General features: G+C 68.0%; 88 protein-coding genes (1 of these 88 only partly in view). 51 read left to right on the top strand and 37 right to left on the bottom strand.

The window, feature by feature from the left end:
- Nucleotides 1-1,090 carry the beginning of a Fe/S-dependent 2-methylisocitrate dehydratase AcnD gene (gene acnD / locus IHE47_RS07060; RefSeq protein ID WP_192105171.1) on the bottom strand. The gene continues 1,505 nt to the left of window position 1, outside the view, so only the first 1,090 of its 2,595 coding nucleotides appear in the window; it begins with the start codon at nucleotides 1,088-1,090; the stop codon falls past the left edge of the window.
- 307 nt (nucleotides 1,091-1,397) lie between these two features.
- On the opposite strand from acnD, the gene IHE47_RS07055 reads away from it, so the two are divergent.
- Nucleotides 1,398-2,066, top strand: a complete 669-nt coding sequence (locus IHE47_RS07055; RefSeq protein ID WP_192105170.1) for a TerC family protein — start codon at nucleotides 1,398-1,400, stop codon at nucleotides 2,064-2,066.
- A 61-nt stretch (nucleotides 2,067-2,127) separates the two neighbouring features.
- On the opposite strand, the gene prpC is transcribed toward IHE47_RS07055, so the two are convergent.
- Together prpC and prpB are read right to left on the bottom strand one after the other, a co-directional pair.
- Nucleotides 2,128-3,273: a 2-methylcitrate synthase gene (gene prpC / locus IHE47_RS07050; RefSeq protein WP_192105169.1), complete on the bottom strand. Its 1,146-nt coding sequence runs from the start codon at nucleotides 3,271-3,273 to the stop codon at nucleotides 2,128-2,130.
- 143 nt (nucleotides 3,274-3,416) lie between these two features.
- Nucleotides 3,417-4,301, bottom strand: a complete 885-nt coding sequence (gene prpB, locus IHE47_RS07045; protein ID WP_192105168.1) for a methylisocitrate lyase — start codon at nucleotides 4,299-4,301, stop codon at nucleotides 3,417-3,419.
- Between the two features lie 189 nt (nucleotides 4,302-4,490).
- Between prpB and ahpC the strand changes: the two genes are divergently transcribed.
- Both ahpC and ahpF read left to right on the top strand, forming a co-directional pair.
- Nucleotides 4,491-5,054, top strand: coding sequence for an alkyl hydroperoxide reductase subunit C (ahpC, locus tag IHE47_RS07040; protein WP_192105167.1), 564 nt, complete (start codon nucleotides 4,491-4,493; stop codon nucleotides 5,052-5,054).
- 191 nt (nucleotides 5,055-5,245) lie between these two features.
- Nucleotides 5,246-6,832 (top strand): alkyl hydroperoxide reductase subunit F, encoded by a 1,587-nt coding sequence (ahpF, locus tag IHE47_RS07035; RefSeq protein ID WP_192105166.1) that lies wholly within the window; start codon nucleotides 5,246-5,248, stop codon nucleotides 6,830-6,832.
- Nucleotides 6,833-7,157: 325 nt separating this feature from the next.
- Here ahpF and prpE read toward each other — a convergent pair whose 3' ends face one another.
- The 3 genes from prpE to IHE47_RS07020 all read right to left on the bottom strand — a co-directional run bounded on the left by prpE (nucleotide 7,158) and on the right by IHE47_RS07020 (nucleotide 11,503).
- Nucleotides 7,158-9,047 carry a propionate--CoA ligase gene (prpE, locus tag IHE47_RS07030; protein ID WP_192105165.1) on the bottom strand — a complete coding sequence of 630 codons (1,890 nt, stop codon included), beginning with the start codon at nucleotides 9,045-9,047 and terminating at the stop codon, nucleotides 7,158-7,160.
- A gap of 154 nt (nucleotides 9,048-9,201) precedes the next feature.
- Entirely contained in the window at nucleotides 9,202-10,185 is a 984-nt protein-coding gene (locus IHE47_RS07025) for a malate dehydrogenase (RefSeq protein ID WP_225561681.1), read from the bottom strand.
- Between the two features lie 118 nt (nucleotides 10,186-10,303).
- Nucleotides 10,304-11,503, bottom strand: coding sequence for a pyridoxal phosphate-dependent aminotransferase (locus IHE47_RS07020; RefSeq protein ID WP_192105164.1), 1,200 nt, complete (start codon nucleotides 11,501-11,503; stop codon nucleotides 10,304-10,306).
- A gap of 219 nt (nucleotides 11,504-11,722) precedes the next feature.
- On the opposite strand from IHE47_RS07020, the gene IHE47_RS07015 reads away from it, so the two are divergent.
- The gene (locus tag IHE47_RS07015) at nucleotides 11,723-11,977 is read left to right on the top strand and encodes a GlsB/YeaQ/YmgE family stress response membrane protein (protein ID WP_192105163.1); all 255 of its coding nucleotides are present in this window, start codon (nucleotides 11,723-11,725) and stop codon (nucleotides 11,975-11,977) included.
- Nucleotides 11,978-12,061: 84 nt separating this feature from the next.
- Here the strand turns inward: IHE47_RS07015 and IHE47_RS07010 are convergent, their stop codons facing one another.
- The 3 genes from IHE47_RS07010 to IHE47_RS07000 all read right to left on the bottom strand — a co-directional run bounded on the left by IHE47_RS07010 (nucleotide 12,062) and on the right by IHE47_RS07000 (nucleotide 15,007).
- Complete coding sequence (locus tag IHE47_RS07010) at nucleotides 12,062-12,496, bottom strand: YidB family protein (RefSeq protein WP_225561680.1); 435 nt, start codon at nucleotides 12,494-12,496, stop codon at nucleotides 12,062-12,064.
- A 104-nt stretch (nucleotides 12,497-12,600) separates the two neighbouring features.
- Entirely contained in the window at nucleotides 12,601-13,110 is a 510-nt protein-coding gene (locus IHE47_RS07005) for a peptidylprolyl isomerase (RefSeq protein WP_192105161.1), read from the bottom strand.
- 73 nt (nucleotides 13,111-13,183) lie between these two features.
- On the bottom strand, nucleotides 13,184-15,007 hold the full coding sequence (locus tag IHE47_RS07000) for a 3-hydroxybutyrate oligomer hydrolase family protein (RefSeq protein WP_192105160.1): 1,824 nt from the start codon (nucleotides 15,005-15,007) through the stop codon (nucleotides 13,184-13,186).
- An 85-nt stretch (nucleotides 15,008-15,092) separates the two neighbouring features.
- On the opposite strand from IHE47_RS07000, the gene IHE47_RS06995 reads away from it, so the two are divergent.
- On the top strand, nucleotides 15,093-15,752 hold the full coding sequence (locus IHE47_RS06995) for a response regulator transcription factor (RefSeq protein WP_192105212.1): 660 nt from the start codon (nucleotides 15,093-15,095) through the stop codon (nucleotides 15,750-15,752).
- Between the two features lie 105 nt (nucleotides 15,753-15,857).
- On the opposite strand, the gene IHE47_RS06990 is transcribed toward IHE47_RS06995, so the two are convergent.
- From IHE47_RS06990 to IHE47_RS06980, 3 genes are all read right to left on the bottom strand, one after another.
- On the bottom strand, nucleotides 15,858-19,181 hold the full coding sequence (locus IHE47_RS06990) for a PAS-domain containing protein (protein WP_192105159.1): 3,324 nt from the start codon (nucleotides 19,179-19,181) through the stop codon (nucleotides 15,858-15,860).
- A gap of 955 nt (nucleotides 19,182-20,136) precedes the next feature.
- Nucleotides 20,137-21,129, bottom strand: a complete 993-nt coding sequence (locus tag IHE47_RS06985; RefSeq protein WP_225561679.1) for a PHB depolymerase family esterase — start codon at nucleotides 21,127-21,129, stop codon at nucleotides 20,137-20,139.
- A gap of 58 nt (nucleotides 21,130-21,187) precedes the next feature.
- Nucleotides 21,188-23,413 carry a TonB-dependent receptor gene (locus tag IHE47_RS06980; RefSeq protein WP_192105157.1) on the bottom strand — a complete coding sequence of 742 codons (2,226 nt, stop codon included), beginning with the start codon at nucleotides 23,411-23,413 and terminating at the stop codon, nucleotides 21,188-21,190.
- Nucleotides 23,414-23,582: 169 nt separating this feature from the next.
- On the opposite strand from IHE47_RS06980, the gene IHE47_RS06975 reads away from it, so the two are divergent.
- From IHE47_RS06975 to IHE47_RS06930, 10 genes are all read left to right on the top strand, one after another.
- Nucleotides 23,583-24,980, top strand: a complete 1,398-nt coding sequence (locus tag IHE47_RS06975) for a GntP family permease (protein WP_192105156.1) — start codon at nucleotides 23,583-23,585, stop codon at nucleotides 24,978-24,980.
- Nucleotides 24,981-25,083: 103 nt separating this feature from the next.
- Entirely contained in the window at nucleotides 25,084-26,928 is a 1,845-nt protein-coding gene (typA, locus tag IHE47_RS06970) for a translational GTPase TypA (RefSeq protein ID WP_192105155.1), read from the top strand.
- Nucleotides 26,929-27,031: 103 nt separating this feature from the next.
- The gene (locus IHE47_RS06965) at nucleotides 27,032-27,307 is read left to right on the top strand and encodes a BrnT family toxin (protein WP_192105154.1); all 276 of its coding nucleotides are present in this window, start codon (nucleotides 27,032-27,034) and stop codon (nucleotides 27,305-27,307) included.
- Nucleotides 27,285-27,554: a BrnA antitoxin family protein gene (locus IHE47_RS06960; protein WP_192105153.1), complete on the top strand. Its 270-nt coding sequence runs from the start codon at nucleotides 27,285-27,287 to the stop codon at nucleotides 27,552-27,554. The genes IHE47_RS06965 and IHE47_RS06960 overlap by 23 nt, the downstream gene beginning before the upstream one ends.
- A gap of 108 nt (nucleotides 27,555-27,662) precedes the next feature.
- The gene (locus IHE47_RS06955) at nucleotides 27,663-28,430 is read left to right on the top strand and encodes a TIGR00266 family protein (protein WP_192105152.1); all 768 of its coding nucleotides are present in this window, start codon (nucleotides 27,663-27,665) and stop codon (nucleotides 28,428-28,430) included.
- A gap of 247 nt (nucleotides 28,431-28,677) precedes the next feature.
- Complete coding sequence (locus IHE47_RS06950) at nucleotides 28,678-28,863, top strand: hypothetical protein (protein ID WP_192105151.1); 186 nt, start codon at nucleotides 28,678-28,680, stop codon at nucleotides 28,861-28,863.
- A gap of 458 nt (nucleotides 28,864-29,321) precedes the next feature.
- A complete protein-coding gene (locus IHE47_RS06945) occupies nucleotides 29,322-30,446 on the top strand; it encodes an efflux RND transporter periplasmic adaptor subunit (protein ID WP_192105150.1) in 1,125 nt (374 codons plus the stop codon).
- Nucleotides 30,439-33,552, top strand: a complete 3,114-nt coding sequence (locus tag IHE47_RS06940) for a CusA/CzcA family heavy metal efflux RND transporter (RefSeq protein WP_192105149.1) — start codon at nucleotides 30,439-30,441, stop codon at nucleotides 33,550-33,552. Before IHE47_RS06945 ends, IHE47_RS06940 begins: the two co-directional genes overlap by 8 nt.
- A 127-nt stretch (nucleotides 33,553-33,679) precedes the next feature.
- Nucleotides 33,680-35,161 (top strand): efflux transporter outer membrane subunit, encoded by a 1,482-nt coding sequence (locus IHE47_RS06935; RefSeq protein WP_192105148.1) that lies wholly within the window; start codon nucleotides 33,680-33,682, stop codon nucleotides 35,159-35,161.
- Nucleotides 35,158-36,504, top strand: coding sequence for a carbohydrate porin (locus tag IHE47_RS06930; RefSeq protein WP_343227451.1), 1,347 nt, complete (start codon nucleotides 35,158-35,160; stop codon nucleotides 36,502-36,504). Before IHE47_RS06935 ends, IHE47_RS06930 begins: the two co-directional genes overlap by 4 nt.
- 59 nt (nucleotides 36,505-36,563) lie before the next feature.
- On the opposite strand, the gene IHE47_RS06925 is transcribed toward IHE47_RS06930, so the two are convergent.
- A complete protein-coding gene (locus tag IHE47_RS06925; protein ID WP_225561678.1) occupies nucleotides 36,564-38,318 on the bottom strand; it encodes a retropepsin-like aspartic protease in 1,755 nt (584 codons plus the stop codon).
- 50 nt (nucleotides 38,319-38,368) lie between these two features.
- Nucleotides 38,369-38,977 carry a class I SAM-dependent methyltransferase gene (locus IHE47_RS06920; protein ID WP_192105147.1) on the bottom strand — a complete coding sequence of 203 codons (609 nt, stop codon included), beginning with the start codon at nucleotides 38,975-38,977 and terminating at the stop codon, nucleotides 38,369-38,371.
- Nucleotides 38,978-39,144: 167 nt separating this feature from the next.
- On the opposite strand from IHE47_RS06920, the gene IHE47_RS06915 reads away from it, so the two are divergent.
- The 3 genes from IHE47_RS06915 to IHE47_RS06905 all read left to right on the top strand — a co-directional run bounded on the left by IHE47_RS06915 (nucleotide 39,145) and on the right by IHE47_RS06905 (nucleotide 43,687).
- Nucleotides 39,145-40,725, top strand: a complete 1,581-nt coding sequence (locus IHE47_RS06915) for a DUF1800 domain-containing protein (RefSeq protein WP_225561677.1) — start codon at nucleotides 39,145-39,147, stop codon at nucleotides 40,723-40,725.
- Between the two features lie 122 nt (nucleotides 40,726-40,847).
- Nucleotides 40,848-42,050 (top strand): DUF1501 domain-containing protein, encoded by a 1,203-nt coding sequence (locus IHE47_RS06910; RefSeq protein ID WP_192105146.1) that lies wholly within the window; start codon nucleotides 40,848-40,850, stop codon nucleotides 42,048-42,050.
- A 92-nt stretch (nucleotides 42,051-42,142) separates the two neighbouring features.
- The gene (locus IHE47_RS06905; protein ID WP_192105145.1) at nucleotides 42,143-43,687 is read left to right on the top strand and encodes a DUF1800 domain-containing protein; all 1,545 of its coding nucleotides are present in this window, start codon (nucleotides 42,143-42,145) and stop codon (nucleotides 43,685-43,687) included.
- Nucleotides 43,688-44,283: 596 nt separating this feature from the next.
- Here IHE47_RS06905 and IHE47_RS06900 read toward each other — a convergent pair.
- The 3 genes from IHE47_RS06900 to IHE47_RS06890 all read right to left on the bottom strand — a co-directional run bounded on the left by IHE47_RS06900 (nucleotide 44,284) and on the right by IHE47_RS06890 (nucleotide 47,441).
- Nucleotides 44,284-46,053: an amidohydrolase gene (locus IHE47_RS06900; protein ID WP_225561676.1), complete on the bottom strand. Its 1,770-nt coding sequence runs from the start codon at nucleotides 46,051-46,053 to the stop codon at nucleotides 44,284-44,286.
- 96 nt (nucleotides 46,054-46,149) lie between these two features.
- Nucleotides 46,150-47,079 carry a sensor domain-containing protein gene (locus tag IHE47_RS06895; protein WP_192105143.1) on the bottom strand — a complete coding sequence of 310 codons (930 nt, stop codon included), beginning with the start codon at nucleotides 47,077-47,079 and terminating at the stop codon, nucleotides 46,150-46,152.
- Nucleotides 47,079-47,441: a PadR family transcriptional regulator gene (locus tag IHE47_RS06890; RefSeq protein ID WP_192105208.1), complete on the bottom strand. Its 363-nt coding sequence runs from the start codon at nucleotides 47,439-47,441 to the stop codon at nucleotides 47,079-47,081. Before IHE47_RS06890 ends, IHE47_RS06895 begins: the two co-directional genes overlap by 1 nt.
- A 319-nt stretch (nucleotides 47,442-47,760) precedes the next feature.
- Between IHE47_RS06890 and IHE47_RS06885 the strand changes: the two genes are divergently transcribed.
- From IHE47_RS06885 to IHE47_RS06840, 10 genes are all read left to right on the top strand, one after another.
- Nucleotides 47,761-57,825 carry a YDG domain-containing protein gene (locus IHE47_RS06885; protein WP_192105142.1) on the top strand — a complete coding sequence of 3,355 codons (10,065 nt, stop codon included), beginning with the start codon at nucleotides 47,761-47,763 and terminating at the stop codon, nucleotides 57,823-57,825.
- A gap of 42 nt (nucleotides 57,826-57,867) precedes the next feature.
- Nucleotides 57,868-59,544 carry a ShlB/FhaC/HecB family hemolysin secretion/activation protein gene (locus IHE47_RS06880; protein WP_192105141.1) on the top strand — a complete coding sequence of 559 codons (1,677 nt, stop codon included), beginning with the start codon at nucleotides 57,868-57,870 and terminating at the stop codon, nucleotides 59,542-59,544.
- A gap of 1 nt (nucleotide 59,545) precedes the next feature.
- A complete protein-coding gene (locus tag IHE47_RS06875) occupies nucleotides 59,546-60,388 on the top strand; it encodes a sulfotransferase (RefSeq protein WP_192105140.1) in 843 nt (280 codons plus the stop codon).
- A gap of 91 nt (nucleotides 60,389-60,479) precedes the next feature.
- The gene (gene cycA / locus IHE47_RS06870) at nucleotides 60,480-61,874 is read left to right on the top strand and encodes a D-serine/D-alanine/glycine transporter (RefSeq protein WP_192105139.1); all 1,395 of its coding nucleotides are present in this window, start codon (nucleotides 60,480-60,482) and stop codon (nucleotides 61,872-61,874) included.
- 4 nt (nucleotides 61,875-61,878) lie between these two features.
- Entirely contained in the window at nucleotides 61,879-62,811 is a 933-nt protein-coding gene (locus tag IHE47_RS06865; protein WP_192105138.1) for a peptidylprolyl isomerase, read from the top strand.
- Between the two features lie 194 nt (nucleotides 62,812-63,005).
- A complete protein-coding gene (locus IHE47_RS06860) occupies nucleotides 63,006-63,581 on the top strand; it encodes an rRNA adenine N-6-methyltransferase family protein (protein WP_192105137.1) in 576 nt (191 codons plus the stop codon).
- A gap of 732 nt (nucleotides 63,582-64,313) precedes the next feature.
- Complete coding sequence (locus IHE47_RS06855; RefSeq protein WP_192105136.1) at nucleotides 64,314-64,964, top strand: PadR family transcriptional regulator; 651 nt, start codon at nucleotides 64,314-64,316, stop codon at nucleotides 64,962-64,964.
- A gap of 14 nt (nucleotides 64,965-64,978) precedes the next feature.
- Nucleotides 64,979-65,761, top strand: coding sequence for a siderophore-interacting protein (locus IHE47_RS06850; protein WP_192105207.1), 783 nt, complete (start codon nucleotides 64,979-64,981; stop codon nucleotides 65,759-65,761).
- A 125-nt stretch (nucleotides 65,762-65,886) separates the two neighbouring features.
- The gene (locus tag IHE47_RS06845) at nucleotides 65,887-68,016 is read left to right on the top strand and encodes an AsmA family protein (protein ID WP_192105135.1); all 2,130 of its coding nucleotides are present in this window, start codon (nucleotides 65,887-65,889) and stop codon (nucleotides 68,014-68,016) included.
- A gap of 292 nt (nucleotides 68,017-68,308) precedes the next feature.
- Complete coding sequence (locus tag IHE47_RS06840) at nucleotides 68,309-69,238, top strand: DMT family transporter (protein WP_192105134.1); 930 nt, start codon at nucleotides 68,309-68,311, stop codon at nucleotides 69,236-69,238.
- Between the two features lie 43 nt (nucleotides 69,239-69,281).
- Here the strand turns inward: IHE47_RS06840 and IHE47_RS06835 are convergent, their stop codons facing one another.
- Complete coding sequence (locus IHE47_RS06835; protein WP_192105133.1) at nucleotides 69,282-70,181, bottom strand: LysR family transcriptional regulator; 900 nt, start codon at nucleotides 70,179-70,181, stop codon at nucleotides 69,282-69,284.
- Between the two features lie 114 nt (nucleotides 70,182-70,295).
- Between IHE47_RS06835 and IHE47_RS06830 the strand changes: the two genes are divergently transcribed.
- Nucleotides 70,296-70,937, top strand: coding sequence for an NAD(P)-dependent oxidoreductase (locus IHE47_RS06830; RefSeq protein WP_192105132.1), 642 nt, complete (start codon nucleotides 70,296-70,298; stop codon nucleotides 70,935-70,937).
- Here the strand turns inward: IHE47_RS06830 and IHE47_RS06825 are convergent.
- The 4 genes from IHE47_RS06825 to IHE47_RS06810 all read right to left on the bottom strand — a co-directional run bounded on the left by IHE47_RS06825 (nucleotide 70,931) and on the right by IHE47_RS06810 (nucleotide 74,948).
- Complete coding sequence (locus IHE47_RS06825) at nucleotides 70,931-71,566, bottom strand: cytochrome c (protein ID WP_192105131.1); 636 nt, start codon at nucleotides 71,564-71,566, stop codon at nucleotides 70,931-70,933. The two genes, IHE47_RS06830 and IHE47_RS06825, sit on opposite strands and share 7 nt — an antisense overlap.
- A gap of 10 nt (nucleotides 71,567-71,576) precedes the next feature.
- Nucleotides 71,577-72,704: a copper resistance protein B gene (locus IHE47_RS06820; RefSeq protein WP_192105130.1), complete on the bottom strand. Its 1,128-nt coding sequence runs from the start codon at nucleotides 72,702-72,704 to the stop codon at nucleotides 71,577-71,579.
- Nucleotides 72,701-74,512, bottom strand: coding sequence for a copper resistance system multicopper oxidase (locus IHE47_RS06815; protein ID WP_192105129.1), 1,812 nt, complete (start codon nucleotides 74,510-74,512; stop codon nucleotides 72,701-72,703). Before IHE47_RS06815 ends, IHE47_RS06820 begins: the two co-directional genes overlap by 4 nt.
- A gap of 88 nt (nucleotides 74,513-74,600) precedes the next feature.
- Nucleotides 74,601-74,948 (bottom strand): hypothetical protein, encoded by a 348-nt coding sequence (locus IHE47_RS06810; RefSeq protein WP_192105128.1) that lies wholly within the window; start codon nucleotides 74,946-74,948, stop codon nucleotides 74,601-74,603.
- Between the two features lie 258 nt (nucleotides 74,949-75,206).
- On the opposite strand from IHE47_RS06810, the gene rlmJ reads away from it, so the two are divergent.
- From rlmJ to IHE47_RS06780, 6 genes are all read left to right on the top strand, one after another.
- Nucleotides 75,207-76,130, top strand: a complete 924-nt coding sequence (rlmJ, locus tag IHE47_RS06805; protein ID WP_192105127.1) for a 23S rRNA (adenine(2030)-N(6))-methyltransferase RlmJ — start codon at nucleotides 75,207-75,209, stop codon at nucleotides 76,128-76,130.
- A 43-nt stretch (nucleotides 76,131-76,173) separates the two neighbouring features.
- Nucleotides 76,174-76,674, top strand: a complete 501-nt coding sequence (locus tag IHE47_RS06800; RefSeq protein ID WP_192105126.1) for a Slp family lipoprotein — start codon at nucleotides 76,174-76,176, stop codon at nucleotides 76,672-76,674.
- Nucleotides 76,675-76,705: 31 nt separating this feature from the next.
- A complete protein-coding gene (tsaA, locus tag IHE47_RS06795; protein ID WP_192105125.1) occupies nucleotides 76,706-77,248 on the top strand; it encodes a tRNA (N6-threonylcarbamoyladenosine(37)-N6)-methyltransferase TrmO in 543 nt (180 codons plus the stop codon).
- A gap of 100 nt (nucleotides 77,249-77,348) precedes the next feature.
- Nucleotides 77,349-77,951, top strand: coding sequence for a GNAT family N-acetyltransferase (locus IHE47_RS06790; RefSeq protein ID WP_192105124.1), 603 nt, complete (start codon nucleotides 77,349-77,351; stop codon nucleotides 77,949-77,951).
- A 120-nt stretch (nucleotides 77,952-78,071) separates the two neighbouring features.
- On the top strand, nucleotides 78,072-81,659 hold the full coding sequence (gene mfd, locus IHE47_RS06785; protein WP_192105206.1) for a transcription-repair coupling factor: 3,588 nt from the start codon (nucleotides 78,072-78,074) through the stop codon (nucleotides 81,657-81,659).
- Nucleotides 81,660-81,753: 94 nt separating this feature from the next.
- The gene (locus tag IHE47_RS06780; protein ID WP_192105123.1) at nucleotides 81,754-82,488 is read left to right on the top strand and encodes a class I SAM-dependent methyltransferase; all 735 of its coding nucleotides are present in this window, start codon (nucleotides 81,754-81,756) and stop codon (nucleotides 82,486-82,488) included.
- 57 nt (nucleotides 82,489-82,545) lie between these two features.
- Here the strand turns inward: IHE47_RS06780 and IHE47_RS06775 are convergent, their stop codons facing one another.
- The 5 genes from IHE47_RS06775 to IHE47_RS06755 form a co-directional block, all read right to left on the bottom strand.
- Nucleotides 82,546-84,105: a YdiU family protein gene (locus tag IHE47_RS06775; protein ID WP_192105122.1), complete on the bottom strand. Its 1,560-nt coding sequence runs from the start codon at nucleotides 84,103-84,105 to the stop codon at nucleotides 82,546-82,548.
- Nucleotides 84,106-84,240: 135 nt separating this feature from the next.
- Entirely contained in the window at nucleotides 84,241-85,014 is a 774-nt protein-coding gene (locus IHE47_RS06770; RefSeq protein WP_192105121.1) for a class I SAM-dependent methyltransferase, read from the bottom strand.
- 560 nt (nucleotides 85,015-85,574) lie between these two features.
- Entirely contained in the window at nucleotides 85,575-86,414 is an 840-nt protein-coding gene (locus tag IHE47_RS06765) for a DUF3014 domain-containing protein (protein ID WP_343227450.1), read from the bottom strand.
- A gap of 78 nt (nucleotides 86,415-86,492) precedes the next feature.
- Nucleotides 86,493-87,254: an ABC transporter permease gene (locus tag IHE47_RS06760; protein WP_192105120.1), complete on the bottom strand. Its 762-nt coding sequence runs from the start codon at nucleotides 87,252-87,254 to the stop codon at nucleotides 86,493-86,495.
- Nucleotides 87,251-88,201 (bottom strand): ABC transporter ATP-binding protein, encoded by a 951-nt coding sequence (locus tag IHE47_RS06755; RefSeq protein ID WP_192105119.1) that lies wholly within the window; start codon nucleotides 88,199-88,201, stop codon nucleotides 87,251-87,253. Before IHE47_RS06755 ends, IHE47_RS06760 begins: the two co-directional genes overlap by 4 nt.
- Nucleotides 88,202-88,381: 180 nt before the next feature.
- Here IHE47_RS06755 and IHE47_RS06750 point away from each other — a divergent pair, with 180 nt between their 5' ends.
- From IHE47_RS06750 to IHE47_RS06725, 6 genes are all read left to right on the top strand, one after another.
- Nucleotides 88,382-88,834, top strand: a complete 453-nt coding sequence (locus IHE47_RS06750; RefSeq protein WP_192105118.1) for a MarR family transcriptional regulator — start codon at nucleotides 88,382-88,384, stop codon at nucleotides 88,832-88,834.
- Between the two features lie 37 nt (nucleotides 88,835-88,871).
- Nucleotides 88,872-89,432, top strand: a complete 561-nt coding sequence (locus IHE47_RS06745; RefSeq protein ID WP_192105117.1) for an isochorismatase family protein — start codon at nucleotides 88,872-88,874, stop codon at nucleotides 89,430-89,432.
- A 14-nt stretch (nucleotides 89,433-89,446) separates the two neighbouring features.
- A complete protein-coding gene (locus IHE47_RS06740) occupies nucleotides 89,447-89,776 on the top strand; it encodes a hypothetical protein (RefSeq protein WP_192105116.1) in 330 nt (109 codons plus the stop codon).
- Complete coding sequence (locus IHE47_RS06735; protein ID WP_343227449.1) at nucleotides 89,773-91,008, top strand: MFS transporter; 1,236 nt, start codon at nucleotides 89,773-89,775, stop codon at nucleotides 91,006-91,008. The genes IHE47_RS06740 and IHE47_RS06735 overlap by 4 nt, the downstream gene beginning before the upstream one ends.
- 101 nt (nucleotides 91,009-91,109) lie before the next feature.
- The gene (locus IHE47_RS06730) at nucleotides 91,110-91,571 is read left to right on the top strand and encodes an SRPBCC family protein (RefSeq protein WP_192105115.1); all 462 of its coding nucleotides are present in this window, start codon (nucleotides 91,110-91,112) and stop codon (nucleotides 91,569-91,571) included.
- Between the two features lie 4 nt (nucleotides 91,572-91,575).
- Entirely contained in the window at nucleotides 91,576-91,905 is a 330-nt protein-coding gene (locus IHE47_RS06725) for a metalloregulator ArsR/SmtB family transcription factor (protein WP_192105114.1), read from the top strand.
- 40 nt (nucleotides 91,906-91,945) lie between these two features.
- On the opposite strand, the gene IHE47_RS06720 is transcribed toward IHE47_RS06725, so the two are convergent.
- Complete coding sequence (locus tag IHE47_RS06720; protein ID WP_192105113.1) at nucleotides 91,946-92,308, bottom strand: YciI family protein; 363 nt, start codon at nucleotides 92,306-92,308, stop codon at nucleotides 91,946-91,948.
- Nucleotides 92,309-92,472: 164 nt separating this feature from the next.
- On the opposite strand from IHE47_RS06720, the gene IHE47_RS06715 reads away from it, so the two are divergent.
- The 3 genes from IHE47_RS06715 to IHE47_RS06705 all read left to right on the top strand — a co-directional run bounded on the left by IHE47_RS06715 (nucleotide 92,473) and on the right by IHE47_RS06705 (nucleotide 93,777).
- Nucleotides 92,473-92,997, top strand: a complete 525-nt coding sequence (locus IHE47_RS06715; RefSeq protein ID WP_192105112.1) for a DUF4405 domain-containing protein — start codon at nucleotides 92,473-92,475, stop codon at nucleotides 92,995-92,997.
- Between the two features lie 119 nt (nucleotides 92,998-93,116).
- The gene (locus IHE47_RS06710; protein WP_192105111.1) at nucleotides 93,117-93,545 is read left to right on the top strand and encodes a hypothetical protein; all 429 of its coding nucleotides are present in this window, start codon (nucleotides 93,117-93,119) and stop codon (nucleotides 93,543-93,545) included.
- Nucleotides 93,535-93,777, top strand: a complete 243-nt coding sequence (locus IHE47_RS06705) for a helix-turn-helix transcriptional regulator (RefSeq protein WP_225561674.1) — start codon at nucleotides 93,535-93,537, stop codon at nucleotides 93,775-93,777. The genes IHE47_RS06710 and IHE47_RS06705 overlap by 11 nt, the downstream gene beginning before the upstream one ends.
- 4 nt (nucleotides 93,778-93,781) lie before the next feature.
- On the opposite strand, the gene IHE47_RS06700 is transcribed toward IHE47_RS06705, so the two are convergent.
- From IHE47_RS06700 to IHE47_RS06690, 3 genes are all read right to left on the bottom strand, one after another.
- Nucleotides 93,782-94,336: a DUF1579 family protein gene (locus IHE47_RS06700; RefSeq protein WP_192105110.1), complete on the bottom strand. Its 555-nt coding sequence runs from the start codon at nucleotides 94,334-94,336 to the stop codon at nucleotides 93,782-93,784.
- 69 nt (nucleotides 94,337-94,405) lie between these two features.
- Nucleotides 94,406-95,230, bottom strand: coding sequence for a helix-turn-helix transcriptional regulator (locus tag IHE47_RS06695; RefSeq protein ID WP_225561673.1), 825 nt, complete (start codon nucleotides 95,228-95,230; stop codon nucleotides 94,406-94,408).
- Between the two features lie 58 nt (nucleotides 95,231-95,288).
- Nucleotides 95,289-97,244: a peptidase M61 gene (locus IHE47_RS06690; protein ID WP_225561672.1), complete on the bottom strand. Its 1,956-nt coding sequence runs from the start codon at nucleotides 97,242-97,244 to the stop codon at nucleotides 95,289-95,291.
- Nucleotides 97,245-97,379: 135 nt separating this feature from the next.
- Here IHE47_RS06690 and IHE47_RS06685 point away from each other — a divergent pair, with 135 nt between their 5' ends.
- Nucleotides 97,380-97,922, top strand: coding sequence for a DUF924 family protein (locus IHE47_RS06685; protein WP_343227448.1), 543 nt, complete (start codon nucleotides 97,380-97,382; stop codon nucleotides 97,920-97,922).
- A gap of 21 nt (nucleotides 97,923-97,943) precedes the next feature.
- Here the strand turns inward: IHE47_RS06685 and IHE47_RS06680 are convergent, their stop codons facing one another.
- From IHE47_RS06680 to IHE47_RS06665, 4 genes are all read right to left on the bottom strand, one after another.
- The gene (locus tag IHE47_RS06680) at nucleotides 97,944-100,211 is read right to left on the bottom strand and encodes a thiamine pyrophosphate-dependent enzyme (protein ID WP_192105107.1); all 2,268 of its coding nucleotides are present in this window, start codon (nucleotides 100,209-100,211) and stop codon (nucleotides 97,944-97,946) included.
- A gap of 10 nt (nucleotides 100,212-100,221) precedes the next feature.
- A complete protein-coding gene (locus tag IHE47_RS06675) occupies nucleotides 100,222-100,725 on the bottom strand; it encodes a hypothetical protein (protein WP_192105106.1) in 504 nt (167 codons plus the stop codon).
- Nucleotides 100,722-101,264: a GNAT family N-acetyltransferase gene (locus tag IHE47_RS06670; protein ID WP_192105105.1), complete on the bottom strand. Its 543-nt coding sequence runs from the start codon at nucleotides 101,262-101,264 to the stop codon at nucleotides 100,722-100,724. Before IHE47_RS06670 ends, IHE47_RS06675 begins: the two co-directional genes overlap by 4 nt.
- 124 nt (nucleotides 101,265-101,388) lie before the next feature.
- Entirely contained in the window at nucleotides 101,389-102,561 is a 1,173-nt protein-coding gene (locus IHE47_RS06665; RefSeq protein ID WP_192105104.1) for an acyl-CoA dehydrogenase family protein, read from the bottom strand.
- Nucleotides 102,562-102,728: 167 nt separating this feature from the next.
- Between IHE47_RS06665 and IHE47_RS06660 the strand changes: the two genes are divergently transcribed.
- The 5 genes from IHE47_RS06660 to IHE47_RS06640 all read left to right on the top strand — a co-directional run bounded on the left by IHE47_RS06660 (nucleotide 102,729) and on the right by IHE47_RS06640 (nucleotide 113,082).
- A complete protein-coding gene (locus IHE47_RS06660) occupies nucleotides 102,729-103,604 on the top strand; it encodes a DMT family transporter (RefSeq protein WP_192105103.1) in 876 nt (291 codons plus the stop codon).
- Nucleotides 103,605-103,815: 211 nt separating this feature from the next.
- Nucleotides 103,816-105,069: an efflux RND transporter periplasmic adaptor subunit gene (locus IHE47_RS06655; RefSeq protein ID WP_192105102.1), complete on the top strand. Its 1,254-nt coding sequence runs from the start codon at nucleotides 103,816-103,818 to the stop codon at nucleotides 105,067-105,069.
- An 18-nt stretch (nucleotides 105,070-105,087) separates the two neighbouring features.
- On the top strand, nucleotides 105,088-108,195 hold the full coding sequence (locus tag IHE47_RS06650; RefSeq protein WP_192105101.1) for an efflux RND transporter permease subunit: 3,108 nt from the start codon (nucleotides 105,088-105,090) through the stop codon (nucleotides 108,193-108,195).
- Nucleotides 108,196-108,349: 154 nt separating this feature from the next.
- A complete protein-coding gene (locus IHE47_RS06645; RefSeq protein ID WP_192105100.1) occupies nucleotides 108,350-111,637 on the top strand; it encodes an efflux RND transporter permease subunit in 3,288 nt (1,095 codons plus the stop codon).
- On the top strand, nucleotides 111,634-113,082 hold the full coding sequence (locus IHE47_RS06640; protein ID WP_192105099.1) for an efflux transporter outer membrane subunit: 1,449 nt from the start codon (nucleotides 111,634-111,636) through the stop codon (nucleotides 113,080-113,082). The genes IHE47_RS06645 and IHE47_RS06640 overlap by 4 nt, the downstream gene beginning before the upstream one ends.
- Here IHE47_RS06640 and IHE47_RS06635 read toward each other — a convergent pair.
- Nucleotides 113,079-113,810, bottom strand: a complete 732-nt coding sequence (locus IHE47_RS06635) for a sulfite exporter TauE/SafE family protein (protein WP_343227447.1) — start codon at nucleotides 113,808-113,810, stop codon at nucleotides 113,079-113,081. The genes IHE47_RS06640 and IHE47_RS06635 overlap by 4 nt on opposite strands.
- A 33-nt stretch (nucleotides 113,811-113,843) precedes the next feature.
- The gene (locus IHE47_RS06630) at nucleotides 113,844-114,242 is read right to left on the bottom strand and encodes a hypothetical protein (protein WP_225561671.1); all 399 of its coding nucleotides are present in this window, start codon (nucleotides 114,240-114,242) and stop codon (nucleotides 113,844-113,846) included.
- Between the two features lie 177 nt (nucleotides 114,243-114,419).
- Here IHE47_RS06630 and IHE47_RS06625 point away from each other — a divergent pair, with 177 nt between their 5' ends.
- A complete protein-coding gene (locus IHE47_RS06625; protein ID WP_192105098.1) occupies nucleotides 114,420-115,310 on the top strand; it encodes an aldo/keto reductase in 891 nt (296 codons plus the stop codon).
- Nucleotides 115,311-115,343 lie beyond the last annotated feature (33 nt).

The following is a 115,343-nucleotide window of genomic DNA, read 5'->3' as shown; positions in this document are numbered from 1 at the left end:
CGGCCATGTTGCGCACGACAGAAGACAGGTCGAACGTCAGCGTGCGCTCGTACCGCGCATCGGCCAGCGTGTCGGCCCACAGGCCGGCGACCCTGGCGTAGGTTTCCACCAGCCTGACCTGCTCGTCGCTGCGGCCGGTGAGGCGCAGGTAGGCTAGGGTCTGGCCGTCGATGAAGAACATCGCGGCGGTGGCGCCGTATTCGGGCGCCATGTTGGAGATGGTGGCGCGATCGCCCAGCGTGAGGCTGGCCGCGCCTTCGCCGCGGAATTCCAGGTACGCGCCAACCACCTTCTCCTTGCGCAGGAACTCGGTGAGCGCCAGCACGATGTCGGTGGCGGTGATGCCGGGCTGGCGCTTGCCGGTGAGCTCGACGCCCACGATGTCCGGCAGGCGCATCCACGAGGCGCGGCCGAGCATCACGTTCTCGGCCTCCAGCCCGCCTACGCCGACCGCGATGACGCCCAGCGCATCCACGTGCGGCGTGTGGCTGTCGGTGCCCACGCAGGTATCCGGATACGCGACGCCGTCCTGTACCTGGATCACCGGCGACATCTTCTCCAGGTTGATCTGGTGCATGATGCCGTTGCCCGGCGGGATCACGTCGACGTTCTCGAACGCCTGCTTGGTCCACTCGATGAAGTGGAAGCGGTCCTCGTTGCGGCGATCCTCGATCGCGCGGTTCTTCGCGAACGCATTCGGGTCGAAACCGCCGCACTCCACCGCCAGCGAGTGGTCGACGATCAGCTGCACCGGCACCACCGGGTTCACCTTGGCCGGATCGCCGCCGCGCTCGGCGATCGCGTCGCGCAGGCCGGCGAGGTCCACCAGCGCCGTCTGGCCGAGGATGTCGTGGCACACCACGCGCGCCGGGAACCACGGGAAATCGCGCTCGCGCTTGCGCTCGATGATCTGCTTGAGCGACTCGGTGAGGATGGTCGGATCGCAACGGCGCACCAGGTTCTCGGCGAGCACGCGCGAGGTATAGGGCAGCGCGTCATAGGCGCCCGGCTGGATCGCCTCCACGGCGGCGCGCGCGTCGAAATAATCCAGCGACGTGCCTGGGAGGGGTTGGCGGTAGACGGTATTCATGGATAAACCCTGGAGGACGGACGCCCGGCTGACGTGTTCATGGCGCATTTTAGCGGGTGAAGGCCTCTTCCTTAAGGACTCCGGTTTGACTGCCTGGCATGACGGCATCGACAATGACCGGGTACTGATCCCAAAAGGGAGTAGTTCCGGACACCGTTCCACCCGGTGTCCTTGCAGTGGTCGTCATCACGGGCGGAGCACCGCCCCGGTCACTGCAGCGGTCCTGCCGCGAACGAGACTTTTGCAGTCATGACGGGCCGCGCGTGTCCGTCGTCACTGCATTCGTCCTACGCGCAGGAACCCACGCATGGCACCCACCGAATTCCTCTCCGGCCTGATGGCCGTCGTCCTGCTCGACCTGGTGCTGGCCGGCGACAACGCCATCGTGATCGCACTGGCCGCGCGCAACCTGCCGGGAACGCTGCAAAGGCGTGCCGTGCTCTGGGGCACGGTCGGTGCCGTGGCGGTGCGCATCGCGCTCAGCGCCGTGGTGATCTGGCTGCTGCGGCTGCCGGGGCTGATGCTGCTCGGCGGCGTGCTGTTGCTGCCCATCGCCTGGAAGCTGCTCAGGCAGGACGATTCACCGCACGAGGTCTCCGCCGCCGCCGGCTTCTGGTCGGCATTGCGCACCATCGTCGTCGCCGACACGTTGATGGGCGTGGACAATGTGCTGGCGATCGCCGGGGCCTCGCACGGCAACCTGCCGCTGCTCGCCTGCGGCCTGCTGATCAGCGTGCCACTGGTGGTGTGGGGTTCGACCCTGATCCTCAAGCTGGTCGGGCGCTTCCCCGCCATCATCTATCTGGGCGCGGCCGCCATCGCGTGGACGGCCGGCCGCATGGTCTCGCACGACCACCTGCTGCACGGCTGGTTCGCCGCGCATCCACGGACAAGCCATCTGCTGGAAATCGCGCTGGCTGCGCTCGTCTGCGGCGGGAGCTGGCTGGCGCGGCGCCGGCAGGCGGCGGACAGCTGATCCACGCGCAACGAAAAGGGAGCCGACCGGCTCCCTTTCCACATTGCCCATGTATTGCGCTTCAGCGCTTGTCGATGGCCACGTAGGCCAGGTCTTCCGGGCCGGTGTAGTTGGCGCTGGGACGGATGATCTTGCCGTCCTCACGCTGCTCGATCACGTGCGCGCTCCAGCCCGAGGTGCGCGCGATCACGAACAGCGGCGTGAACATCGCGGTGGGCACGCCCATCATGTGGTAGGCGCTGGCCGAGTACCAGTCGAGGTTGGGGAACATCTTCTTGATCTCCCACATCACCTTCTCGATGCGCTCGGAGACGTCGAACAGGGTCGGGTTGCCGCCCTCGGCGCAGAGCTTGCGCGAGATCTCCTTGATGATCACGTTGCGCGGGTCGGACACCGTGTACACCGGATGGCCGAAGCCGATCACGATCTCCTTGCGCTCGACGCGGGCGCGGATGTCGGCCTCGGCATCGCCGGCGTTGCGGTAGCGCGCGATGATCTCCATCGCCACCTCGTTCGCGCCGCCGTGCTTGGGGCCGCGCAGCGCGCCGATCGCGCCGGTGATGGCCGAGTACATGTCCGAGCCGGTGCCGGCGATCACGCGAGCGGTGAAAGTGCTCGCGTTGAACTCGTGCTCGGCGTACAGCACCAGCGACTTGTCCAGCGCGTTCGCGTGCAGCTCGCTGGGCGCCTTGCCGTGCAGCACGTGCAGGAAGTGCGCGGCGATGGAGTCGTCGTCCGTCTGCGTCTCGACGCGCTTGCCGTTGTGGCTGAAGTGGTACCAGTACAGCAGCATCGAGCCGAAGCTGGCCATCAGGCGGTCGGCGATGTCGCGCGCGCCGGTGACGTTGTGGTCGTCCTTCTCCGGCAGCACGGTGCCCAGCACCGAGCAGCCGGTGCGCATCACGTCCATCGGGTGGGTGGCGGCGGGCAGCAGTTCCAGCGCGGCCTTCACCGGCGCCGGCAGGCCGCGCAGGCGCTTGAGCTTGGCCTTGTAGTTCTGCAGCTCGGTCCAGTTCGGCAGCACGCCGTAGACCAGCAGGTGCGCCACTTCCTCGAAGCAGCCCTTGGCGGCCAGGTCATGGATGTCGTAGCCGCGGTAATGCAGGTCGTTGCCGCTGCGGCCCACCGTGCACAGCGCGGTATTGCCGGCGGCCACGCCGGACAGCGCCACGGACTTCTTGGCCTTGGGAAGGACTTGCTCGCTCATCGGGTGTCTCCTGTGATGCAGGGATTGCGAAACGGTGGAACGACATGCCTCCGTAGGAGCGCACCCTGTGCGCGATTGCCTGCCGCTTCGATCGGAGCAAAAGGGCATTCGCGCACAGGGTGCGCTCCTACAAGAGACCGGCGTCAGCCTTGCTTGTTGAACAGCGCGTCGAGCTTGTCCTCGTAGGCGTGGTAGCCCAGGAAGTCGTACAGCTCCTCGCGCGTCTGCAGGGTGTCGATGATGTGCTTCTGGGTGCCCTCGCGGCGCACCGTCTCGTAGAAGTTAAGCGCCGCCTTGTTCATGGCGCGGTAGGCGCCGCAGCAGTACAGCGCGATGTCCACGTTGGCGCTCCTGAGCTCCTCGGTGCTGAAGAACGGCGTGGAGCCGAATTCGGTGAGGTTGGCGAGGATCGGCACCTTCACCGCCGCCTTGAACCGGCGGTAGTCGTCCAGCGTCTTCATCGCCTCGGGGAAGATCATGTCGGCGCCGGCCTCGACGTAGGCGCAGGCGCGGTCGATCGCCGCATCGATGCCTTCCACCGCGGCGGCGTCGGTGCGCGCCATCACCACGAAACCCGCGTCGGTCTTCGCATCCACCGCAGCCTTCACGCGATCGACCATCTCCTCCTTCGGCACCACTTCCTTGCCGGGGCGATGGCCGCAGCGCTTCTGGCCGACCTGGTCCTCGATGTGCACCGCGGCCACGCCGATGCGCTCGAAGTTGCGGACGGTGCGCGCGATGTTGAAGGCGCCGCCCCAGCCGGTGTCGATGTCCACCAGCAGCGGCAGGCCGGTGGCGTCCACGATGCGGCGCGCATCGGTGAGCACGTCTTCCATGGTGGAGATGCCGAGGTCGGGCATGCCCAGCGAATTGGCGGCCACGCCGCCGCCGGAGAGATAGAGCGCCTGGTAGCCCACGCGCCTGGCCATCAGGCCGGCATAGGCGGTGATCGCGCCGATCACCTGCAGCGGGGATTCGGCGGCAAGCGCGGCGCGGAAGCGGGCGCCGGCGGTGGCTGATTGAGTCATGTGGCCTCCGTCAAAACGCCTATTTTAGCCCACGCGCCCCATGCGCTCTTGCTGCAGCACAGCGATTCGCGGCGCCAGTGATAGTCACGAACGATGATGTCGATGCCAACAATCAATTGGACGAATCATGCCAGCAGCCTAGAATGGACCCCATCGCCTCACCCAACCACCCGCAACGGAGACCACGAAATGTCTTTGATCAATACCGAAGTGAAGCCGTTCAAGGCGCAGGCGCTCAAGGCCGGCAAGTTCATCGAAGTGACCGAGGCCGACCTCAGGAACAAGTGGTCCGTGGTGTTCTTCTACCCGGCCGACTTCACCTTCGTCTGCCCGACCGAGCTGGAAGACCTCGCCGACAACTACGCCGAGTTCCAGAAGCTGGGCGTGGAGATCTACAGCGTCTCGACCGACACCCACTTCTCGCACAAGGCCTGGCACGACACCTCCGACGCGGTGAAGAAGATCGGCTACACCATGGTGGGCGATCCCACCCACATCATCTCGCGCAACTTCGAGGTGCTGATCGAGGACGCCGGCCTGGCCGACCGCGGCACCTTCGTGATCGACCCGCAGGGCAAGATCCAGATCGTCGAGATCACCGCCGGCGGCATCGGCCGCGACGCCAAGGAGCTGCTGCGCAAGGTGAAGGCCGCGCAGTACGTCGCCAGCCACCCGGGCGAAGTGTGCCCGGCCAAGTGGAAGGAAGGCGAGAAGACCCTGGCCCCCTCGCTGGACCTGGTCGGCAAGATCTGATCGCGACACCGCAACACGCCGTACCGGAACCGGGCGCAGGCCGCCCGGTTCCACCCTCCCCAGGATGCTTGTGCCAGCGGCTTGCGCCCGGCATCGCTCCCCGCCTGCCGTCCCCTCCCCGCTGACGCAGGCCGCTTCCACAAGCGTTCCTTCCCGATTCGATTTCCCGCATCCATGCAGGAGTGTTCGCCATGCTCGACGAAGCCATCAAGGCCCAGCTGAAGGGCTACCTGGAAAGACTCACCCAGCCCATCGAACTGGTCGCCGCGCTGGAAGACGGCGCGAAATCGCGCGAACTGGAAGAGCTGCTGGCCGAGATCGCCGCGATGAGCGACAAGATCTCCCTGCGCCGCGACGACAGCGAGGCGCGCAAGCCCTCGTTTGCGATCAACCGCCTGGGCACCGACATCGGCGTGCGCTTCGCCGGCATCCCGCTGGGCCACGAATTCACTTCGCTGGTGCTGGCGCTGCTGCAGGTGGGCGGCCATCCCTCAAAGGCGGCCGCGGAAACCATCGCGCAGGTGCAGAACCTGGAAGGCGAGTTCCACTTCGAGACCTACTTCTCGCTGTCCTGCCAGAACTGCCCGGACGTGGTGCAGGCGCTCAACCTGATGAGCGTGCTGAACCCCAACATCCACCACGTCGCCATCGACGGCGCGCTGTACCAGGACGAAGTGGAGCGCCGCCAGGTCATGTCGGTGCCCACGGTGTACCTGAACGGCGAAGTCTTCGACCAGGGCCGCATGAGCCTGGAGCAGATCGTGGCCAGGCTCGACACCGGCGCCACCGCGCACGCCGCGGCAGCGATCAAGGCCAAGAAAGCCTTCGACATGCTGATCGTGGGCGGCGGCCCGGCCGGTGCCGCCGCGGCGATCTATGCCGCGCGCAAGGGCATCCGCACCGGTATTGCCGCCGAGCGCTTCGGCGGCCAGGTGCTGGACACCATGGCGATCGAGAACTTCATTTCGGTCGACTACACCGAAGGCCCCAAGCTGGGCGCGGCGCTGGAACAGCACGTGCGCAACTACGACGTGGACATCATGAACCTGCAGCGCGCCACGAAGCTGGTCCCGGCCGATGCATCCGCCAGCGGCCTGGTCGAGATCGAACTCGAAAACGGCGCCAGCCTGAAGGCGAAGTCGGTGGTGCTCTCCACCGGCGCGCGCTGGCGGCAGATGGGCGTGCCCGGCGAGGACGAATACCGCAACAAGGGCGTGGCCTACTGCCCGCACTGTGACGGCCCGCTGTTCAAGGGCAAGCGCGTGGCGGTGATCGGCGGCGGCAACTCCGGCGTGGAGGCGGCGATCGACCTCGCCGGCATCGTCGCCCACGTCACCCTGGTCGAATTCGACGGCAAGCTGCGCGCCGACGAGGTGCTGCAGCGCAAGCTGCGCAGCCTGCCGAACGTGGAAGTGATCGTCAGCGCGCAGAGCACCGAGGTGCTGGGCGACGGCCAGAAGGTCAGCGGCCTGGTCTACAAGGACCGCAACGACGGCAGCATGCACAGCCTCTCGCTGGAAGGCATCTTCGTGCAGATCGGCCTGCTGCCGAACACCGAGTGGCTGAGGGGCACGCTGGAACTCAGCCCGCGCGGCGAGATCGTGATCGACGCCCGCGGCCAGACCTCGCTGCCTGGCGTGTTCGCCGCCGGCGACGCCACCACGGTGCCGTACAAGCAGATCGTGATCGCGATGGGCGCCGGTTCCACGGCTGCGCTGGGCGCGTTCGACCACCTGATCCGCAGCTCGGTGCCGGCTACCGAAACCGCCGCAGCCTGACGCGCTTGATGAAGCCCCTCTCGCTCCGGGAGCGGGGTTGGGGTGATGGTTCGGCCAGGACGAAAGATTGCGCTCCGCCCGGACCCTCACCCCCTGCCCCTCTCCCGGAGGCCTGATCAGCGTCGAGTCTCAGTCGTGCCATGTTCTGTCTCCCTCCCCTGCATGCAGGGGAGGGCTGGGGTGGGGGCAGGCTCATGCGAGGCAAACCATGAGAGTCCTTCGCAAGGTTTCACCCCCTCCCAGCCTCCCCCTGCAAGCAGGGGGAGGAGCAAATCAACTTGCCGCTGAGACTCGACGCTAATCAGGTCCCGGAGGGAGAGGAGCGTCAGGCTTCGGGCCCGCGCTCCAGCGCCTTGCGGATCTCCTCCAGCGCCGCCGGATCGTCCAGCGTGGACAGATCGCCCGGATCGCGTTGCTCGGCCAGCGCCTGCAATGAACGGCGCAGCAACTTGCCCGAGCGCGTCTTGGGCAGCGCATTGACTACGTACACCCGCGCCGGCTTCGCCACGCTGCCGAGCTGGTCCACCACGCACTGCTGCATGCCGCGCGCCACTTCGGCGGCGCCCTCGCCCGCCGCCTGCTTCAACGTGGCGAACACCACCGGCACCTGGCCCTTCAACTCGTCGCGCACGCCGATCACCGCCGCCTCGGCCACCGCCGGATGGCCGGCCACGGACTCCTCGATCTCGCGCGTGCCCAGGCGGTGCCCCGCCACGTTGATCACGTCGTCGGTGCGGCCGAGGATGAAGGTATAGCCGTCGGCATCGCGGATCGCCCAGTCCAGCGAGCTGTAGACCAGCTCGCGGAAATGGCTGAAGTAGCTGTGCACGTAGCGGTCGTCGTCGCGCCAGATAGTGCTGAGGCAACCGGGCGGCAACGGCGGTTCCAGCACCAGCACGCCCTTGGCGCCCGGCGGCACCTCGCGGCCGCTGTTCTCGTCGATCACCTTCATCCGGTAGCCGGGCGCCGGCAGGCCGGGCGAACCGAGCCTGGCGGGTTTCATGTCCAGGCCCGGCATCAGCGTGATCGCGGGCCAGCCGGTTTCGGTCTGCCAGTAGTTGTCGATCACCGGCACGCCCAGTTCCGCGTGGATCCATTGCGCGGTGGGTTCGTCCAGCGGCTCGCCGGCGAGGAACAGCCACTGCAGCTTCGACAGGTCGTGCGAATGCAGCCAGCTCGCGTCCTGCTTCTTCAGCACGCGGATCGCGGTGGGCGAGGAGAACATGCTGCGCACGCCGTACTTTTCGCACAACCCCCACCACACGCCCGGGTCCGGCCGCGTGGGCAGGCCTTCGTAGAGCAGCGAGGTGGCGCCGCCGATCAGCGGACCGTAGACGTTGTAGGAATGCCCCACCGCCCAACCCACGTCGGAAGTGGAGAACATCACCTGCCCCGGCGCGATGTCGAAGATGCAGCGTATCGACATGGCCATCGCCACCGCATAGCCACCGGTGTCGCGCTGCACGCCCTTGGGCTTGCCGGTGGTGCCCGAGGTGTAGAGCAGGTAGCTGGGCTCGTTCGATTCCAGCCAGGCCACCGGCACTTCGGCATTTTCGTGCTTGGCACGCAGTTCGGCGTAATCCACGTCGCGGCCGGGCACACGGTTCATCTGTGGATCCAGCCCCCGATCCACGACGAGCACGTGCGGCGGCGGCGCCGAGGCTTCGTTCAATGCCGCGTCCACCAGCGGCTTGTACGGAATCACCTTGCCCGCGCGCATGCCCGCGTCGGCGCAGACCAGCAACTTCGGTTGCGCGTCGTCGATGCGCAACGCGAGGTTGTGCGCCGCGAAACCGCCGAACACCACCGAGTGGACCGCGCCGATGCGCGTGCAGGCCAGCATCGCGAACACCGCCTCGGCGATGTTCGGCAGGTAGATCACCACGCGGTCGCCGCGTTCCACGTCCAGCGACTGCAGCACCGCGGCGAAGGCGTTCACTTCGCGGTACAGCTCGCGATAGCTGAACTCGCGCGTGATCCCGGTCTCGCTGGATACCGCCACCAGCGCCGGCTGCTCCGCGCGCCCGGCGAGATGGCGATCCACCGCGTTGTAGCAGAGGTTGGTGGTGCCGCCCACGAACCAGCGGCGGAACGGCGGCTTCGACTGGTCGAGGATCTGCCGCGGCGGCGTCTCCCAATGGATGCGCCGCGCCTGCTCGGCCCAGAACAACTCCGGCTGCTCGACCGATTGCCGGTAGAACGACTCGTAATCCATGCCCGCCTCCCGCACCGAACCGGATCAAGCCTAGTCCCGGCGTTGCCGCTACGGCAGCGCGACGTTGGTCGCAGGCGTGCGGGAAATCCTCATGTCCCCGAAACGAGCAAGGGGCAGCCGAAGCCGCCCCTTGCCGTCGCACATGCGTGCCTGCTTACTTGGCGAACAGGTGCTCGACGCCCGCGCGCTCCTCGCGCAGTTCCTTGTTGGTGGCGTCGATGCGCGACTGCGAGAACGCGTTGATCGCCAGGCCCTGCACGATGGCGTACTTGCCGTCCTTCACCGTCACCGGGTAGCCGAAGATCACGCCCGGCGCGATGCCGTAGGAACCGTCGGACGGGATGCCCATCGAGACCCAGTCGCCCTCGGCCGTACCCTGCGCCCAGGTGCGCATGTGGTCGATCGCGGCGGAGGCGGCGGAAGCGGCCGACGAGGCGCCGCGCGCCTTGATGATCGCCGCGCCGCGCTGCTGCACGGTGGGGATGAAGTCGCTCTCGTACCAGGCCTGGTCGACCAGCGACAGCGCCGGCTTGCCGTCCACGGTGGCGTGGTGCAGGTCGGGGTACTGGGTGGAGCTGTGGTTGCCCCAGATGGTGACCTTGCGGATGTCGGTGGTGTGCTTGCCGGTCTTCTCGGCGAGCTGCGACAGCGCGCGGTTGTGGTCCAGGCGGACCATCGCGGTGAAGCACTTCGGATCCAGGCTGGGCGCGTTCTGCTGGGCGATCAGCGCATTGGTGTTGGCCGGGTTGCCGACCACCAGCACCTTCACGTCGCGCTTGGCGTGGTCGTTCAGCGCCTTGCCCTGCGGGCCGAAGATCGCGCCGTTGGCTTCCAGCAGGTCCTTGCGCTCCATGCCCGGGCCGCGCGGACGGGCGCCGACCAGCAACGCGTAGTCCACGTCCTTGAAGGCCACGTTGACGTCGTCGGTGGCGACCACGCCGGCCAGGGTCGGGAACGCGCAGTCGTTGAGTTCCATCACCACGCCCTGCAGCGCGGGCAGCGCCGGGGTGATTTCCAGCAGGTGCAGGATCACTGGCTGGTCGGGGCCGAGCATGTCGCCGGCGGCGATGCGGAACAACAAGGCGTAGCCGATCTGGCCAGCGGCGCCGGTAACGGCAACTCGAACGGGGGCTTTCATGATGGAACTCCTTCGACGGGCAGGATCAGGTAGGAGCCCAGCCTGTGCGCGATGGCTCGAATGCTTGATCAAAGCAAAAGCATTTCGCGCACAGGGTGCGCTCCTACAGGTGTTGGTTTCAGGCGAGTTCGGCAAAGAACTCCTGGATGCGTTGGATGCCGGGCTGCAACTGCTCGAACGGGCACGTGTAGGAAATGCGCATGCCGCGCGGCTCGCCGAACGCCGAGCCGGGCACGCAGGCCACGCCCTTGGCTTCCAGCAGCGCGGCGCAGAACTCCACGTCGTTGGAAATCGCGGTGCCCTTGTGGCTCTTGCCGAACGCGACGGAAATGTCGGGGAACGCGTAGAACGCGCCCTGCGGCCGCGGGCAGCTGACGCCCGGGATCGCGTTGAGCCCGTCCACCACGACGTCGCGGCGCCTGGCGAACTCGGCGCACTTGGCCTGCGGGATGTCCTGCGGGCCGGTGAGCGCCGCCACCGCAGCCGCGGTGATCACTTCCGGCACGCTGGTGATGTGGTTGGAATTGAGCGTGGTCACCGCCTTGGCCACGTTCTCCGGGCCGGCGATGAAACCCACGCGCCAGCCCGGCATGCCATAGGTCTTCGACACCGAGTCGACGAACACCAGGCGGTCCTTCAGTTCCGGCCGGGCGAACACGAAGTTGTGGTAGCCGATGCCGTCGAACACCATCGAGTTGTAGATGTCGTCGGTGATGATCCAGGTATCCGGATGCTTCGCCAGCACCTCGGCCAGCGCGGCGATTTCCTCGCGCGTATAGACCATGCCCGTGGGGTTGGACGGGTTGTTGAACAGGAACACCCTGGGCTTGCGCGCCAGCGCGGCGTCGAGCTGCGCCGGGGTGAGCTTGTAGTTCTGCGCGGGGCCGCAAGGCAGCACGTTGGCCTTCGCGCCCACGATGTCGGCGATGTCGTGGTAGGTGGTCCAGTACGGCGCGGCGAAGGCGATCTCGTCGCCCTCGTCCAGCAAGGCCTCGGCCAGGTTGTACAGCACCTGCTTGGCGCCGATGCCAACCGACAGGTTGGCGTGGCCGTAGCCGCTGAAGCCCAGCGCCTCGATGTGCCTGAGGAAGGCATCCAGCAGCGCGTCCGCACCGCGGTTGCTGCCGTACTGGCCGCTGTCGTGCTTCAGCGCCTCGCGCGCCGCGGCGTACACGTGCTCGCCGGGCAGGAAGTTCGGTACGCCGATGGAGAAGCTGATGATGTCGCGGCCTTCGGCCTTGAGCTGCTTCGCCTTGCTGGCGATGACCATGATCGCGCTGGGTTTGGCGCGGCCGACACGCTGGGCAAGCTGGGGCATGGCTTCCTCTGGATCGTGGGGAGGGGATCGTCGGATTCGAGGCGGCGAACCGGCGGATTTTAGCATGCGGCGGCGCGTCAATCGCTTGCGGCGGGAATTCCTCCTATCGCCCTCTCCCGGCACTGCTGGCATGATGCGGGCACCGCCAGACGAACCGGCGGTGGACAGCATGTTGGTCTTTCCACCCGAAGATTCAGCCAGCCCGAGGGGTAAATGCGCATGTTCCATATCATCTGGTCCATCATCGTCGGCTTCATCGTGGGCGTGATCGCACGCTGGATCGTGCCCGGTGCCGAACACTACGGCTTCATCATGACCACCGTGGTGGGCATCGTGGGGTCGATCATCGGCGGCTTCATCGCCACGCTGTTCAGCAAGCCGGCGCCCGGTTCGAAGTTCCACACCGCCGGCTTCCTGATGTCGATCGTCGGCGCGTGCATCCTGGTCTACCTGCTGCGCTTCGTCAGCGTCTGAGCATCCCGCAAAAGCAAAAAGCGCGGCAGGTTGCCCTGCCGCGCTTTTTTTATCTGGAAAATCCGATCAGGAATGACCCCACCCTCACCCACCGCGTGCCGCGAGCAGCTTCTCGGCCAGGCCGCCCAGCATCGAGAGATCGAAGCCGCCACCGCCGGCCGGCGCCTGGCCGTCGGGCGTGAGGTGATCCACCGCGTGCGGCAACACCTGCGACAACTGGCCGACCAACTGGCCCGGGTCCACGCCCAGCTTGCCCGCCGCCTCCTGCACCACCGAGCCGAGGCCGCCGTTCTGCAGCGCCTGCCCCAGTTGCTCGGACGACACCGCCTGGTTCGCGCCGTTGCCGATCCACGACTGCACCGCGTCGCCGAGGCCATGCTGCTGCAGGGTATTGGCCAGGCCCTGCACGCCGCCGGCCTGCTGGATCAGCTGGCCGGCCACGTTGACCAGCGACGATGCGCCGTCCGCTTCACCCTGGCCACCGCCAAGCAAGCCGCTCAAACTGTCGAGTAGGGACATCGCCGATCTCCTTTCATTGGGGGTTTGACGAAGAGCCGGGGCAAGGCTCCATGTCGCCATGGAGCAGGAACGCGGGCGCCCCGGCAACCGCCCACGCGCAACGGTCAGCCGCGTGCGTCCAGCGTCTCGTTCCATTCCTTCACGCGGTCGCCCTTGGCGACGAGCAGCGCATCCACGTCGCCTTCCAGCGTGACCTTCTCGATGACGTCGTTCTGGCGGATCGCATCGACCACCTGCTGGTCGTTCGCGTCCACCACTTCGCCGAACACGCTGTGCTTGCCGTCCAGCCACGGCGTGGCGCCATGGGTGATGAAGAACTGGCTGCCGTTGGTGCGCGGGCCGGCGTTGGCCATGGAGAGCACGCCCGGCTTGTCGTGGCGCAGCGAGGGATGGAACTCGTCCTCGAACTTGTAGCCAGGGCCGCCGCGGCCGCTGCCTTCCGGGCAACCGCCCTGGATCATGAAGTCGGCGATCACGCGATGGAACGACAGGCCGTCGTAGTAGCCGCGCTTGGCCAGGTTCACGAAGTTCGCCACGGTCAGCGGCGCCCTGTCGTCGTGCAGGTTCAGGCGGATCGGGCCGCGGTTGGTGTGCAGGGTGACTTGGATGGCCATGGGTAATCCTTCGTGTTGGCTGGGCGCGCCTGGTCGAGCGCGCGTGGGCTGCCAAGGATAACGCCTGCCGCCGTTATTGCGGCAGGTCGAGCGCCCCGCGCTTCAGCGCGGCGGCGCCACGCGGGCGCGCGGCCGGCGTCGGCACGGCCGTTGGCCACGGGGTGCCCGCCTGCAGGTGCGCCCAGAGCCGGTCGAGCGCCGCGTAGCCGTAAGGCAGCAGGGGCACGTGGCGGTCGCCGAAGCCGGGCAAGGCGAGGAAGGCGTCGAAATGCTGCGCCGCCGGCACCTTCCAGTACAGCGGATGGCGTCCGGCGGCCCGCAACCATGCCACGTAGGGTTCCGAGGTGAACGCCGTCGGCAGCAACCCGTCGGCGGCGCCATGCACCACCCACACCGGGAGATCATCGCGCGGCAGGCGTGCCGCCAGCGCCGCCACCGCGGCATGCAGCGCGCCGGCATCGGCGCCATCGCCCGTCCACAAGTCGCGCAGGCAGCGCAGGCCCGGCAGCGTGGGATCGGCCGAGCCATCGGTGCCGCCGGCCAGTGCCACGCCATTGCCCGGCGGTATGCCGGAGGCATCCGCCCACCACGACGCACGCGTCGCCGCGCCGGCATCGTCCATCGCCCGATAGCTGTAGCCGCAGGGCATGTGGCCCACGCCGCGGCGCAGGTAGGCCGAGGCGTATCCTGCCGCCACCGCGCGCCATACGTCGAACGCCGTGGTGCTGGCGCCGGTGGCGATGGCCTCGTCGCGCCAGCCGCTGTCGTGCAGTTTCCGCAGGGCCTCGGCCGCCTGGCTGCCAGGCGCGTCCGCCTGCAGCACGCCGGCGGCATGCAGGCTGGCGCAACGCGCGAGGAAGGCCGGCGGCAACGCGCCGCCGGCGCGGGCGAACGGCGCGTCGGCGAAGCGCGCGTCGGCCAGCGCGCACGGCATCAGCAGCGCGGCCTCGGTGACATAGTCGTACAGCGCACGGCCATGGCCAGCCACGTGCACGTTGGGCTCCAGCGCCACCACACCGGCGAGCAGGCCATCGTCGTCCAGTCCCGCCGCCTGCAGCACCGCGCCGCCGCCGTTGGACAGGCCGGTGGCGATGATCCGCGTGTTCCGCGGCGTGAACGGCGCCGCGTCGGGATAGGCGCGATCCAGCATCGCCAGGCCGAAGCGCGCCGCCTGCAACACATCGCGCCCCCAGTCGGCCTCCGGGTTATCGCCCGAATGCGCATGCTTCACCGCGATGCCTGTATCGGCGGTGGCATCGGCGGGCGCGAATTCCAGTTCGGCCTGCCCGGCCTTTGCACGCGTGCCGTCCAGCGCCACGCCGCTGCCGTCGGCGGTATCGAAATAACCCGCGCCGGTGCCCTTGTCGGTGTAGGCCACCGCGCAGCCCTTCGGCAGGCCCCACGCGCCGGCCAGCGCGATGGCGCCGTAGACGCCGCGCGAACCGGACGAGGCCGTGACCACCAGGCAGCGCGCCGCGCGGTCGAAGTGGTCGGGCGCCTGCAGCAGCACGCGGTGCGGCGAGTGCGCACCGGGGATGCGCGCGAACGCCGTGTATTCGCGGCCGGGCACGTCGGGCACCGCGCCGTACACGCTGCCGTAGCCACCCAGCGGACCGAGGTCGGCGATGCCTTTCCAACTGGCCTGGATCGCGCGCCGTCGCAGCTCGGTGGAAGTGGGGTGCAGCGGATCGGCATACGCCGACGGCGTGCCGCGCAGGCCGGCAAGGCCGAGCCCGGCGCTGAGCAGGTCGTCGCCGCCGCGATGCACGGTCGCCTGGATCGGGCTGACCACGAAGGAAGGCGTCATGGCGTTGCTCCTGGGCGCTGGCGCCGCGACGCATGCCGCCAGCGCGAGCGCGGCGACGGCGAGGCAGGACAGGCGGGCGATGGGTGGCATCTCCGCACGATAGCGCGCCGCCGCGCGCCGGCCATGGGACGAAAGTCCGATGCGTCCGCCGCGCCATGCCGCTAACCTCGACGACATGCCACGCCTGCTGATCGCCGACGACCATCCGCTGTTCCGCGCCGCGCTGCACCAGGCCGCGCTGGCCGCGCTGGACGACGGCAGCATCGGCGAGGCATGCGACCTGCCGGGCACGCTCGATGCGCTGGGCGCGGAGCCGGACACCGACCTCGTGCTGCTCGACCTGCACATGCCCGGCAGCCGCGGCCTGTCCGGCCTGGCCACGCTGCGCGGGCAATTCCCCGCGGTGGCGGTGATGGTGGTGTCCGCGCACGACGAACCGCGGGTGGTGCGGCGCGTGCTGGACCACGGCGCCGCCGGCTTCATCTCCAAGAGCGCCAGCCCCGGCGAGATCACCAGCGCGATCCGCACCGTGCTCGACTGCGGCGAATGGGTGCCGCCGCACCTGGGCGAGAGCGTGGCCGCCCTGCCCTCCGACCCGAACGACAGCGACCTCGCCGCGCGCCTGTCGCGGCTCACCGCGCAGCAGTACCGCGTGCTCGGCCTGCTCGCCGAGGGCCTGCTCAACAAGCAGATCGCCGACCGGCTGGCGATCCAGGAGCGCACGGTGAAGGCCCACGTCACCGCGATCTTCGAGAAGCTGGGCGTGCGCAACCGCACCCAGGCCAGCATGCTGCTGCGCACGCTGGACCTGGCCGATCCCGCGCGCGTCGACTGAAGCGCATTTGTGGCGTGTCCGCGTAGGAGCTCACCCTGTGCGCGATGGCCTTTCGCTTCGATCGGAGCATGAGGCAATCGCACGCAGGGTGCACTCCTACGCGCGTCACACCGAAGCCGCCGCACGCGCCGCCATGTGGTGCTGGATCAACTGCCGCAGCGCCAGCGGCTTGAGCGGCTTGTACAGCACGCTGACGCCGGCTTCGAGCAGGCGCTGGCGCAGCGCCGCGTCGCGGTCGGCGGTCAGCACCACCGTAGGCAGCACGCCGAAACGCACGCGCAACCGGGCCAGGGCATCCAGCCCGGTGAGGCCGCCGTCGAGGTGGTAGTCGAGCACCAGCAGGTCCGGCGTCCATGGCGCCTGTTCCGCCTGCGCCGGCGTGCGCGCCTCGTGCACCTGCCATTGCCAGCTCGCCAGCAACACGCCCATCGCCGTCAGGGCTGCCGGTTCGTTGTCCAGCACCAGCGCGCGGCCCTGCGGAAGCTTCCGCGCCGGTGCCGCGGCCGGCGGGCGCACCGTGCGGCCGGTGGCGGCGCTCGGCAATCCCACCGCGAACACGCTGCCCCGGCCCGGCCATGAGCGCAGCGACAGGCGGTGCCCGAGCAGGCCGGCCATGCGCTCGGCGATCGCCAGCCCCAGGCCCAGGCCTTGTCCGCTGGCCGCGCTGCCGCGGCGGAACTGCTCGAAGATCAGGCGCTGCTCGCCTTCGTCTATGCCCGGGCCGCTGTCCCACACCTCGATGCGCCACTGCCCTTCCGCGCGGCGGCAACCCAGCAGCACGCGGCCCTGCTCGGTGTAGCGCAACGCATTGGCGAGGAAGTTCTGCAGCACGCGGCGCAGCAGTTGCGGATCCGAATGCGCCCAGCCGCGGGTGCCCACCACGCGCAGGCGGATGCCGCGCTCCTCGGCCAGCGCGCGGAACTCGGCGGCCAGCGGATCGAGCACCTCGGCCAGCGCGAAGTCGCGCGGGCATACGTTGAAGCGGCCGCCCTCCAGCTTGGCGATGTCGAGCAGGCCGGCGAGCAGGCTTTCGGTGGCGGCCAGCGCACCGTCCAGGTGCCGCGCGGTGGCGGCGGCTTCGTCGCCGGCGAGGCGCACCTGCAGCGCATGCGAGAACAGCTGCGCGGCGTGCAGCGGCTGCAGCAGGTCGTGGCTGACCGCGGCGAGGAAGTGCGTCTTCGCCTCGTTCGCCCGCTGCGCGGCGTCGCTGGCAAGTGCCAGTGCCTGCGTGCGCTCGGCCACGCGCTGCTCCAGCGTCTCGTTGATGCGCTTCAACGCGCGCTCGGCGTTGCGGAACGCGGTGACGTCGGTATAGGTGGCGACGTAGCCGCCGCCGGGCATCGGGCTGCCGCGGATCTCCACCGCCACGCCGTTCGGGAATTGCCGCTCCGAATGGTGCAGCGAACCGGCCTCCATGTGCGCCAGGCGACGGCGCACGTCGGCATCGACCTCGCCGCCGCCGGCCAGGCCGGCGGCGAGGTTGTGGCGCACCAGCTCGGCCACCGGACGCCCCACTTCGAGCAGGCCGGGCGGATAGGCGAACAATTCCTCGTAGGGACGATTCCACGCCACCACGCACAACTGCGCGTCCACCACGCAGATGCCCTGGCTCATGCTGGTCAGGGCCGCGGCCAGCACGCGCTGGTTGAAGCGCAGGTCCTGCGCGGCCTCGCCCACGATGGCGGCCACCGCGTCCAGGTCCTGCGGCCCCTGGTGGCGCATCACGTCCAGCAGCAGGCGCGCGGACGCGGCGCCGATCACCGCGGCCAGCTCATGCTCCACCGCGGCGATGCGCGGGGCATCGGCCAGCACGCGGTCCGGCGCGTCGCGGAACAGCTCGTGCACGCGCAGCGCCGGCAGGAAACGCTGCGCCAGCGCGCGCAGTTCCACCAGCAGCACGCCACCGCCAGGCGCCGGCGCCGCGTGCGCGAAGCGCGAGCGCGCCACCAGCCACATCACCGCCACGTTCGCCGCGAGGCTCAGCGCCACCGCGCGCGCCAGGCGACTCCAGTCGTCCAGTCCGAGCAGGTGGGCGGGCGCCAGCCACGCCACGCCGAACGGGCCAGCCAGCACCCAGGCCGGCTGCGGCGCGAACAACGCCGGCAGCAAGGCATACAGCCATACCAGCGTGCCCACCAGCAGCCCGCCGCCCACCGCGCGCGCGCCGACCTGTGGCCGGTACACCGCCGCCAGCGCGGCCGGCGCCAGCCCCGCCAGCGCCGAGAACGAGATCGCGCCGATGTCGGCCAGCGCGTCGCTGCGCGCCAGCACGCGGCTGTAGCCCCAGGCCAGCAGCACGATGGCGAGGATCGCCAGCCGCCGCTGCATCAGCACCGCGCCGCGCAAATCGCCCTGCCGCCCGCGCCCCCAGCCCGCGCGCACCAGCAGCGGCGCCACGAAATGGTTGCTCACCATCAGGCTAAGGGTGAGCGTGCTCACCACCACCATGCTGGTCGCCGCGCTGAGTCCACCCAGGAACGCCGTGAGCGCCAGGCCGTGCTCGCCCTGCGCCAGCGGCAGCACCAGCACGTAGAGATCCGACGGCACGCCCACCGGACGCAGCCAGCTGTCGCCCAGCCGCGCCAGCGGCAGGATCGGCAACGCGATCAGCAGCAGGTACAGCGGGAACAGCCAGCGCGCGGTGCGCACGTGGCCGCCGTCGCGGCATTCCACCACGCCGGCATGGAACTGGTGCGGCATGGTGAACATCGCCAGCGCGCCGAGCAGGATCAGCGCGGGGAAGCCGTCGCGATCCACCGGCGGCGGCGTGCCGATCGCCGCGGTCGCCGGCACCGCGGTGAACAGCAGCGAGCCCAGCGCCAGCATCGCGCCGAGCTTGAACAGCGATTCGAATGCCACCGCCAGCACCAGCCCGCGGTTGTGTTCGGTGGCCGCGGCGCGGCGCGTGCCGAACAGCATCGTGAACAGGGCCATCGCCAGGCCCACGTAGAGCGCGCTGTCCTGCCAGGCCGGCGTTCCCGCATAGTGCCCGCGACTGAGCACGCCGTAGCTCATCGCCACCGCCTTCAGCTGCAGCGCGATGTACGGGACCATGCCGAGCAGCATCACCGCGGTGACCACGGCCGCCAGTCCGGAGTGTCGCCCCAGCCTTGCGGCGATCAGGTCGGCCAGCGAGCTGGCGTTGCATTCGCGCGCCAGTTGCACCAGGCGCTGCAGCCAGCCTGCCGCGAACAGATAGATGAGGATGGCGCCCACGAAGGTGGGGGGCAGCCACCAGCCCGAGCGGCTGGCCTGCGTGACGGTGCCGTAGAACGTCCACGAGGTGCAGTGGATGGCCAGCGAGAGGCCGTAGACGATGGCCCAGCGCTTGTTGAACGCCTGCGCGTGGCGTTCGCCGTAGAGCGCGACGGCGAACAGCAGGCCCAGCCACAGCAGGGCGGCGGCGGCGATCCAGACGACGCTCAGCATGACGCCCACCTGTTGCTCCCCTCGCCCGCTTGCGGGCACGCGGAGAGGCGCCATGGATGGCGCCGGCTTTGGGGAGCGAGGAGAGGGGTTGGGGGAGAGGGGCTTTTGCTCTTCGGGGTGTCGCAAGTTTCAAAGCGGTTTCGAGCGCCTGTCGGCGCCCGAGTTACTTCTCCTTTGCTTGTCCAAAGGAGAAGTAACCAAGAGGAAACGACACCCCGCGGCGGTGCTTTCCGCCCTTCCATGGGCGGAAAGTCCGTGAGCCGTGGCCGGGCTTTTCGAGCGGGCTCCTGCCCGCGCGAAAAGGCGAGCCCATCCATGGGCTCGCCCGCTGCGCGGCCTCTTCGTCCACGGCTCACCGCCGCCGAGGGGCCCCGGAAAAGCAGGCGCGCATCGTGCGCGCCAGAAGCAACCGCAGAGCGTCGTGCGGGCGCGGCGCTTTGGCTTTGGCTTTGGCTTTGGCTTTGGCTTTGGCTTTGGCTTTGGCTTTGGCTTTGGCTTTGGCTTTGGCTTTGGCTTTGGCTTTGGCTTTGGCTGTTGCTGTTGGAGTTGCTTCTGCGCGCAGGAGCGCGCTGCTCTTCCGGGGCCCCTATGGCGCGGCGGGGGGGCGGAGGAAAGCCCGCAGGGTGGCCGGCAGGGATGCCGGCCAGTTTTTCGCCGGGGCAGGAGCCCCGTCGAAAAACCCCGTAGCCCACCCGCGCACCCGTAGGGCAGGAGGCCCGGAGGGCGCGCCATCGGGGTGCCCTTTCTCTTTGGTTCCTTTCTCTTTGGGCACGCAAAGAGAAAGGAACTCGGCCGCCGACAGGCGGACGAAACCGCTCTGTCGCTTGCGATAACACAGCCAAAGCAAAAGCGCCCTCTCCCCCAACCCCTCTCCTCGCTCCCCAAAGCCGGCGCCATCCATGGCGCCTCTCCGCGTGCCCGCAAGCGGGCGAGGGGAGAACAGTGGCTGCGGCCATCACTTTTCGATGGCGCGCACCGCAGCCATCAGCCAGCGCAATTGCACGCCCTGCCGTGTGTCGTAATTCGTGCCGGAATATCCCCACCAGTCCCAGCATGCCTGCGGATTCAAGGGCGCGAAGCTTGCGCGTGTCTGAGGGTACAGCACGGCCACGTCGTAGGCGTCCGCCCAGCGGTTGAAGCCGGCGTCGCGCACGAAGGCCTCGCCCACCGCCTCGGCGTTCTGCTTGCAGCCGTGCAGGGCCACCAGCAGGCCGCAGGGTTTGCCGGCGAGGCAGTCCGGCGGCAGGTAGACGTAGCCGGTGTCGGCGAGGAAGGCATCGGCGCCACCGGGCCGCAACGCGTCCTGGTCGAACGTGCGCAACTGTCCCTTCGCCGCCGTGGCCGCCCGCGGCGCGGGGCCGTACAGCTGCGCGAAGATCGCGCCCGCCGCGTCGAAGCCGCAGTGGCCCAGATAGGGCGATTCCGATTTGCCGCAATCGTCGCCGCCCGCCGCCACCGGCAGGTTGTGGCCGAAGCCGCGTTGGCCGTCGTCCACCACCTGCATGCCCTTGAGGCCCGGCACGCCATCGCGCAGCTTGCGGTAGAACGCCGCGCCGGCTTCGGCCACCGCGGGAGCGACGACCTTGTCGGCGCGACCATGCAACAGGTACACGTGCGACGACGACAGCGCGTCCAGCGAGCCGAGCTCGCCGGAACTGGCGCGCTGCTCCGTGCGCTTCACCAGCGCATCCACGTCGGGCGGCGGCACGCCCTTCATGCAACTGCCCAGCGCCGCGTTCAACTGGCCGTTCGCGCAGCCGTACGGCCCACCGGCCACCAGCGCGGCGCCGCGGAAGACCTCCGGATAGGCCAGTTGCGCCTGGGTCGCCATGTACGCCCCGGAGGACAGGCCGGCCACTGCCACGCGCACCGCGTCCACCTTCAGCCTGGGCAGCGGCGCGGCCTCGTCGGCCTGCACCGCCGCCGTCAGCAGCACGGCGGCGGTCATGCACCATTTCATCCAACGCATCGCGATTCTCCCGCTCCGTCCACCACGTGCATCATCGTCAGAACTGGTAACGCGCGCTCAGCGTCACCATGCGCGGGTTGCCGTAGTAGCCGGTGACGATGCCCAGCGCGGCGATGTTGTAGCCGGTGGTGCGGTACGCCTTGTTGGCGAGGTTGCTGCCCTGCAGGCTCAGCGACCACGGCTGGTCGATCTGCCAGGTCACGCCGGCATTCCACAACCCGTAGGCGGGCTGCATGATCAGCGGCGACAGCGTGGTCTCGGGATACACCGAGGTCTGGTAGGTGTAGTTGATCCGGCCGCTCAGGGTGCCGCCGTTGTCCAGCGGCACGGTGTGCTCGAGGCTGAGGCTGCCGGAGAACTTCGGCGCATTGGTGAACGTCTGCGTGTCGGCGATGTTGACGCCGCCGCTCATGAACTGCGTGTACTTGGTGTGCATCCACGCGAAGTTTCCGCGCAGCGTCCAGTTGTCCGTGGGCACCCACGCGAACTCCTCCTCCAGGCCGTCGATGTGGCCCTTGCCGGCGTTGGTGAAGTCGCCGAAGAAACCCTGCTGGCCGTTCGGCAGCGTGTACGAGGTGAACACCGACAGCTGGATGTTGGAGTACACGTTGCGGTACAGCGCCGTGTTCATCATCAGGCTGTCGTCGAAGAAGGTCATCTTGCTGCCCAGCTCGAAGGACTTCACCTTTTCGTCCTCGATCGGCCGGCACGAACTGGGGATCGCCGCGCAGTTCGCGCGGATGTTGTAGCCGCCCGAGTGGAAGCCCTCGCCGTAGCTGGCATACAGCTTGATGTTGGGGTCCACGCTCCAGTCCAGCGACACCTTGGGCGACACGTTGTTCGTCCCGTGCGAGCCGCTGAAGTCGGCCAGCGTCGCGATCGGCGTGGCGAAGCTGGCGTCGGCATAGCCGTAGTTCTGGATGACCGCGGTCTTGGTCTCGTGCGTGTAGCGCAGGCCCACGTCCAGGCTCCAGTCGGGGCTGAAGTCCCAGGCGAAGTCGCCGTAGCCGGCGTAGCTCTTGGTGCCCATGCTGCCGCCGGTGCTGCCGTACTGCGAGTAGCCCAGCGTGGAATACGGCGGCGAGCCGAGGAAGATGTTGTGGATCTGGCCGTTCGCGCTGCCGTCGAAGTAGAACAGGCCGAACACGCCGTGCAGGCTGCCGCCGGCGTCGTAGTTCGCCTGGAATTCCTGGCTGAACTGGTGGTCGCTGTACAGCGCGCCGACGTCGGCGACCTGCGCCGGCAGGGTGTCGAAGTCGATGTTGGTGTCGGTGGACGAGCCGCGCACCGCGGTCACCGACTTCAGCGACCATGCCTGGCTGGCGATCCAGTTCATCGTCAGCGCGGTGCCGTAGACCTTGGTGTGGTTGAGCTGCGCCATGCCGCTGCGCGTGTCGTAGTCGCTGGCCAGCGGCTGGTAGTTCGGATAGAACGCGTTCACCTCCAGCATCTTCGCGCCGCGCGGGTTGGAGTTGTCGCGCATGCCGTCGAATTCCAACTGGGCGTTGAAGTCGTTCGACGGGAAGAAGCCCAGGGTGAGCCGCGCCGCGTTGGTGTTCTTGTTGCCGTTGCGGCTGCCGGTGTCGATGTCCTTGCCGAAGCCGTCGTTGTGCAGGCTGGCCACCGCGAGGCGCGCGCGCCACACCTGGTCCGCGCTGGCGGTGCCGAGGTTGGCCTTGACGTCCTTCTCGCCGTGCGTGCCCACGGTGGCCTCGACCGCGCCTTCGGTCTTCACCGGCAACGGCCTGGAGACGTACTTGATCGCGCCGCCGATGGTGTTCTTGCCGTACAGCGTGCCCTGCGGGCCGCGCAGCACCTCGATGCGGTCCACGTCGAACACGTCCAGCATGGCGCCCTGCGGGCGCGCCATGTAGACGTCGTCGATGTAGATGCCCACGCCCGGGTCGAAGCCCCAGGTGGGATCGGCCTGGCCGATGCCGCGGATGTAGGCGGTGAGCGTGGTGTTGGAGCCGCGCGCGGCGTAGACCTGCAGCGAGGGCACCTTGCCCTGCAGGTCGCCGAGGTTCTGCACGTTCTGCGCGCGCAGGTCGTCGCCGGTGAACGCGCTGACCGCGATCGGCACGTCCTGCAGCGTCTCCGCGCGCTTGCGCGCGGTGACCACCACCTGGTCCAGTTGCTTGGCCTTGACCGGCGTGGCGTCCTGCTGGCCGGCGTCGGCGGGCGGCGACTGTGCCCATGCCGGCGCGGCGAACGCCGTGCCCACCGCGAGACCGACCGCCAGACTCAGATGCGTGCGCTTCATGGTTTCCCCTCGTCGTCGTTGGCGCATCCGACAGGCGCGGATGCCGATTGTGCGGCGAGCTTAGGCAGCGCCCGCGCGGGCGGCACTTGTACCTTCGTACAGTGCCGGCGCGGCGCGGCAGTGCCGAATACTGCGGCCATCGCCGATGGCTGCAGGGGATTCGAAGGCAATGGCATTCCTGATCGTGCTCGCCGCGCTGTGCTTCCTGATGCTGGCGGCGTACCGCGGCCACAGCGTGATCCTGTTCGCGCCGCTGGCCGCGCTGGGCGCGGTGCTGCTCACCGATCCCGCGCTGGTGGCGCCGATGTTCACCGGCCTGTTCATGGACAGGATGGTCGGCTTCCTCAAGCTGTATTTCCCGGTGTTCATGCTGGGCGCGCTGTTCGGCAAGCTGATCGAGCTGTCGGGTTTCTCCAAGGCCATCGTGGCGGCCACCATCGGGCTGCTTGGCAAGGGCCGCGCGATCCTCTCCATCGTGCTGGTGTGCGCGCTGCTCACCTACGGCGGCGTGTCGCTGTTCGTGGTGGTGTTCGCGGTGTATCCGTTCGCCGCCGAGTTGTTCCGCGCCAGCGACATCCCTAAGCGGCTGATCCCCGGCACCATCGCGCTGGGCGCATTCACCTTCACCATGGATTCGTTGCCGGGCACGCCGCAGATCCAGAACATCATCCCCACCGCGTTCTTCGGCACCACCGCCTGGGCGGCGCCGTGGCTGGGCACACTGGGCGCGGCGTTCATCCTGGCCACGGGCCTGGCCTACCTGGAATCGCGCCGGTGCAAGGCGGCCCGCGCCGGCGAAGGCTACGGCAGCGAGCTGGCCAACGAGCCCGCGCCGTTCGACGGCGGCAGGCTGGCGCACCCGTTGCTGGCGCTGCTGCCGCTGGTGCTGGTGGGCGTGGCGAACAAGTGGCTCACCGGCCTGATTCCGCGCCTGTACGGCGGCACCGCCACGTTCCAGCCCAGCGTGGTGGGCAGGAGCGCGCCGGTGGTGCAGGAGGTCTCGAAGATCGCCGCGATCTGGGCGGTGGAAGGCGCGCTGCTGCTGGGCATCCTCTGCGTGCTGGCGTTCGCGTGGAAGCCGGTGGCGCGGCGCTTCGCCGAGGGCAGCAAGGCCGCGGTGGGCGGCGCCCTGCTGGCCTCGATGAACACCGCCTCGGAATACGGCTTCGGTGCGGTGATCGCCGCCCTGCCCGGCTTCAGACTGGTGGCCGACGCGCTGCACGCCATCCCGAACCCGCTGGTGAACGAGGCAGTGGCGGTGACCGCGCTGGCCGGCATCACCGGCTCGGCCTCCGGCGGGCTCGGCATCGCGCTGGGCGCGATGGCGGACACCTTCATCGCCAACGCGCATGCCGCCGGGATACCGCTGGAAGTGCTGCACCGCGTGGCGGCGATGGCCTCCGGCGGCATGGACACCCTGCCCCACAACGGCGCCGTGATCACCCTGCTGGCGGTGACCGGCCTCAACCACCGCCAGTCCTACCGCGACATCTTCGCGGTCACCGTGATCAAGACCCTGGCGGTGTTCGTGGTGATCGCCGCCTATGCGCTGACCGGCCTGACCTGAACGCGGCGCCGGGACGCAAGCAGGCGCGCGCGCAAGCGCGTATAATCCGCCGGTTCCCCTATCAGAAACCTGCGTGACGACTCCGCGTCGCCCGAGCCCGCCCATGTCCATCGAAAACCTGCGCAACATCGCCATCGTCGCCCACGTCGACCACGGCAAGACCACCCTCGTCGACCAGCTGCTGAAGCAGTCCGGCACGCTCAACGAGCGCACCGTGCTGGCCGAGCGCGTGATGGACTCGAACGACCAGGAAAAGGAGCGTGGCATCACGATCCTGGCCAAGAACACGGCCATCACCTGGACGGACAAGAAGACCGGCACCAAGAACCGCATCAACATCGTCGACACCCCCGGACACGCCGACTTCGGCGGCGAGGTGGAGCGCGTGCTGTCGATGGTGGACACGGTGCTGATCCTGGTCGACGCGATGGACGGCCCGATGCCGCAGACGCGCTTCGTGACCCAGAAGGCCTTCGCCATGGGCTTCAAGCCCATCGTCGTGGTCAACAAGGTCGACCGCCCGGGCGCCCGCCCGGAGTGGGTGGTCGAGCAGGTGTGGGACCTGTTCGAGAAGCTCGGCGCCACCGACGAGCAGATGGAATTCCCGATCGTCTACGCCTCGGCGCTGAACGGCTACGCCTCGCTGGACGAGAACGCCCGCGAAGGCGACATGACCCCGCTGTACGAAGCGATCATGCAGCACGCGCCGAAGCCGGACGTCGATCCGGAAGGCCCGTTCCAGATGCGCATCAGCCAGCTGGACCACAACAACTTCGTCGGCGTGATCGGCATCGGCCGCATCCAGCGCGGCACCCTGAAGAAGGGCATGCCGGTCGCCGTGATCGATCGCCATGGCAAGAAGCGCCAGGGCAAGATCGGCCAGGTGCTCGGCTTCCTCGGCCTCGAGCGCATCGAGCAGGATTCCGCCGAGGCCGGCGACATCGTCGCCATCTCGGGCATCCCCGAGCTGACCATTTCCGACACCGTCACCTCGCTGGACGTGCCCGAGGCGCTGCCGGCGCTGAGCGTCGACGAGCCGATGATCAGCATGACCTTCCAGGTCAACAACTCGCCGTTCGTCGGCCACAAGGACCTGTCCGGCGGCAAGTTCCTCACCAGCCGCCAGCTGCGCGAGCGCCTGGACCGCGAGAAGGTGCACAACGTGGCGCTGCGCGTGGAAGATGGTTCCGACGCCGACAAGTTCCTGGTCTCGGGCCGTGGCGAACTGCACCTCTCGGTGCTGATCGAGAACATGCGCCGCGAAGGCTACGAGCTGGCCGTGTCGCGTCCGGAAGTGATCATCAAGGAAATCGACGGCCAGAAGATGGAGCCGATCGAGCAGTTGGTGGTCGACATCGAAGAGCAGCACCAGGGCGGCGTGATGGAGCGCCTCGGCATCCGCAAGGGCGAGCTGAAGAACATGGTGTCGGACGGCAAGGGCCGCGTGCGCCTCGAGTACCTGATCCCGGCGCGTGGCCTGATCGGCTTCCAGAACCAGTTCAAGACCCTCACCCAGGGTTCGGGCCTGCTGTTCCACGTGTTCGACCACTACGGTCCGTACACGCCGGTGGCGATCGCCAAGCGCCTCAACGGCGTGATGATCGCCAACGCCGGCGGCACCACGCCCGCTTACTCGCTGGGGCCGCTGCAGGAACGCGGCAAGCTGTTCGCCGCCGAGGGCGACAACGTGTACGAAGGCCAACTGGTCGGCATCCATGCCAAGGACAACGACCTCACCGTCAACGCGATCAAGCCCAAGCCGCTGACCAACATGCGCGCCTCCGGCAAGGACGATGCGATCCAGCTCACCCCGGCGACCAAGTTCTCGCTGGAGCAGGCGCTGGACTTCATCGACGACGACGAACTGGTCGAAGTCACGCCGAAGGAAATCCGCATGCGCAAGAAGCATCTCACCGAGAACGACCGCAAGCGGGCTTCGCGCGGGTAACCCGTGCGGGTCAATACGTTGATGCCAAAGGCCGCCGCGAGGCGGCCTTTGCTTTTTCCCCTCTCACTTGCGCCCCATTTTATTTGTATATACATTAAATCACATGGAAGTCAGTTACGACCCGGTCAAGAACGAACGGAACATCGTCGAGCGCGGCCTGTCGTTCGAGCAGGCAGCTCAGTTCAATTTCGAAACGGCACTGTTCATCGAGGACACGCGCCGGGACTATGGCGAAACGCGCTGGCAGGCCCTGGGCTTTCTCGATGGACGGCTGCACATGCTGGTATTCGCGGAAACCGGCGCCAGTATCCGGGTCATCAGTTTCCGCAAGGCAAACAAGCGCGAGGTAAGACGATATGAACAAGCGACCCGCTCCTGAAATGATCGACAACGAAAGCCCCGAGTGGACGGACGCCGACTTCGCCCGCGCCAAACCCTTCGCCAAACTGCCGGCCACACTGCAAGCCAAGTTGCGCGGCCGCCCCAAGGTCGAGTCTCCGCGCGTTGCGATCAGCCTGCGCTTGCCGCCCGACGTGCTTGAGGCATGGAAGGCGACCGGCGCCGGCTGGCAAACGCGCATGGCCGCCATGCTGTCCAGCCACGCACCGCACGCAAAAGCGCGATAAGGCATCGCCCCGACGGGCTGTCTCCGCGAACAGCTGCGTACGAGCCGCAAATCAGGTATACCCGCAACCGCTTTTCTCCAACCCTCGCCATCACCCGGAGAACCCGCCATGCAGACACACATCCAGGGCACCACCATGCCGGTGCTCGAAGTGCAGCTCGATCCCGGCGAAAGCGTGTTCGCCGAAAGCGGCGAACTGTCGTGGATGAGCGCGTCGATCCAGATGACCACACACACCCAAATGGGCGGCGGCGGCGGCCTGCTCGGCATGTTCAAGCGCGTGGCCGGCGGCGGCAGCTTCTTCATGACGGACTACCGCGCCGTGCAGTCCCCCGGCGTGGTGGCGTTCGCCACCAAGGTGCCCGGCCATATCGTGCCCGTGCCGGTGGCGCCGAACAGCGAATACATGGTGCACCGGCACGGCTTCCTCTGCGCCACGTCGCAGGTCAGCATCGGCGTGGGCTTCCAGCAGTCGCTGGGCGCCGGCATCTTCGGCGGCTCCGGCCTGCTGTTGCAGCGGATCAGCGGCAGCGGCACGGCCTGGCTGGAACTGTCCGGCGAGCTCATCCGGAAGGACCTGGCCCCCGGCGAGACGCTGCGCGTGCATCCCGGACACGTCGGCGCCTTCCAGGCCTCGGTGAATTTCCAGATCACCACCGTGCCCGGCATCCGCAACGCCATCTTCGGCGGCGACGGCATCTTCCTGGCATCGCTGACCGGACCCGGCACGGTGTGGCTGCAGACCCTGCCCATCTCGCGCCTTGCCCACCAGATCGCGGAATACATGCCGGGCGAAGGCAACCGTGCGGCATCGACCGGCATCGGCGCCGGGCTGCTCGGCGGCGTCATCGGCTCGGTGCTCGGCAACAACGACTAGGGTCGTGCCGCTGGCCGGTCGGCTACGCCGCAAGCCATCGCATGAAATAGCGACGCGGCGACCGGACTTCCTGCCCTGCCGGATCGATCGCAAGGCCGCCACACGGCGGCCTTCGCGCTGCGGGACCGCGTCGCGGCTTCATCGTGTCAGCCGCGATTCAGGCGCCGAATCCTGCTGCTACGCAGCATGCGTCGAATGGCGTGGCCGGAGGCCGCGAATCCGGCCGTCCAAACGCGTTGACAGCCCCGTGACCCGCGACTACAGTGCGCGCGCCTTCAGCCCGCCTGACGGCTTCTTTGGCCACTCCCAGCGAGAAATGGACAGTTATCCCAGTCGACGCGCCGGCAACCGCAAGCATTTGCGGATGCTGGCGTTCCACAACCCGATGAGCGTCCGCGACCGCCTGCGGTCGGCTTTCGTCTTACTCGACTGAGGGACGGGCCGCCGTCGTGCGCCGCGTGCGCATGCAGAGGCGAGCCCATGCTCCACCGCTTCACTACAAGGACATTGCACCCGGCGCGCTGGCGGCGGGTGTCCGCGCGTGCCTGTCATCGTTCCGACATGCGCGGGCCGCAGGCTTCGATGGATCACGGAGGCGACCATGCCTGACGACAGTAGACCTCCCTCCGCCGCTCACAAGAACGCGATGTTTTTCTCCTCCCCCTGCATGCAGGGGGAGGCCGGGAGGGGGTGCTTTGGCGTTCTCGTCGATCCAGAGCACCCCACCCCAGCCCTCCCCTGCTTGCAGGGGAGGGGGGATGAAATCCCTCGCGCATCCAACGCGATTCAAAACGATTCCACACCTCACCGGATCGACGCGTCCGGCGCGATGCAGGGCTGATGCCCGCCTGCATCCGCCGTCGCCCGGCCGGGCTGCATCGGATGCCAGTCATGTCCAACACGCTTTCCCGTCCGCGCGTTGCCTTCTGCACGCTCGCTTTCACCCTCGCCTGCCTGCTTGGCGGCTGCTCCCACGATGAATCGGCGCAGGAAGCGGCACCCGCCTTCGTCGTCCACGGCCAGCAAATCGAAGTGCCCGCCAACTCGCCACTGCGCCAGCGCCTGAAGATCGCGCCGGTGGACATGCACCAGGCGCCGCACGAACTCGCCTTCCCCGCCAACGTCGAAGCCGATCCTGCACACACGGCCAACGTGCTGCCCGCGCTCACCGGCCGTGTGGTGTCGTTGAGCGTCAACCTCGGTGACTACGTGCAACGTGGCCAGTTGCTGGCGGTGATCGACTCCGGCGACCTCGCCCAGGCTTATGCCGATGTGGACAAGGCGCACGATGCCTTGAACCTCGCGAAGAAGGCGCTGGACCGCGCGCATGGCGTGCAGCAGGCCGGCGGCGCGGCGGTGAAGGATCTGGAAGCGGCGCAGAGCGGCTACGTGCAGGCCGAGGCGGAATACCGGCGCGCGCAGACGCGGCTCACCGCGCTGGGCGGCAACGCCAGCGGCGGATCGCGCCCGATGCAGGTGCGCGCGCCGATCGACGGTACGGTCACCACGCTGTCCATCGCACCCGGCGCCTTCGTCAACGATCCCACCGCCTCGATGATGACCATCGCCAACATCGACAAGCTGTGGATCACCGCCGAAGTGCCGGAGGATGCGCTGGGCCTGGTGTCGCAAGGCCAGCCCGTCACGGCCAGCGTGCCGGCGTATCCGAGCCGGGTGTTCCAGGGCACCGTCTATTCCGTGGGCGCCGTCCTCGACCCGGCCAGCCGCCGCGACCCGGTGCGCATCGCCATGGCCAACGCCGACCATGCGCTGAAGCCCGGCATGTACGCCACCGCCAGCCTCGCCGCCGCGCAACCGGCGCAGGTGTTCGTGCCGGAGTCCGCGCTGCTGATGAACAACGACAGCACCACCGTGTTCGTGGAAGTCGCACCGTGGACGTTCGAGCGCCGCACGGTGGAGCTGAGCTACGACGAGAACGACGGCGCCCGCGTGCTGAAGGGCCTCAAGGCCGGTGACCGCGTGGTGGTCGCCGGCGGAGTGCTGCTCAATGATTAATCGCATCATCGAGTTCTGCTTCCACAAGCGCCCGCTGTGCTTCGTGGTCGCCATCCTGGTCGCGATCTTCGGCTGGTACTCGTGGACCCAGCTTTCCATCGAGGCCTACCCCGAGCTCAGCGCCGTCACCGCGCAGGTCACCACCCAGGTGCCCGGCCTCGCCGCCGAGGAGATCGAGCAGCAGATCACCACCCCGCTGGAACGCGCGCTGGCCGGCACGCCGGGCCTGGTGCACATGCGCTCCAGCAGCACCTTCGGCCTGTCGCTGATCACGCTGGTGTTCAAGGACGGCAGCGAGGACTACTGGGAGCGCCAGCGCGTGACCGAGCGCATCGGCCAGGCGCAACTGCCGCCCGGCATCACGCCCGGCCTCGATCCCGTCTCCGGACCGGCCGGCGAGATCTACCGCTACACGTTGGAATCGGACACGCAGAACCTGATGCAGCTGTCCGAGCTCAACAACTGGGTGGTGATCCCGGCGCTGGAAGCCGTGCCCGGCGTGGCCAACGTGGACAACTTCGGCGGCTACACCAAGGAGTTCCAGCTGGTGCTCGACCCGGCCAGCCTGCTGCGCTACGGCGTGAGCGTGAACCAGGTGATGCAGGCGATCACCGCCAACACCGCGAATGCCGGCGGCGGCCGCATCACCCGCGGCGAGCAGAGCTACATCGTGCGCGGCATCGGCATGGTGCACTCGCTGAAGGACATGGGCGACATCGTGGTGAGCCAGTCGAACGGCTCGCCGGTGAAGGTGCGCGATCTCGGCCTGCTGCGCTACGGCCACCAGGTGCGCGAAGGCATCCTCGGCAAGGACAACAACCCCGACACCGTCGAAGGCATCGTCGACCTGCTGAAGTACCAGAACCCGTCCGGGGTGCTGGTGGATCTGCACGCCAAGGTCGACGAGCTCAACAAGCAGCTCGCGCTGAAGGGCGTGAAGATCGTGCCCTACCTGGACCGCGATGACCTGGTGCATGCCACCACCGACAAGGTGTTCCACACCGTGATGGAAGGCGTCGGCCTGGTGTGCCTGGTGCTGATCCTGTTCCTCGGCAGCCCGCGCGCGGCGCTGGTGACGGCCACGGTGATCCCGCTGTCGCTGGTGACGGTGTTCATCCTGATGCACCTCACCGGCATGAGCGTGAACCTGTTCTCCATCGGCGCGATCGACTTCGGCGTGATCGTGGACGGCGCCATCGTGGTGACCGAGGCGATCCTGCTGCGCCGCGAGGCCAAGCCGGACGAGGAGCTGGCCAGCGCCGACGTGATGGCCGCCACGGCGCAGGTGGGCAAGCCGATCTTCTTCGCCACGCTGATCATCGTCACCGCCTACCTGCCGCTGTTCGCGTTCGAGCATGCCGAGGGCAAGCTGTTCCGGCCGATGGCGTTCACCGTGGGCTATGCGCTGCTGGCCGCGCTGCTGTGCACGATCACGCTGATCCCTGGCCTGGCCTACCTCGCGCTGCGCAAGCCGCGCAAGCCGTTCCACAACAAGCCGCTGGAGCGGCTGCACGCCGGCTTCAAGTCCAGCCTCGGCCGGCTGCTGCAGCACTTGCGCGTCGCCTACCTCGCCGCGGGCGTGGCGCTGCTGGCGGTGATCGTGCTGGGCGCCACGCTGGGCCGCGCCTTCCTGCCCACGCTGGACGAAGGTTCACTGTGGCTGCAGGTGCAGATGCCCAGCGGCCTGTCGATGGACCAGGCCAGCGCGATGGCCGGCGACCTGCGCCGCGTGGTGCGCGGCTTCCCCGAGGTGTCCTACGTGGTCACGCAGTTGGGCCGCAACGACACCGGCACCGATCCGTGGACGCCCTCCCACGTGGAAGTGGCGGTGGGGCTCAAGCCCTACGACAGCTGGCCCGGCGGCGAGAGCAAGGCCGCCTTCGTGCAGCGCTTCCAGTCGCGGCTGGACCGCGAACTGCCCGGCATGAGCATCGGCATCAGCCAGCCGATCAGCGACGGCGAGGACGACATGGTCAGCGGCGCGCACAGCGCGCTGGTGCTGTACGTCTACGGTGACGACTTCAAGCAGATGCGCCGGCTCGGCGGCCGGATCGTGGACACGCTGAAGACCATCCCCGGCACCGAGGCGGCGATCTTCCAGGACCCGCCGATCCCGCAGCTGGTGATAGCGGCGGACCGCGACGCCGCCGCGCGCTACGGCGTCAACGTGTCCGACATCAGCAACCTGATCCAGACCGCCATCGGCGGCGCGCCAATCACCCAGGTGTACGTGGCCGACCGCATCTACAACGTCACCGCGCGCGTCTCCGACACGGTGGCGAACAGCGCGGAAGCAATCGGCAAGCTGCCGCTCACCACGGCCAGCGGCGGGCAGATCCCGCTGTCGCTGGTGGCGCACATCGCCTACCAGACCGGCGAAGGCACCATCGCCCACGAGGGCGGCAAGCGCGAGCTGTCGATCACCGTGGACAACAGCCGGCTCGCGCTGTCCAAGCTGGTGTCGCAGGCGCAGGCGCTGATCGCGCAGAAGGTGCACTACGACCCACAGGCCTACCGGCTCGAATGGGCCGGCACCTTCCAGGAGGCCGAGCGCGCACAGGCCCGATTGATCGTGGTGCTGGGCATGGTGATGGCGATGATGGCGGTGCTGCTGTTCGGCGAGTTCGGCAAGCTGCGCCAGGCGCTGCTGGTGCTGGGCGTGGTGCCGCTGGCGACGCTGGGCGGCCTGGTCGCACTGCACCTGCGCGGCGAGACCTTGAACATCGCCACAGCGGTGGGCTTCATCGCGCTGTTCGGCGTGGCGGTGCAGAACGGCATCATCATGGTGGCGAACATCAACCGCCTGCGCATGCAGGGCACCGCCCTGGCGCAGGCGGTGGTGGAAGGCGCCTCCGAGCGCTTCCGCCCGGTGCTGATGACCGCCACCGTGGCCACCATGGGCATGCTGCCCGCCGCGCTCGCCACCGGCATCGGTACCGACGTGCAGCGCGGCCTCGCCACCGTGGTGGTGGGCGGCCTCGCCATCGCCACCCTGCTCACCCTGTACCTGCTGCCCGCGCTGTACTACGCGATGGAAAACCGGTTCGAACGCCGGCACCCGCCGCGCACGCCCAGCCCGGTTCCCGCGCAAGGCATCGTCCACTGATCCATGAAGGGCCAGGCCAACCCGCTTTTCAGCGCGTCATCCCGGCCTGCGCCGGGATGACGCGCAAAAACGAAAATCCCGCACATGCGTCGCGCCCCCACAACGGCGCGACGCCACAGGTGTTCGCATGAAGACACACATCACCCGCACATTCCGCGCGCTGCCGCTGCTGGCCAGCGCCGCCTTCCTCGCCGGCTGCATGGTCGGCCCCGACCACCACCGCCCCGACGCGCCGCAGGGCGACCGCTACACCGCGCAGCCGCTTCCCGCTTCCATCGGCCAGGACGGCGACACGCAACACTTCGCCGCCGGCATGGACGTGCCCGCGCAGTGGTGGACGCTGTTCCGGTCGCCGCAACTCGACGCGCTGATCAGGCAATCGCTCAAGGCCAACCCCGGGCTGGCCGCCGCGCAGGCCGCGCTGCGCCAGGCGCAGGAAGCGCAGGCCGCCGGCAAGGGCGCGCTGTTCCCGCAGGTCTCGGCCGACTACAACGTGGAACGCCAGCGCGTGGCCAGTACGCTGGCCAGCCCTGCCGCGTCCAACGCCTACTACTACACGCTGCACACCGCGCAGCTCGAAGTGTCGTGGGCGCCGGACCTGTTCGGCGGCAACCGCCGCCAGTTGGAGGCGTTGCGCGCGCAGACCGACGTGCAGCGCTTCCAGCTGGAAGCCGTGCGGCTCAGCCTGACCTCCAGCGTGGTGGTCGCGGCGATCCAGCAGGCCGGCTTGCGCGCGCAGGTCGAAGCCACGCAGAAGATCATCGCCGCGCAGCAGGAAACACTGGACTCGTTCCAGCGCCAGCTCAAGCTGGGCCAGCTCGCGCCGGCGGACGTGGCCGCGCAGGTCGCCACGCTGGCGCAGGCGCAAGCCACGCTGCCGCCGCTGCAGAAGCAGCTGAACCAGCAGGACGACGCCATCGCGGCCCTGCTTGGTCAATCGCCCGCGGATGCCGCGACAACCGACTTCAACCTCGCCGACCTGCACCTGCCCGGCACATTGCCGCTCAGCCTGCCCGCGCAACTGGTGGCACAACGCCCGGACGTGCGCGCCGCCGAGGCGCAGTTGCACGCGGCCAGTGCGCAGGTGGGCGTGGCCGTGGCCAATCGCCTGCCGAAGTTCACGCTCAGCGCAAACGCCGGCAGCTCGCCGATGAACATCAGTGACTTCTTCAAGGACGGCTCCGCGTTCTGGAACCTCGCCGCCGATGTCAGCGAGCCGGTGTTCGACGCCGGCACGCTCAAGCACCAGCAGCGCGCCGCCGAAGCCGCGCTGGACGAGACGAAGGCGCAATACCGCGGCACGGTGGTCGCCGCCCTGCAGAACGTGGCCGACAAGCTGTACGCGCTGAAGGCCGACGCCGATGCGCTGCAAGCCGCGCAGGTGTCCGAACAGGCCGCCAAACGCAGCCTGGACATCAACCGCCGCCAGTTCGAGCTGGGCGACGTGAACCGCGTCGCCGTGCTGCAGGCCGAGCAGGCCTGGCAGCAGGCCGAAGTCGCGCTGGTGCAGGCACAAGTCGCGCGCTACAGCGATACTGCGGCCTTGTTCCAGGCCTTGGGTGGCGGCTGGTGGCAGGACCAGCACGACGGGGAAACCGGCAGCAAGTGAAGCGACTGCAACGACTGCCAAGCCTGTTGCTCGCCGGTGCCCTCGCACTGGCGGGCAATGCACGCGCCGACGATGCGCCATCCGCCGCACCGCTGTTCGTGCCGCAATGGCTGGGCGCGCAATACACCTTCGTCGACCAGCACCAGGGTCGCGTGCATTCGCCCTACTCCGGCCCGTTGAGCCTACGCCCGCAGGGCGACACCGAACGCTCGGACACCTTCGGCGCGTACTTCGGCGTGGCCCTGCCCTGGCACCTGGCCTTCTATTTCGACGTGGAGATGTTCCGCGGCGCCGGCGTGAGCGGCGCCACGGGACTGGGCGGCCTCACCAACGGCGACGTGATCCGTGCCGGCGTGGCCGGATTGAGCAACCATGCCTATGTGGCGCGCCGCTACCTGCAATGGTCGCTGCCGCTCGGCGGCGCAAGCGAAACCGTGCAGCGCAGCCAGGACCACCTGCCCGGCACGCAAACCACGCGCCGCCTCGTCGCCAAGCTCGGCAAGATGGCGGTGAACGACGACTTCGACACCAACCGCTACGCCAACGGCACGCGCACCCAGTTCATGAACTGGGACCTGTTCAACGCCACGCCCTGGGACTTCGCCGCCGACACCCGTGGCTACACCGAAGGCCTGATGCTGGCCTGGGTCAACCCGGCATGGACGCTGCGCTACGGCGTCTACCGCATGCCGTACAAGGCCAACGGCCCGCTGCTGGAAAGCGACCTGTCGCACGCGCGCGGCGAACAGGTGCAGCTGAGCCTGCATCCGCAGCCCGACGGCTGGGTGCTGCGCCTGCTGGCCTTCCGCAACATCGCGCGCATGGGCAGCTACGGCGAAGCCATCGCGCAGGCACTGGCCACCGGCGAAGTGCCGGACGTGCAGGCCACCGACGCGCCGGGACGCCACAAGTTCGGCTTCGTCATCAACGGCGAACTGCCGCTGGCCGACGGCGGCGACACCGGCCTGTTCATGCGCGCCGGCTGGAACGACGGCCACACCGAATCCTTCGTGTTCACCGAAGTGGACCGCACGCTAGACGGCGGCTTCCAGCTCTCCGGCGTGCACTGGGGCCGCAGCGACGACCACATCGGCATCGGCTTCGCGCTCAACGCGCTGTCGCCGCTGCACCGCGAATACCTCGAAATGGGCGGCGGCGGTTTCGTGCTGGGCGATGGCGCATTGGACTACGCGCACGAGGAAATCACCGAGCTGTACTACAGCTACGCACCATTTCCGCACCTCACGCTCAGCCCGGATTTCCAGTGGATACGCCATCCCGGCTACAACCGGGAACGCGGGCCGGCTGCATTTGCGGGGTTGCGCGCGCACCTGGAGTTTTGAGCGGCGCTGGAGCACTCCCTCCAGTCCGCGGGAGAGCGGACGCCATGGTCCGCTACGCCTCAAAGGCCGTAGTGCTCGAACTGCGCATCGACCTGGGGGTTGATCGCCTTGGCCGCGGCGAGATCGGCATTCCCCGCATCAGCCTGGCCACTGCGGATCCGCGCCAGGCCTAGGCCGTAGCGCGCCCATGCCAGGCGCGGCCGTTGCGCCAGGACCTGCTCGAAGCCCGTGATGGCATCCGCGTAATCCTTCAGCCGCAACTGGACCAGGGCCTCGCTTTCAAGATAAGCCGGGGTGGCGCCATCGAGCTTGATCGCCTTGCGGCAATCATGCAGCGCCTTGTCGGGCATCACGTTGGCAAGGCCGCGCGCCCGGCAGCGGTCGTCGAGCGCGGCACCCAGGCCATGGTCGTTGCCATGCAGGCGGATCCACTCATCGAGCAGGGGCAAGGCCTCGCCGGGCTGGCCGGTCGCGATGTAGAACTGCGCGATGACACGCGACTGCTGCGACCCCGGCGGTGCCAGTTGCCGCGCCGCCGCCATGTCGCTCTCGGCGCCCGCCTTGTCCTTGTGCGCCAGCTTCAACCGCGCGCGCTGCAGCAGGTTCCCGACATCATCGGGGTCGAGCCGGATGGCCTGGTCGAGGTCGGCCATGCCCGTGTCCGGCTGCCCCAGCAGCAGGTGCACGCGCGCCCGCGTGGCATACCAGTCCGGCTTGCCCGGGTCCATCCCGATGGCCTTGTCCAGGTCGGCCAGCGCCGCCGTGGTTTCGCCGCGCGCGAGGTCGGCCTGCCCGCGCAACGCATAATCGTCCGCCGTCCTTGGCGCATCCGCGGCATCGGCCGCCGTGACATCCGGCTTGCTGTCGCCGGGCGCCTGCGCGAGGGAAAACACGCGGCCGCCGTTGTAGGTGAAATAGACCTTGCCCTGGCTGTTCGCGACGTAGATGCGATGCGCCAGGAAGAAATCCACGCCCAGCAGCATGTCGGGCGCGTCCTCGCCCGTGCCGATGCGCCCGTCCATCACCAGCACCTTGCTGTTGCTGATGGTCTCGGTGCCGATCGAATAACTGGGTATGGGCACCAGCCATGTCTGGAAGGACCTGGCACCGGCGCCGGACATGCGCCCGACGGCCTTCACGTCGGCCGCGGACAGGTCGAGGCCCGCCCGTTCCGCCGCGCTGCGCGTCAGCAGGGTCGCCTCGGAACCGCTGTCGAGCATGGCGCGGATCTTCCTGCCGTTGATGACGACGTCGACGAAGCTGCGGCTGTCGTGCGCATTCCGTGAAGAAAGCAGGTCCGCCATCTGGAAATGGCCGTCGGTGACCCAGTAGGCCATCGGCCGATCGCCGCAACTGGATGGCTTCATCAGGTGCAACTTGCCGTGCGCGAGGTCGATGTCGAGGTCGAACACGTCGAGGAAGCTGGCCCCGATGAAGCCCATGCCGCTGTCCGAGCCGCCGACCAGGAACTCGACGTTGTGGAGCGTGGCGCCCAGGATGCCGAAGTCTCTGACACGCGCCAGGCTGACGCCGAAACTGCCGCCGATGCCGGAGCCGCGCAGGTCGAAGGGAAGCATCGATTGCCGCAGCTTCAGGTCGGTGGCGTTGGCCCGCGACATGGTATTGAACATCGCGCCGGTATCGAGGATAAGGCGCGTGTTCTGGCCGTTGATCGCGGCCATGGCGGTGGCCCTGTTTCCTTCCATCTCGACCGGCAGGGCACCGTAGTCGGCCAGATGGCAGGTGCCGGCCATGGCGGTTCCGCCCAGCAGCATGGCGACGCCCAGGAACAGGATCTGCGCTTTCCGAAGCATGTTTCCCCCTTGTGGATTTGCCTGCGCCGCCGCGCCGGATGGTAATGCAGCTATGCCGGCATCTGCGCCCTCTCCAATGCCGCGATGCGCCGCTCCAGCCGCGGCCCCAGGTAGCAGTGCGAGCCACACGGCAACAAGCCGGCCTCGCCGAACTCGCGCAGGTACCAGCCCGGCGCCCGCGACACGAAGCCATGGTGGTCGCCCTCCACATCGTCGCGGCTGGTGAACAGTTCGAGGAAGGCGATGCCTTCCAGCATCTCGACCATGCCGCCGAGGCCGGCGCGGATTTCCGCAGGCTTGAGGTAGTGCAGCACGTCGGTGCACACGATCAGGTCGAAGCGCGTGTCGAAGCGCAGGTGTTCCAGTTGGCCGAAGCGCGCCAGCCCGATGTTGCGGCTGCGCCCGTAGCGCGCCACCACGTACTCGCTGGCGTCCAGCCCGCGGTAGTCGATGCCGGGCCGGAGCGCGCGCAGCGGCGCGCGCCACGTGCCCTCGCCGCAGCCCACGTCCAGCACGTTGCGGATCGGCCGGCCGAGGTAGTACTCCGCCTGCGCCACCGCCATCGCCACCTTGCGCCTGAGTTCGGCGGGCGAGCCCACCGCATGCGCGGGGTCGCGGTACCACTTGTCGAAATAGGCGCGGTCGTAGGTCTTGGGCATCGCGTGGCTCCGGCGGGATGGCGCATGGTAACCGGCGCCGCGCGGGCGCAAGTTGCTGCGAAACATGAATCGTCGGCGAACCCGCGCACCGTATCGGGGCACGAAAGTCATCGGTACCGTTATGCCCGGCGTTGAATCCCCCCGGACCTCCCATCTGGAATGCATGCATGCCCGTCGCATCGACACGTCGACGCACCACCGTGCTTGGCCTGCTGCTGGGCTGCCTGCCCGCCATGGCCTGTGCGGGGCAAGCCGGGCCGCAGGTCATGGCCACTTCCACCGTCGTCGCGAAGGTGGACGGGCTGAGCCTCGCCGACATCGCCTGGCTGCGCCGCGACGGCTTCGGCCTGGACAGCGCCACGCTGGCCAGCTACCGCCAACTCGGCCGCACGCGTTTCCTCGACGGGCAACTGGCCGGCGCCGACGACACGCTGCCGCCGCAGGTCGCCGCGCAGATCAACGCGCTGTCGGTGGTGAACACGCCGCTGTCCGAGCTGTGGGCAGATTTCCGCGATAGCCAGCAGCGCTACAAGGACATGGCCGACGGCCCCGGCAAGGAGGCCGCGAAGAAGGCGCTGCAGCAATACCGCCGCGACCTCGAGCAGCAGGCCGCGCAGGTCGAGCTGCTGCATGCGGTGTACGGCGGCGACCAGCTCAAGGAACAGCTGGTGTGGTTCTGGCTCAACCATTTCAGCGTGTACGCGAACAAGGGCCCGGTGCGCGTGTTCGCGGCAGACTACGAGGAACGGGTGATCCGCCCGCATGCGCTGGGCAAGTTCAGGGACCTGGTGATGGCCACGCTGCAAAGCCCGGCCATGCTGGTGTTCCTCGACAACGCGCAGAATGTCAAGGGCAAGACCAACGAGAACTACGCACGCGAACTGATGGAACTGCACACGCTGGGCGTGGGCGCGGGCTACACCCAGGCCGACGTGCAGCAGCTGATGCGCGTGCTCACCGGCGCCGGCCTCGCGCCGCCGAAACTGGCGCAGCGGATCGGCTATTTCGGGCGCGGCCGGCCCGGCGTCGTGCGCGACGGCCTGTTCGTGTTCAACCCCGCGAAGCACGACGACGGCGACAAGACCTTCCTCGGCCAGACCATCCGCGGCAGCGGTTACGCCGAGATCGCGCAGGCGGTGGATCTCATCACCCGCCAGCCCGCCTGCGCGCAGTTCGTCTCGCGGCAGCTGGCCGAATACTTCATCGCCGACCAGCCCTCGCCCGCCCTGCTGGATGCGATGGCGCAAACGTTCCAGCGCACCGACGGCGACATCGCCGCGGTGGTGCGCACCATGATGCTGTCGAAGGACGCGTCCGCCCTGGGCGGACGCAAGTTCAAGGATCCGATGCGCTTCGTCGTCTCGTCGATGCGCCTGGCCTACGACGGTCAACCCATCCCCAACGCCGCGCCGCTGCAGAACTGGCTGCGGCAGATGGGCGAGCCGCTGTACGGCCGCATCACGCCGGACGGCTGGCCGCTGGATTCGGCGAGCTGGACCGGCTCGGGCCAGCTGAGCAAGCGCTTCGATTTCGCCCGCGTGATCGGCAGCGGCCGCAACCGGCTGTTCGCCGATGGCGACGCCGGGCCCGTGCCGCACGACGTGCCCGACCTGCAAGGTTCCGCACTGTATCGCGACGCCATCGCGCCCACGCTTTCCGACGCCACCCGCGACGCGCTCGCCAAGGCGAAGTCACCGACGGAGTGGAACACCTTCCTGCTGTCCTCGCCCGACTTCAATTACCGCTAGCAGAACTCCCTCCCCTGCTTGCAGGGGAGGGTCGGGGTGGAGTCGCTCTTGCAGCGAAAAGCCCCCCTCTCAACCTCCCCCTGCATGCAGGGGGAGGCGCAAACCACCACCGAGGTATCGCCATGAACCGCCGCGAATTCCTGCTTGTCGCCGCCGGTGCCGCCGCCGCGTCCACGCTGTCGTTCTCCGGCCGGCTGTTCGCGGCCCCGGCCGGCACGCCGCGTTTCCTGCTGGTGTTCCTGCGCGGCGGCTACGACTGCAACAACCTGCTGGTGCCCTGCGGCAGCGACTTTTACTACGAATCGCGCCCCACGCTGGCCATCGCCAAGCCCGACGCGAACAACCCGGACAGCGCGCTGCCGCTGGACGCCAACTGGGCCTTGAGCCCGGTGGTGCGAGACTCGCTCTACCCGCTGTGGCAGAAGAAGCAGCTCGCCTTCATCCCCTTCGCCGGCACCAACGACCTCTCGCGCAGCCACTTCGAGACGCAGGACCACATCGAGCGCGGCGAACCGCTCGGCCCGGTGGCCAACTACCGCTCCGGCTTCCTCGCGCGGCTCTCCGGCGTGCTCAACGGCGACACGCCGGCAATCGCCTTCACCAACAACCTGCCGCTGAGTTTCCAGGGCGCGGGCCGCGACATCCCCAACATCTCGCTGCAGAGCGACCCCAAGGCGCATTTCGACGCGCGGCAGTCGGCCATCCTCGCCGGCATGTACAAGGGCACCTCGCTTGAACAGGCCAGCGCCGACGGCCTCGCCCTGCCCAAGACCGTGTCCGACGACCTGCGCAACGAGATGGTGGCGGCCAGCCGCGGCGCACCCAGCGCGCACAACTTCGCCGCCGAGACGCGGCGCATCGCCACCCTGATGCGCGCCCAATACCGGCTGGGTTTCGTGGACGTGGGTGGCTGGGACACCCACGTCAACCAGGGCAGCACCAAGGGCGGCCTCGCCAACAACCTGAAGAACCTCGGCGAGGGCCTCGCCGCCTACGCCGACGCGATGGGCGACGCCTGGAACGACACCACGGTGGTGGTGCTCTCCGAATTCGGCCGCACCTTCCGCGAAAACGGCGACCACGGCACCGACCACGGCCACGGCACCGTGCACTGGGTGCTGGGCGGCAAGGTGGCCGGCGGCCGCATCGCCGGCGAACAGCTCGCCGTGAACCAGCAGAACCTGCTGCAGAACCGCGACTACCAGGTGCTCAACGACTACCGCGACGTGCTGGGCGGGATGTTCACGCGGCTGTGGGGCCTGAGCGGCAACCAGCTGCAGACGGTGTTCCCGCAAGCCAGGCCGAAGGACCTGCGGCTCGTGTAGGAGCACCCTGTGCGCGATTGCCGTACGCTCCGATCAAGGCAAGAACAATCGCGCACAAGGTGCGCTCCTACGCCACCGCACGGATAGCCGCCATGCATTGCCGCGCACTCGTTCCCCTGCTCACGACCGCGACCCTGCTGCTCGCCGCCTGCGCCAGCCAGCCCACGCAGGCCGGCGCACCGGCAGCGCGCGGCGCGTTCAACGGCAATGACCTCACCTGGCTGCGCCGCGACGGTTTCGGCGTGGACGGCGCGGACGTGGCGCGCTATCGGAAGCTGGGCCGCGAAGGCCTGCTCGATGCGCAGCTGGCCGACCATGTGCCCGGCGCGCTGCCGCCGCCCATCGCGGGGCTAATCCACGGCTTCGAGGCGATCGACACGCCGATGCCGAAGCTGCTGGGCGACCTGTACGACGCGCAGCAACAGATCAAGGCCATGCCTGCCGGGCCGGACAAGGACGCCGCCAACAAGGCATGGCAGCAGCACGGCAACGCGCTGATGCAGCAGGCGCGGCAGGCCGAACTGCTGCAGGCCGCGTACGGGCCCAACCAGCTCAAGGAACAACTGGTGTGGTTCTGGCTCAACCACTTCAGCGTGTATGCGCCCAAGGGCCGCATCCGCTGGGAGCTGGCCGACTACCAGCAGCACGTGATCCGCGCGCACGCGCTGGGCCGGTTCCGGGACCTGGTGATGGCCACACTGGAAAGCCCGGCGATGCTGGAGTACCTAGACAACGCGCAGAACGCCAAGGGCCACGTCAACGAGAACTACGCGCGCGAGCTGATGGAGCTGCACACGCTGGGCGTGGGCTCGGGCTACACCCAGCAGGACGTGCAGCAGCTGGCGCTGATCCTCACCGGCGTCGGCATCGTGCCGGCGGACGGCAAGCCGCAACACTTCAACGCGCAGGCGGCGCCGCTGGTGGTGCAGCACGGCCTGTTCCAGTTCAACCCGTACCGACACGACTTCGGCGACAAGGTATTCCTCGGCCAGCACATCAAGGGGCGCGGCTTCGACGAGGTGAAACAGGCGGTAGACCTCATCGTGCGCCAGCCGGCCTGCGCGCAGTTCGTCTCGCGCCGGCTCGCGCAGTACTTCGTGGCCGACAACCCGCCGCCCGCGCTGGTGGCGCGCATGGCGCAGACCTTCCGCCAGACTGGCGGCGACATCGCCGCGGTGCTGCACACCATGCTCGATTCGCGCGAACTGCTGACCAACGGCAAGCAGTTCATGGACCCCACGCGCTTCGTGGTGTCCTCGGTGCGCCTGGCCTACGACGGCAAGCCCATCGCCAACGCCCTGCCGCTGGTGTACTGGCTGGACCAGCTGGGCGAGCCGCTGTACGGCCGCATCACGCCCGACGGCTGGCCGCTGGACGGCGCCAGTTGGACCGGCTCGGGCCAGCTCTCGACCCGCTTCGACATCGCCGCCGCCATCGGCAACGGCAACACCCAGCTGTTCACGCCGCCCGGCAGCAAGACGCGCGAGGCCGGCTTCCCCATGCTGGCCACGCGGCTGTACTACGACGCCATCGAGCCGCACCTTTCCGTCGTCACGCGCGATGCGCTGGCCAAGGCGAACTCGCAGCAGGAGTGGAACACCTTTCTGCTGGCTTCGCCGGATTTCAATTATCGTTGAGGACAGTCTGCTTGCCGGATGATGGAAGGGGAATAAACCCGACCCCCAGACTTCGAACCTGATCACGCTTGATTGGCGCGAATTACCAGTCAGGCAAAAACTTATAAGCCTGGTTCGCAAGCATGATGACAATCAATAATGAAAGCACTGCCAAGACAATTACGCCACCATATCGGTGGCCGAATGGCACAGGGTGAGTCTTGAATTTTTCCTTGAAGTATTTCTCTACTTCCTGACTCTTCAGCATCACGCCATTGCGACAATTTGAGCAAGCCAACTGGTATCTTATGTCACTTGCAAAATTCATGATGAGATTGAACGTCGTGAGCCTGTATTGAAGCCATATATTGTGATTTTGATTTTGTTTGCAAACCGGACAAAACTTAACCTGCTTCTGGCCGAGATTCCGCAGTTCATTGTGCGATTGCAAAAAGATCACCTGGACTCCCCTCATTCCTGTGAAATTAAATCCGTCATCATCCCGGCTCCAGCCCCTCGACCCTACGTTCAAAGTGGCAGCGTGAGGCAATGGTCACATGATGGCCATATCTGCAGCGCATGAGCTCATTGCAAAACAGGATTAGATAAAATCCTCCTCAATTCACATGGTCAAACTCGGGCATGGCCTCGAACAACTGGCCGCTGCGCCACGCCTCCGCACCCTCCCGCTGGTACACCAGCCTGCCGCCGACGAAGGTGTAGAGCACCCGCGTGCGCAGGATCTGGTCGTCGGGGATGGTCAGCAGGTTGCCCGAGATCACCACCATGTCGGCGAGCTTGCCGGGGCTCAGCGTGCCGAGGCGCTGGTCCTCGAAGTTGGCATAGGCATTGTTGAACGTGTAGGAGCGCAGCGCCTCCAGCCGGGTCTTGGCCTGCGCGGGGAAGAAGCGCTGGCCGCGGCCGTTGTCGCGCGTCACCGCGCAGTAGAAGCCGGCGATGGGATTGGTGTCCTCCACCGGCGTGTCGCTGCCGTCCAGCACCATCGCGCCGCTTTCGATCAGCGAGTGCCACACGTAGGCACCCTCCTTCGCACGTTGCTCGCCCAGGTGCGGCACCACGTAGGGCGCGTCCGAGCAGGCGTGGATGGACTGCATCGAGGCGATCACGCCGAGCTGCGCGAAGCGCGGGATGTCGGAGGGCGCCAGGTGCTGCGCGTGCTCGATGCGCCAGCGCAGCGCGTGCGCTGCCGGATCCTCGGCGAAGATCTTCTGGTACATGTCGAGCAGTTCGCGGTTGGCGCGGTCGCCGATCGCGTGGATCGACACCTGGAAGCCGTCGCGCGCGGCGATGCGCGCGATCTGTTCGAGCGTGGCCATCGGCGTGACGTTCTTGCCGGTGACGCCCGGCGCGTCGTCGTACGGCTTGAGGAACCACGCGCTGTGCGTGCCCAGTGCGCCGTCGGAAACATCCTCGCCCACGCCGCGCACGGTGAAGTGGTCGTCGGCGAAGCCGATCGTGCGGTACCTGGCGAGGTTCCTGTCGAGGCTGGCGACGTCCAGCACGCCGACGTTGACGTACAGGCGCAGCGGGAAGCCCTTGGTGGCCTGCTGCTTGAGCCAATCAATCGTCTGGAAGTCCTCGCCCATGTCCACGAAGCCGGTGATGCCCTTGCTCACCTCGTTCTGCATGGCCAGTTTCAGCGACTGCTCCTTGCGCGCGGCCAGCTCCTGCGGCGGCAGGCCGTCGAGATAACGGTTGTAGGCCGCGTACACCGCGTCGCCCGCGGTGTCGCGCAACGCGCCGATGGCGTTGCCCCGGGCGTCGCGCACGATGCTGCCGCCGACGGGATCGGGCGTGTCGTGGCCGATGCCGGCGAGCTTCAGCGCCATGGCGTTCGCGTAGATCGCGTGACCGCTGGTGTGCGCGAGCAGCACGGGGTTGTCCGGCGACACCGCGTCGAGGCTGGCCGGCAGCGGCAGGCCGTCGATGTTGGGTTGCGGCACCTTGTCCCATTTGCTCTGCTGCCAGCCCTGGCCGACGATCCATTCGCCCGGCTTGGCCTTGGCCACCGCGGCCTTGACCATCGCCACGACGGCATCCCAGTTCGGCGCCGTGCCCGCATTGAGCTGGGTCAGCGAATCGCCAGTGTCCAGCAGGTGGCCATGGCCCTCGATGAAGCCGGGGGCGACGAAGGCGCCGTGCAGGTCCAGCACCCTGGTGTCCGGGCCGACGTAGCGCGCGATGTCGGCGTCGCTGCCCAGCGCGGCGATCTTGCCGTCCTTCACCGCCAGCGCCTGCACGCTCGGCTGCAGCGGATCGAGCGTGGCGATGCTGGCGTCGCGCAGCACCAGGTCGGCGGCGGGCAACGCGGGCGGGAAGCCCTTGACCGGCGCGTCCGCCGCGGCAGCCGCGAGCGAAGCCAGCATGAGGGCCGCAAGCCCGGATCGACGGAAGCGCATGGTTTCTCCCCGGTGGCCGCGCACGGACGCGCCGGCCCAGCGTAGGAATACCGCCGCGCGGGGTCAACCGCGCTCCACGCCCCGCACCAGCAGTCCCTTGGCCAGCGCACCGTGCATGTGGCCGAGCCCGCGCACCACGTGCAGCAGTGTGAAGAACAGCAGCACGCCCAGCACGCACAGCACGCTCGCGCCGCCCCAGCCACTCAGCCATTCGATGCCGCCGCAGGCCCAGTCCGACAGGCCGGTGCAGGTCCCGGTGTCCCAGTGCCCGAGCTCGGCGACCAGCTTCAGGACGGGGGCCGCGGCAAAGCTCAGCGAAACGGCCAGCCACGCCACGATCAGCGTGAAGTAGAAGATGCCCAGCGGCAGCTGCAGCAGTGCGTACAGCATCGAGCTCCAACTGCGCGGGTCGGTGAACATCGCGCCGATGCGCTGGAACAGCGTCATGTCCTTCGGCGGGTACGGCGGCCGGCGCGGCATGCGCACGCCCAGCATGGTTTCCACCAGGCGCCCTTCCAGCAGCGCCAGTCCGCGCACGCTGCCGAAGAACAGCACGATGAACGGCAGGCCGATGATCAACACCGAGAAGCCCGCCGACATCGAGAGGCCGGTAATCACCCAGGTGAAGTACGCGATGCCGGTGACCAGCCCGAACAGCAGGTAGAACAGCGCGCCCCAGGCGCGCGGATCGGCGATCACGCCGAAGAAGCGGCCGGCGGCCGAGCGCCGTTGCGGCGGCGGCGGCGGGCGGATCGCGCGCTGGATCCGGATCTCCTGGTCGCGGTAGATCTCGGCCACTTCATCAGGCGCGCCGTAGCTTTCGACCACGTGCTCGAGCATCGCGGCCTCGTCGCGGCCGGGGCGCTCGTACAGTTCGGCGCGCAGATGTTCCTCGGCGTCGTACAACGCATCCTGGATCAGCGCGGGATCGGCGCCGCGCAGGGCGACGCGCAGTTGTTCAAGGTATTCGTTGATGGTGCGTGGCGTGGTCATCACAGCTCCCCTTGCAGGACCTTGTCTACGGAATCGCGACTGGCGTTCCACGCGGCGATCCATTCGCGCAGCACCTCGCGGCCGACTTTCGTGATGCGGTAATAGCGGCGCGGCGGCCCGCTCACCGAGGGCTCCACCTCGCTGGCCAGCAGGCCCGCGCCTTCGAGGTTGCGCAGCACCGGATACAGCGCGCTCTGCTTGCCCGCCAGCACGCCCTCGCCCGCCTGCTCCAGCCGCTTGGCGATCTGGTAGCCGTACAGCGGCTGGCGCGACTGCCCCAGCACCGCCAGCAGCACCAGCGACACCGTGCCCGCGGACAGCTCCTTCTGGAACTTCTTCAGTTGGCCGTCGATCTCGTCCACCTGCTTGCCCGCCCTGCTGCATAGCTTGGACTGAAGCATAGTGTTGACTTCGCACTAGTACATGCGCCGGAAGTCATGCCGGGGCGCCATTGGCCGGGCAACGATGCCCGTATGTTGCCGGGGAGTTTTTGAGACTAAACTGCCGCCCGACATGGGCATATGGATGGATGCGACAGCAGCCTGAATTCCCGGGGATGTCACCGCCGGCGGGCACGTTGCCCGTGCGAACCGTGCACAACGGTGTCGGCTGCGCTTCCCCGTGCATGTCCAGCCACAAAAAAGCGAGGGGCCGGCCAGGCTCCTCACAGGGGACAATCGAATGAATCGTATCTTTCAGTTGGTCTGGAACCGCGAGCTGTGCGTGCTCCAGGTCGCGTCCGAACTCACCCGCGGCCACCGCAAGGGCGGGCGCAGCGCCGAAGGCGGCACGCGTCGCGCGGCATGGTTGGCAGGCATCCCCCTGAGCCTGCCGCTGGTGGCGCTGGCGGCCATACCCTCCCCCGGCATTCCCGTCACGGGCGCCTCCCCCGCCGTCACCGCCGCCGTGGCGGCAAACGCGCTGCCCACGGGCGGCCAGGTCACCGGCGGCACCGGCCAGCTTGCGCAGCACGGCAATACGCTCACCATCACCCAGCAGAGCCAGAACCTCTCGCTCAACTGGCAGACCTTCGATATCGGCAGCCAGTCCACCGTGGACTTCGTGCAGCCGAATGCCAGCGCCATTGCGGTCAACCGCATCGCCGACACCAACGGCAGCCGGATCTTCGGCCACCTCGACGCCAACGGCCAGGTCTTCCTGATCAATCCCAACGGCATCCTGTTCGGCAAGAGCGCGCAGGTGAACGTGGGAGGCCTCGTCGCCTCGACGCTGGATGTCGACGACAACACCCTGGACACCGGCTCGCTGAGCTTCAGCGGCACCGGCAAGGGCAGCGTGACCAATCTGGGCACGATCAACGTAGCCGGCGGCGGCTACGCGGCCCTGCTCGGCAACCAGGTCGTCAACCAGGGGGCAATTCATGCCCAGCTCGGTGCCGTGGCGCTCGCCGGCGGCAGCGCGGTGACGCTCAGCTTCAGCGGCGACAAGCTGGTGGGCGTGCGCGTGGACCAGGGCGCGCTCGACGCCCTGGCGCAAAACGGCCAGTTGATCGAAGCCGATGGCGGCAACGTATGGATGACCGCCGGCGCACGCGACAGCCTGCTCGCCAGCGCGGTGAACAACACCGGCACCATCGAGGCGCAGACCGTGCAGAACCGGAGCGGCCACATCATGCTGCTGGGCGGCATGGATGCAGGCACGGTCGGCGTGGGCGGCACGCTCGATGCCAGCGCCCCCGATGGCGGGAACGGCGGACAGGTCGAAACGAGCGCCGCGCAGGTCAATGTTGCGGACACCGCGCGGATCACGACCGCCGCCCGCCTGGGCCTGGCCGGAACGTGGCTGATCGACCCGTCCGATTTCACGGTCGCGCCTAGCGGCGGCAACATGACGGGCGCGACGCTGACGAGCGAGCTGGCGGGCGGACCCGTCACCATCCAGTCAAGCGCGGGGACGGCGGGCGGCAGCGGCAACATCAATATCGACGACAACGTAAGCTGGAGCCTGCACACGCTGACGCTGACGGCGGCCAACAACGTCAACGTCAACGCGACGATGACGGCGAGCGGCACGGCAGGCCTTGCGGTCAACACGGCGACGGCCAATGGCGGGGACGCCGCCGTGACCGGCGGCACGCTGAACATGGGGCTGGGCAGCAGCGGGTTCGTTGGGCAGGTGAATTTCACGGGTTCGGGCAACTCGCTGACGATCAACGGGCACAGCTACACGCTGGTCAACAGCGCTTCAACGCTAGGGGGCATGGGGACATCCGGCTTCTATGCGCTTGCGGGCAACCTGACTCTCTCAGGCAACTTCACGCCGATCGGAGACAGCACCACCGCGTTCTCGGGTGTGTTCGATGGACTTGGCCACACCATCAGCGGCCTCAGCATCACGAACTCCACCGCAACCGACGTAGGGTTGTTTGGAGCGTCCTCGGGCACGATCCGCAACGTGGGTTTGTTGAACGAAAGCGTTTCGGGCACAAGCCAGGGGGCTTCCATTGGCGGATTGGTGGGCGATAACTCAGGCACCATCAACAACGTTTTCATGACGGGAACGGTCAGCGGCGCGGGAAACCCAAGCAACGCGAGCGACCAAGGAGGCGGCGAGTGGGTGGGTGGACTGGCCGGCGCCAACGAGTCCGGTGGAACCATCAGTAACGCCTATGCCACGGGAGCGGTTACCGGCTCGTCATATTCCGCCAATCTCGGAGGCCTCGTCGGGACCAATTACGGCACGATTCGCAATGCCTATGCGACTGGGTCGGTGAGTGGTTCCTATAGTGGCACCTTGCCTGAAGCAGACAATATTGGTGGACTCGTCGGTTTTAACCCTGGAACCATCGTGAATGCCTATGCCACAGGCAGCGTGTCCAGCGCCAAGATTACGTACAGCGGGAGTAATTACGGGAACGCCATCGGCGGACTTGTGGGCTACAACTATGGCAACGGCTCGATCACCGACACGTATGCCACGGGAACAGTGTCGAGTCCGAACACGCACGATTATCTGGGTGGTCTGGTTGGCGAGGTCAACATCCCCGCTGGCTACACTGGCAAGGTCACCACCAGCTATTGGGATACCTCGAACAACAGTGCGCTGCCCAGTGGTGTTGGCAATGGCAGCACCAGTGGGGTAGCTGGCTTGACCACGACCCAGATGGAGCAAGCCAGCAATTTTTCAGGCTGGAGCATTGCGACAACCGGCGGCCAGGGCCTGGCCTGGCGTATCTACGCTGGCGACACCACGCCCCTGATCGAAAGCCTGCTGGTTCCGCTGACGATCTCCGCGAGCAATCAAACGGTGACGTACAACGGAACCAATCAGGACACCGCGGTGGTGGGCTATTCGTTGCCATCGCCAAATGTTTCGGCAATCACGCTGGGGTTGACGGCGGCGCAACACGCCGGCTCCCATGCCGAGAACATATCGTCGGCGTATTCGACCACCTACGACCTGAGCATAGGCACGTCAAGCGCGACCCTGACGATCAACCCGGCGACGCTGACGGTATCGCTGACCAATACCGGCGTGACCAAGACCTACGACGGGACAACCAGCGCACCATCCGGCTTTACCCCGACATACCACGTCACCGGCTTTGTCTCCGGCGATACCGCCGCGACCCTGTCCGACACGGGTGCCGCGTACAACAACGCGCACGTGGCCGGCGCCACCGAGCTCACCGTATCGGGGCTTGGCATCACCGGCGTCACCGGCAGCAATGGCTCGCTGGCCGGCGATTACACCCTGGCCTCCACCAGCGCCAACGTGTCGGCGAGCATTACGCCCATCGTGCTGGCGGCCACGGCACCGACCATCGGCGGCATCACGACCAAGGTCTACGACGGCACCACGACGGCAATCGGCGCCACCTTGGTTGGCGGCAGCATCAGTGGCGCGCTCGGCGGCGACAACCTGTCGCTCAACACCAGCGGCATCTCACTGAACTACAACAGCAGCCACGTCGCCACCGCCAGCAGCATCGGCGCCAGCGGCAGCCTTTCGGTGAATATCCTCAGCAGCACGCACGGCAGCCAGAGCACGGACTACAGCGTGGCGATGCCCTCCATCGCCGCAATGGCCGGGACCATCACGCCGGCGACACTGACGGCGACGCTGACCAACAGCGGTGTGACCAAGACCTATGACGGCACGACCAATGCGCCGGCTGGCTTTACACCGACGTACAGCTACAGCGGGCTGGTCTCGGGCGACACCAGCGCCAGCCTGTCCAGCACGGGCATCGCTTACGACAGCGCGCATGTGGCCAGCGCCACCGAGGTCACCGTATCGGGGCTGGGCATCACCAGCGTCACCGGCAGCAACGGTTCGCAGGCCAGCGATTACACGCTGGCATCCGGCAACGCGAGCGTGGCGGCCACGATCACGCCAGCACCGTTGACGGTGTCGCTCTCCAACACCACCAACGTCAGCAAGACCTACGACGGCACCGCGTCCGCACCGTCGGGCTTCACTCCGACCTACAGCATCGCGGGCCTGGTTCCGGGCGACAGCGCCACGGTGAGCAGTTCGGCGACGCCGGTCTTCGATTCCGCACACGTCGCCTCGGCGACGGCGATCACGCAGGGCGGCCTGTCGTTGGCATCGATCACCGGCAACGGCACCGACAATTCCGTGCTCGGCGATTACACCCTGGCGAGCACCACGGCTGCCACCGGCGCTGGCATCGCAAGCATCGTGCCGGCGACGCTGACAGCGACGCTGACCAACAGCGGCGTGACCAAGACCTATGACGGCACGACCAATGCACCGGCTGGCTTTACGCCGACGTACAGCTACAGCGGGCTGGTCTCGGGCGATACCGATGCCAACCTGTCCAGCACGGGCATCGCTTACGACAGCGCGCATGTGGCCAGCGCCACCGAGGTCACCGTATCGGGGCTGGGCATCACCGGCGTCACCGGCAGCAACGGTTCGCAGGCTACCGATTACACGCTGGCATCCGGCAACGCGAGCGTGGCGGCCACGATCACGCCAGCGCCACTGACGTTATCGCTCTCCAACACCACCAACGTCAGCAAGACCTACGACGGCACCACGGCAGCGCCCAGCGGCTTCACCCCGACCTACAGCATCGCGGGCCTGGTGTCGGGTGACAGTGCCACGGTGAGCAGTTCGGCGACGCCGGTCTTCGATTCCGCGCACGTCGCCTCGGCGACGGCGATCACGCAAGGCGGCCTGTCGTTGGGATCGATCACCGGCAACGGCACCGACAATTCCGTGCTCGGCGATTACACCCTGGCGAGCACCACGGCTGCCACCGGCGCTGGCATCGCCAGCATCTCGCCGCTGACGCTGACGGTCTCGGCGCCGACCATCGGCGGCAGCACGACCAAGGTCTACGACGGCAGCACGACAGCATCCGGCGCGATCCTGTCCGGCGGCGGTGTCAGCGGCGCGCTCGTCGGCGACGACCTGTCACTCGACACCAGCGGCATCACGCTGGACTACAACAGCAGCCACGTCGCCACCGCCAGCAGCATCGGCGCCAGCGGCAGCCTCGCGGTGGACATCCTCAGCAGCACGAACGGCAGCCAGAGCACGGACTACAGCGTAACGTTGCCCTCCATCGCCCCGGTGGCCGGAACCATCACGCCGGCGCCACTGACGGCAGCGCTGACCAACACCGGCGTCAGCAAAACCTATGATGGCACCATCGCCGCGCCGGCCGGGTTCACCCCGACGTACGACGTCACCGGATTCGTCTCCGGCGATACCGCCGCGACCTTGACGGACACCGGTGCGGCCTACAACAGCGCGCACGTGGCCACTGCCACCGACGTCACCGTATCCGGGCTGGGCATCACTGGCATTGCCGGCAGCAACGGTTCACTGGCCAGCGATTACGTCCTGGCCTCCACTAGCGCGAATGTCGCGGCGACCATCACGCCTGCCATATTGACGGCGACGCTGACCAACAACGGCGTGACCAAGACCTACGACGGGACGACCAGCGCCCCTGCCGGCTTCACCCCGACGTACAGCATCATCGGATTTGTCTCCGGCGACACCGCCGCCACCCTGTCCAACACGGGCGCCACGTACGATAGCGCGCACGTGGCCACCGCCACCGAGGTCACCGTATCCGGACTGGGCATCACCGGCGTCACCGGCAGCAATGCATCACTGGCCAGCGATTACACCCTGGCCTCCACCAGTGTGTACGTGCCGGCAACGATCACGCCTGCCACATTGACTGCGACCCTGACCAACAGCGGCGTGACCAAGACCTACGACGGGACGACCAACGCACCGACCGGGTTCACTCCGACATACGACATCGCCGGGTTTGTCTCCGGCGATACCGCCGCCACCCTGTCCGACACGGGCACCGCTTACGACAGTGCGCATGTGGTCAGCGCCACCGAAGTCACCGTATCGGGGCTGGGCATCGCCGGCGTCACCGGCAGCAACGGTTCGCAGGCTACCGATTACACGCTGGCATCCGTCAACGCGAGCGTGGCGGCCACGATCACGCCAGCGCCATTGACGGTATCGCTCTCCAACACCACCAACGTCACCAAGACCTACGACGGCACCACGGCAGCGCCCAGCGGCTTCACCCCGACCTACAGCATCGCGGGCCTGGTGTCGGGTGACAGTGCCACGGTGAGCAGTTCGGCGACGCCGGTCTTCGATTCCGCGCATGTCGTCTCGGCGACGATGATCGCGCAAACCGGCCTGTCACTGTCGGCGATCATCGGCAACGGCAGCGACAATTCCGTAATCGGCGATTACACCTTGTCGAGCACCACGGCTTCCACCGGTATTGGCGTCGCCAGCATCTCGCCGCTGACGCTGACAGTCTTGGCACCGACCATCGGCGGCATCACGACCAAGGTCTACGACGGCACCACAACAGCGGCCGGCGCGATCCTGTCCGGCGGCAGTGTCAGCGGCGCGATCGGCGGCGACAGTCTGTCGCTCAATACCAGCGGCATCACGCTGGACTACAACAGCAGCCACGTCGCCACCGCCAGCAGCATCGGCGCCAGCGGCAGCCTTTCGGTGGATATCCTCGGCAGCACGAACGGCAGCCTGAGCACGGACTACAGCGTGGCGCTGCCCGCCATCGCCCCGGTGGCCGGGACCATCACGCCGGCCACATTGACGGCGACGTTGACCAACAGCGGCGTGACCAAGACCTACGACGGCACGACCAGCGCCCCTGCCGGTTTCACCCCGACGTACGACGTCACTGGCTTTGTCTCCGGCGATACCGCCGCGACCCTGTCCAATACCGGCAGCGTTTACGACAGCGCGCATGTAGCCACCGCCACCGAGGTCACCGTATCCGGGCTGGGCATCACCAATGTCATCGGCAGCAACGGCTCACTGGCCAGCGATTACGCCCTGGCATCCACCAGCGCGAATGTCGCGGCGACCATCACGCCGGCCACATTGACGGCGACGTTGACCAACACCGGCGTGACCAAGACCTACGATGGCACGACCAGCGCACCGGCCGGGTTCACCCCGACGTACGACGTCACCGGATTCGTCTCCGGCGATACCGCCGCCACCCTGTCCGACACGGGGGCCGCATACAACAGCGCGCACGTGGCCAGCGCCACCGGCGTCACCGTATCCGGGCTGGGCATCACCGGTATTGCCGGCAGCAACGGTTCACTGGCCAGCGATTACGCCCTGGCCTCCACCAACGCGAATGTCGCGGCGACCATCACGCCTGCAACGCTGACGGCAGCGTTGACCAACAGCGGCGTGACCAAGACCTATGACGGCACGACCAACGCACCGGCCGGCTTCACCCCGACGTACGACATCACTGGATTCGTCTCCGGCGATACCGCCGCCACCCTGTCCGACACGGGGGCCGCATACGACAGCGCGCACGTGGCCACTGCCACCGACGTCACCGTATCCGGGCTGGGCATCACTGGCATTGCCGGCAGCAACGGTTCACTGGCCAGCGATTACGTCCTGGCCTCCACCAGCGCGAATGTCGCGGCGACCATCACGCCGGCAACGCTGACGGCGACGCTGACCAACACCGGCGTGACCAAGACCTACGACGGCACGACCAGTGCGCCGGCCGGCTTCACCCCGACGTACAGCATCACCGGATTCGTGCCCGGCGATACCGCTGCGACCCTGTCCAATGCCGGCAGCGTTTACGACAGCGCGCATGTGGCCACCGCCACCGGCGTCACCGTATCCGGGGTGGGCATCACCAGTGTCACCGGCAGCAATGCTTCGCAGGCCAGCGATTACACCTTGGCCTCCACCAGTGCGAATGTCGCGGCGACCATCACGCCTGCAACGCTGACGGCAACGTTGACCAACAGCGGCGTGACCAAGACCTACGACGGGACGACCAGCGCACCGGTCGGTTTCACCCCGACGTACGACATCACCGGATTCGTCTCCGGCGATACCGCCGCCACCCTGTCCAGCACAGGCACTGCTTACGACAGCGCACATGTGACCACCGCCACCGAGGTCACCGTATCGGGACTGGGCATCACCGGCGTCACTGGCAGCAATGCTTCGCAGGCCAGCGATTACACCCTGGCATCCACCAGTTTGTACGTGCCGGCAACGATCACGCCTGCCACATTGACGGCGACGCTGACCAACACCGGCGTGACCAAGACCTACGATGGGACGACCAACGCACCGGCCGGCTTCACCCCGACGTACGACGTCACCGGATTTGTCTCCGGCGATACCGGCGCCACCCTGTCCGACACGGGGGCCGCATACGACAGCGCGCACGTGGCCAGCGCCAGCGCGGTCACCGTATCGGGGCTGGGCATCGCCGATGTCACCGGCGGCAATGCTTCGCTAGCCAGCGATTACGTCCTGGCCTCCACCAGCGCGAATATCGCGGCGACCATCACGCCGGCAACGCTGACGACGACGCTGACCAACACTGGCGTGATCAAGGCCTACGACGGGACGACCAGTGCGCCGGCCGGCTTCACCCCGACGTACGACGTCACCGGATTCGTCTCCGGCGATACCGCCGCGACCTTGACGGACACCGGTGCGGCCTACAACAGCGCGCACGTGGCCACTGCCACCGACGTCACCGTATCCGGGCTGGGCATCACCGGTATTGCCGGCAGCAACGGTTCACTGGCCAGCGATTACGTCCTGGCCTCCACCAGCGCGAATGTCGCGGCGACCATCACGCCGGCAACGCTGACGGCGACGCTGACCAACAGCGGCGTGACCAAGACCTACGACGGCACGACCAGTGCGCCGGCCGGGTTCACCCCGACATACGACGTCACCGGATTCGTCTCCGGCGATACCGCCGCCACCCTGTCCGACACGGGGGCCGCATACGACAGCGCGCACGTGGCCGCTGCCACCGAGGTCACCGTATCCGGGCTGGGCATCACCGGTATTGCCGGCAGCAACGGTTCACTGGCCAGCGATTACGTCCTGGCCTCCACCAGCACGAATGTGGCGGCGACCATCACGCCGGCAACGCTGACGGCAACGCTGACCAACACCGGCGTGACCAAGACCTACGACGGCACGACCAGCGCACCGGCCGGGTTCACCCCGGCGTACGGTTACAGCGGGCTGGTCTCCGGCGATACCGGCGCAACCTTGACGGACACCGGCGCGGCCTACAACAGCTCGCAGGTATCCAGCGCCACGAATGTAACGGTGACGGGCCTGGGCATCGGCAGCATCACGGGCAGCGTGGGTTCGTTGGCCAGTGACTACGCTTTGGCGGCCAACAGCGCCAGCGTGGCGGCGACGATCACGCCGGCGGTGCTGACCGCCAGCCTTACCGGCCAGATCAGCAAGGTGTATGACGGCACGTCGGCAGCAACGCTTGCGTCCGGCAACTACTTGTTGACCGGCGTGATCGGCGGCGATGCGGTAAGCCTCGACACCCCAAGCTCCGGCACTTATGCCTCGGCGAATGCCGGCAGCGGCATCGATGTGCAGGTGGGCGGGCTGGCCATCAGCGGCAGTGCCGCAGGCAACTATGTCCTTGGCAACGGCACGGCCAGTGCTGCGATCGGAACGATCACCCCTGCCCGCCTCACCGTCACTGCCAACAACGCCAGCGCCATCTACGACGCCCAACCCTACAGCGGCGGCAACGGCGTGACCTACAGCGGCTTCGTCGACGGGCAGACCGCCGCCGTACTGGGTGGCGCACTGGGCTATGGCGGAAATTCCCAGGGCGCCATGAACGTGGGCAACTATGCGATCACGCCCGCCGGCCTGAGCTCGGACAACTACACCATCACCTACGACAGCGGCAGGCTGGCGATAACGCCAGCCACGCTGACCTACGTGGCGACACCGGTGCAGGTGTATGCCGGGCAGGCGATTCCGGCACTGGGCGGCACGGTCACCGGCTTCCAGGGCAGCGACACGCTGGCCGATGCCACGACCGGCACGTTGGGCTTTGCCACCCAGGCCACGGCACAGAGCCCGGCCGGGCAATACGCCATCATCGGCAGCGGGCTTGCCGCCAACGACGGCAACTACACCTTCGTGCAGGCCGCAGGCAATGCGCTCGCCTTCAACGTGGCGCCCGACAGCGCAACCGCACTGCCGGGCGTGGCAACTGCGCAGCAGTTGCTTGGACAGGCCGCACCTGCGGGTATCGCGTCATTGCCAGGCGGGCTGCTGGTATCGGCGGCGGCCTCGCCGGACGAATCGTTGCCGGCAACCATGCCGCCACGCTCCGCCACTGCGCCAGCCGGATCGGACCTCTACGCCCCGGATGTCCGCGTCGTAAGCGGCGGCGTACGCCTGCCCTGACGACTCGCCTCCTTCTCCCTTACGCCTTACGGATACCTGCCTGTGACCCGTTCCATCACGTTGCGCTTGTCGCCACTCGCCATGGCCCTGCTGGCCGCCCCTGCGTTCGCGCAGCAGGTGCCACCCAGCAGCGGTCAACTGCTGCAGCAGGCACAGCCTTCACAGCATCTGCTGCCCCGCAGTGATACGGGTGTGCAGATCCAGAATCCCGGGACCACGCATGCCAGCGACAACACCCCTTTCGAGGTGAGGCGGATCGTTGTCGACGGCAATACGGTATTCGATACCCGGACGCTGCACGCGTTGGTCGCCGATGGCGAAGGCCACACGCAGACGCTCGCCACGCTTGCCGTGCTCGCGCAACGCATCACCGACTACTACCACGCCCATGGCTATCCATTGTCCCGCGCCGTCATACCGGCGCAGGCACTGGATGGAGGCGTGGTGCGCTTCAAGATTGTCGAAGCGCGCTACGACCAGGTGGCGGTGAGCAACCACAGCCGCGCCCGGACGAGCCTGCTTGACGCCACCCTGGCCCCGCTGCAGGCCGGACAGGCGGTGACGCAGGAATCCCTCGATCGCCAGTTGTTGTTGTTGAACGACCTGCCGGGCGTGCAGGGGCATGCCATCCTGAGTCCTGGCAGCGCGCCCGGAACCAGCAACCTCGACGTCGAGGCCCAGCCGTTGCCGCCCGTAACCGGCAATCTCACACTGGACGATGGGGGTGACCGCTATACCGGCCGTCTCCGTCTCGGCGGCAACGTGGCCGTGAACAATCTTGCAGGCCTCGGCGACCAGCTCAGCGCAGGCGCCCTGGTTTCCGACGGGCACATGCATTACGGCCACCTGGCCTACGACCTTGCGCTCAACGGCGCCGGCACCCGGTTCGGACTTGCGTACTCCGCGCTCGCCTACCGGCTGGGCGACAACCTGTCGGACCTGGATGCCCGTGGCCACGCCACCGAAGCCAGTGCGTGGCTGCTCCAGCCTGTCGTGCGCAGCCCCGACACGAACCTCAGTGTCCGGCTCGAGGTCGACAACCGCCATCTGGCCGACGACACCGGCAGCATCGGCGTGCACAACGACCGCCATTCGTGGGACTGGACAGCCAGCAGCACGTTCGACCACCGCGATGATTGGGGTGGTGGCGGCGTGACGCAGGCGCAGTTGTCGGCGACGCACGGACAATTGGCGTTCGACAATCCCGCGGCCAGGGCGGCTGACGCGGTGACCGCGGACACCCAGGGCCACGAGCTGCATTGGGACGGCAACCTGAGCCGCCTGCAGACGATCACCGCCACGACGCGCCTGTACCTGTCGCTCACTGGCCAGTACAGCCACCGCAACCTGGACAGCTCCGAGCAGGTCCTGCTCGGCGGCATGCAGAGCGTGCGCGGCTACGACGTGAGTACGCTGGCCGGCGCTTCCGGATACCTGGCCACGGTGGAGCTGCGCCATGACCTGGGCCTGCCGGGCGGCGCCTGGCAAGGCAGCCTGTTCGTCGACCAGGGCGGCCTGTGGATCAACCCGCAGCCATGGGCCGGCGATACTGGCGGCAACCATGCCTCGTTGAGCAGCGCCGGCGTGGGGCTGAACTGGGCCGGCCCCGGGCAATGGGTGGCACAGGTCCAACTGGGGCAGCCCATAGGCAGCACGCCGGAACTGGCAGGCAAGCGTCCGTCCACGCGTGCGTGGATGCAGATCAGCAAGGGGTTCTGACGTGGCAGGAAGCGCTTTCGTCGGCGTCACCGGTCTCCCGCGCGCGGGTTCGACCCTGCTGTGCCAGCTGCTTGCACAGCACCCGGAGATCCAGTGCGAAGGACACAGTTCGCCACTGTGCAACACGCTGCTCGGCATCCGGCGGATGATCAGCGACGACCAGTTCTTCCTGTCGCAACTCGATACCTCGTTCGAGACGAGCTACGCGCACCTTGCCGCGGCCATGCAGGGGTTTCTGCGCGGGTGGCACCACGACAGCGGCGCACACCGGGTGGTGGTCGACAAGAACCGCGCCTGGCTGCATGCGATCGAACTGCTACTGCACATCGAACCGGAAGCCCGACTGATCGTCTGCCTGCGGGAACTCGGACAGGTCTACGGGTCGATCGAGGCGCAGCACCAGCGCACGATACTGGTGGACTTCAACGACCACCTGGCGGACTACGACCGCTTCGGTCGTGCCGATGCGTTGTTCGCGAAAGACCGGGTGATCGGCGCCCCCCTCGTCTCGCTCCAGGCGGTGCTGGATCTTCCCCCGGCCGTGCAGCAACGCCTGTACTTCGTGCGCTTCGAGGATCTGGTGACGCAACCGGTGAAGTGCATGTCGCACCTGCACGCGTGGCTGGGGGTATCGCCCTGCGAAATCGATCCCGAACGGATCGCCGCGGGAATGCACGAAAGCGACAGCCACTACCGGATGAAGTACCCGCACCGGCGATTCACCCGCATCGTCGCGCCCACGCCGCACCCCGTGCCGCCGCGGATCCAGAAGCAGATCGAGACGGTGTGGGCATGGTTCTACCGGCTTTACTACGGCGAAAAGACGACGCCCGTCCAAGACTAGCCGGGGCGGGTTTGCGCGAACTCAGTCGGCACTTTCAAGAAACCGGATGTTTCTTCTATGGTGACGGCTCACTCCCGACCATGGCGCCCGCATGTCCGCACCCACGCAACAGCCGGACCACCTGAGGCGCAGCCTCTCCAACCGCCACCTGCAGCTGATCGCCCTCGGCGGCGCGATCGGCACCGGCCTGTTCATGGGCTCGGGCAAGACCATCAGCCTGGCCGGGCCGTCGATCCTGCTGGTGTACCTGATCATCGGCGTGATGCTGTTCTTCGTGATGCGCGCGATGGGCGAGCTGCTGCTGTCGAACCTGGAGTACAAGTCGTTCATCGACTTCTCCACCGACCTGCTCGGGCCGTGGGCCGGTTTCTTCTGCGGCTGGACGTACTGGTTCTGCTGGATCGTCACCGCGATCGCCGAGGTGATCGCGATCGCCTCCTACGCGCAGTTCTGGCTGCCGCATCTGGCGCCGTGGATACCGGCGCTGCTGTGCGTGTTGCTGCTGCTCGGCCTGAACCTGGCGACGGTGAAGATGTTCGGCGAGCTGGAGTTCTGGTTCGCGCTGATCAAGATCATCGCCATCGTCGCGCTGATCGTGGTCGGCTTCGCGCTGGTAGCCTGGGGCTTCCATTCGCCGGCGGGGAACAAGGCTACGCTGGCCAACCTGTGGAACGACGGCGGCCTCTTCCCGCATGGACTGTCGGGTTTCTTCGCCGGCTTCCAGATCGCGGTGTTCGCCTTCGTCGGCATCGAGCTGGTCGGCACCACCGCCGCCGAGACCGCCGACCCGCGGCGCAACCTGCCGAAGGCGATCAACTCGATCCCGGTGCGCATCATCATCTTCTACGTGCTGGCGCTGGCGGCGATCATGGCGGTGACGCCGTGGCACCTGGTCGAGGCGGACAAGAGCCCGTTCGTGGAACTGTTCGTACTGGCCGGCGTGCCGGCGGCGGCCAGCCTGATCAATTTCGTGGTGCTGACCTCGGCCACCTCTTCGGCCAACAGCGGCATGTTCTCCACCAGCCGCATGCTGTACGGCCTGGCCGACGAAGGCCATGCGCCCAAGGCATTCGCGCGCCTGTCGAAGGCCGCGGTGCCGTCGCTGGGCCTGCTGTTCTCCTGCTTCTGCCTGCTGCTGGGCGCGGCGCTGATCTACCTCGTGCCCAACCTGGTCACCGCGTTCACCCTGGTCACCACGCTGTCCGCCGTGCTCTTCATGTTCGTGTGGTCGCTGATCCTGTGCGCGTACATGGCCTACCGCCGCAAGCGCCCGCAGCAGCATGCCGACTCGGCGTACAAGATGCCCGGCGGCGTGTTCATGTGCTGGGTGTGCCTGGCGTTCTTCGCCTTCGTGCTGGTGCTGCTCTGCCTGCGGGCCGATACCCGCGCCGCCCTGCTGGCCAGCCCGGTGTGGTTCGTGCTGCTGGGGATCGGCTACGCGTGGAAGGGCCGGCGCGGCGGCAAGCCCATTCCCAAAGGGGAGTAAATCCATGATTCGATCCGCCCCGCTTGCCCTGGCGCTTGCCTGCGCCCTGGCCACGTCGCCTTCATACGCCGCGCAGGACAAGCCCACGCCCAGCGCGAAGGAGTTGCTGGATGCGTCCAAGCCTGCCGAATGGCGCACGCCCGACCCGGCCAACCTGCTCTACATGCAGTTGCCCGCGGGCCGCGTGGTGATCGAGCTGGCGCCGGACTTCACCCCGCTGCATGCGCAGAACATCCGCACCCTGGTCAGCCAGCACTACTTCGACGGCCTGGCCATCGTGCGCGTGCAGGACAACTTCGTCACCCAGTGGGACGACCCGGACGGCGACGACGGCGGCGACAAGGCGAAGATGCACCCGCTGGGCAAGGCCAAGGCCACCCTGCCGCCGGAATTCACCCGCGCCATCGACCCGAAGCAACCGTGGACGCCGCTGCCCGACGGCGACATCTACGCGCCACAGGTCGGTTTCTCCGAAGGCTTCCCGGTGGCGCGCGACCCGGCCAGCGGCAAGGAATGGCTGGTGCAGTGCTACGGCATGGTCGGCGTGGGGCGCGACGTGCCCCCGGACAGCGGCAACGGCAATGCGCTGTACGCCGTCATCGGCCAGGCGCCGCGCCGCCTGGACCACAACCTGGCGGTGGCCGGCCGCGTGCTGCAGGGCATGCAGTACCTGTCGGCGCTGCCGCGCGGCACCGGGCCGATGGGTTTCTACGAAAAGGCCGGCGAGCGCACGCCCATCCTGTCGGTGAAACTGGCCTCCGAGCTGCCCGCCGCGGAGCGCGAACAGATCCAGGTGCTGCGCACCGGAAGCCCCACCTTCGCCGCACTGATCGATGCCGCGCGCCATGGCCACAACACGTTCTATCCCACGCCGGTGGGCAAGGTCGGCATCTGCGACATCCACGCGCCGGTGCGGGTGGACGGGAAGCCGCTGTGACGAGGCGCGCCATCGCAGAAGCTAGCCCCATGTCCCGTCATTCCCGCACGAACGACGTCGGCACTCCGGCGCACGGCGGCAAGCCGGATGGCGGCTTGGGCGTGATGCCTGGCAGGGCGGCATAACCGTATCCGAACATCCGGCCAGCCCCTTCAGGTTATGGTGGTTTCCATGCGCCAACCGGCTCTCCGTCCATGTCACTGAATGACACCATGCACCTGCTGCGCGCCTGGCTGCGCGACCCGCGCAGCGTGGGCGCGCTGGCGCCTTCCGGTCCCGCGCTGGCACGGCTGATGACCGCCCATGTCGACCACGCGCACGGCCCGGTGATCGAACTCGGCCCAGGCACCGGCGTCTTCACCAGGGCCCTGCTGGAGCGCGGCCTGCCCGGGCACCGGCTGGTGCTGGTGGAAACCGATGCCGTGCTGGCCGCCACGCTGGCCCGGCGTTACCCGCACGCCCGCGTGCTGCGCATGGACGCCGCCCGGCTGGGCGATTCCTCGCCATTGTTCGGCGACGAGCGCGCCAGCGCCGTCATCAGCGGCCTGCCCCTGCTGTCCATCCCCGCCGACAAGGTCGCCGCCATCGTCGAGGGCGTGTTCGAGCGCCAGCTGCAATCCGACGGCGCGCTCTACCAGTTCACCTACGGGCTGCGTTGCCCGGTACCGCGCGCGTTGCGGCAGCGGCTGGGCCTGCAGGCCGAACGCGTCGGCGGGGCATGGCTCAATCTGCCACCGGCCTGGGTCTGGCGGATCCGGCGGAAGGGTTAGCCCCGCCGTACGATTTCGTGAGCGACAGAGCGGTTTCGTGCGCCTGTCGGCGCCCGAGCCACTTCCTCTTGGCGTGCTAAAGAGAAAGCAGCCCAGGAGAAAGGGCTCCCCGCGAAAAGCAGCGCGCTCCCGCGCGCAGAAGCAAACGGCCAAAGCAGTTGCGTGGCTGTTGCTCGTCATTCCAGCGAAAGCCGGACAAGCGCGAAGCACGCAGAACGCCCGCAGGGCGGCCCCGAAGGGGCGAGGGTAGCGAGTCATGCTGTGACGTTGATTTTTAGTGCCAAGGCACTGGATGACTCGCTGCGCTCGCCCTTGCAGGGCCAGCCTTCGGCTGTTCAACGCTCGCGTAGCTCGCTTTTGTCCGGCCTTCGCCGGGATGACAGATGTGGAGTGCTCGCGTGCCTCAGCTTCCAGATACGGCGCGGCATGGCGGCGGCGGAGGTCGTGTCGCGTAATGCCGTTCCAACATCCTCGAAACAGCAGGCTTGTAATTCCGGCGGATTAAGCAAGGCCATTTCTCTTGGTTACTTCTCTTTGGGCCAGCAAAGAGAAGTGACTCGGTCGCCGGCAGGCGATCGAAAGCCCGCCGCAGGCGAGCCAAGTCGCAGAAGCGCAGGATTGTCGCGGGCATCCGCCCCAAACCACCTTGCGAAAAATTCCCACCGCACCCTTGCAAAAGACATATCTTCGATATATCGTAATTCCACAAATTCGATATATCGGAGACATATCATGCGAATGCACCACTTCTTCCAGCACATCCGCAACCACCACCATCACCACGGCTTCCGCCTCTTCGACCTGGAAGGCGACGAACACGGCTTCCACGCCGGCCGCCACGGCCCCTTCGACGGCGAACGCGGCGACGACGCCTTCGGCGGCTGGAACGGCCTGCGCGGCGGCGGACGTCGCGGCGGCGGCCGCATGTTCGGCCACGGCGACCTCAAATTGATCCTGCTGGCCTTGATCGAGCAGCAGCCACGCCACGGCTACGAACTGATCCGCATGATCGAGGAGATGTTCCACGGCCAGTACACGCCCAGCCCCGGCGCGATCTACCCCACCCTCGCCATGCTGGAGGACATGGGCTACGCCTCGGTGGAGAACGAGGCCGGCAACCGCAAGCTGTACGCGATCACCGACGAGGGCCGTGCCTTCCTCGATGAGAACCGCGCCGCGGTGGATGCGGCCAACGCCCGCACCGAGCAAAGCGCCAGGCTGGCGGCGAAGATGGCCGCCCCGATGCGCGTGCGCAAGGCCATGCATGCGCTCAAGCACGCGATGCTGATGCGCGTCAGCTGGGACAAGGCCGAAGCCGAGCGCGTGGCCGCGATCCTCGAACGCGCCGCCAGCGAAATCGCCAGCAAGGGAGCACAGGAATGACGCCCGCCGCCACGCTGGAACGGCATGTCCACCAGCGCCTGCGCCACGACGTCGTGCTGCGCAGGCTGGCCGTGCTCCGCGTCGAGCGGCTCACCCCGCACATGCAGCGCGTGACGTTCGGCGGCGCCGAATTGCGCGGCTTCCACAGTGCCGCGCCCGACGACCACGTGAAGCTGTTCCTGCCCAACCGCGACGGCGAACTCGTGTTGCCCACGCTGGGCGCCAACGGCATCGAATTCCCCGCCGGCCGCGAACCCTCGCCGATGCGCGACTACACGCCGCGCCACCATGACGCCACGCGCGGCGAGCTGGTGGTCGACTTCGTGCTGCACGGCGACGGCCCTGCCTCGCATTGGGCCGAACAGGCCGCGCCGGGGCAGCACATCGGCGTCGGCGGTCCGCGCGGCTCGCACGTGATCGCCGGCGACTTCGACCACTACGTGCTGGCCGGTGATGAAACCGCCCTGCCCGCGATCAGCCGCTGGCTGGAGGAAATGCCCGCCGGCATGCGCGCCACCGCACTGATCGAAGTCCCCGCGGCCGCCGATCGCCAGGTGCTGTTCACGCGCGCCAACGTCGATATCCGCTGGTTCGAGCGCGATGCCGCGCATGGCGAATCGCTGGAACACGCGTTGCACGGACTACCCGCCATCGAAGGCGACTGCTTCTGGTGGATCGCCACCGAGTCGGGCCGCGCCCGCGCGATGCGCCAGTCGCTGGAGCAACGCGGCGTGCCGAAGGACTGGATCAAGGCCACCGGCTACTGGAAGGCCCACGCAGACGACGACACGGAGTGATCGCCGCATGAACAAACGATGAGCTGAATCGGGCGACCACTACAAAATCTTGCCACGCCATCGGCTAAGCCTGCCGCATCACCATCGCCAACATGTGCCGCCCCGGCGGCCACAGGGAGACGATCATGAAGTGCAGGCACCCATGGCTGACCTGGATCATCGTTGCGCCCGTGACGTTGCTCATCGTGCTGACCTCGGCCCTGGTGATCACGCTGTCGCTGTTCGACTGGAACCGGCTGAAGCCGACCATCGATGCGCAGGCCAGTACGGCCATCGGCCGCGCGTTCGCGATCAACGGCAACCTCGGCGTGGCATGGCTGCGCGATCCGCAATCGCAAGGCTGGCGCGCCTGGATGCCGTGGCCACACGTCGTGGCGAACGACATTTCCGTCGCGAACCCGGCGTGGACGAAGCAGCCGCAATTCGCGCATCTCGACGCGTTGCGCTTCAGCCTGTCGCCGCTGGACCTGCTGCAACACCGCGTGCGCATCCCCACCCTGCAGTTGGTGAACCCCAGCGTGGACCTGGAGCGCGACGCGCAAGGCCACGCCAACTGGACGTTCGAGCTGCCACAAGGCGGCACGCCCTCCGCGTGGACGGTGGATCTCGGCGCCATCGGCTTCGACGCCGGCCGGATCGCGCTGGACGACGCCAGCGGCCACGTGAAGATCGATGCGCGGATCGAACCGCTGCAGCAGGCGATTCCCTACGACCAGATCGTGGTGCAGGCAACGGCGGATGCACGCACGCAGGCGGTGAGCAGCGCCGGCCGCAACGCTGGCAAGACGATGGACAAAGGTGACGAGCAGGAGCAGACCGGCGGCACGAATGCACAACCGTCCAGCTACCAGTTCGCGTGGAGCGCGAAAGGCAGCTATCAGGGCGCGCCGCTGGACGGCAGCGGCAGGATCGGCGCCGTGCTGGCCTTGCAGCAGGCCAACCAGCCGTTCCCGCTGCAGGCTAAGCTGCGCATCGGAGACACCCACATCGCCCTGGTCGGCACGCTCACCGATCCGGTGCATCTAGGCGCGCTGGACCTGCGCCTGTGGCTAGCCGGCTCCAGCATGGCGAAGCTCTATCCCATCCTCGGCGTGACCCTGCCCGACACGCCGGCCTACGCCACGCGCGGCCGGCTCACTGCCACGCTGGGGCGCAACGGCAGCCACTTCGGTTATCACGGTTTCCGTGCGCACGTGGGCGGCAGCGACATCGCCGGCGACATCGACTACGTCACCGGCGGCGCGCGGCCCAAACTCAGCGGCAAGCTGCAGGGCACCCAGCTGCGTTTCGCCGACCTCGCGCCGCTGGTCGGCGGCGGCGGCTCCAGTACCACCGCGCCGCCGCCCGCCGCCTCGGACCGCGTGCTGCCCACGCAGTCCTTCCGCACCGACCGCTGGAAGGCGATGGATGCCGACGTGAGCTTCGCCGCCGGACGCATCGAACACGGCCCCTCGTTGCCGATCCAGTCGCTGTCCACGCACCTGGTGATGGACGACGGCGTGCTGACGCTGGATCCGCTGCGCTTCGGCGTGGCCGGCGGCCAGGTGGACGGCAGGCTGCGCATCGACGGTAGCACCGCGCCGATGCGCGGCACGCTGCAGCTGGGCGTGCGCCACCTGCGCATCGAGCAGTTGTCGCAGAGCTTCGCGGCGATGCGCAGCAGCCTCGGCGAGATCAACGGCGACGCCGCGCTGGACGCGCGGGGCAACTCCGTGGCTGCCCTGCTCGGCAGCGCCAGCGGCCAGTTGCGGCTGCTGATGAACAACGGCGCGATCAGTCGCAATCTGCTGGAAATGGCCGGCCTCAACGTGGGCAACATCGTGCTGGGCAAGCTGTTCGGCGACAAGACGGTGCAGATCGACTGCGCCGCCAGCGACCTGGTGGGGAAGGATGGCCTGTTCAGCACGCGGCTGTTCGTGTTCGACACGCAGGACGCGCTGATCAACGTCAACGGCACGGTGAACTTCGCCGACGAGAAGCTCGACCTCGACGTGGTCCCGCACACCAAGGGCGTCCGCCTGTTCACGCTGCGCTCGCCGCTGTACGTGCACGGCACATTCAAGCAACCCGACGTCGGCGTGCACACCGGCCCGTTGATCGCGCGCGGCGCGGGTGCGCTGGCGCTGGGCGTGGTCGCCACGCCGGTCGCGGCGCTGCTGGCGCTGGTCGCCCCCAGCCATGGCGACGGCGGCGTCGATACCTGCGGCACGGTGTTGCAGCAGATGCGCTCGCCCGCGGGCAAGGCCACGCACTGAACAGTTTCGCTTCCCCTGCGTGCACCTGATCAGCGTCGAGTCTCAGTCGTGCCATGTGCTGTCTCCCTCCCCTGCGTGCAGGGGAGGGCCGGGGTGGGGTCAAGCTCTGGCGAAAGCCATCCATGAGCGTCTTTCGCAAGGTTCCACCCCCTCCCAACCTCCCCCTGCACGCAGGGGGAGGAGCAGATCAGCTCACCGCTGGGACTCGACGCTGATCAGGTGCGTGCAGGGACGGGAGTCCACCGTGCGCTCCCCTTACAATGTGCGCCCCCATCCCGGTAGCGCACACTCCATGCAACCCGTCAGCAAGGCCCGTTTGCAGATCCACTTCTGCGTCCTGCTGTGGGGCTTCACCGCGATCCTCGGCAAGCTGATCAGCCTGCCGGCGCTGCCGCTGGTGTGGTGGCGCGTGCTGCTGGTGACGGCGGCGCTGCTGCTGGTACCGCGCGTGTGGCGCGGGCTGCGCGCGATGCCGGCGCGCCTGCGCTGGGCCTACGCCGGCATCGGCGTGCTGGTGTCGCTGCACTGGCTCACCTTCTACGCCGCGATCAAGCTCGCCAACGCCTCGGTGGGCGCCACCTGCATGGCGCTGGGGCCGGTGTTCCTGGCCTTCGTGGAACCGTGGATCGCCAGGCGCAAATTCGATCCGCGCGAGATGCTGATCGGCGTCGCGGTGGTGCCCGGCGTGGCGATGGTGGTGGGCGGCGTGCCCGCGGGCATGCGCATGGGCATCGCGGTGGGCGTGGTCTGCGCGCTGCTGGTCGCGGTGTTCAGTGCCTTCAACAAGCGCATGGTGGAACACGGCGACCCGCTCACCATCACCTGCATCGAGCTGGGCGCCGGCACCGTCTTCCTCGGCCTGCTCGCTCCGCTGCTGCCGCACGCCGGCCCCGCCTTCGTGCTGCCGGACCTGCACGACACGCTGTTGCTGCTCGCGCTGGCCTTCGGCTGCACCCTGCTGCCGTTCGCGCTGGCGCTGGTCGCGCTGCGCCACCTCAGCGCCTTCGGCGTGCAGATGGTGACCAACCTGGAACCGGTCTATGCGATCGTGCTGGCGATACCGCTGCTCGGCGAGCAGCGCCAGCTGGACGGCTGGTTCTATGCCGGCGTGGCGGTGATCCTGGCCGCGGTGTTCGCGCATCCGCTGCTCCACCGCAAGCGCGGCGAAGCGGAGCAGCCGGAGCTGCTGGGCGTCGCCGAGGGCCACAACATCGTCGAGTAGTGCCGGCTCCGCCGCCGGGACCGGCCGCCGCTGCGGCGGCCTTTTACTCCGCTCGTTCCGCAAGGCTCGTGCGCAGGTGGTCGATGAAAGCCCGCACCTTCGCGGGAGCATGCAGCCCCGCGTAGACCGCGTGGAAGCTGCCTTCGGGCAGGCGCTGGGCGGGCAACAGGTGCTCGAGGCGGCCGGCCGCCAGGTCGGCCTGCACCATGAAATCCGGCAGCACCGCGATGCCAGCCCCGGCCAGCGCCATCGCATGCACGGCCGCCGCGCTGTCGGCCATGGCGCGGCGCGCCAGGCGCACGCGGGCCTGGCTGCCGTTGCGCGCGGTGAAGGTCCAGTTCGCGGGCGAGCTGAGCACCGAGAGCAGGATCGCGTCGTGCTGCGCCAGCTCCGGCGGCCGGCGCGGCCTTCCGCGCGCATCGAGATAGGCCGGCGCCGCCACCAGCAACTGGCGGAAGCCGGACAGGCGCACCGCGTGCAGACCCGAGTCACGCAGCGGGCCGCCGCGGATCGCCAGGTCGAAGCGGCCGCCGATCAGGTCGCTGATGCCGTCGTCCAGCACCAGCTCGGCGCTCACCTCGGGACAGGCCCGCAGGAAACTGGCCAGTGCGGGCGCCACCACCATCGCGCCGTAGTTCACCGGCGCCGTGAGGCGCAGCGTGCCGCGCGGGGTCTCGCGGTTTTCGCCCACGCGCGCGATCGCCGCCTCGGCCTCGCCCAGGATGCGCACGCAGTCGGCATGGAACACGGTGCCGGCTTCGGTCAACGTCATCCGCCGCGTGCTGCGCACCAGCAGCGCCACGCCCAGCTCGCGTTCCAGCCGCGCCAGGTGCTGGCTCACCATCGCCTTGGTCAGGCCCAGCTGTTCCGCCGCCGCGGTGAACGAACCGGCGCGCACCAGCGCCACGAACACCGCCAGCCGGTTGAGATTGACCTCGCCCATGCGCTCTCCCAACTGTCAATCCGCACTTTACAGTGAATTCCATCATGGGCGGTTTATCGCATGAATGGGAGGGCGCATGCTGTGTCCCGTTCCCTCATCCACTGGAGACTTTCCATGCGCATTGCATTGTTCGGCGCCACCGGCCACCTCGGCCACGCCATCCTCGACGAAGCGCTGGCGCGCGGCCACGACGTGACCGCCATCGTGCGCGATCCGTCACGCCTGTCCACGCACCACGCCAGGCTCACGGTCGTCGCCGGCGACGTGGCGCGGCCGGAAACCTGGCTGCCCGCCGTGCATGGCAGCGATGCCGTGGTGGCCAGCCTGTCCGCCCGCCGCGACGGCAACCCGGACAGCCTGCCTGCCAACGCACGCCTGCTGCTCGACCAGTTGCCCGCGGCCGGCGTGCCACGCCTGGTCTGGGTGGGTGGCGCCGGCAGCCTGGAAACCGCGCCGGGCGTGCGCGTGCTCGACGATCCGAACTTCCCGGCGGCATGGAAGGCCGAGGCCGAGGCACAGGGCCGTGCGCTGGAAATCTTCCGCGCCAGCACCTCGCCGATCGCCTGGACTTACATCAGCCCCGCCGCGCTGATCGAGGACGGCGAGCGCAGCGGCCATTACCGCATCGGCGGTGACCAGTTGCTGGTCGATGCCGCGGGCTCGAGCCGCATCAGCGTGGCGGACTATGCCATCGCCCTGCTCGACCGCGCCGAGAAAGGCGACGCCCCGCGCCGCCGCATCACCGTGGCCTACTGAGCCGGTTTCGGCACGGAAGCCGGCGCGGCGGCACTGGCCGCGCCGGCCGGCATGGTCATGTCGCCCATGTCGCCACCGGCATGCTCGTGATGGTCGTCCATGCCCATGTCGTCGTCCGGCGGCGCCTTGGCCACGATGGCCTTGTATTGAGTGGGCGTCATGCCGGGCAGTTCCTGCAGGAAAGCCACCATGCTCCATATCGTGGCGTCGTCGTGGCTGGAGCCCCAGGCCGGCATCGCGCTCATCTTGATGCCGTGCTTGATGACCCAGAATGCGACTTTCGGATCGACGCGCTGCTGCGCCAGGTTCGGCGGTTGCGGATAGAGGCCGGGGCGGATTTCGGAATCGCGCATGCCCGGCGCGAGGTGACAGCCGGTGCACATGGCCGCGTACTGGCCCGCGCCCTTGAGGATCCGTTGCGGATCGTCGAGGTTCGGTACGACGAGGTTTTCCGCGCGCGCATGGATGGAGCGGTCGCGCAGGGTTGCAAGCAAGACATAGGTGGGCTTCCAGTGCTGCGCATCGGCGCCGATGTCGTAAAGCCCCGACCAGACCCAAGCCATACCACCAAAGGCCAGTACCACAAGTGTGGCTGCGACAACCAGCGTGCGTTCGGCGTTTCTCTTCATGGCGGGATCCTCAGAACCAGAAGCGCAGGCCAGCGACCAACTGCCGGTCGAAGACGGGTTGATGCGCGTCGCGGGTGAAGTCGGCCGTGTCGCCGTAGCGCTGCGTCCACACCACGCCGACATACGGCGCGAACTGCCGGCGGATCTCGTAGCGCAGGCGCAGCCCGAACGTGGCATCGGACAGGCCGCTGCCAAGCCGGTGTTGCGGATCGGCCTTGCCGTAGAAGTTCAGCTCGAACTCCGGCTGCAGGATCAACCGCTGCGTGAACAGCAACTCGTAATCGGCCCGCAGGCGCGCCGCGGTGCGGCCCGACGAAGCCGCGTAGGCCGTGGCCTGCAGCTCGAACCAGTACGGCGCCAGCCCCTGCACGCCGAACGCCAGCCATTGCCGCGAAGGACCGCCGCCGAAGTCGTTGCGCACGCCGAGCTGGGTGTCCCAGTACGTCGCCACGGCATGGCTCCACAGCGCCTCGACGTCGCTGTCGTCGAACGAGCCGCCTTTCCGCTCGCCCTCGCTGCGCAGCCACAGCTTGTCGGCATCGGTGCCGTACCAGCCCTCCATTTCCCACGACTGGCCGTTGCCGTGCAGGCCGTCGAAGGCTTCGAGCTGGTCGATGCGCAGCATGCCCAGCGATCCGGCATCGCGCATGTCCATGCCGGCCATGTCGCCGTAACCGATGCCGTCGGAATAGTCGGCGCTGCGCGCATCCGCCGGCGCGGTGCCCCCTTGCATGCGCATGGGCGGCATCGCATGCATGTCGTGCGACGGGTCGTGGCCCATGCCGGGCATCGTGGGCATGTCCATGCCGCCCATGTCCGTGCCTGTGCTGCTGGCCGGCGCAGGCGCGGCCTGCCCGGCTTGCGTGGCCGGCTTCGCCTGCGCGGCCGGGTCGTGTGTCATGCCGAGCATCGACGACATGCCCATGCCGCCCATGTCCATGGCCGTGTTGCTCGCGGATGCTGGCCGAGGCTGTCCTGTCTGCGATACAGGCTTGCCCGGGCCCTGCGTCATGCCCGGCATCGACGACATGTCCATGCCCGTGCCGCCCGCCGGCGCCGGCGCGGTCTGCTGCGCCAGTGCCGTCAATGAAACCGACAGCGCGACGCAGGCCAGGCTGTTGCGGATGAATGCGCTCATGACACCACCACCTCGCGCATCATCCCGGCCCCCATGTGGTAGAGCATGTGGCAGTGATACGCCCAGCGGCCCAGCGCGTCGGCGGTGACGCCGTAGGCGATGCGCTGCGCGGGTTGCACGTTGACGGTGTGCTTGCGCACCTGGAACTGGCCGTCCGGGCTTTCCAGCTCGCTCCACATGCCGTGCAGGTGCACGGGGTGGTTCATCATGCTGTCGTTGACCAGCACCAGCCGTAGCCGCTCGCCGGCACGGAAATGCACGGGCCTGGCGTCGGAGAACTTCACGCCGTCGAACGACCACTGGTAGCGCCGCATGTTGCCGGTGAGGTGCAGCTCGATCTCGCGGCTTGGCTCGCGCGTGTCCAATGAACCGCCGAGGGTGTGCAGGTCGGCGTAGGTGAGCACGCGGCGGCCGTTGTCGCGCAGGCCGGTGCCCGGGTCGTCGAGGTTGCTGCGCGGCGTGTCCACGCGCATGTCCACGCCGGGGTTGCGGTATTCCGTGCGGGCATGGCGTGTGTAACTCCCCTCTCCCTCCGGGTGAGGGACTGGGGGTGAGGGTTCGGTGGAACCGGCAACATCATGCTCCACCCGTACCCTCTCCCGCCCCCGGATCAAGTCCGGGGCAGGCTCTTCGGGCACCCTCTCCCGGGGGGAGAGGGGAAAGCCGCCCATCGCGCCCATCATGTCCATCATCGCCAGCGGCACGCGCGCATCCATCGCCGGCACCGGCGCGCTCATGCCTGCGCGCGGCGCCAGCGTGCCGCGGGCATAGCCGCTGCGGTCGATGGATTGCGCGAAGACGGTCCAGGCGCGGTCGTCCGCAGGTTCCACGATCACGTCGTAGGTCTCGGCCACGGCGATGCGGAACTCGTCCACGCTCACCGGCTCCACGTCCTGCCCGTCGGCCGCCACCACGGTCATCTTCAGGCCGGGGATGCGCACGTCGAAGATCGTCATCGCCGAGCCGTTGATGAAGCGCAGCCGCACCTTCTCGCCGCGTCGGAACAGGGCCGTCCAGTTGCCGGCGGGCGCGGCGCCGTTCATCAGGTAGGTGTAGGTGGCGCCACCCACGTCGGCGAGGTCGTTCGGGCTCATGCGCATCTGCTGCCACATGCGTCGCTCGGCCAGCGCCTGGCGCAGGCCCTGCGCGCGCATGTCGCGCAGGAAATCCGGCGCGGTGGGTTCGGCATGGTTGTAGTAGTCGCTTTGCTTCTTGAGGTGCGCGTAGATCGCCAGCGGATCCTCGTCCGTCCAGTCGGCCAGCATCACCACGTAGTCGCGCTCGGCGGGAAAACGCTCGCCGCCCGCCGGCTCGACCACGATCGGGCCGTACAGGCCGGTCTGCTCCTGGAAACCGGAATGGCCGTGGTACCAGTAAGTGCCGGTTTGCCGCACCGGGAAGCGGTAGGTGAACGTCTCGCCCGGCGCGATGCCGACGTAGCTGATGCCCGGCACGCCGTCCATGCCGGACGGCAACAGGATGCCGTGCCAGTGGATGGAGCTGGGCACGCGCAGGCGATTGGTCACGCGCAAGGTCACCGTGTCGCCTTGCCGCCAGCGCAGCAGCGGCGCGGGCAACTGGCCGTTCACCACGGTGGCGACGCGCCTGCGTCCGGTGAAGTCCACCGGCAGCTCGGCTATGGACAGGTCGAATTGCGTGCCGCGCAACTCGCGTGGCGCGGCGCCCGTCGCCTGCGCGATGGATGCGCCTGCGCGCATCCCGAGGCCGGCGGCCACGCCACCCAGCATCAAACCCTGCACGAAACGTCGGCGCGACAGTCGCACGTCGCGCGAATCCAGTGTGTTCATTCTTCGCTCCTGTTGCGTGGCCGCGCACGCGGCCACCAGCCTGCGGGTGCAGGCGATCAGCCGAACGGGTCGGCGCGAACGGAGGGGATCAGGCCAGTGGCGGTCGCAACGGTGGCGCGTGCGCCAGATCGGGTGCCACGGCAGGCTGCGCCTGCCAGGCCAGCATGGCGAAACGCACGGCCCCGGCCGTCACGACCGGCAACGGCAGCGTCGCCGTCATGTGCGCGCAAGCGCAATCGGCATGCATGCCGTCCGCGTGCATCGGGGCAGGCGCATCGTGGTGATGTGTCATCGTCTTCATGGCGGGCATGCCCGCCATGCCGGCGCAGCAATCGGCTTTCGCGAACACCGCAGTGGCCAGGCCCAGCCACGCGCACAGCGCCAGCGCGAACAGCGCGCGGCAACGGCGCAAATGGTGGAGGACGGGACGGACCATGTACCGAGCATAGCCATGCAAGCCGCGCCCGCTCAACTCTGGAGCAGGCTCCGTGCGGCCGCACGCCTATACTTGGCCACTACTCGCCTCCCCTCTCCCTCCGGGAGAGGGGTTGGGGTGAGGGTTCGATCGAAGCGTGCTGCCGACATCTTCCGCAAATCACCATCACCGCGCTTCGCCCGAACCCTCTCCTGTCTGTCGGCACCCTCTCCCGCAGGGAGAGGGAATCACTCACAACGCTACCCGCGAACCACAATCATGAACTATCGCCACGCCTACCACGCGGGCAATTTCGCCGACGTACTCAAGCACGCCGTGCTGCTGGCGCTGATCGAGGCGCTCAAGCTCAAGCCCGCGCCGTTCTGCGTGATCGATACCCACGCCGGCAGCGGCTGCTATGCGCTGGACAGCAACGAAGCCGGCAAGACCGGCGAGTACAAGGACGGCATCGCGCGCCTGCTGTTCCCCGACCTCGGCAATGCCAGCCACGAACCGCTGCCGCCGCTGCTGCGCCGCTGGCTGGACGCCATCCTCGCGCTGCCCGGCAACGAGCACGGCCTGAAGCTCTACCCCGGTTCGCCCCTGCAGGCCGCACTGGCCATGCGCGACGCCGACAGCGCGCAACTGTGCGAACTGCATCCCGAGGAAGCCTCGCGGCTGCGCGAGCTGTTCCGCCGCGATGCGCGCGTGCACGTGCACGAACGCAACGGCTACGAGGCGCTGAAAGCGCTGCTGCCGCCCATGGAAAAGCGCGGCCTGGTGCTGATCGACCCGCCCTACGAGGCGCAGGAAGCCGAGTACCGCCTGATCGAGCACGCCTTGAAGGAAGCACTGCAACGCTGGCCCGGCGGCATCTACGCCATCTGGTACCCGATCAAGCGGCGCAGCCAGGTGCAGCCCTTCCTGCGCTGGCTCGCGCATTGCGGCGCGAAGCGCGTGCTGCGCGCGGAGCTGCTGCTGCACGGCGACGACTCGCCGCTGCGCCTCAACGGTACCGGCATGGCGATCATCAACGCCCCGTGGCAGCTCGACGAGACCCTGCGCGAACCGCTGCGCGCGATGGCCCGACTGCTTGCGCAGGAACGTCCCGCCGAATGGAAGCTGGACTGGCTGGTGGACGAAGCCGCCCCTGCGCCGCCGCCCAGAACCGCAAAGCTACCGCCCTCGCCGCGCCGTCGCTAAGCTCACTGCATCGCCGTTGCGATCTTCGCTACTGGAGTCCGCCATGCGCCTCATCGCCCGCACCCTCCTGCCCGCCCTGTTGCTCGGCCTCGCCGCCTGCGCACCCGCGCCGATCTACAAGGCCGCGCCGGGCACGCTCGCCGCCACGCCAGGCCAGGTGGCGCAAACGCCGGAACAATTCTCGCAAGGCCAGGTGATCTGGGGTGGCCGCGTGGTGGGCGTGCGCAACCTGCCCGACCACAGCGAAATCGAGGTGCTCGCCTATCCGCTCGACTCCTCGCAGCGCCCCCGGTTCGGCGCCGGCGCCAGCGGCCGCTTCATCGCCGTCGTACCCGGCTATGCCGAGCCGATGAACTACCCGGGCGGCGCGCCGATCACGGTCGATGGCCAGCTTGCCGGCACCCACGTCGGCAAGGTCGGCGAGGCCGACTACGTGTTCCCGCTGGTGAAGATCGCGCAATCGCATGTGTGGACGCCCGACGAAATGCGCAGCGGGCATCCGAACATCAGCTTCGGGGTGGGCGTGGGTGTCGGCATTCGTTGAAGCGGGCCAGCCGGCAAGCACGACCATGACCATGGATGAAGGCGTCGCCTTCACGGCCCACCCCATCGGCCACATGCGCTCCCCCTACGCGCGGCGCATCGACGCGCCGCACCAGTCGGTGGTGGTGGCGGGTACCGAGACGGGGGCCGAGGCGGAAGCGCGCATCGAGTTCGTCGATGGCCTGCCGGCCGAAGCGTTCCGCGACCTTGCCGGCTTCGAGCGGATCTGGCTGGTTTTCGTGTTCGACCGCAGCGAGGGCTGGAAGCCGCAGGTGCGGCCGCCGCGCGGTGGCGGCAAGCGCGGCGTGCTGGCCACGCGTTCGCCGCATCGACCGAATGCCATCGGGCTGTCGGCCGTCGAACTGGTCGCCGTCGAGGAACGGGCGTTGCGCGTGCGTGGCGTGGACCTGCTGGACGGCACCCCCATCCTGGACATCAAGCCCTACGTGCCTTACGCCGATGCCTTCCCCACCTCGCGCGCAGGCTGGATCGACGCCATCGACACGGCACAGGGCCGCCATTCCGCGCCCGGGCCGAAACGGCCGCGACGGCCTCCGGGCGGGTCCCAGGGCTGAACCGCAGAACATGTGCTCTTGCGCCAAATTGACGCAACAGCTTGCATCGTGACCGCAATCAAGCCATGCTGCATCGCACACAATACGCAAGAGTATTGATATGAACGCCGCCAGCCTGCGCTCCATGGCCTCGCATCCCTCCCTGTCTTCGCGCAGCAGCGAACGCCTCGCCCCCGCGTTCACCGTGCACACCGCCCATGGCGAACGCGTGCGCAGCCGCGACGGCCGCGAGCTGTGGCTGCGCGGGATCGAGCCGGGCGATGTCGCGACCTTGCAGCGCTGCTTCACCCGGCTGTCGCCGGAGGACATCCGCCGCCGCTTCCTGCACGCGATGTCCGAGCTGCCGGCACCGATGGCGCAGCGCCTGTGCAACATCGACCCGGCGCGCGAGACCGCCCTCGTGCTGGTGGACGAATCGGTGCGCCCGGCCGAAATCCGCGGCGTGGGCCGCATCTACGTGGACGAGGCCGCCGACAGCGCCGAGTTCTCGGTGATCGTCGAGCACGACTGGAGTCGCGTCGGCCTCGGTGCACTGCTGATGCAACGACTGGTGGACGATTGCCGCCAGCGCGGTCTCGCCGAGCTCTGGGGCTACGTGCTGCTGGAAAACCGCCCGATGCTGGAGCTGTGCCGGGAGCTGGGCTTCACCCAGCGCCTGATGATGGACGAGCCGGGCACGGCGCAGATCACGCTGAGGCTGTAAGAGCACCCTCTCCCCAACCCCGCTCCCGCAAGCGGGCGAGGGGCTTGAAAGCGCAGCGCGCTACACTTGCCCGCTTTCCCGGCGCGGTTCGACGTTCGCGCCACCAGCGCCGACGTGTCCATGCCCGCTCCGATACCGCATCCCCCGCTTCCCACCACCCCGAAACAGCGTCGCTACTGGACGCCGCCGCACGGCTCGTCGCGCGCCCTGCTGCTGGCGGAAGCCGCACGCTCGCATGCGGGCCTGCTGGTCGCGGTGACCCGCGATACCCAGCGCGCCTCGGCACTGGAAGACGAGCTGCGCCTCTTCGCTGGCGACCTACCGGTGCTGCATTTCCCGGACTGGGAAACCCTGCCCTACGACGTGTTCAGCCCGCACCCGGAGATCGTCTCGCAGCGCATCGCCACGCTGTACCGCCTGCCTGGTGTGAAGCGCGGCGTACTGGTGGTGCCGGTGGCCACGCTGATGCAGCGCATCGCGCCGCGCTCGCACATCACCGGCTCCGGCCTGGTGGTGGCGAAGGGTCAGAAGTTCGATCTCGCCACCGAGCAGCGCCGGCTGGAAGCCAGCGGCTACCGCAACGTGCCGCAGGTGGCCGAGCCGGGCGATTTCGCCGTGCGCGGCGCGCTGATCGACATCTACCCGATGGGCGCCGCCGAGCCGTATCGCGTCGAGCTGTTCGACGACGAGGTGGACTCCATCCGCAGCTTCGACCCGGAGACGCAGCGCTCGCAGCAGCCGGTGGAGAAGGTCGAGCTGCTGCCCGCGCGCGAGTTCCCGCTCACCGAGCAGGCGGCGAAGGATTTCCGCAGCGCCCTGCGCGACCGCTTCCCCATCGACGTGCGCCGCTGCCCGCTGTACCAGGACATGAAGGAAGGCGTGACGCCGGGCGGCATCGAGTACTACCTGCCGCTGTTCTTCCCTGCGAAGAGTCCGCACATGGATGCGCGGGGTGTTGCGGAGGCCAGTACAGGTACAGCCACGCTTTTTGATTACCTCGCCGACGACGCCCTGTTCGTGCTGGGCGAAGGTGCGGGCGACGCCAGCGAAATGTTCTGGACGCAGACCGGCGAACGCTACGACCAGCGCGCGCACGACATCGAGCGCCCGGTGCTGCCGCCGGCCGAGTTGTACCTCTCGCCCGAGCAGCTGCGCGAGCAGTTGAACAAGCGCCTGCGCGTGGAGATGGTGGACAGCGGCCACGCCCATGCGGTGGATGCCGGCACACTGCCGGCACCCGAGTTGCCGCTGAACCGCAAGGGCGAGGAACCGGGCACGTCGCTCAGGCATTTCCTCGAAAGCTACCCGGGCCGCGTGCTGGTCGCCGCGGATTCGGCGGGACGGCGCGAGGCACTGCTGGAAACGATGGCGGCGGCGGGGTTGAAGCCGCAGAACATCGAGAGCTGGTCGGCTTTTCTCCTCCCCCTGCAAGCAGGGGGAGGTCGGGAGGGGGTCAACCAACTTCACGGCAAGCCAGAGCAACCCCACCCCAACCCTCCCCTGCATGCAGGGGAGGGAGCCAAGTTCGCCATCACCATCGCCCCGCTGGAACAGGGCTTCGCCCTCAGGCAACCCGCGCTCACCGTACTCACCGAGCGCGAGCTGTTCGGCGAGCGCGTGCGCAGCGAGCGACGCCGGCGGCGCGGCGCGGCGCGCGATCCCGACACCATCATCCGCGACCTCACCGAGCTGTCCATCGGCTCGCCCATCGTGCACGTGGACCACGGCGTGGGCCGCTACCAGGGGCTGCTGTCGATGGAACTGGGCGGCATGGAAGGCGAGTTCCTGGTCATCGAGTACGCCAAGGGCGACAAGCTCTACGTGCCGGTGGCGCAGCTCGGCCTGGTCAGCCGCTACTCCGGCACCGCGCCGGAACTGGCGCCGATGCATTCGCTGGGCGGTGACGCGTGGGAGCGTGCACGCAAGAAGGCCGCCGAGAAGGTACGCGACGTGGCGGCGGAACTGCTGGCCATCTACGCACAGCGCGAGGCGCGCGGCGGCGAGTCCCTGCCCATCGACCGCCTGTTGGTCGAGGAATTCGGCGCCAGCTTCCCGTTCGAGGAAACGCCGGACCAGGAACAGGCCATCGCCGCCGTGCTCGGCGACCTCGCCGCGTCGCGCGCGATGGACCGCGTGATCTGCGGCGACGTGGGCTTCGGCAAGACCGAGGTGGCGCTGCGCGCCGCCTTCGCCGCGGCCACCGCAGGCAAGCAGGTGGCGGTGCTGGTGCCCACCACCCTGCTGGCGCAGCAGCACTACCGCAACTTCGCCGACCGCTTCGCCGACTGGCCGGTGAAGGTGGACGTGCTGTCGCGCTTCAAGTCCGCCAAGGAAGTGAACGAGGCGCTGAAGCGGCTGGCCGACGGCCAGATCGACGTGATCGTAGGCACGCACAAGCTGCTGCAGCCGGACATCAAGTTCAAGAACCTGGGCCTGGTCGTGGTGGACGAGGAACAGCGCTTCGGCGTGCGCCAGAAGGAGCAGCTGAAGAAGCTGCGCGCGGAAGTCGACCTGCTCACCATGACCGCCACGCCGATCCCGCGCACGCTGAACATGGCGATGAGCGGGCTGCGCGACCTCTCGCTGATCACCACGCCGCCCGCGCACCGCATGGTTGTGCGCACCTTCATCAGCGCGTGGGACCCGGCCACCATCCGCGAGGCGTTCCAGCGCGAGCTGCAGCGCGGCGGCCAGGTGTATTTCCTGCACAACGAAGTGGAGAGCATCGAGCGCACCGCGCGCGAGCTGGAGGAGTTGATTCCCGACGCGCGCATCGGCGTGGCCCACGGCCAGATGGCCGAGCGCGAGCTGGAGCGCGTGATGGCGGATTTCCACCGCCAGCGCTTCAACGTGCTGGTGTGCACCACCATCATCGAAACCGGCATCGACATCCCCACCGCCAACACCATCATCATCGACCGCGCCGACCGCTTCGGCCTGGCCCAGTTGCACCAGTTACGCGGCCGCGTGGGCCGCTCGCACCACCGCGCCTACGCCTACCTGATCGTGCCCGACCGCAAGGCGATCACCGCCGACGCCGAGAAGCGCCTCGAAGCGCTGGCCTCGCTGGAGGAACTCGGCGCCGGCTTCACCCTCGCCACGCACGACCTGGAAATCCGCGGCGCGGGCGAGCTGCTGGGCGACGAGCAGTCCGGCCAGATCCAGGAGATCGGCTTCGGCCTGTACACCGAGCTGCTGGATCGCGCCGTGCGCGCGCTGAAGAGCGGCAAGGTGCCTGACTTCGACCTGTCCTCCGAACACGAGACCGAAGTCGAGCTGCACCTGCCCGCGCTGATCCCCGACGACTACCTGCCCGACGTGCACACGCGCCTGACCCTGTACAAGCGCATCGCCAGCGCGCGCAACGAGGACGCGCTGCGCGACCTGCAGGTGGAGATGATCGACCGCTTCGGCCTGCTGCCCGAACCGACCAGGACCCTGTTCGCGCTGTCCGGCCTCAAGCTGATGGCCACGCCCTTGGGCATCCGCAAGCTCGACTTCGGCCCGAACGGCGGCCGCATCGTGTTCCGCGAAAAACCCGAGGTCGATCCGCTGGCGATCATCAAGCTGGTCCAGGGCCTGCCGCGCGTGTACAAGCTGGACGGCCAGGACAAGCTGCGCGTCACCCTCGACCTGCCCGGCGCCAGCGAACGCATCCGCAGCGCGCAGGAAGTGCTGGTGTTGCTGGGAGCACGGCGACCGGGTTGATCGCTGCACGCAGGACATCCGCATGACAGCCGTCACTGGATCGCCCCGGCACGGCACCGCATGCTGCGCCGTGCCATCACCCCGGAGGCGGATCATGCGGGAAGACCGGATCGAATCCACGCGCGGCGACCAACCACGCTTCGGCATCGACGCGCCCACGCTGGTGCTGGGTTTCGCCATCGGCGGCCCGCTGCTGGTCGCACTCAGTTTCATCGACTGGCTCGCCCAAGTGCAGGCACTGCTGTGGACGATACGCAACACCGGTCTGGTGCTGTGCCTCGAAGCGATCCTGATGACGTTGAGCAGCCTGTACGGCAAGCGCATCCTGCTGCGCCGCATGGTCGATTCGCTGGCCCTTCGCGGCGACGAACAGGCGCTGGACGTGGGTTGCGGACGCGGCATGCTGCTGCTGGAAACCGCCAGCCGCCTGCCGCGCGGCCGCGTCACCGGGCTGGATCTGTGGAGCACGCGCGACCAGAGCGGCAACGCCGCCGCGGCCACCGCGCGCAATGCCGAACTGGCCGGCCTGCGCGAGCGCGTGCAGATCGACACCGGCGACATGCGCCAGTTGCCCTATGCCGACGCCAGCTTCGACGTGATCGTCTCCAGCCTCGCCATCCACAACCTGCCCACCGAAACCGACCGCGAGCAGGCGGTGCGCGAGATAGTACGCGTGCTCAAGCCCGGCGGGCAGGTCGCCCTGCTCGACTTCCGCCGCACGGCGCACTACGCGCAGACGCTGCGCGAAGCCGGGCTCGACACCCGGCGCTCATGGCCGTTGTTCCTGATGTTTCCGTGGGTGTGGATCGTGCGCGGACGCAAGGCCTGAAAGCCTGTTCAATATCTCCGCGCAACCGTACGGGGATATTGGCGGACGAGCTCTTGCTCAGGAACTGCAGGAAAGCATCGAACAGCCGGGCTTGTGCCGTGCCCAGTCGGGCCGCCGGCGCGCGAAGGCCTCGCGACCGGGTTGCTCGTCGTAGGGATGGCGCAATACGTCCAGCAGCTCGTGGATGCCGCCGTTGTCGCCCTGTTCCGCGCGCTCGATCGCCTGCTGGGCGAGATAGTTGCGCAGCACGTAGCGCGGATTGGCGGCGCGCATGCGATCGCGGCGCTCCGCGATGGGCAGCGGATCGTCGGCAAGGCGACCGGCATAGCGCGCCAGCCAGTCCATCAAGGCCGGCTCGTTCGCGCGCCGTTTCGACTCGTCATAGAACGCCTCGTGCAGCGGCTGCAACGCAGGACGCTGCGGATCGAAGTCGATGAGATGGCGGAACCACAGCGTCATGTCCACCTCGGCCCCGTGCAGCAGCACCTGCAACGACTGCATCAATGCCACATCCTCATCACGGCAGGCAGCAAGGCCGAGCTTGGCCGCCGTGTTGGCGCGGCCCGCCTCGGCATAGGTGGCGGCGTAGCGGTCCAGCCCGGCCTGCAGCGGCGCGATGTCGCCGAACAGCGGCGCCAGCGCGGCGGCGAGCCGCGAGAGGTTCCACCACGCCACGTTCGGCTGCTGGCCATGGCGGTAGCGGCGACGCGAGGCGTCGGTGGTGTTCGGCGTCCAGTCCGGATCGTAGTCGTCGATCCAGCCGTAGGGGCCGTAGTCCAGGGTGAGGCCGAGAATGGACATGTTGTCGGTGTTCATCACCCCGTGCACGAAACCCACCCGCATCCAGCCGGCGACCAGCTGCGCGGTACGCTCGCAGACCTCGCCGAACCAGTCGCCGTAGCGATCCTCGCCCTGCCCTGCGAGATGGGGGAAATCGCGGCATATCGTGAAGTCGGCCAGTTGCCGCAGCAACGCCGTGTCGCCGCGCGCGGCAGGCAGCTCGAAGCTGCCGAAGCGGATGAAGGAAGGCGCCACGCGGCAGACGATGGCGCCCGGCTCCGCACGCGGGTGGCCGTCGTAGAGCATGTCGCGCACCACCGCCTCGCCGGTGGCGACCAGGCACAGCGCACGCGTGGTGGGGATGCCGAGGTGGTGCATCGCCTCGCTGCAAAGGAATTCGCGGATCGAGGAGCGCAACACCGCGCGCCCGTCCGCGCCGCGCGAATACGGCGTAGGGCCGGCGCCCTTCAGTTGCAGCTCCCAACGCCCGCCGTCTGGCGTGACCGCCTCGCCCAGCGAGATCGCCCGGCCATCACCCAGTTGGCCCGCCCACACGCCGAACTGGTGGCCGCCGTAGTTCGCCGCCCAGGGCTGCATGCCCGGCAGCAGTGCGTTGCCGCCGAATACCCGGGCGAAACCGTCGCCCGCGGGATCGTCCGCGTCGAAACCCAGCGCCGCGGCCATCTCCGCCGAGTGGGCGAGCAACCGCGGCGCCGCCACCGGCGTCGGCATCACCCGCGAATGGCAGGCTCCGGTCACCTCGCGCGGACCGGGTACGTCGGACGGATCGCCGGGGAGTTCGCGCAGAAAGGCGTTGTCGAAGTGCAACGGGGGCATGCCGTGGTCCTGGAACGTGTTCCCGGGTACCCGGGAGGTGTGGTCACGCACGATCCGGGGCCCGGCCGCACGCGTGCACGACTGGCCGCGTGCGGGCCATCCATGGCCCGCCGGCCGGCCCTGGGCAGCCGCTGCTTACTCCGGCTTGCGGAAGCGGTAGATGAACTGGTCGGTGTGGCCGCGTATCGACGGGTCGAACACCTTCGCGGTATGCGGGTCGGCAGGATTGCGCAGCGCGTCGCTCTCGCCGTCGAAGACGAAGCCGGCAGCCTCGACTTCCTGCTTCACCGCTGCCGGGTCGATGCGATGCAGGGTGCCGGTGTCGGCCAGGCCCGAGCCGGCGGGCGCCACGTGGTCGACGATCACGAACAATCCGCCGGGCTTGAGCGCGTCGTAGACCTGCTTGTCGAACTTCGCCACGCCCGCCGGATCCGTCACGTCGTGGAGGTCGTGGTAGTTCTGCACGGTGAATGCCAGGTCCACCTTCGCCGGCACCTCGAGCTGCGCGACCGGCTGCTCGGACACGCTGACATTGGCGTAGTGCGGCGTGGTGGCCAGCTTGCCCCACTTCGCGAAATTCTTGTCCAGGTGCGACATCATCTCCTGCGGCCAGATCGTGTACACATGGCCCTGCCCGCCCACGATGCCGCTGAACACCCGCGTCCAGTAGCCGCTGCCTGGCACCAGTTCCATCACCTTCTGTCCGGGCTTCACCCCGGCAAACACCATGACGGCGGCCATCTGCCGGCGCGCATCGTCGTTGCGGTCGGTACCGCGCGCGGGGTCGTCCATCGCGGCCGTGACATAGGAGGGCGTGGTCTGGCTGCCGGACGATGCGGCAGGCGAAGCCTGGCTGGCGACGACGGGCAAGGCCGACGCGAGCAACGCGACGAGTAGGGTCTGGCGCATGACGGACTCCGTTTTCGACGAGGGGAACGCATTGTGCGCCCGAGTGCGGCGCAATGAACGCGTGAGTCCGGTCATTGGCCTCACCGTCGATCCCGATCCTGCGATGCAGGGTGTGTCGGCGGCGCACCCGAAGCAGGGTTGGCCCCGGGCAGGCTGCTTTCTTTGATGCGTTTCGCCGGCATCTCGTGTCGGTCCGCAAGCCCGGACCGGCATGGCTGCGTCGCGGCGCGCAAGTTCATGCACGCCACTCGCGAGAATTTGTGTACACAGCATGAATGGAGCTACAGTGTCCCCAAGGCCGCACGGGGACGGCCGAAGGGCAAGAACATGCGCTCACCAATAACCCGAGTCGCGGTGAAACACGCAGTACTCAGGATTATGGAGATGCTGGGCGGAGGGAATTCCGCGCTGTCGACACCGGAACCTCTCGCCACGGAGGGATTCGCATTGGTGTCATGGCTTACGGAAACGCATTCGCGCCGTGCCGACGAGAATGCCCGGCAGGCGCAGTTCCGCACAGCCGGCGAAACCATCGGGTTCCCGGCGATACCGGCCGGCACTCAGCGCATCGGCCCGGCCGATGACGGCCTGGCCGTGAGCAATGCGCGGATCACCCGCAGCTTCGCCTTGAGTTCGCCCTCGTTGGCCGGGCCCAGCCGCAACATCAGCTTCTGCCCCACCGACAGCGATTCCAGCGCGGGATCGGCATAGGTGTAACGCCCATTCGCGAGCTTCAGCGCCGGCGGCTGCGCCAGCGAGGGCGCGGCCAGCATGTCGTCGATGGCGGCAATCAGGCGATCGTTGAAATAACCCTTGGGATAACCGAGTTCGCGGTACGCCTGCTGGAACAGCGGATAGCTGTGCACGTACCACGCCACCAGGGCCGGTGAATCGACGCGCCGCGCGATCGCCATGTAGGCCGCGTAACGCCCGGCATTGCTCGCATCGGCGGCAAGGATGCCCTGCGTTTCGATCGTCGTGAACGCCCCGCGCGGCGTACGCAGCGGAAGAATGGATGCACTGCCCAATTCGTGGCGTGGCAGCGCGTCCACCGTGGCCACGATGTGGTTCACGACCTGCTGCGGCAGCAGCAGGTCCCGCAGCCTGTCGCCCCCCAGCGCCAGCAATGCCTCTCCCACGCTGGCATCGCTGTCCTCCAGGGAAGGCAATGGCGCAGTGGAAGCCGGCGCCGGCACCGTGGCTTGCGCAATCGGGTGCTGGGGGATGGCGGCCACGGCCGGCGCCGCGACGCTCGCCGCCGCAGCCACGGCGGATGCCTGTGCGGGGGCCGCGGCCGGATGCGTCGCGCGCCATGCCATGTAGGCACCCACCGCAGCAACGGCCACCACCGCGACCACTGCCGGCACCCAGCCGCTGCCCGATTTCCGCCTGTTCGCCACTACCCACCTCGATTGCGCGCTGCATGAAGAAGATTCGACACGCACCCGGTCGAATCGTTCAGTGAACGGCGAACCCGCTCAAACCTTCAGCCGGTAGCCCGTCCTGAAGATCCACCACACCACGGCCAGGCACAGCACCAGAAACCCCAGGGTGGCGGCCAGGCTGATGCCCACGCCGACGTCGGCCAGGTCGTAGAAACTCCAGCGGAAGCCCGAGATCAGGTACACCACGGGATTGAACAGCGTCACCTTCTGCCAGAACGGCGGCAGCATGTGGATGGAATAGAAACTGCCGCCGAGGAAGGTCAGCGGCGTGATCACCATCAGCGGCACCACCTGCAGCTTCTCGAAATTGTCCGCCCAGATGCCGATGATGAAGCCGAGCAGGCTGAAGGTGACCGTGGTGAGCAGCAGGAAAGCCACCATCACCAGCGGATGCGCGATCGAGTAGTCCACGAACAGGCGCGCCGTGGCGAGGATGATCAGCCCCACCATGACCGCCTTGGTGGCCGCCGCACCCACGTAGCCCAGCACGATCTCCAGGAACGACAACGGCGCGGAATGCACCTCGTAGATGGTGCCCACGAACTTCGGGAAGTAGATGCCGAACGAGGCGTTGGACACGCTCTGCATCAGCAGCGACAGCATCACCAGGCCGGGAATGATGAAGGCCGCGTAGCTGACGCCTTCCACGCTGGTGATGCGCGAGCCGATCGCCGAGCCGAACACCACGAAGTACAGCGAGGTGGAAACCACCGGCGAGGCGACGCTCTGCATCAGGGTGCGCCCGGTGCGTGCCATTTCGAAGCGGTAGATCGCGCGGATGCCGTGCCAGTTCATGCGCCCTCCTTCACGAGCTGCAGGAAGATCTGCTCCAGCGTGTCCTGCCGCGTGCTGAGGTCGCGGAAGCGGATGCCGGCCGCGGCCAGGTCGGCCAGCAGCGTGGTGATCCCGGTACGTTCGCCCTGGGTATCGTAGTTGTAGACCAGTTCGTTGCCGCCGGCGGCCAGTTCCAGGTGATGGGCCGCCAAGGCGCCGGGCACTGCATCCAGCGGCTCGTGCAATTGCAGCCGCAGCTGCTTGCGGCCCAGCTTGTGCATCAGCGCGGCCTTCTCCTCCACCACGATCAGCTCGCCCCGGCTGATCACGCCCACGCGGTCGGCCATCTCCTCGGCCTCCTCGATGTAATGCGTGGTCAGCACGACGGTGACGCCGCTCTCGCGCAGCCGCCGCACCATCGCCCACATGTCGCGGCGCAGCTCCACGTCCACGCCCGCGGTGGGCTCGTCGAGGAACAGCAGCTGCGGCTCGTGCGACAGCGCCTTGGCGATCATCACGCGCCGCTTCATGCCGCCGGAGAGCATCAGCATCTTGTTGTCGCGCTTGTCCCACAGCGACAGCTCCTTCAGCAGCCGCTCGATGTAGGCGTCGTCCGGCGCCTTGCCGAACAGGCCGCGGCTGAAGCGCACCGTGTTCCACACCGTCTCGAAGGCGTCGGTCTTCAGCTCCTGCGGCACCAGGCCGATCAGCGAGCGGGTGGCGCGCCAGTCGCGCACCACGTCGTGGCCGTCCACCGTGATGCTGCCGGCGCCGAGGTTGACGATGCCGCAGATGATGCTGATCAGCGTGGTCTTGCCCGCGCCGTTCGGGCCGAGCAGGGCGAAGATCTCGCCGCGGCGGATCTCGAGGTCGATGCGCTTCAGCGCCTGGAAGCCGCCCGGGTACACCTTGTCCAGCCCGCGTATGACGAGGATGTCGTCGTCTGCCGTTCGCACCACCGCATTCATGCCCGTCTCCCGTGTTCCGCCGGCCGCCGCGAGGCGGCCAAGGACCGGAAATACTAAACCAAATGGTTTTGAAATCAACCGAGCCAACCCGCGTGCATTTGCGCGGGCTGTCGGCGTCGCTCGCCACGATATGAAGTTTACCTTTGCAGTTTTCCTGTATTAACCCTAACATCCGGCGTCATGAAAACCCTCCGCCACGATCCTCGCATCGCCCAGACCCAGGCGACCGCGCGCGAACTGCGCGCCCTGATCGGCAAGCTGAAGCGCCAGCTGCGCGAAAAGGTCGGCATCATGGGACTCACGCTGTCGCAGACTTCGGTGCTGATCCACCTGGAACGCCAGGGCAGCGCCACGGTCAGCGAACTGGCGCGCGCCGAGAACGTCAGGCCGCAGTCGATGGGCGCCACGGTGCTCGGCCTGCAGGTGCAGGGCCTGGTCGATGGCGTGCCGGATCCGAACGACGGTCGCCGCACCCTGCTCTCGCTGACGCCGCTGGCGCACGAAAAGATCCGCGCCAACCGCACCGCACGCGAAGACTGGCTGTTCCAGGCCATCCGCGACCGCTTCGACGCCAGCGAACAGGACGCCCTCGCCCGCGGCGTCGAATTGCTCAAGCGGCTGGCCGAAGGCTGAGCCGCACACTTCCCTTCCCCAGCCCGAGGCCTTCCCCATGGCACTGACCACGCTCGATCCCAAGACCGCCCTGATCGTCATCGACATCCAGAAAGGCATCGTCCAGTTGCCCTGCGCGCATCCCATGGCCGAGGTGATTGGCCGCGTGCTGGAAATCACCCGGGCCTTCCGCCAGCAGCATGCCCCGGTGGTGCTGGTGAACGTGGCCGGTGGCGCACCGGGCCGCAACGAGCAACCGATGCGCGGCAGCCTGCCGCCGGACTGGACCGAACTGGTGCCCGAGCTGGACATGCAGCCCGGCGATCACCTGGTCACCAAGCATACCTGGGGCGCGTTCATGCATACCGACCTGCACGAACACCTGCAGAAACTCGGCGTGACCCAGGTGGTGATCGTGGGCGTGGCCACCAGCATCGGCGTGGAATCCACCGCGCGCCAGGCCTACGAACTGGGCTACAACGTCACGCTGGCCACCGACGCGATGACCGACATGAACGCCGATGCGCACGCGAACAGCGTGGCGCGCATCTTCCCGCGCCTCGGCGAAACCGGCAGCACCGCCGAAGCCATCGCCCTGCTCGCCGGCAGCCGCGGCTGAGCAAGGAGCGCCCCATGCCCTGGCTGCACTTCGTTTCATGGTTCTTCGGCGGCGCCCTGCTCGCCAATGCCGTGCCGCATGCGGTCAGCGGCCTGATGGGGCGCGCGTTCCAGAGTCCCTTCGCCCGCCCGCGCGGCGAAGGGCTGTCCTCTTCGGTCACCAACGTGTGGTGGGGCTTCCTCAACCTCGCCCTTGGCTACGGGCTGCTGGCGCACGTCGGCAGCTTCGATCCGCATGACACGGCGTGCATGGGCACGGCATTCGCCGGCGCCCTGCTGTTGAGCCTGGGCATGGCGCGCCATTTCGGCCGCTTCAACGGCGGCAACACGCCGGAACGCACGTGAGCGCGAACGGTTCCGGCATGTTCGGTTCGCTGCGCGTCCGGAACTACCGCGTGTGGGCCGGCGGCGCGCTGGTCTCCAACGTCGGCACCTGGATGCAGCGCGTGGCGCAGGATTGGCTGGTGCTGACCATCCTCACCCATCGCAACGCCAGCGCGGTGGGCGTGGTGATGGCCCTGCAGTTCGGCCCGCAGCTGCTGCTGTTGCCGTGGAGCGGCTACGCCGCCGACCGCTTCGACCGGCGCAGGCTGCTGATCGCCACGCAGGCCGCGCTGGGCCTGCTGGCCTTGGGTCTGGGGCTGGTGACGGTGCTGGGCGTGGTCGCGTTGTGGCAGGTGTACGTATTCGCCTTCCTGCTCGGCTGCGTCTCCGCGTTCGATGCGCCGGTGCGGCAGGTGTTCGTCAACGAGCTGGTGGGCGACCGATACCTGGCCAACGCGGTGTCGCTCAACTCCACTTCGTTCAACGCCGCGCGGATGATCGGGCCGGCGGTGGCCGGCCTGCTGATCGCCGCCGTGGGTTGCGGCTGGGTGTTCCTGATCAATGCCGCCTCGTTCGCGGGCGTGCTGGCTTCGCTGATGCTGCTGCGCAAGGACCAGTTGCACGACGGCGGGCGCAGGTCGCGCAAGCCGGGCGGCATCGCCGAAGGCTTCCGCTACGTGTGGCGGCGGCCCGACCTGATGGCGGTGCTGGTGATGCTGTTCCTGATCGGCACGTTCGGCCTGAATTTCCCGATCTTCATCTCCACCATGTCGCTGACCGCGTTCCACGGCGGCGCCGGGCAATACGGCCTGCTCACTTCCGCGTTCGCGGTCGGCTCGATGGGCGGCGCGCTGTATTCCGCGTACCGCAGCCAGCCGGGGATGGCCGTGCTGTGCACGGCTTCCGCCGCATTCGGCGCGGGCTGCCTGCTGGCGGCGCTGGCCCCGGACGAAGGCCTGTTCGCCGCCGCCCTGGTGCTGACCGGCCTCGCCGCACTGGTGTTCGCCACCGGCACCAACAGCCTGATGCAGCTCACTACGGAGCCGGCCATGCGCGGCCGCGTGATGGCGTTGCGCATCGCCGTCGCCATGGGCGGCACGCCGCTCGGCGCGCCCATCGTCGGCTGGATCGCCGACCACTTCGGTCCGCGCTGGGCATTGGGCGTGGGCGCGGCCTCGGGCCTTGCCGCGATGCTGGTGGCACTGCGCTACATGGCCGGCCTGCGGGTGCAGCCGGAGGGAGCACGGGCCTGACCCCGGCGGGATCGAATGACGCAACCATGCAGTTGCATTTCTCCGGACATGGCCGCAATATGCAACCACAAAGTTGCATTCAACCGTCCTGGAGAAACTGCATGAGCACGAGCACCGATCGCATCGAGCGACAGATCCTGCTGCAGGCCACGCGCGACAAGGTCTGGCACGCGCTGACCGATGCCGAAAGCTTCGGCGACTGGTTCGGCATGAAACTGCAAGGCCAGCGCTTCATCGCCGGCGCGACCACGAGCGGCCACCTCACCTACCCTGGCTACGAACACCTGCTGTGCGAGTTGCAGGTCGAGCGCATCGAGCCCAAGCACCTGTTCTCGTATCGCTGGCATCCCTACGCCATCGATCCAGCCGGCAACTATTCGCACGAGCCGACCACGCTGGTGGAGTTCGTGCTGGAAGACCATGCCGAAGGCATCCTGCTGCGCCTGCTCGAATCCGGCTTCGACCGCATCCCGCTGGCACGCCGTGCCGAGGCCTACCGCATGAACAGCGGCGGCTGGGACCAGCAGATGCAGAACATCCAGCGCCACCTGGCCGGGCGCTGAGCCCATGGCGAAGAAAACCGCCTGGCAGGACAGCGCGCCGGTGTTCGCCGCGCTGGGCGACGCCACCCGGCTGAAACTGCTTGCCGCGCTGTGCGCCGGTGGCGCGCTGTCCATCGCGCAGCTCACCACCGGCACCGCGATCACCCGCCAGGCCGTCACCAAGCACTTGCTGGTGCTGGCCGATGCCGGGCTGGTGCGCGACAGCTGGCAGGGACGCGAGCGGCTGTGGGAACTGGAGCCGTCGCGGCTGGACGAGGCACGCCGCTCGCTGGACGCGATCGCGGCGCAGTGGGACCGGGCGCTTGCGCGCCTGAAGCACTTCGTCGAGCGCTAGGAGTCCGGACGGCTTCCCCCGCCCGGGCTCCCGCCCCGGATCACGCCGCCTCGGGGCAATGCTCCATCACCTGCCGCACCTCGCATTCGAGGTCCCAGTCGTCGCCGTGCACCGCGAGGAAGCGGCGGGTGATTTCCAGCGCCTCGTCCATCGAGGCGGCTTGCAGCATGGCGTAACCGGCCACCACTTCCTTCGTCTCCGTGAAGGGGCCGTCGATCACCGTCTGCCGGCCGCGCGACAGGCGCACGCGCTTGCCTTCGGCCGTGGGCTGCAGGCCGGCGGTATCCAGCAGCGAGCCGGCCGCGCTCAGCTCGGCCATCAGCCTGCCCATGTCTTCCATCAATTGCGCACTGGGCTTCTGGCCCGCCCGTTCGTTGATCCGCACCATCGAAAGGAATCGCATCTCGTCATCTCCATGTCGGGGTCGACGCCACACGCAAGGCGGCGCTCGCAGGGACGACGAACGGTGCGGCGGCGGATCGACAAGTGCAACGCCAACGCCTTGCTTGCCTCAAATGAGAATAAATATCATTATCTAGCATCTCCCCTCTCCGACAGCTCGCTGGAATGCGCCTCAACGACTTCATGCACCGCTACGGCACGCCGCTCACCGCCGGCCTGTTCACCGTCTCCGCCGTCTCGGGCGTGGCGCTGTTCTTCCACTGGGCGCCGCGCACCTTCCATGCCATGCACGAATGGCTGAGCGTGGTGCTGCTGGCGCCGTTCGCGCTGCACTTGCTGAAGAACTGGAAGCCGCTGCTGGCCTACGCCAAGCGCAGGACCCTGCTGGTTCCGCTGCTGCTGTCCGTGGTGGTGGCGGTGCCGTTCGCATTGACCGCCGGCAAGGGCCGCCCGGCGAATCCCGCCACCCAGACCGTGGCCTTGCTGACGCAGGCCAGCCTGGCCGATCTCGCGCCGGTGCTGCAGGCGACGCCGGACGAACTGCTGCGCCACCTGCAGCAGCAAGGCTACAAGGCCGGCTCCACCGGCGACTCGGTAGCCGCCATCGCCACCGCCTCGCAGGCCAACGCCAGCGATGTGCTGTACGCGATGCTGCCGGCGCGACGCACGGGCAAACCTGCCGGCAACTAGCCCCTTCCCGACAAACCATCAAGCCGCATTGGATGGCGCACATCAAAGACTGACAAACTTGACATGATGTAAAATATATTGAACATTAGGTTCGAAATAACGAACCTATGGGGAATGCCATGTCACCGTTTGAAAAGCGCGCCTGGCTGGCGCTGTGGAGTCAGTGCCCGCCTTACCTCGTCTATTTCCTGATCCAGGCCGAATGCCCGATGTGGCTGACGACGTTCCTGCAGCGCATCGCCTGCCTCGCCATCGTCGCCGGCGTGCATGCCATCGCCTACGTGACCGGCCTGCTGGTGATGAAATGGCAGGAGCGCGCCGAGCCGCTGCTGCTGGACGAGCGCGACCGCGCCATCGACGGGCGGGCCACCCGCACCGCCTACTTCGTGATGCTGGCCGGCATGATCGTGGTCGGCGTGGTGATGCCCTTCAGCGATACCGGCTGGAAGATCACCAACACCGCGCTGTTCGCCATCGTGCTGGCCGAGACGGTGCGCTATGCGCTGATCGCGATGGGCTACCGCAGGACGCCGCGCCTTGCCCACTGAATCGCTCACCAACGAGGTGCGCCTGCTGCGCTTCCTGGCGCAGGACATGACGCAGGCCGAACTGGGCAAGCGCGTGGGCCTCACGCGCCAGACCATCGCCGCCATCGAACAGGGCCGCTATTCGCCGTCGCTGGAAGTGGCCTTCCGCATCGCCGACGTGTTCGGCAAACGGCTGGACGAGGTGTTCCACTGGAATCCGGGCGGCGTGGCCGAAGCCGGCGGCGCGGAGTGAGCGATCACTTCGTACGGCTGTATTCCAGCCTGACCGTGAGCATCTCCTTGCCGTCGTGGCGCTCGTAGTAGGCATAGCTGAAATGATCGGCATCGCTGGCTTCGAGCACTTCGCGCACGGGCACCGGCGCGCCGCCGTGCGCGCCTGACATCGCTCCGCGGAACGTGCAGTTGCGGCCATCGGCGCTGCAATCGCCGTGCGCGATCACCACGCCGCCGAAGTTCACGTCCATCCACAGGCTGTCGTAACGGCTGGCCGCATCGTCGTAGCCGAGATAGCCCAAACCGTGGAAGGGCTTGGCCGAGGCGATGGCCAGATCCTGCCGCAAATGTCGACCTTCAAGCACGGACGTGAAAACGGCCGAACCGGTATCGATGGCCGGCGCCTTTGCCGCGTCGCTCCAGAAGGATTGGCGCACGTTCCAGTTTCCCACCAGCCAATTCAGGCCGTGGGCAGCTGGCGCAGGCTGCTGCGCAACCGCTGCAAATGGCGCCGCGCCGGTGATCGCAACCATTGCGATGAAGGCGGACAAAGAGCGGAAGAGACTGCGCTGACGCATTGGGGAATCCTGCGATGAAGGTGGTGCCAGCGTGCGCGCACCTACCGGCTGCGTCCATGACCTCGCAGGTCAAGTCACGGCGATTTCCTCTCGCGCCAACCGGGCGCATACCGCCGCGGTATGCGCATCCGCCGGGAACGCACTTTCGATGCGCAGTTCCTGCAACGTCACGTCATGCGGCATCGAGAAGGTGGTGATGGTTTCGAAAAAGCGCAGCTCGCCCGCGCGACTGCGGAATTCCAGCGTGAGTACCGGCGCGGGCAACTCGCCGTCGTGCAGCGCGCCCGGCGCAGGCACGTCCGGGTAGCGCGCGATCTCCGCCAGCAGGCGGCGCGGCACCGGATCGGTGGGCGCGGCCGCGATCTGCGCGTGCAGGTGGTGCAGGAACTTCTCCGCCACAGCGGGCCAGTTGACGATCACCGGGCGGAAGTCCAGCGGATCGAACACCTGGTGCAGCAGGTTGGCGTGGCGGCTTTCGCGCCCGTCCATCAGCAGGCGGTTGACGCGCATCGCGGCGCCGTTGGCCATCAGCACGTTCCACTGCCGGTCGAGCACGAAGGCGGGATACGGCTCCTGCTGCGCGAGGATCAGTTCCACCGCGTGCCGCATGCGGTCCAGCGCGGGCGCGGCCCACTCGCGCTCGGGATATTCCGGCGCGTACCCCGCCGCGAGCAGCATGGCGTTGCGCGCGCGCAGCGGCATGTCCAACGTGGCCGCGATGCGGCCCAGCGCTTCGCGGCTGGGCCTGGCCTTGCCGGTCTCGATGCAGCTGAGGTGGCGCGTGGACATTTCCGCCGCCAGCGCGAGGTCGAGCTGGCTGTGCTTGCGCAGGGCGCGCCATTCGCGCACTAGTTGGCCGAGTGCCGGAGGCTGGTGAACGGGCGCGACGATCATGCAGGGGTCCATGGATTGCGTAGGCCTTGCACCCTCTTCCGGGAGGGCAGCGGAAACGCTACTTCCGCGCGGCGATGATCTGATCGAGGTAATCCGGCGTGCCGGCGATGCGCTCGAGGTGCGGGTATTGCGGGCCGCCGTGGTAGTCCACCGGCACGGTCTGCAGGTTGCCCTGGAACTTCAGCAGCAGCTTGATCGGCGCCTGATCGGTCTTTGCCGTGGCGATCGCCTCCTGCAGCACCTCGCGCGAATACGCCTGCCCGTTCACCGCCACCACGGTGGCGCCGGTGCTCACGCCGGCCTTGAACGCGGGGCCGCCCCAGCGCACGTCGTTGACTGCGCCATCGTCGGTGAGGGTCAGGCCGATCGACCACGCGAAGTTGTAGATGTGGCGCGGCGATTCCGGCCGGCTGTCGTACTGCTTCTCGAATTCGCTGGGCTTGCCGGTGTAGACCAGCTTCCAGCCGGTGGCGGCCAGGCCATCCACCAGCGCTGGGTTCACCGCATCGACGTGCGCGTGCAGGAAGCCGGCCCAGTCGTACTTCGCCACACCGTCGAGCGCGGCGGCCACGTCGTCGAAGGTGTAGGTCTTCGTGACGAAGCTGCCGTTGTCCACGCCGAAGAAGGCCTGCGCGAAATCGTCCAGCGATTTCTTCCCACCGGTGAGCTCGCGCAGCTTGGCGTCCACCGCCAGCCACATCATCTGGCCGCCGCTGTAGTAGTCCTCGCTCATCTGCCAGCTGCGGTACGGCAGCGGCGAGCGATGCGCGGCGGTGGCGTCGTTGGTGGTGTCCTCCAGCGTGCGCCACTGGAAACCGGGGCGGTTGCGCTCGTAGTTGGCGGCGTCCATCGCCAGCGCGTCGCGGAACTGCTGCGGCGTCCACAGGCCGGCGCGTGCGGTGAGCACGAAGCCCCAGTACTGCGTCTGGCCCTCGTACACCCACAGCAGCGAGTCGCCCATCGGCACGTTGAAGTTCGGCGTCCACAGGTCGACCGGGCGGCGGAACTTGCCGTTCCACGAATGCGTGTACTCGTGCGCCAGCAGGTCGCGGCCCGGCGCGTCGTCAGCCCATGCGGTGAAGTAGTCCGCGCCCAGGCCGTTCTCGCTGGACTGGTGGTGCTCCAGGCCGTTGCCGGACAGCACGTCGGACAGCGAGAACAGGAAGTCGTAGTGGTCGTAATGGTGCGAGCCGAACAGCTTCACCGCCTGCGTCACCAGGGCCCGATGCTGCGCGATCTGCTCCGGCGTCGTCTCCAGGTACTTCGGCGCGTCGGCCACGATGTCCAGGTGCACTTGGGTCTTGTCGCCCGGGTTCAGGTCCACGCGCTTGAAGTAGCGCCCCGCGTAGATCGGCGAATCGACCAGCGTGTTGTAGGTGGTCGGCTTGAACGTGGCATCCGCGCCCGACTGCGAAGCCGTCTCCAGCGCGCTGCCGAACTGCCAGCCCTGCGGCAGGCTCACGCTGGGTTCGACGTGGATGCCGCGGGTGTAATAGCCGGCCGGATAGAGGGACATCTTGTCCCATTCCAGCATCAGCATGCTGCCGGTCATCTCGTAGCTGCCGTCGTCGCGCGGCGAGAGGTACTGGAAGTCCGCGTCGAGGCTGCTGACGCCCTCGGGCACGACGAGGTGGAAGGCGTAGACGTCGTACTTGTCGCGCGTCCACGGCACCGGCTTGCCGTTGGCGCTGAGCCTGAGGCCCGCCAGCATCGCGACGGGACCGCTGGGCGAATGGTTGCCGGGGATCCATTCCGGATACAGCAGGGTGAGCTTGCCGGCCTGCACCGGGATCGTCTCGTGCACGCGGAAGATGCCCTGCCGCGTGTCGCTGGCGTCGACGTGGATGGCGAGGGTGCCGGGATACGGCGTGTCCTGTGGCACCGGCACCTGCGTGCTGGACGACACCTGCGCACCGGCGGCTCCGGCGGCGAGCGCGAGCGACACGGCCAGGGCAAGACGCATCACGGGATGGCGGCTGGCGAGCCGCGGACGCACGAACGAAGCGAGAGACATGGCTGTACCTGCAGGCGGGACGGGGATTCGCCCAACTTATCACCCCGCGCGCGGCGCGCGGGGGTGACGACTGGCACGGGTCGTCGTCATGCGACCATGCATCGTCGCCATCCCGTCCCCATCGAGGAATCCGCCGTGGCCGAGATCCTGCAAGCGCATGACGTCACCCGCTTCTGGCGCGAGGCCGGGCCCGCGCGGTGGTTCGAAAAGGATGCGGCGTTCGACCACGCCTTCACCACCCGTTTCCTGGACGCGCACATGGCTGCCGCGCGGCGCGAACTCGACGACTGGCTGGACGAAGCCGAAGGCGCGCTGGCGCTGCTGATCCTGCTCGACCAGTTCCCGCGCAACGCCTTCCGCGGCACGGCGCACATGTTCGCCACCGACCCGCTGGCGCTGGGCTTCGCGCGGCAGGCCGTGGCGCGCGGCCACGACCATGCCGTGGAACCGGCGTTGCGCGTGTTCTTCTACCTGCCGTTCGAGCACAGCGAGGTGCTTGCCGACCAGGATCGCTCGGTGGCGCTGTGCGAGGGGCTGGACGACTACGCCCGATACGCCCGCATCCACCGCGAGGTGATCGCCCGCTTCGGCCGCTTCCCGCACCGCAACTCCATGCTCGGCCGCGTAACCACGGCCGGGGAACAGGCGTTCCTCGACGAAGGCGGCTTTGCGGGGTGAGCGGATTCCGGTAGGAGAGCGTCAGGCGAGCTTGCGCGCCGCCGCCACCACGTCCGCATCGCCCGGCAGCACCAGGAAGGCCGCGCCGGCCAGCGGCGTGAAGGTATCGGCACCGACCACGCGCTCCAGCGGCGTGGCGCCATAGCCGGCTTCGACGATGGCGGTGATGACGCCCTCGCCCACGCCGGCGCTCTTGCGGCCTTCGTCGAGCACGATGATGCGCTTGGCGCCCTTCGCCTGCGCGGCGATGAAGGCGTCGTTGAGCGGCGCCAGCCAGCGCAGGTCGACCACGCGCACCTTCCACTTCAGCTCGGCCTCGATCGTGCGCGCAGCGCGCAGTGCCATGGTCACGCCGTTGCCGAAGGTGAACACCACAAGGTCGTTCGCCTGCTCGTCGTAGACGCGGCCTTCGCCCAGCGTCATCGCTTCACCCGGTGCGGGATAGGCGAACTGCCACTGACCGTCGCCGGCCTCGTACAGATCCTTGGTCATGTACAGCGCGATCGGCTCGAGGAAGGCGCAGACGCGGCCGTCCACCTTGGCCAAGGCGGTCAGCGTGCGCAGCATGGTCGCCGCGTCGTCGCCGCGCGAGGGACAACCGACCACCAGGCCCGGGATGTCGCGCAGCGCGGCGATCGAGTTGTCGTTGTGGAAATGGCCGCCGAAGCCTCGCTGGTAGCCCAGCGAGGCCACGCGCATCACCAGCGGGTTGCGGTACTGGTCGTTGGAGAAGAACTGCAGGCTGGCCGCCTCGCCGCGGATCTGGTCACCCGCGTTGTGGAAGTACGCGAGGTACTGGATCTCCGGGATCGGCAGCATGCCCATGTTGGCGTAGCCCTGGGCGAGGCCGAGGATCACCGTCTCGTCCAGCAGCGTGTTGAACACGCGCGTGTTCTTGAACGCCTTGTGCAGGCCCTTGGTGACCGTGTAGACGCCGCCCTTCTGCGCCACGTCCTCGCCGAACAGCAGCGACTCGGGGTACTTGGCCATCACGTCGTGCAGCGCTTGGCCGATCTGGATGGCCAGGTGCCGCGGCGGCTGGTTTTCCGGCAGTTTCGCTTCGCTACCGAAGGCCGCGAGGCGAGCTTCCGCGTAATTCGCGCGTTCGGCCTCGGTCTTCACCGCGACCGGCGTGTACGGCGCGAGTGGCTTCATCACGTCGTCGAGGCGCTCCAGCTTCGGGCGGCGGTCGGCTTCCTCGGCGGCGGCGAAGCAGCGCTTGCGGATGGACTCGTTGAGTTCCAGCAGCGAAGCCTTGGTGTACAGGCCCGACTCCAGCGCGATGGCTGCCGAACGCAGCAGCGGATCGGTGGCTTCCAGCGCCACCAGCTCCTCGATGCTGCGCCACTCGATCTCGAAGTCGGTGCCCGCGTGACCCATGATGCGGGTGGTCCGGACGTGCAGGAAGGTGGGCCGGCGCGTGCCGCGGCAGTGCTCCACCGCGCGCTGCACCTGCGCGTAGCCTTCGGCGAGGTCGAGGCCGTCGGCGAAGAAGTAGTCGAGGTCGGCGCGGTGCCGGAAGTTGTTCGCCACCCAGCCGGTCGGCGTCTTCACCGAGATGCCGATGCCGTTGTCCTCGCACACGAACAGCACCGGCGCGGGCAGCTTCTGGTAGGCCGTCCACGCCGCGGCGTTGAACGCGGTCTGCGCGGTGGCGTGGTTGCTGGAGGCGTCGCCGAACGAGCAGATGGCGATGGAGTCGTCGGGAATCGGCAGCGTGTGGCCGATGCGCTTCGCATGGTCGATCGCGACGGCGGTGCCCAGCGCCTTGGGCAGGTGCGAGGCGATGGTGGAAGTCTGCGGCAACACCCAGAGCGGCTTGCTGCCCCACACCTTGTGGCGGCCGCCGGAGGCCGGGTCGTCCTTGCTGGCGGCGAACGACAGCGCCGAATCCATCACCGGGTCCATGCCCGGCAGCTTGCGGAAGCGCTCGGCCATGAAGCCGCCGCTGCGGTAATGCAGGAAGGCCGGGTCGGTGTGGCGGGTCAGCCGCGCCACCATCGCGTTGCCTTCGTGGCCACTGGAGCCGATCGTGTAGAACACCTTGTTCTGCACGCGCAGCACGCGCGCCATCAGGTCGAGGTGGCGCGAGATCAGCTGCGATTCCAGCAGCTCGCGGAAGCCGCGCGCGTCGAGCGCGCTGCCCGGCAGCACCGGCGCATCGTCGCGCGGCGCGGCATGCGCCTCGCCCTGCCACTGCTGCACGAACTCGGTGAAGTTCTGGTCGACGATCTCGGCGCGGTTGAAGCCCTTGTGGCGGGCGGCGATGGGGGTTGGCGTGGTGGTCATGGCGATGCCGTCAGGAAGAGGAAACGATGGAAAGCACGGAAGGCTGGCGCAAGCGGCGCAGGGCCGCGGCGCGTGCGCGGTCCTTGTCGCGGCCGAAGGATTCGAGGATGCGGATCTGCTCGTCCAGTGCGGGCACCGGCACGGCCATGCCCTGCACGCCGGCCAGCACCAGCCGGCCCGGCGACACCGGCTGCCAGCCTTCGCCCCGGTCGAGTTCAAGGCCGCCCATCACTTCAACCGGCAGGCCGGGAAAGTCGAAGCGGGCGAACTGCGAACGGAAGCGGCCGTCGTCGGCCGGCACATGCGTGGCGTCGCGGCGCTCAGCCCACAGCGTCGCCAATGTTTCGGCATCGGCGCGCGAAACCAGCACGTCGATGTCGGCCACGCTCACCTCGGCGCCAAGCAGGCGCGCCGCCGCGCTGCCGATCAGGCACCACGGCTCGGCGCAATGCACGTGCAGATCGGGCACCAGCTCGGTAAGCGCGACGAACAGCGCGGGCGGGATGTGGCTCATGCGCGGCGACGCAGCCAAGTGTCGCGGCTCTGGCCCCACACATCCACCACTTCCCCGCTGAAAGGCTCGGACATCTCGATGCAGCGCAGGACCCCGGAACCCAGGCGCCGCGCCACACCTTGCGAAGGATGGTTGTCGGGTGTGACGAGGTGAATCACTTCGTCCCAGCCCAAGGTTCGAAACACCCAATCGACGACGGCCGTGGCGGCTTCGGTGGCATAGCCGTGTCCCCACGCTGCGCGCACCAGGCTCCAGCCCACTTCGCGACCCGGCCAGCCGGGCGGATCCCAGGGGCCGCTCCAGCCCAGCCATTGTCCGCTGCGCTTGTCGATCAGCGAGAAGGACGAAGCACCCTGGATGTTCCACGCGCCCACCATCATCAGGAAATGGCGCCATGCCAGCGGCTCGCTGCGCGGTCCGCCCATGTGGCGCGTGGCCTCCGGATCGGCGAAGAAGGCCGCCCAACCCGCGAAATCGCCGGCCTGCGGCGGACGCAGGATCAGGCGTTCGGTTTCGATGCGGATGTCTTGCCAGCCCATGCGGGACATTCTGGTCTCGGTGTCGACTCGCCCTCTCCGTCATTCCTGCGAAAGCCGGAATCCAGTGTCTCGGGCCTCGAAAGGCGCTGGATCCCGGCTTGCGCCGGGATGACGATCAGGAAGCTCAGAACGCGTTGATGCCGGTCAGCTCGCGGCCCACCACCAGCTCGTGCACCGTCTCGGTGCCTTCGTAGGTGATGACCGATTCCAGGTTCAGCGCGTGGCGGATCGCCGTGTGCTCGGTGGTGATGCCGGCGCCGCCGAGGATGTCGCGGCACTGGCGCGCGATGTCGATGGCCATGCGGCAGTTGTTCCACTTGGCCAGCGACACCTGCGTCGGCTGCATGGCGCCAGCATCCTTCAGGCGGCCGAGCTGCAGCGAGAGCAGCTGCGCGGTGGTGATGCGGCGGGCCATGTCGGCGAGCTTGAGCTGGATCGCCTGGTTCGCGGCCAGCGGGCGACCGAACAGCACGCGCTCGGCGGTGTAGTCGATCACTTCCTTCAGGCAGGCCTGCGCGGCGCCGATCGGGCCCCAGGTGATGCCGTAGCGCGCCTGCGTCAGGCAGCCCAGCGGGCCCTTGAGGCCCTTCACGTTGGGCAGGCGGTTGGCGTCCGGCACGCGCACGTTGTCGAGGAACAGCGCGCTGGTGACCGAGGCGCGCAGGCTCATCTTCTTGTGGATCTGCTGGGCGGTGAAGCCCTTCGTGTCGGTCGGCACGATGAAGCCCTGGATGCCGTCCTCGGTCTGCGCCCATACCACGGCGATCTGCGCGAGGTTGCCGTTGGTGATCCACATCTTGGCGCCGTTGATGACCCAGTCGCCGCCGTCCTTCTTCGCGTGGGTCTTCATGTTGGCCGGATCGGAACCGCCGTGCGGCTCGGTGAGGCCGAAGCAGCCGATGATCTCGCCCGCCGCCATCTTCGGCAGGTACTCCATCCTCTGCTCTTCGCTGCCGTAGGCGTAGATCGGGTACATCACCAGCGAGCTCTGCACCGAGGCGAAGCTGCGCAGGCCCGAATCGCCGCGCTCCAGCTCCTGACAGATCAGGCCGTAGCTCACGCCGCTCATGCCGGCGCAGCCGTACTTCTCGGGGATGGTGGCGCCGAGCAGGCCGAGGCTGGCGATCTCCGGGATCAGCTCGGTGGGGAACCGCGCCTGGTCGAAGGCGTCGCCGATGATGGGCAGCACCTTCTCGTCGACGAAGCGACCGACGGCGTCCTGCACCATGCGCTCCTCGTCGGAGAGCAACGAGCGGACGTCGTACAGGTCGAGCGGGTTCAGGCGGGCAGCAGCCATGAGCGTTCCAGTGGCAGGTGGGGAAACGGCAGATTCTACCCGGGGCGCCGGCGCGGGTCATGGCCCGGTGCGGCAGGACGCCCCCGGCGACGGCCGGGAGATCCGGACGCCGCCGCCCGCCAGATGCGATCATGGACGCCCTCCCCCCCGCCGACTCCGGAAATTCCATGCTCAAGGGTGTGTTGCTGGGCTTCGCCTGCTTCGCCGCCTATGCCATCAGCGACGCCTTCGTGAAGGCCGTGCACGGCGGCGTGCCGCCCTACGAATCGGTGTTCTTCGGCGGCCTGCTGGGCCTCGCCGCCCTGCCCTTCGTGATGGACAAGGGCGACCGCTGGCACGACGTGTTCGCGGCGCGGCGCCCGGCGCTGTGGTGGGTGCGCGCGCTGGGCGGCGCGGTGGGCAACATCACCTCGGTCACCGCGTTCACCTTGCTGCCGATGGCCGAGGTGTTCTCGATGATCTTCCTGATGCCGATCTTCGTGACCATCCTCTCCGTGCTGCTGCTGAAGGAGCACGTGGGCTGGCGGCGCTGGACGGCGGTGTTCGTGGGCTTCGCCGGCGTGCTGGTGGTGCTGCGCCCCGGTTTCCGCATGCTGGGGCTGGGGCACCTGGCGGCCATCACCTGCGGCATCGCCGCCGCGCTGTCGGTGGTGGCGCTGCGCATGGCCGGCAGCGAGGAAAAGCGCGTGAGCCTGTACGGCGCCGGCGTCATCGGCCCGCTGGTGGCCGGCGGCGCGCTGATGCTGCCGCACTTCGTCTGGCCCGACCTGCAGCAGTCCCTGCTGCTGGCCGGCTACGGCCTGCTCGCGGCGCTGGCCGGCGTGCTGCTGATGCACGCCACCCTGATCGCCCCCGCCAACCGCGTCGCCCCCACCCAGTACAGCCAGATGCTGTGGGCCATCGCGTTCGGCTACTGGTTCTTCGGCGACCACCTCGACTGGCCGATGCTGGCCGGCATCGTGATGATCCTCGGCGCGGGGCTGTTCACCCTGGTGCGCGAGGAGAAGGTGACGGGCTGGTGGAAGCGGACGCGGATGGTCTGACCCTGTTTCCGCGGCCGTACGCTGAACCGCACCCGGCGCGGCGTGCATGACTTCCGGCACGCCACTGTCAACTTTTCGCGCGTCGGTTCGTTTTGGGTAACTCGACCGCCTTCGTGATGGCGGCCGCGTCGTCCGGGAAACTCCGAGCATCGGAAGCGGAAGGCGGGCCTCCGTCACGCATGCGATGGACTGATGCGCTGGAGACCGAATGATGAGCAACAACGCGGCCATGACCACGGGACAGGTTCGCAGGAAGCGTGGGCCGCTGATCGCCGGCATCGTGGTGGCGGCGATCATCGCCCTGATCGTGCTCCACCTGCTCGGCGGCAGGAAGGTCCGCAACGGGCAGCCGGCGCAAATGGTGGGCACGGCCACTGCCACGCTCGGCGACATGCCGGAGACCCTCAAGGAACTGGGCACGGTGACGCCGACGGCCACGGTCAACGTGCTGCCGCAGCTGAGCGGCTACCTCACCGAGGTCGCCTACCAGGAAGGCCAGGACGTGGCCAAGGGCCAGTTCCTCGCCCAGATCGACCCGCGCCAGTACCAGATCAACAAGCAGCAGGCCGAGGCGCAGCTCGCCAAGGACCAGGCGAGTCTTGGACAAGCGCGCGCCGACCTGGCCCGCTACACGCAGTTGCACGCGCAGAAGTCGATCGCCGAGCAGACCTTCGCCGACCAGCAGTTCACCGTGCAGCAGGACGAGGCGGCGGTGAAGGCCGACCAGGCCGCCGTCGCGCAGGACGACCTGGACCTTGCCTACTGCCACATCACCGCACCGGTGTCCGGGCGCGTCGGCCTGCGCCTGGTCGATCCCGGCAACTACGTCACCGCGTCCAGCTCGCCGGGCATCGTGACCATCACCACGATGAAGCCGACCACGGTGCAGTTCGCCGTGCCGCAGAACTCGTTGGGCCAGGTGCTGCAGCGCTTCAACAGCGGCGCAAAGCTGCCGGTCGCGATCTGGAACAGCGACAACAGCAAGCAGATCGCCAGCGGCACGGTGTACGCCATTGGCAACCAGATGGCCACCGGCACCGGCACGGTGACCCTGCGCGCCACGGTGCCCAACGACGACGAGGCGCTGTTCCCCAACGAGTTCGTCAACGCCTACCTGCTGGTGGACACGCTGAAGAACGCGGTGCTGGTGCCGACCCCCGCCGTGCAGAACGGTGCGCCGGGCGACTTCGTCTACCTGGTCAATGCCGACGACACCGTCTCCGTGCACAAGGTCACCCTCGGCCCCAGCGACGGCAAGAACACCGTGATCCTGTCCGGCCTCGCCGCTGGCCAGGTCGTGGTCACCGACGGCACGGACCGCCTCAGCGACGGCGCGCCGATCAAGCTTGCCGGCGCGGCGCCGGCCGCGTCGGGCAGCACGGCGGCGGCACCGGCGGGCAAGGCCGGCGGCAAGCATTCCGGCTGGAAGAAGAAGCACGCATCCGCCGACAGTTCGGCCTCGTAAACGGCGGGCGCGCAAGCGATGAACATTTCACGACCGTTCGTGCTCCGTCCGGTGGCGACGGCGCTGCTGATGATCGCCATGGTGCTGGTGGGCGTGGTCGCCGTGCGCTTCCTGCCGGTGTCCTCGCTGCCGGACGTCGATTACCCGACGATCCAGGTGCAGACCTTCTACCCCGGCGCCAGCCCTTCGGTGATGGCGACCACGGTGACCGCACCGCTGGAAGTGCAGTTGGGCGAGATCCCCGGCCTGCAGCAGATGACCTCGACCAGCTCCGCCGGCGCGTCGGTCATCACCCTGCAGTTCGACCTCTCGCTCAACCTCGACGTGGCCGAGCAGGACGTGCAGGAGGCGATCAACGCCTCCAACAGCCTGCTGCCCAGCGGCCTGCCCGCGCCACCCACCTACGCCAAGGTGAACCCGGCCGACCAGCCCATCCTCACGCTGGCGGTGACCTCCGATTCGATGTCGCTGACGCAGCTGCAGGACGCCGCCAACAACCGCCTCGCCACCAAGATCTCCGAGGTGCCCGGCGTGGGCCTGGTCACCGCCGCCGGCGGCAACGTGCCGGCGATCCGCGTGGAGGCCGAGCCGCAGAAGCTGGCCGGCTACGGGCTCAACATCGACGACCTGCGCTCGCTGATCGCCAACGTCAACGTGAGCCAGCCCAAGGGCAGCTTCGACGGGCCGAAGCTGGACTACACGATCAACGGCAACGACCAGATCCAGAACCCGCAGGGCTACCTGGACACGGTGCTGGCCTACCAGAACGGCGCGCCGGTGTTCGTGCGCGACGTGGCCCGCGTGACGCAGGCCGCGCAGAACAGCGAGCTGGGCGCCTGGTACAACAAGACCCAGGCCATCGTGCTCAACGTGCAGCGCCAGCCGGGCGCCAACGTGATCGCCACGGTGGACCACATCACGCAGGAACTGCCCGCGCTGGAGGCCACCCTGCCGGCCGGCATGAAGATCAGCATCGTCAACGACAGCACCGGCGTGATCCGCTCATCGGTGTCGGACGCCACGTTCGAGCTGGTGCTGGCGATCGCGCTGGTGGTGCTGGTGATCTTCGTGTTCCTGCGCAACCTGCCGGCCACCCTCATCCCCAGCATCTCGGTGCCGGTGTCGCTGATCGGCACGCTGGCGGTGATGTACAAGCTCGGCTACTCGATCGACAACCTCTCGCTGATGGCGCTGATCATCGCCACCGGCTTCGTGGTGGACGACTCGATCGTGATGATCGAGAACATCGTGCGCTACCTGGAAGAAGGGAAGACGCCGCTGCAAGCCGCACTGGAAGGCGCCGGCCAGATCGGCTTCACCATCCTGTCGCTGACCGTGTCGCTGATCGCGGTGCTGATCCCGCTGCTGTTCATGGGCGGCGTGATCGGCCGCCTGTTCAGCGAGTTCGCGGTCACGCTGGCGGTCACCATCGTGCTCTCCGCGGTGGTCTCGCTGACCCTGGTGCCGATGATGTGCGCGCGCATCCTCAAGGCCCAGCACGACCGCCACCCCAGCCGCTTCGAGCGGATCAGCGAAGGCCTGTTCGACAAGCTGCTGGACGCCTACCGCCGCGGCCTGATCGTGGTGATGAAGCACCAGACCACCACCCTGCTGGTGTTCCTGGCCACGCTGGCGCTGACCATCGTGCTGTACGTAGTGATCCCCAAGGGCCTGTTCCCGGTGCAGGACGTGGGCGTGCTGCAGGGCATCAGCACCGCCGACAACTCGGTGTCCTACGACACCATGGTGGAGCGCCAGCAGGCGCTGGCCGAGGCCGTGCTGAAGGACCCCGACGTCGCCAGCCTCACCTCCTACGTCGGCATCGACGGCACCAACATCACGCTCAACAACGGCCGCTTCCTGATCAACCTGAAGCCGCGCGACGAACGCTCGGGCACCGCCCGGCAGATCGCCCGCCGCATCCAGAAGGAAACCGCGGACGTGCCCGGCATCAAGCTGTTCCTGCAGCCGGAGCAGAACCTGACGCTGGACACCACGGTGTCGCCGAACCAGTACCAGTTCGTGCTGCGCGGCCCGAACCAGGCGGCGTTGCAGCAGTACGTGCCGGCCCTGCTCGCGCGCATGAAGGACATCAAGTCCATCGCCGACGTCACCAGCGACCTCGACAACAACGGCCTCAGCGTGAACGTGGAAGTGAACCGCCAGCTGGCGGCGCGCTACGGCATCACCGCGGCGACCATCGACAACGCGCTGTACGACGCGCTGGGCCAGCGCATCGTGTCGACGATCTTCGACCAGTCCAGCCAGTACCGCGTGATCCTGGTGGCCAAGCCGGAGAGCCTGCCCACGCTGCAGTCGCTGGGCAACCTGTACCTGCCCAGCCAGACCAGCAGCAGCGGCCAGGTGCCGCTGAGCGCGATCGCGCAGATCCAGGTGGACAAGTCGCCGCTGGTGATCAGCCACCTCGCGCAGTTCCCGTCCACCACCATCTCGTTCAACCTGGCGCAGGGCGCCTCGCTGAGCACGGCGGTGGACGAGATCACCCAGGCAGAGAAAGCGTCGAACCTGCCGTCCTCGATCGAATCCTCGTTCCAGGGCGCGGCGGCGGCGTTCCAGGATTCGCTGTCCAGCGAGGTCTACCTGCTGATCGCCGCACTGGTGGCCGTGTACATCGTGCTCGGCGTGCTGTACGAGAGCTTCATCCACCCGGTGACCATCCTCTCCACCCTGCCCTCGGCCGGCATCGGCGCGCTGCTGGCGCTGATGGTCGCCGGCGCCGACCTCGACGTGATCGGCATCATCGGCATCGTGCTGCTGATCGGCATCGTGAAGAAGAACGCGATCATGATCGTGGACTTCGCGCTGGAAGCCGAGCGCGTGCACGGCAAGCCGCCAGCGGAGGCGATCTTCGAGGCCTCGCTGCTGCGCTTCCGCCCCATCCTGATGACCACGCTGGCGGCCATGCTGGGCGCGCTGCCGATGCTGCTGGGCACCGGCATGGGTTCGGAACTGCGCCGTCCGCTGGGCCTGTCCATCATCGGCGGCCTCGCGCTCAGCCAGCTGCTGACCCTGTTCACCACGCCGGTGATCTACCTGTTCTTCGACCGGCTGGCGCAGCGCCTGCGCCCTGCCCCCGCGCTGGAAGCGGAAGGCGGTGAAGCGTGAGCGGTGGCGTCATGACTTGCCGCGGACCACTCCCTCCCCTGCGTGCAGGGGAGGGTCGGGGTGGGGTCATCCACGCTTGCCGCAACGCCGGGGACTTCACCCCGTCCCAACCCTCCCCTGCTGCACGCAGGGAAGGGAGCATGGGTGACCGCGCATGAGCATCCCCGGCCTGTTCATCCGGCGGCCGGTGGCGACCACCCTGCTGGCGGTCGCGATCCTGCTGTCCGGCCTGCTGGCGTATTTCCACCTGCCGGTGGCGCCGTTGCCGAACGTGACCTATCCGGTGGTGGTGGTGCAGGCCAGCATGGCGGGCGCCAGCCCGAACATCATGGCCTCCACCGTCACCGCGCCGCTGGAGCGCCGCCTCGGCAGCATCGCCGACGTCAACGAGATGACCTCGACCAGTTCGGTCGGCTCGGCCAGCATCGTCATCCAGTTCGGGCTGGACCGCGACATCAACGGCGCCGCGCGCGACGTGCAGGCGGCGATCCAGGCCGCGCGCGCGGACCTGCCGTCCACCCTGCGCGGCAACCCGACGTACCGCGAGTACAACCCGGCCGACACGCCGATCATGATCCTGTCGCTGACCTCGGACACGCTGACCCGCGCCCAGCTCTACGACTCGGCCGATTCGGTGATCCAGCAGCAGCTGTCGCAGATCGACGGCGTGGGCCAGATCACCCTGGGCGGCAGCGCGCTGCCCTCGGTGCGCGTGGAACTGCAGCCGGACAAGCTCAACAGCTACGGCATCGGGCTGGAGGACGTGCGCGCCGCGATCAGCGCCGCGAACGCGAACAGCGCCAAGGGCCACATCGACCAGAACGGCCTGCGCTACGAAGTCACCTCCAACGACCAGATCAGCAAGGCCGCGCCCTACCGCGACCTGGTGGTGGCCTACCGCAACAACGCGCCGGTGCTGCTGCGCGACGTCGCCGACGTGCAGGACTCGGCGGAGAACATCCGCAACGCCGGCCTCTACAACGGCAAGGACGCGGTGCTGGTGATCGTGTTCCCGCGCCCCGGCGGCAACATCGTCAAGACGGTCAGCTCGATCAAGGCCGTGCTGCCTTCGATCGAGGCGGCGCTGCCGTCGGGCATCCACGCCGACGTGGCACTGGACCGCTCGGTATCGGTGCAGGGCGCGGTGAGCGACACCGAGCGCACCCTGTTCATCGCGATCCTGCTGGTGATCGGCGTGGTGTTCGTGTTCCTGCAGTCGCCGCGGGCGATCCTGATCCCGGCGGTGGCGCTGCCGCTGTCCATCGTCGGCACGTTCGGGCCGATGTACCTGATGGGCTACAGCATCGACAACCTGTCGCTGATGGCGCTGACCATCGGCACCGGCTTCGTGGTGGACGACGCGGTGGTGGTGCTGGAGAACATCGTGCGCCATGTCGAGGCCGGCATGGAGGTGCACGAGGCGGCGATGCGCGGCAGCGCCGAGGTCAGTTTCACGGTGATCTCGATGAGCGTGTCGCTGATCGCGGTATTCCTGCCCATCCTGCTGATGCCGGGCATCATCGGCCTGCTGTTCCACGAGTTCGCGGTGACGCTGTCGATCGCCATCCTGCTCTCGCTGCTGATCTCGCTCACCGTCACGCCCACGCTGGCCGCCTACGTGCTCAACCGCAGGACACTGCATTCCAAGGCGCGCTGGGCGCTGTGGTACGAGCGGCAGTTCGAACGCTTCAAGCAGGCCTATTCGCGCTCGCTCGACGCCGTGCTCGACCACGCGCTGCTGGTCAGCCTGACCCTGGTCGGCCTGCTCGTGCTGAACGTCATGCTGTTCAAGCTGCTGCCCTCGACCTTCTTCCCGGAGCAGGACAACGGCATCCTGATGGGCTCGGTGATCGCCGACCAGAGCATCTCCTTCCAGGCGATGGAGAAGAAGCTGGCGCAGTTGCAGTCCATCGTGCAGCAGGATCCCGCGGTGGCCTCGGTGGCCGGCTTCACCGGCGGCCGTTCGACCAACAGCGCCAACGTGTTCGTGGAACTGAAGCCGCTGGCGCAGCGCAAGATCTCCGCCGCGCAGGTGGTCGAACGCCTGCGGCCCAAGCTCAACCGGATCACCGGCGCACGCCTGTTCCTGCAGGCCGCGCAGGACCTGCGCATCGGCGGCCGGCAATCCGCCGCCGAATACCAGTACACGCTGACCGGCGACGACGCCGACCAGTTGTACCAGTGGGTGCCCAAGCTGGTGGACGAGCTGGGCAAGTACTCCGGCCAGCTCACCAGCGTGAACTCCGACCTGCAGCAGCACGGCCTGCAGATCGACATCAACTTCGACCGCACCACCATGATGCGCTACGGCTTCACGCCGACCCAGCTAGACAGCGTGCTGTACGACGCCTTCGGCCAGCGCACCGTCTCCACCGTGTACAACGAGCTCAACCAGTACTACGTGGTGATGGAGGTGGCGCCGCAATACTGGCAGTACCCGCAGATGCTCGACCGCATGCGCTTCAGCGGCGCGGCCGGCGTCGCCAGCGGCACCGATCAGACGCAGTACTCGGGCAGCCTGGTGAAGGCGCCGGCCACCGCGTCGGCCACGTCGGCCAGTACCAACGCGAACAACGCCAACGCCGAAGCGAACCTGCTCACCAACGCCATCTCCAACTCCAAGGGCGGCGCCTCCAGCGGCAGCGCGGACAGCACCGCGGCCGAGACGCTGGTGCCGTTCCCGGCACTGGCCAGCTACAAGAGCGACCACACGCCCACCCAGGTCAACCACCAGAGCGGTCTGGTCGCCACCACCATCTCGTTCAACCTGCCGCCCGGCGGCTCGCTGAGCAAGGCGCTGCTGGCGATCGACCAGGCCGAGCAGGAAATCCACATGCCGGCGTCCATCCGCGGCGCCACCGCGGGCGCGGCGCAGGTCTATTCGCAGTCGATGTCCACCATGCCGCTGCTGATCCTCGCCGCGCTGGTGGCGGTGTACATCGTGCTGGGCATGCTCTACGAGAACACCGTGCACCCCGTCACCATCCTCTCCACCCTGCCCTCCGCGGGCATCGGCGCCACGCTGGCGCTGCTGATCTTCGGCACGCCGTTCTCGGTGATCGCGATGATCGGCATCATCCTCTTGATCGGCATCGTCAAGAAGAACGCGATCATGATGATCGACGTGGCCATCCACCTGCAGCGCGACGAAGGCTACGAGCCGCGCAAGGCGATCCACGACGCCGCCGTGGTGCGCCTGCGCCCGATCATGATGACCACCGCCGCCGCGGTGCTGGGCGCCATCCCGCTGGCGGTCGGCATCGGCCAGGGCGCCTCGCTGCGCCAGCCGCTGGGCATCACCGTCGCCGGTGGCCTGATCCTCAGCCAGGTCTTCACCCTGTACACCACGCCCGTGATCTACCTCTACTTCGACCGCCTGCACGACAAGCTGGCCCGATGGAACGCCACGCTGCCCTGGAACCGCTCGGAGGCCAACGCATGAACACCCATCTCCCCCGCGCCGCACTGGCCGCCACGCTGGCTTCGCTGCTGGCCGGCTGCATGGTCGGCCCCGACTACCACCGCCCGCAGGTGCAGATGCCCGCGCAGTTCAAGCCGCTGCCCGGCTGGTCGGCCGCCGCGCCGGGCGACGCCGACCTGCCCAAGGGCAACTGGTGGGCGCCCTTCCACGATCCATTGCTCGACGAGCTGGAACCGCAGGTCGCGGTCTCCAACCAGACCGTGGCGCAGAGCTATGCGAACTACCAGGCCGCACTGGCCGAGGTGAAGGAAGCGCGCAGCGCGCTGTTCCCCACCATCGGCATCAGCGGCGCCGGCGACAAGGAACGCAGCGCCAGCGGCAGCTCCCTTGCGACGACGCGCCGCATCGGCACCAGCGGCTCGCTGGAAGGCACCGCGAGCTGGGCGCCCGACCTGTGGGGCAAGGTGCGCCGCGGCCTCGAGCAGAGCAAGGCCTCCGCGCAGGCCAGCCAGGCCACGCTGGCCAACGCCACCTTGTCCGAACAGGCCGCGCTGGCCACCGCGGTGATCGAGCTGCGCGCCACCGACGCCAGCATCGACCTGCAGCAGCAGGCCGTCGCCGCGTACACGGAATCGCTGCGCGTGGTGCAGAACCAGTCCAGCGCCGGCACCATCGCGCCGTCCGACGAAATCAGCGCGCGCACGCAACTGGAAAACGCCCAGTCCAGCCTGCTGTCGCTGGGCATCGCCCGCGCGCAGTACGCGCACGCCATCGCCGTGCTGGTCGGCAAGAACCCGGAAGACCTGGACATCCCGCACGACGCCGCGTTGCCCAGCCTTCCGGCCGTGCCTTCCGGCGTGCCGTCGACCCTGCTGCAGCGCCGTCCCGACATCGCCGTCGCCGAACGCCAGATGGCTGCGCAGAACGCCGCGATCGGCGTGGCCGAGGCGGCGTATTACCCGACGCTGTCGCTGTCGGGCGCGGACGGCTTCTCGCAATCGCCGCTGGCCGGCCTGCTGCACCTCGCCAACCACGTCTGGTCGCTGGGCGCCGACGTCGGCGCCACCCTGTTCGACGGCGGCGAGCGCAGCGGCCAGGTCGCCGCCGCCAGGGCCAACTACGAAGCCGCCGTCGCCAACTACCGCGGCACCGTGCTGGGTGCGCTGCAGAATGTGGAGAACGACCTCTCCGGGCTGGGCATCCTCGCCCGGCAATCCGACGTGCAGGACAGCGCCGCCCGCGACGCCACCCGTGGCGCCGAGATCGCCCGGAACGAATACCAGGCCGGCACGGTGGACTACACCACCGTCGCCACCGCCCAGGCCACCGAGTTCAGCAGCCGGCAGAACGCGCTGGGCGTGCACGAACAGCGGCTGCTCGACACCGTGTCGCTGATCGGCGACCTCGGCGGCGGCTGGTCGGCGGACGAACTGGGCACGGCGCCGCAGGCCGCGGCGAAACGCTAGTCGCCCAACCAGCCGCGCGACTGCAACAGCAACAGCGCGCCGACCAGCACCAGGCCGGCGTACAGGCAACGCACGAAGGCCGGGCCGCCCAACCGCCGGTTGAGCATGCGGCCCAGCAAGGTGGCGACCAGCACCAGCGGCAAGGCCAGCAGATAGTCGCGGGTCACCCCCGGCGTCCACAGACCGGTGAGGCCATAGCCAGCCATGGTCACCAGGCTGGCCGGCAGGAAATAGCCCTGCAGCGTCGCGCGGAAATGCCGCGGCGACCAGCCGCGCAACGCGCCATACACCGCCAGCGGCGGCCCGTTCATGCCATACGCGCCGCCAAGCACGCCTGCGCCGAAGCCGAAGATCCAGGCATGGCGGTCGTCATGCAGCGTCGCCTGCGGGCGGCGCATCAGGGCGAACAGCGAGAACGCCATCACCACCGCACCGAGCACCATCTTCACCAGATGCCCGTCCAGCGCATGCAACGCCCACAGGCCGAGCGGCGCGCCTGCCGCGGTGGCGAGGAACAAGCGACCCGCACTGCGGAAATGGATGTGCCGCCAGTCCTGCGCGATGGCCACGATCGCCACCGTGACCGAGACCAGCGCGGCGATCGGCGCCGCCTCCTCCACCGGCATCGCGAAGGCCAGCAGCGGCACCGCGATCAGGGCCTCGCCGAAGCCGAAGGCCGAACGGATGAAGCTGGCGACGAACAGTATCGTCAGGACGGCAAGCAGCACCGGTACCTCGATGGAACGATGGAGACGGCGAGATTACCGCAGCCCGTCCCTGCCCCGGCGCCGCGGCTCGCGCACCAGCATGCACACGCCGCCGTAGATCACGAACAGTGGCCACCAGGTGCCCCAGGACAGGTCGAGGATGAAGATCATCGCCACCATCACGATGGCGAGGGCATTCAGCAGCGAATGCGCCACCGCGCCATCCACCGTGCCGACGGCGCGGTAGCGGTCCCAGGCCTCGGACAGCGGCCACGCCGCACCGAACAGGATGAACCACGCCCACCAGTTCGCCCAGTTCAGGAAGGGGAACTGCACGCCCAGGTTGCCGCACAGGAAGATCACGCCCACCCCGACCACCAGCAGGGCCGGGATGATGCGATGGCCGCGCCACGCAACCGTGTTCGTTCCGGTATTCGTTTCGTTGTCCGTCATCGTCGTTGCCTCCCCAAGGTGGCGTTACGGTAAGGCGCCATCCAGGCGGCAACCAGTGACAGGCGTCATCCGAAACGATTGCGCCGGCACCCGCTCCGGGGCCACCGACCCATCCCCATTCCGCACCCGGTTTCGATGCTGCATGATGGCCGGGCCCCGATCCCGAACGAGCCAAGCATGACGATTGCCCGCGCCTCATCCGCACTGGAACTCTCCCCCATCGTCGCCGGCCTGTGGCGCATCACCAGTTGGAACCTGTCCGTGCCGGAGCGCGTGCGCTGGATCGAGCAGGCGCTGGACCTGGGCATCACCAGCTTCGACCACGCGGACATCTACGGCGACTACCAGGCCGAAACCCTGTTCGGCGAAGCACTGCAGGCAGCCCCGGCGCTGCGCCGACGCATGCAACTGGTGAGCAAATGCGGCATCCGCCTGCGTTCGGTGCAACGCCCGTACCGCGTGAACTACTACGACACCTCGGCGGCCTACGTGCGCGCGCAGGTCGAGCAGTCGTTGCGCAACCTGCGTACCGAACGACTGGACCTGGTGCTGATCCATCGCCCCGACTACTTGATGGATGCCGCCGCGCTGGCCGAAACGTTCGCAGCGCTTACGCATGAAGGCAAGGTGGCGCACTGGGGCGTGTCCAACCATTCAACCAGCCAGTTCGCCCTGCTGCATCAGCACCATGCCCTCGCTACCAACCAGCTCGAACTCTCGCCCCTGCACATGGACGCGCTGGATGACGGCACGCTGGACCAGGCGCAACAACTCAGCCTGCGTCCAATGATCTGGTCACCGCTGGCCGGCGGCCGCCTGTTCACCGGCGAGGACGAACAAGCCGTGCGCGTGCGCGCTGAAATGCAGCGCATCGCCGATCGCCACGGCATCAGCCTGACAACCCTGGCCTTTGCCTGGGTATTGCGCCATCCCTCACGACCCTATCCGATCACAGGCACTGGTCGCATCGAAGGACTGAGCGAAGCCGTGGCCGCGCTGGATGTTTCACTGGATGCCGAGGACTGGTACACGATCTGGACGGCGAGCAAGGGGCATTCGGTGCCTTGATATGCAACTTGCAGCGCGAAGCAATTTCACATT

It is taken from the genome of Rhodanobacter sp. DHB23 (assembly GCF_014842975.1).
Lineage (GTDB): Bacteria > Pseudomonadota > Gammaproteobacteria > Xanthomonadales > Rhodanobacteraceae > Rhodanobacter_A.
The sequence above is the reverse complement of the archived record's forward strand: the minus strand, read 5'-3'. Positions and strand labels throughout refer to the sequence as shown.

Bases quoted from the DNA above. Each gene is read 5' to 3' on its own strand.
- IHE47_RS07055 (WP_192105170.1), top strand. From the start codon at position 1,398: ATGGCACCCACCGAATTCCTCTCCGGCCTGATGGCCGTCGTCCTGCTC.
- prpC (WP_192105169.1), bottom strand. From the start codon at position 3,273: ATGAGCGAGCAAGTCCTTCCCAAGGCCAAGAAGTCCGTGGCGCTGTCC.
- prpB (WP_192105168.1), bottom strand. From the start codon at position 4,301: ATGACTCAATCAGCCACCGCCGGCGCCCGCTTCCGCGCCGCGCTTGCC.
- ahpC (WP_192105167.1), top strand. From the start codon at position 4,491: ATGTCTTTGATCAATACCGAAGTGAAGCCGTTCAAGGCGCAGGCGCTC.
- ahpF (WP_192105166.1), top strand. From the start codon at position 5,246: ATGCTCGACGAAGCCATCAAGGCCCAGCTGAAGGGCTACCTGGAAAGA.
- prpE (WP_192105165.1), bottom strand. From the start codon at position 9,047: ATGGATTACGAGTCGTTCTACCGGCAATCGGTCGAGCAGCCGGAGTTG.
- IHE47_RS07025 (WP_225561681.1), bottom strand. From the start codon at position 10,185: ATGAAAGCCCCCGTTCGAGTTGCCGTTACCGGCGCCGCTGGCCAGATC.
- IHE47_RS07020 (WP_192105164.1), bottom strand. From the start codon at position 11,503: ATGCCCCAGCTTGCCCAGCGTGTCGGCCGCGCCAAACCCAGCGCGATC.
- IHE47_RS07015 (WP_192105163.1), top strand. From the start codon at position 11,723: ATGTTCCATATCATCTGGTCCATCATCGTCGGCTTCATCGTGGGCGTG.
- IHE47_RS07010 (WP_225561680.1), bottom strand. From the start codon at position 12,496: ATGTCCCTACTCGACAGTTTGAGCGGCTTGCTTGGCGGTGGCCAGGGT.
- IHE47_RS07005 (WP_192105161.1), bottom strand. From the start codon at position 13,110: ATGGCCATCCAAGTCACCCTGCACACCAACCGCGGCCCGATCCGCCTG.
- IHE47_RS07000 (WP_192105160.1), bottom strand. From the start codon at position 15,007: ATGCCACCCATCGCCCGCCTGTCCTGCCTCGCCGTCGCCGCGCTCGCG.
- IHE47_RS06995 (WP_192105212.1), top strand. From the start codon at position 15,093: ATGCCACGCCTGCTGATCGCCGACGACCATCCGCTGTTCCGCGCCGCG.
- IHE47_RS06990 (WP_192105159.1), bottom strand. From the start codon at position 19,181: ATGCTGAGCGTCGTCTGGATCGCCGCCGCCGCCCTGCTGTGGCTGGGC.
- IHE47_RS06985 (WP_225561679.1), bottom strand. From the start codon at position 21,129: ATGACCGCCGCCGTGCTGCTGACGGCGGCGGTGCAGGCCGACGAGGCC.
- IHE47_RS06980 (WP_192105157.1), bottom strand. From the start codon at position 23,413: ATGAAGCGCACGCATCTGAGTCTGGCGGTCGGTCTCGCGGTGGGCACG.
- IHE47_RS06975 (WP_192105156.1), top strand. From the start codon at position 23,583: ATGGCATTCCTGATCGTGCTCGCCGCGCTGTGCTTCCTGATGCTGGCG.
- typA (WP_192105155.1), top strand. From the start codon at position 25,084: ATGTCCATCGAAAACCTGCGCAACATCGCCATCGTCGCCCACGTCGAC.
- IHE47_RS06965 (WP_192105154.1), top strand. From the start codon at position 27,032: ATGGAAGTCAGTTACGACCCGGTCAAGAACGAACGGAACATCGTCGAG.
- IHE47_RS06960 (WP_192105153.1), top strand. From the start codon at position 27,285: ATGAACAAGCGACCCGCTCCTGAAATGATCGACAACGAAAGCCCCGAG.
- IHE47_RS06955 (WP_192105152.1), top strand. From the start codon at position 27,663: ATGCAGACACACATCCAGGGCACCACCATGCCGGTGCTCGAAGTGCAG.
- IHE47_RS06945 (WP_192105150.1), top strand. From the start codon at position 29,322: ATGTCCAACACGCTTTCCCGTCCGCGCGTTGCCTTCTGCACGCTCGCT.
- IHE47_RS06940 (WP_192105149.1), top strand. From the start codon at position 30,439: ATGATTAATCGCATCATCGAGTTCTGCTTCCACAAGCGCCCGCTGTGC.
- IHE47_RS06935 (WP_192105148.1), top strand. From the start codon at position 33,680: ATGAAGACACACATCACCCGCACATTCCGCGCGCTGCCGCTGCTGGCC.
- IHE47_RS06925 (WP_225561678.1), bottom strand. From the start codon at position 38,318: ATGCTTCGGAAAGCGCAGATCCTGTTCCTGGGCGTCGCCATGCTGCTG.
- IHE47_RS06920 (WP_192105147.1), bottom strand. From the start codon at position 38,977: ATGCCCAAGACCTACGACCGCGCCTATTTCGACAAGTGGTACCGCGAC.
- IHE47_RS06915 (WP_225561677.1), top strand. From the start codon at position 39,145: ATGCCCGTCGCATCGACACGTCGACGCACCACCGTGCTTGGCCTGCTG.
- IHE47_RS06910 (WP_192105146.1), top strand. From the start codon at position 40,848: ATGAACCGCCGCGAATTCCTGCTTGTCGCCGCCGGTGCCGCCGCCGCG.
- IHE47_RS06905 (WP_192105145.1), top strand. From the start codon at position 42,143: ATGCATTGCCGCGCACTCGTTCCCCTGCTCACGACCGCGACCCTGCTG.
- IHE47_RS06900 (WP_225561676.1), bottom strand. From the start codon at position 46,053: ATGCTGGCTTCGCTCGCGGCTGCCGCGGCGGACGCGCCGGTCAAGGGC.
- IHE47_RS06895 (WP_192105143.1), bottom strand. From the start codon at position 47,079: ATGACCACGCCACGCACCATCAACGAATACCTTGAACAACTGCGCGTC.
- IHE47_RS06885 (WP_192105142.1), top strand. From the start codon at position 47,761: ATGAATCGTATCTTTCAGTTGGTCTGGAACCGCGAGCTGTGCGTGCTC.
- cycA (WP_192105139.1), top strand. From the start codon at position 60,480: ATGTCCGCACCCACGCAACAGCCGGACCACCTGAGGCGCAGCCTCTCC.
- IHE47_RS06865 (WP_192105138.1), top strand. From the start codon at position 61,879: ATGATTCGATCCGCCCCGCTTGCCCTGGCGCTTGCCTGCGCCCTGGCC.
- IHE47_RS06860 (WP_192105137.1), top strand. From the start codon at position 63,006: ATGTCACTGAATGACACCATGCACCTGCTGCGCGCCTGGCTGCGCGAC.
- IHE47_RS06855 (WP_192105136.1), top strand. From the start codon at position 64,314: ATGCGAATGCACCACTTCTTCCAGCACATCCGCAACCACCACCATCAC.
- IHE47_RS06845 (WP_192105135.1), top strand. From the start codon at position 65,887: ATGAAGTGCAGGCACCCATGGCTGACCTGGATCATCGTTGCGCCCGTG.
- IHE47_RS06840 (WP_192105134.1), top strand. From the start codon at position 68,309: ATGCAACCCGTCAGCAAGGCCCGTTTGCAGATCCACTTCTGCGTCCTG.
- IHE47_RS06835 (WP_192105133.1), bottom strand. From the start codon at position 70,181: ATGGGCGAGGTCAATCTCAACCGGCTGGCGGTGTTCGTGGCGCTGGTG.
- IHE47_RS06830 (WP_192105132.1), top strand. From the start codon at position 70,296: ATGCGCATTGCATTGTTCGGCGCCACCGGCCACCTCGGCCACGCCATC.
- IHE47_RS06825 (WP_192105131.1), bottom strand. From the start codon at position 71,566: ATGAAGAGAAACGCCGAACGCACGCTGGTTGTCGCAGCCACACTTGTG.
- IHE47_RS06820 (WP_192105130.1), bottom strand. From the start codon at position 72,704: ATGAGCGCATTCATCCGCAACAGCCTGGCCTGCGTCGCGCTGTCGGTT.
- IHE47_RS06815 (WP_192105129.1), bottom strand. From the start codon at position 74,512: ATGAACACACTGGATTCGCGCGACGTGCGACTGTCGCGCCGACGTTTC.
- IHE47_RS06810 (WP_192105128.1), bottom strand. From the start codon at position 74,948: ATGGTCCGTCCCGTCCTCCACCATTTGCGCCGTTGCCGCGCGCTGTTC.
- rlmJ (WP_192105127.1), top strand. From the start codon at position 75,207: ATGAACTATCGCCACGCCTACCACGCGGGCAATTTCGCCGACGTACTC.
- IHE47_RS06800 (WP_192105126.1), top strand. From the start codon at position 76,174: ATGCGCCTCATCGCCCGCACCCTCCTGCCCGCCCTGTTGCTCGGCCTC.
- tsaA (WP_192105125.1), top strand. From the start codon at position 76,706: ATGGATGAAGGCGTCGCCTTCACGGCCCACCCCATCGGCCACATGCGC.
- IHE47_RS06790 (WP_192105124.1), top strand. From the start codon at position 77,349: ATGAACGCCGCCAGCCTGCGCTCCATGGCCTCGCATCCCTCCCTGTCT.
- mfd (WP_192105206.1), top strand. From the start codon at position 78,072: ATGCCCGCTCCGATACCGCATCCCCCGCTTCCCACCACCCCGAAACAG.
- IHE47_RS06780 (WP_192105123.1), top strand. From the start codon at position 81,754: ATGCGGGAAGACCGGATCGAATCCACGCGCGGCGACCAACCACGCTTC.
- IHE47_RS06775 (WP_192105122.1), bottom strand. From the start codon at position 84,105: ATGCCCCCGTTGCACTTCGACAACGCCTTTCTGCGCGAACTCCCCGGC.
- IHE47_RS06770 (WP_192105121.1), bottom strand. From the start codon at position 85,014: ATGCGCCAGACCCTACTCGTCGCGTTGCTCGCGTCGGCCTTGCCCGTC.
- IHE47_RS06760 (WP_192105120.1), bottom strand. From the start codon at position 87,254: ATGAACTGGCACGGCATCCGCGCGATCTACCGCTTCGAAATGGCACGC.
- IHE47_RS06755 (WP_192105119.1), bottom strand. From the start codon at position 88,201: ATGAATGCGGTGGTGCGAACGGCAGACGACGACATCCTCGTCATACGC.
- IHE47_RS06750 (WP_192105118.1), top strand. From the start codon at position 88,382: ATGAAAACCCTCCGCCACGATCCTCGCATCGCCCAGACCCAGGCGACC.
- IHE47_RS06745 (WP_192105117.1), top strand. From the start codon at position 88,872: ATGGCACTGACCACGCTCGATCCCAAGACCGCCCTGATCGTCATCGAC.
- IHE47_RS06740 (WP_192105116.1), top strand. From the start codon at position 89,447: ATGCCCTGGCTGCACTTCGTTTCATGGTTCTTCGGCGGCGCCCTGCTC.
- IHE47_RS06730 (WP_192105115.1), top strand. From the start codon at position 91,110: ATGAGCACGAGCACCGATCGCATCGAGCGACAGATCCTGCTGCAGGCC.
- IHE47_RS06725 (WP_192105114.1), top strand. From the start codon at position 91,576: ATGGCGAAGAAAACCGCCTGGCAGGACAGCGCGCCGGTGTTCGCCGCG.
- IHE47_RS06720 (WP_192105113.1), bottom strand. From the start codon at position 92,308: ATGCGATTCCTTTCGATGGTGCGGATCAACGAACGGGCGGGCCAGAAG.
- IHE47_RS06715 (WP_192105112.1), top strand. From the start codon at position 92,473: ATGCGCCTCAACGACTTCATGCACCGCTACGGCACGCCGCTCACCGCC.
- IHE47_RS06710 (WP_192105111.1), top strand. From the start codon at position 93,117: ATGTCACCGTTTGAAAAGCGCGCCTGGCTGGCGCTGTGGAGTCAGTGC.
- IHE47_RS06700 (WP_192105110.1), bottom strand. From the start codon at position 94,336: ATGCGTCAGCGCAGTCTCTTCCGCTCTTTGTCCGCCTTCATCGCAATG.
- IHE47_RS06695 (WP_225561673.1), bottom strand. From the start codon at position 95,230: ATGATCGTCGCGCCCGTTCACCAGCCTCCGGCACTCGGCCAACTAGTG.
- IHE47_RS06690 (WP_225561672.1), bottom strand. From the start codon at position 97,244: ATGTCTCTCGCTTCGTTCGTGCGTCCGCGGCTCGCCAGCCGCCATCCC.
- IHE47_RS06680 (WP_192105107.1), bottom strand. From the start codon at position 100,211: ATGACCACCACGCCAACCCCCATCGCCGCCCGCCACAAGGGCTTCAAC.
- IHE47_RS06675 (WP_192105106.1), bottom strand. From the start codon at position 100,725: ATGAGCCACATCCCGCCCGCGCTGTTCGTCGCGCTTACCGAGCTGGTG.
- IHE47_RS06670 (WP_192105105.1), bottom strand. From the start codon at position 101,264: ATGGGCTGGCAAGACATCCGCATCGAAACCGAACGCCTGATCCTGCGT.
- IHE47_RS06665 (WP_192105104.1), bottom strand. From the start codon at position 102,561: ATGGCTGCTGCCCGCCTGAACCCGCTCGACCTGTACGACGTCCGCTCG.
- IHE47_RS06660 (WP_192105103.1), top strand. From the start codon at position 102,729: ATGCTCAAGGGTGTGTTGCTGGGCTTCGCCTGCTTCGCCGCCTATGCC.
- IHE47_RS06655 (WP_192105102.1), top strand. From the start codon at position 103,816: ATGAGCAACAACGCGGCCATGACCACGGGACAGGTTCGCAGGAAGCGT.
- IHE47_RS06650 (WP_192105101.1), top strand. From the start codon at position 105,088: ATGAACATTTCACGACCGTTCGTGCTCCGTCCGGTGGCGACGGCGCTG.
- IHE47_RS06645 (WP_192105100.1), top strand. From the start codon at position 108,350: ATGAGCATCCCCGGCCTGTTCATCCGGCGGCCGGTGGCGACCACCCTG.
- IHE47_RS06640 (WP_192105099.1), top strand. From the start codon at position 111,634: ATGAACACCCATCTCCCCCGCGCCGCACTGGCCGCCACGCTGGCTTCG.
- IHE47_RS06630 (WP_225561671.1), bottom strand. From the start codon at position 114,242: ATGACGGACAACGAAACGAATACCGGAACGAACACGGTTGCGTGGCGC.
- IHE47_RS06625 (WP_192105098.1), top strand. From the start codon at position 114,420: ATGACGATTGCCCGCGCCTCATCCGCACTGGAACTCTCCCCCATCGTC.